Genomic DNA, 115,343 nt, shown 5'->3' with positions numbered 1-115,343 from the left:
CTGATCGACGACGGCCTGGTCGGTCAGCAGCTGTTCGCCGGGGAGACCACCCGGCTGGCCTACGCGGCCGAGGAGGCCGTCGAGGGCCGCGACGCCTTCCTGGAGAAGCGCGACCCCGACTTCTCCCGCTTCCCCTGGCACGTGTGAACGGAGGACCCGTGATCGTCGAGGTGGTGGGCGGCGCCGACGAGCGCCCCGAGGTGCGGGTGGTCGACACCGACGACCTGAGCAAGCTGCAGCTGGCCCTCGGCCAGGTGACCGACGAGGAGGCCGACGAGGTGCTGCGCGAGGCGGGCCTCGGACGGCTGCGGGACGACGGGACCGGCCTGCTCGACACCGCCGCGCTGCGGGCCGCCGCCGAGCCCGACGCCGACGTCGCCGACTGGGGCGAGCGCTTCGACCGGATGGTCGAGCAGGCCCGCGACCGGGGCTGGGTCAGCGACGACGGCGCCACCCTCCGGGTCCACGTCGAGGGCGCGGCGGGCGCCTGAGACGGGGTCCCGACGGTCCGGTCGGGTGACGATACGGCCCCGGTCGTTGTGGTCACTCCACTGACAGGTCAGGATGAGACCGTGCGCAACCTGATGTCGTGCGAACGAGTTGGCTCGTGAGCGGCACTCCCGGCCGCCCGCTGAGCGCCGAGCTGTCCGAGCAACTGGTCGCCGTCGCCGTCGACATCCTCGCCGACGAGGGCTGGGGCCGGCTCAACAGCGACCGGGTCGCGGCCCGGGCGCGTGCGGGCAAGGCCGGCATCTACCGGCGCTGGCCGTCGATGGCGGCGCTGGCGAGGTCCGCGGTCAGCCGCTTCACGCTGGTCCGCGTCCCCGAGGACGAGGGCTCCCTGCACGCCGACCTCGTCGCGCTGGTCGCCTCGTGGCGCCGGCCGCTGTCCCGCGAGGAGCGGGCCGTGGCCAGCCTCGTCGGTGCCGCCCGGCACGACGAGGACCTGCGCGCCGGTCTCGAGGCCGCCCTGGTGCGCCCGCTGACCGAGGCCGTCGAGGTCCTGGGCGAGCGCTGGGCGGCACGGGGCGAGGAGGTGCCGGCCGAGCGGCTGGCGCTGCTGCGCTCGGTGCTCGAGGCCTTCTGGTGGCAGCGGCTCACCGCGGCCGGTGACGGCGGGATGGTCGCCGACCACGTGGAGCAGGTCGTCGACGACGTACTGCTCCCGATCGTGGTCCCGGCCGCGGAGCCCGCCCGCCGCTGAGGCCGGCCACGGCCGGGTGGCCGGGACCGGGTCAGACGGCGCGCAGGGCGCGGGCGGACTCGTCCGCCGTCGCGGAGCTCACCAGGCCCGCCTCGTAGCCGGAGAGCAGCCGCTCCGCCAGCGCGCGCGTGGCCGCGGCCACCTCCGCCGCCTGCTCGGGCGCGGGCATCGGCGAGCGCGGCTGGGTGACCAGGATCCGCGAGACCGCCAGCCACGTGGCGGCGACCACCGCGGCCGTCGTCCGCGGGTCGGCGGGGACCGGGTGCTCGGGGCAGGGGCCGGTCCAGGCCTCGACGAGGGCCTCGCGCAGCCGGGCCTCGGCGGTGTGGTGCAGCTCCCGCTCGGAGGCCTGCAGCGCCGGGGAGCGGTCGAGGTCGGTGACGGTGCAGCGCCCGGTCGGATCGGCCAGCCGCTCGACGTAGTGCCCCACCGAGGCGACCAGGTGCGCGCGCAGCGCGGTCAGCGCGGGGACCCCCGCGTGACGCTCCCGCACGGCGGCCGCGGGCCCGTCGACCCACGGCGTCCGGTCGGCCCAGTAGAGCTCCTCCTTGGTCGTGAAGTGGTTGAAGACCGTCTGCACCGCGACGTCCGCCGCGGCCGCGACGTCGGCGATGGTCACGGCGTCGAAGCCGCGGTCGGCGAACAGTCGCTGCGCCGTCTCGCGCACGTGCGCGCGGGTGAGGGCCTTCTTCTGGGCCCGACGGGACTGATCACTCACGGTACGAAGGGTAGCAACGCTGCGTTGCCGATCTTGTCGAAACGGAACGACATCATCCGGTCGGGGCGTGCCGCCAGTCGTCGGCCACGGCCGTCGCCCACGTCTCCACCAGCACGGTCAGGTCGATGACGTCGAGGTCGGCGGCGACGTCCGCGATCGTCGTCGTCCACTCCCGCGGGCGGGCCGGGAGCGGGTCGGCCGGCCCGCCCCCGAGGGCCGCCAGGGCCGCGCGCAGCGCGGGCGGATCGGCCGGGTCGGGGTGCTGCGCGGCGTAGGCGGCCTCGGCCAGGGCCAGCGCCGGGGGAGCGGTGCCGTCGGGCGCCGGATCGTCCCGGAGCCCGCGCACGGTCTCCTCGAACAGCCGGGTGCAGGCGGCCGAGGCGCCCGGTCGCGCGGCGGGCTCGCCGGGCAGCGGCACGAGGACCGAGCCGCAGCCGGGGCAGCGGGTGGTGGGCCGGGGTTCGCCGGTCGCGGTGCCGGGGGAGGGTGGGGCGGCGGGCCGGGGAGCGGGCACCCGGCGATCCTGCCGCACCCGGCCGGGCGCGGTGCACGGAACCGCACGTGGCACCGGGTGCCACCCCGGCGTGGGGCACCGCCGCGGCGTGGGGTTGGCTGGGCGCCGAGACGACGGCGTCCGCGAGGGCGGGTGCCGGGCCAGAGGAGGGCCGGGGACCGGTGAGGACCAGGGGAGCGGTGCTGCGCGAGGCGGGCACCGAGTACGAGATCGTCGACCTCGAGGTCGTGGACCCCGGCCCCGGTGAGGTCCTCGTCGAGATGGCCTACGCCGGGCTGTGCCACTCCGACGAGCACCTGCGCCACTCCAACCCCGGCGGGCGGTACCCGATCGTCGGCGGCCACGAGGGCTCCGGCGTCGTCCTGGCGGTCGGGCCAGGCGTCACCTCCGTCGCGCCCGGCGACCACGTCGTCACGAGCTTCCTGCCCGCCTGCGGGCACTGCCGGTACTGCGCCACCGGCCGCTCCAACATCTGCGACGCGGGCGCCACCATCGCGATCGGGCAGCTGCCCACCGGCACCTATCCCTTCCGGCTGGACGGCGAGCCCCTCGGCGGCTTCTGCATCGTCGGCGCGTTCGCCCGGCACACGGTGCTCAGCGAGTTCTCCTGCGTGCGCATCGACCCGCACCTGCCGCTGGACACCGCGGCGCTGCTCGCCTGCAGCGTGCCCACCGGCTGGGGGTCGGCGGTCTACTCCGGCGGCACCCGCCCCGGTGACGTCGTCGTGGTGGTCGGGCTCGGCGGGGTCGGCGTCAACGCCGTCCAGGGCGCGGTGCACGCGGGCGCGGTGCACGTGATCGGCGTCGACCCGGTGGCCATGAAGCGGGAGTTCGCGGAGACGCTGGGGGCCACCCACACCGTGGCCGACGCCCGGGAGGCCGCGCAGCTGGCCCGCGAGCTGTCCCGCGGCACGGGCGCCGACGTGGTGGTCGTGACCGTCGGGAAGATGTCGGCCGAGGTGATGGCCGGGGCGTCGGCGTGCCTCGGCAAGGGCGGCACGCTGGTGCTCACGGCGCTGGCCGACCACCCGCGCGAGGGCCACGTCGACCTCAACGGGCAGGTGACCACGGTGTTCGAGCACCGCGTGCAGGGCTCGCTGTTCGGCTCGTGCAACCCCTTCCGCGACATCCCGATGCTGGCGCGGATGGCCGAGGAGGGGCGGCTGGAGCTGGGCCGGCTGGTCACCCGGCGGTACCCCCTGGACGAGCTGAACCAGGGCTACCGGGACCAGGCGGCCGGCGAGACGATCCGGGGCCTGCTCGTCCACGGCTGAGCGGCGCACGGTCGTGCTCTGCCCCCGATGCGGACCAGAGCGCGAGGCTCCCTTCGTGCTCTGCCCCCGATGCGGGGCAGAGCACGACTGCCGGCAGGACCTCAGACCGCCCCGGCCCGGGCGGCCCGGTACTCGGGGACGGTCACCATCGGCGGCCGCTCGTCGACGGCGACCGGCGTGCTGACCGGCAGGAAGCCGCTGCCGTCGGCGCGGAACTGGGTGAGCAGCCCACCCGCGCCGGACCGGCCGCTGCGGGCCAGCACCGCCGAGACCACCTGGCCGGCCATCCGGCCCAGCGCCTCCTGGTCCTGCGAGGTGTGCCGGCGCACGCCCAGGTCGACCTGCGCCAGCCCGTGCAGGCCGAGCAGCCCGAGCAGGTCGACCAGCAGGCCCACCTCCACGCCGTAGCCGGAGACGAACGGCACCTGCTCCAGCGCCTCGCGCCGGCCGGCGTACTCCCCGCCCAGCGGCTGCACGAAGCCCGCGAGCTCCGGCCACAGGGCGTTGAGCAGGGGGCGCGCGGTGAGCTCGGTGACCCGGCCGCCGCCGGCGGGGGTGACGCGGCCGTCGACCTCCAGCGGCCGGGCGTAGCAGCCCTTGACGTAGCCGACCTGCGGATCGGTCAGCAGCGGCGCGAGCAGCCCCGGGACGTAGTGCGTGACGTCGCCGAGGAGGTCGGCGTCCAGGAAGACCAGCAGGTCGCCGCTGGTGGCCGCGAGCGACTTCCACAGCGCCTCCCCCTTGCCGGGCCGGCTGCCGTGCGCGGGCAGCACGTCCGCGGCCGCGACGACGTCGGCCCCGGCAGCGCGGGCCACCTCGGCGGTGCGGTCGGTGGAGTCGGAGTCGACGACGAGCACCTCGTCGACCAGCGGGACCAGCCGGACCCAGCGCTCGACCAGGCCGGCGACGATCCCGCCGACGGTGGCCTCCTCGTCGCGCGCGGGCAGGACCAGGCTCACCCGGTGGCCGCCGCGGCGCTTGGCCCGCAGCAGGCCGAGGACGTCGACGTCGGCGACCGAGCGGACGGCGGACGTGCGGCCGGAGAACCAGGTGACGGCGTCGGGTCGCATCGCCCCACTGTCCTGGAGGCCCTCGGCTCGCCGCCACGGGACCCGGCAGGTGTTCACGGAGCCGTAGCCGGGCGTTCCGCCGTCAGACGCGGCTGGGATCCCGGAGGGCCGCGGGGCTGTCCGGCCCCACCTGCGCGCCGGCGCCGTCGGGCTCCGGGTGCCCGAGCTCGGTCAGCCAGCCGCGCAGCACCCGGTGCAGGTGCTCGGCCCCGACGATCTCGCCCGGGGGCGTCAGGACCCGGGGGTGGGCGAGGAACCCGCGCTGCTGCGGGCCGCCGAGCCCGCCGTGCGACCCGACGTGCGGCTCGAAGGGCGAGGCCTCGTCGGTGTCCGGGTCGTAGCGGCTGTTGACCATGACGTCGGGGCAGTGCGGGAACGCGGACACCCGCGCCACCAGCGCGGGCGCGTGCTCGCCGTAGCCGGCCAGCGGGTCCTCGCCGACGACGACGCCCGTGGCCAGCCGGTGCAGGCCGTCGCGGCCGAGGACGACCGGCCCGTGCTCCTCGGAGTGCACCAGCACGAAGCCCACGCCGTCGTGGTCGACCAGCGCCGGCAGCAGGTCGGGCCAGTGGTGCTCGATCTCCTCCAGCGGCACCCGTCCGGGCAGGTCCGGGAAGGAGACGCCGGCGGTGTGGCCGGAGACGACGACCACCACGCCCGGCGCCACCCGCGCCACCCGGCCCGGCTCCCCGGACGGCGTCCGGTGCGCGTGCTCGCCCGCGCCGGCGGACTCGACCCGCTCGCGCAGCCGGCGGGCGATGAACCCCGGCCCCGACGCCACCTCGGCCAGCGCGGTGGTCACCTGCCAGCCCTCGGCCGGGCGGCGGCTGTCGCGCGGCTCGGGCCCGCGCCGCGCCGGCTCCGGCGTGCCGCCGCAGTGCCGGCCGACGAAGGACTCGATCGTCTCGCCGAACCGCTGCGCGAAGGCCTCGCCCTGGGTCTGGCCGTGGTCGGACAGCAGCACCACGTGGTAGGGCCGCGGCGCGAGCTCCGCGGCGCGGGCCAGCCGGCCCACCTGCTGGTCGATGCTGCGCAGCACCTCGAGGGTGTCGAAGCGCTCGACGCCGCTGTGGTGGGCGACCTCGTCGTAGCCGAGGAAGTCGGCGTAGACGGCCGGGCGGCCGGCCATCATGTCCTCGAGGATCGCGGCGACGACGACGTCGCGGGCGATGACCGTCGTCCCGGGCCGGGCCAGCGGGTAGAGGCCGCCGCGGCTGACCCGGGGCCGCACGTCGGCGCGGCGCTGCCGGGCGGCCGCGGACAGCTCCCGGTAGACGTCGGCGAGCGAGACGCCGAGCGTGCGCAGCGCGTTCACCGGGTTGGCGAAGTACGCGTAGTAGCCGGCGCCCACCCGCTCGCGCCGCCGTCCCGACCGCCGGGGCACCACCAGCGGCAGGGCGCTCATGGTCAGGCTGACGTGCGGGGCGTCGCCGGTGAACAGGTTGCCGCGGCTGGCGCCGCCGCCGGCCAGCAGCCCGCGGCCGTCGGAGTGCCGCCGCTCCACCTCGGCGGCGTCGGCCGGGTGGGAGACCGCGACGACGTGGTCGCGGTCCTTCTCGTAGTAGCGGAACCCGAGGACGTCGTGGTTGGAGCCGTGCAGGATGCCGCAGACCGAGGCGCCGGTCTGCGAGCTCCAGTCGGTGTGCCACGAGGTGAGCGCGTGGCTGCCCGACCGCAGCCACGCCGCCAGGGTGGGCATCGACCCGTCGCGGACCGCACGCCGGGCGGTGTCGGCGCCGAGCCCGTCGATCTGCAGGAACAGCACGCCCGGCGGGCAGGGCCCGGCGGCCGAGGCGGAGCCGGCGCGGCGGCGGGCGCGGCGGAAGAACACCTCGTCCTCGTCGATCGCCAGCGCGCTGCTCACCACCGCCGTCACCGCCGCCATGGCGACGACGACCAGGGTGGCGGTGCCCAGGTCGGTGACCACGACGCCCGGGACGGCGAAGGAGACCGCGAGCACCCCGGCGCCCAGCAGCAGGAAGCTGCCCAGGCCGAGGGTGAACAGCGCCAGCGGCAGCGCCACGCGCATGACCAGCGGCCAGACCACGCCGGCGAGCAGGCCGAGCAGCAGCGCGGTCAGCGGCGGCTGCCACCAGGCGGCCATCGCGAACCCGGCGAGCCACCGGTCGAGGACGACGAGGGCGAGCGTCGTCAGGAGCCAGGTGAGCAGCACCCGGGCCGGTGCGCGGCCGCGGCCGAGCACCCGGCCGCGCTGGTCCGGCCGGCTCACGCGGGGCCGCACGACGTCGGGCTGCCCTCGTCCTCCGGCTGCCGCTCGGGCTCGGTGTGCCGCCGGCGGCGGGACCCGACCAGGTTGAGCACCGCGCCGACGACGAGGACCAGCAGCGTGGCCACCAGCGTGGCGACCAGCGGGCTGTCGAAGATCCCGCCGCTGGCCACGCCGAGCAGCGCGTAGGCGACCGCCCACAGCGAGGCGGCCAGCAGCGAGGCGGGCAGCAGCCGCCGCCACGGGTAGGCCAGCGCGCCGGCGGCCAGCAGCACGGGGATGCGCCCGGCGGGCAGCAGCCGCCCGGCGACGACGATCTGCCAGCCGTGCCGGCGGAACTGCTCGCGGACCTCCTCGATGCGGTCGGCGTGCTGGCCCCGCGCGACCCAGCGCACCGCGGCCGGCCCGCCGAACCGGCAGACGGCGAAGGTGGTGACGTCGCCGAGCCAGGCGCCGAGGGTGGCGACGACGAGCACCGCGACCAGGTTGAGCTCGTGCGCGGTGACCGCGAACGCGGCGGCGGCGCCGACCAGCGGCCCGGTGGGCACCACCGGGACGATCGACCCGAGCAGCACGCCGCCGAACAGCACGGGGTAGCCCAGCGACCCGTCGGTCCAGGCGGCAGCGAGGGTGGTGCTCATGCGGCGTCCGCCACGGTGGGGAGCGTGACCGGCCGGCCCGGCTCGGGGACGACGACGCTGGTGCGCAGCCGGCGGGCGGCGACCGCCTCGGCGAAGGCCAGCGGCGGCTCGGTCAGCAGCCGGCGGTAGCGCCCGGCCAGCCCGGGGAGCGTGGTGCCGCCGCGGACGGCGAGGGTGCCCCAGTGCACCGGGACGGCGACCTGGGGGCGCACGCGCGCCACGGCCTCCGCGGCCCGCCCGGGGTCGAGGTGGCCCGGACCGAGCGTGGGACCCCAGCCCCACACGGGCACCAGCGCGACGTCGACCCCGCGGTCGCCGATGCGGGTCATGCCCTCGAACAGGTCGGTGTCGCCGCAGGCGTAGACGCTGGACCCGGCGCCCTCCAGCAGGTGCCCGACGGCGACCGTCTCCGGGCCGTGGGTCAGGCGGGGGCCCCAGCGGTGGCCGCTGTGCACCGCGGGGACGGCGGTGACCCGCAGCCCGCGGTGCACCAGCGACTCCCCGGGGGCGAGCTCGTCCACCCAGCGGACGCCGCGCGAGCGCAGCCACGCGCCGGCGCCGCGCGGCACGACCACGCGGGCGTCGTCGGCCAGCAGCCGCAGGCTGGGCAGGTGCAGGTGGTCGGCGTGGAGGTGGCTGACCAGGACCAGGTCGGCGCCGGCCCAGGCGGCCGGGGGCGGGAGGGGGGCGACCCGCCGCAGCAGGCCGAGGGAGCGGGTGAGGACCGGGTCGGTGAGCACCGTGGACCCGGCCAGCTCGACGCGGACGGTCGAGTGGCCGATCCAGTGCAGCCGGGGACCCTCCACGCGGCCAGTATCGACCCGGGGACCGACGGGTCCGGGGACGCCGTCCCCCGTCCGGGGCGGCCGGCCCGGCGTGCCGCTCCGGGTGCGGCGGGGACGGATGCGTTCCACCATGCCTCCCATGACCTCAGCGGGGACCGACCCGGGGTTGCCACGGCCGGCGGCGGAGCTGTCCGGCGAGCTGCGGCGCATGGCGCTGCACCTGGAGACGGCGGCGGTGCTCGAGCTGCGGGCGCAGCGCACCACCGACGCCGTGCAGGTGGCGGTGCTGCGCCGGCGCGCCGAGCACCGACGACGGGAGGCGGACCGCCTGCGGGAGCGGCTGGCCGCCCGCGGCGTGGCCCTGCCGCGCGGGTAGCGGGCGCCGGGCGCGGCCCCGGGCTGACCCGGGAGCGCTAGCGTCGCGTCCGTGGCCACCTGGGCGGACGTGCGGCGCCTGGCCCTCGCGCTGCCCGGGACCACGGAGGGCACCTCCTACGGCCGGCCGGCGTGGAAGGTCCGCGACCGCGCCTTCGTCTGGGAGCGCCCGCTGCGCCGCGCCGACGTCGAGCAGCTGGGGGACGCCGCGCCGGAGGGCCCGGTCCTCGGCGCCGCCGTCGCCGACGAGGGCGTCAAGCAGGCGCTGGTCGCCGACGACCCCGCCGTCTACCTGACGACGCCGCACTTCGACGGGTACGCCGCCGTGCTGGTGCGGCTGGACGCGATCGACGTCGCCGAGCTCGGGGAGCTGGTCACCGAGGCCTGGCTGGCCAGGGCGCCGGCCCGGCTGGCGCGCGAGTACCTGGCCGGGCGGTAGTCCCTCCCGGTACCGGGCGGTACGGCGCCACGCACGAACCCCTGGCCGCGTGCCGCGGGGTCTGGCATCTTGCGCCGCCGTCCCGCTCCCGAGACCACTGGAGATCCCGTGCGTCTGCGCCCCCTCGTCGCCGGCACCGCCCTCGCCGCGACGTCCGTCCTCGCCCTCGCCGCCCCCGCCGCCGCGGCGCCGAGGCCCGCCCACGAGGCCGACGTCGTCGGCGTCGTCCAGGTCGACCGCGGCGACCGCACCGTGGCGCAGGTCCAGGTCCGCTACCGGTGCGCCGCCGGCGAGGACCTCGGCCTGTGGGTGTCGGTCAAGCAGACCGCCGACCGCACGGCCGACCCGCGCCTGGAGCAGGAGGGCAGCAGCGGCGTCTCCGCGGCGTGGAGCGACAGCCACCGCAACGCCTTCACCTGCGACGGCAGGAGCCGCGTCGGCACCTTCGAGGTCGACCAGACCGAGCCGGCGTGGGACGGCGGGGTGCGTGCCGGTCTCGGCCCGCTGGCGCGGGGCGAGGCCTACGTGCAGTTCTGCCTGACCGACCCGGACGCCCCGGGCCCCGAGGGGCTGCTGCTCAGCCACAGCGAGTTCGTGCACGTGCGCTGACTCCCGGACGCCGCGGTACCGGCACGACCGGTACCGCGGCGTTCCACGCGCCGGATCGCGCCGGGAGTGGCAGAGTCCACAGCGTGAAGACCTGGCTCGACGCCTGGCCGGTGTTCCGGCAGCTGACCGGCCCCGATCCGCTCGGACGCGGCAGGGCCGCGCGGAGCAAGGCGACGGAGGGCGTGGTGAGCCGCACGGCCACCGCCGACCGCGTCGTCCAGAGCGTCTGCCCGTACTGCGCCGTGGGCTGCGGGCAGCGGATCTTCGTGAAGGACGAGCAGATCGTCCAGATCGAGGGCGACCCGGACTCGCCGATCAGCCGCGGCCGGCTCTGCCCCAAGGGCAGCGCCAGCAAGTCGCTGGTCACCAGCCCGACCCGCGTGACGACGGTCAAGTACCGCCGGCCGTACGGGACGGAGTGGGAGGACCTCGACCTCGACACGGCGATGCACATGATCGCCGACCGCGTCCTCGAGGCCCGGCGCAAGGGCTGGCAGGACGAGAACCACGGCAAGCGCGTGAACCGCACCATGGGGTTGGCGAGCCTCGGAGGGGCGACCCTCGACAACGAGGAGAACTACCTCATGAAGAAGCTGTACAGCGCCCTGGGCGCCATACAGATCGAGAACCAGGCGCGCATATAGCACTCCGCCACGGTGCCCGGTCTGGGTGCCTCGTTCGGTCGTGGCGGTGCCACGAACTCCCAGGAAGACCTCGCGAACTCCGACTGCATCGTCATCGAGGGTTCGAACATGGCGGAGTGCCACCCGGTGGGTTTCCAGTGGGTGAGCGAGGCCAAGGCGCGCGGCGCGAAGGTCGTCCACGTCGACCCGCGGTTCACCCGGACCAGCGCGATCGCCGACCTGCACGTGCCGCTGCGCATCGGCACGGACATCGCGTTCCTCGGCGGGCTGATCAACTTCGTCCTCGAGAACGACCTGTACTTCAAGGAGTACGTGGTCGCCTACACCAACGCCGCGGCACTGGTGAGCGAGGACTTCGTCGACGCCGAGGACCTCGGCGGCCTGTTCTCCGGTTTCGACCCGGAGAACAACACCTACGACGAGTCCAGCTGGCAGTACGAGCCGGAGGAGCCGCCGCACTCGGGCTCCGACGACCCGGCCGGGGCCGCCGCGCAGGACGAGCTCGAGGACCACCCCCAGGTGAGGAAGACCGACAAGGCGCAGGCGGCCGGCAGCGGTGGCCCGCCGATCGCGGCGAAGCCGAAGCGGGACGAGACGCTGCAGCACCCGCGGACGGTCTTCCAGGTCCTGAAGCGGCACTTCGCCCGCTACACCCCGGAGATGGTGGCCGAGGTCTGCGGCATCGAGCCGGAGGTGTTCCTGCAGGTCGCCCGCTGGGTGACCGAGAACAGCGGGCGCGACCGGACGACGGCGTGGGTGTACTCGGTGGGCTGGACGCAGCACAGCGTCGGCGCGCAGTACATCCGCACCTGCTCGATCCTGCAGACGCTGCTGGGCAACATCGGCCGTCCCGGCGGCGGCATCCTGGCGCTGCGCGGGCACGCCAGCATCCAGGGCTCGACCGACGTCCCGACGCTGTACAACCTGCTGCCCGGTTACCTGCCGATGCCGCACGCGATGCAGCACCAGTCCCTCGACGAGTACTGCGCCGACGCCGCCGGCAAGGCCGGCTTCTGGGGCAACAAGCGGACCTACATGGTCAACCTGCTCAAGGCCTGGTGGGGCGACGCCGCGACGCCGGAGAACGACTTCGCCTTCGGCTACATGCCGCTGATCGACGGCGACCACAGCTCCTACCGCCAGATCAAGGACATGATCGAGGGGAAGATCTCCGGCTACTTCCTGGTCGGCGAGAACCCCACGGTCGGCCACCCCAACGGCCGGATGAACCGGTTCGGGCTGGCCAACCTGGACTGGCTGGTCGTCCGCGACCTGCAGATGATCGAGTCGGCGACGTTCTGGAAGGAGTCGCCGGAGATCGAGACCGGCGAGCTCGCCCCGGAGACGATCGCCACCGAGGTCTTCTTCATGCCGGCGGCGTCGCACGCGGAGAAGGAGGGGACCTTCACCCAGACCCAGCGGCTGCTGCAGTGGCGGCACAAGGCCGTCGACCCGCCGGGCGACGCGAAAAGCGACCTGTGGTTCTACTTCCACCTCGGCCGCATCCTGCGCGAGCGGCTCGCCGGGTCCACCGACCCGCGCGACCGGCCGCTGCTGGACCTCACCTGGGACTACCCGACGCACGGTCCCGACCAGGAGCCCAGCGCCGAGGACGTGCTGCGGGAGATCAACGGCGTCGGGCCCGACGGGCGCGCCGTCTCCGGGTACATGGAGCTCCAGGACGACGGGTCGACGTCGTGCGGCTGCTGGATCTACTCCGGCGTCTACGCCGACGAGGTCAACCAGTCCGCCCGCCGCAGGCCCGGCCGCGAGCAGGGCCCGGTCGCCTCCGAGTGGGGCTGGGCGTGGCCGTACAACCGGCGCATCCTCTACAACCGCGCCTCGGCCGACCCCGACGGCAGGCCGTGGAGCGAGCGCAAGAAGTTCGTCTGGTGGGACGAGGAGGCCGGCCGCTGGACCGGCGCCGACAACCCGGACTTCGAGGCGACCAAGCGGCCGGACTACGTGCCCCCGGAGGGGGCCCGGGCGCAGGACGCGATCGGCGGCGCCGACCCGTTCATCATGCAGGGGGACGGGAAGGCCTGGCTGTACGCGCCCGCGGGCGTCGTCGACGGGCCGCTGCCGACGCACTACGAGCCGGCGGAGTCCGTCGTCGAGAACGCCTTCTACAAGCAGCAGGCGAACCCGACGATCGAGCGCATCGAGGGCCCGTGGAACCGGGAGAACCCGCCGCTGAGCCCGGTCTTCCCGTTCCAGGTGACCACCTACCGGCTCACCGAGCACCACACGGCCGGCGGGATGAGCCGGACGCTGCCCTACCTGTCCGAGCTCCAGCCGGAGTTCTTCGTCGAGGTCAGCCCCGAGCTCGCCGCGCTGCGCGGGCTGGTCAACGGCGAGTACGCCACGCTGGTCAGCACGCGGACGGCGATCGAGGCGAAGGTGCTGGTCACCGAGCGGATGCGGCCGATCCGGCTGCGCAACGGCCAGGTCGTGCACCAGATCGGGATGCCCTACCACTGGTCCTACAGCGGCATCTCCACCGGCGACTCGGCCAACGACCTGCTCGGCATCGTGCTCGACCCGAACACGCACATCCAGGAGGACAAGGTCAGCACCGCCGACATCGTCCCGGGACGGCGCCCGCGCGGTCCCGAGCTGATCGAGTTCGTGGAGGGCTACCGGCGGCGCGCGGGCGTGGCGTCCGGGCGGGTCGGGCTCAACGGCCGTGACCCGGTCGCCGCCGAGGCCGGCGAGGGATCCCAGCAGTGAGGAGGCCGGCATGACCCCGATCAGCTCGGCGAGCGCGGCGTTCACCGGGCACGACCCGGAGAACCGGCTCTACGGGCCGGTGCCGGACGTCACCGGGCAGGCCGGCTACGACCCGGACCACCCGGCGCGGGTGGGCTTCTTCACCGACACCTCGGTGTGCATCGGCTGCAAGGCGTGCGAGGTGGCGTGCAAGGAGTGGAACACGCTGCCGATGGACGACTCGCACGGCGTGCGCGACGTCATCGGGCTGTCCGGGATGTCCTACGACAACACCGGTCAGCTGGGCGCCAACTCCTGGCGGCACGTGGCGTTCATCGAGCAGTCCCGCACCGTCGACCTCCCGATGCCGACCTTCGGCCGCCCGGGGGACGACCGGCGGGACTCCGGGCCCTCGCCGGTGGCGGGGCGCCCGGACGAGAGCCTGGCGCACGTCCAGCAGTCGAGCGTGCTCAACGCCGAGGCGCTGAGCGAGTTCGACCCGCAGACCGGGCAGAGCGGCACCGACAAGCAGATCCGGTGGCTGATGAGCTCCGACGTCTGCAAGCACTGCACGCACGCCGGCTGCCTGGACGTCTGCCCGACCGGGGCGCTGTTCCGGACCGAGTTCGGCACCGTCGTCGTCCAGGGCGACATCTGCAACGGCTGCGGCTACTGCGTCATCGGCTGCCCGTACGGCGTCATCCAGACCCGCAAGGGCGACGGCCGGGCCTTCAAGTGCACGATGTGCTACGACCGGCTCACCGACGGGCTGCAGCCGGCGTGCGCCACCGCGTGCCCGACCCAGTCGATCCAGTTCGGCAACCTCGACGAGTTGCAGGCCCGCGCCGACGCCCGCCTCGCCACGCTGAAGGCGCAGGGCGTGGAGACCGCGCGGCTCTACGGCCGGGACGAGGACGACGGCGTCGGCGGCGCGGGCGCGTTCTTCCTGCTGCTCGACGAGCCGGAGGTCTACGGCCTGCCGCCGGACCCGGTGGTCACCACCCGTGACCTGCCGGCGATGTGGCGCGCGGCGGCGGCCGGCGCGGCGATGATCGCCGGCGTCGTCATCTCGTCGTTCGTCGGGCGGAGGCCCCGGTGACGGAGGGGCTCACGACACCGGGTGCGGGCTGGCGGCGGGCCGACGGGCCGGCGGCGGAGGCCCGGGGCAAGCGGCGGCGCAGAGGCGGGCGGCGCGGCGGTGGTGGCGAGGTCGCCATGGTGGACGACGCCACGTTCACCTCGTACTACGGCCGCCCGATCATCAAGCCGCCGGTGTGGAAGTCGCCGGACGTGCCGCTGTACCTGTTCCTCGGCGGCATGGCGGGGTCGTCGTCGATCCTGGCGGCGGTCGCCGACGTCACCAGCCGGCCGGTGCTGACCCGGGTCGGCCGGTACACCGCCGGCGGCGGTGCGATCGCGTCGGTGGTCTTCCTCATCCACGACCTGGGCCGGCCCGAGAGGTTCCTGCACATGCTGCGGGTGTTCAAGCCGACCTCGCCGCTGTCGGTCGGCTCCTACATCCTCGCGCCGTTCGGCGCGGCGGCCGGGGCGACGGCGGCGGTCGAGCTGCTGGGCTGGTTCCCGCGGCTCAAGCGCTTCGGTGGCGTGGTGTCGGCGCTGTTCGGCGGGCCGCTGGCCACCTACACCGGGGTGCTGCTGGCCAACACCGCGGTGCCGTCCTGGCACGCGGCGCACCGGCAGCTGCCGTTCGTCTTCGGCGGCTCGGCGATGGCGGCCGGCGGCGGGATGACCATGGTGTTCACGCCGGTGGCCGAGGCCGGTCCGTCGCGGCGGACCGCGGTGGCCGGCGCGGCGATCGAGCTGGCCGTGATGCACCGGGTGGAGACCGACCACGGGATCGTCAGCGAGCCGTACCACGAGGGCCGGCCCGGGACGCTGCTGCGCGCGGCGAGGGCGTGCACGGCGGCGGGCGCGGCGCTGACCGTCGTCGCCGGGCGCCGTCGGGCCGGTGCGGTGGTGTCCGGGCTGCTGCTGGCGGCCGGCTCGCTGCTCACCCGCTTCGGCGTCTTCGAGGCGGGGATGGCCAGCGCGCGCGACCCCAAGTACACCGTCGTCCCGCAGCGCGAGCGGCTGGCCGCCCGGCAGAACGGCCACGCGCCGACCGTCAGCCGCTGACCGCCGCCGCGGGGCTACCCGCGGAGGTGCTCGGCGTAGGTGCGCGGCGGGCGGCCGAGCAGCGCGGTGAGCACACGGGGGCTGCCGGTGAACCCGTGCGCGCGGTACTCGGCGAACATCGTCGTCAGGCAGCGGCGGGCGTAGGAGCCGTCGTCCTCGGGCGGGGCGGCGTCGACGGCGGTGACCTCCCGGCCGAGGTGCTCGCCCACCAGCCCGGCGACGTCGGGCGCGGTGAGCTCCTCGGGGCCGGCCGCCTCGAAGGTGCCGCTGTCCAGACCGTCCCCGGTGAGCAGCACGACGGCGGCCTTGGCGACGTCGCGCAGGTCGACGAAGGACTGCGCCTGCTCCAGGCCCCACGGGCTGCGCAGCTCGCCGGTCCCCGCCGCGGCGGCCACCTGCGCGTCGAGGTTGTCGGCGTAGGCGCACGGCTGCAGCACCCGCCAGCGGGCGCTGGTCCCGGCGACGGCGCCGTCGAGCGCCTCCTCGACGCGGTCCTTGGCGGCGTGGTGCGGCATGGACCGGACCTGCGGCCGGAGCACCGAGTGGTAGACGAGCCGCGCCGCCCCGGCTCGCGCGGCGGCGCGCAGCACGGCGGGCGCGCCGTCGGCCTCGCGCGGGTCGAAGTTGGGCCAGACCAGGTACAGGGCGTCGGCGCCGGCCAGTGCCGGTGCCGGGTCCCCGGCCAGGTCGGCGGCGACGACCTCCGCGCCCAGCGCCTCGAGCTCCGGCCGCGGCCGCGGGGTGGCGACGACGGCGCGCACCCGCTCGCCGCGCGCCCGCAGCGCCCGGACGACCGCGGTGCCGGTGGGTCCGCCCGCGGCGGTCACGACGATCACCGGGCCGACACTAGAGCGGCAGGTCAGGCGGGCGTGGCCGGGTCCGGGGGGACGGCACCGGGCACGTCGTTGGGTCCGGCGACGGCGGGCCGGGGCCGGTCCTGCGGGTGGAGGCGGACGGCGACCAGCGCGACGTCGTCGTCCGGGTGGCCGTCGACCATGTGCTCGACCAGCAGGTCGCACAGCTCCTGCAGCGGCCGGCCGCCGAGCTCCGCCAGGGCGGCGGTGAGCCGGGCGGTGCCGGCGTCGAGGTCGGCGTCGCGCCGCTCGACCAGGCCGTCGGTGTAGAGCAGCACGGTCGTGCCGCGGTCGAGCTCGACGACGGACTCGTTGCGCGGCCGCTCCGGGTCCACGCCGAGCAGCACGTCGGCCCGCTCGGGCGCCAGCACGCGCACCGCGCCGTCGGCCGTGAGCACGATGGGCGGGGTGTGCCCGGCGTTGGACCAGCGCATCCGGGTGGTGCCGCGTCCGACCTCCCCGGGCGTCTGCTCGAGGCGGGCGACGGCGGCGGTGGCGAGGGTGCCGAACCGCAGCAGCTCCATGGCGCGGTCCAGGTCGCGCAGCACCGCGGCCGGCCCGGCGCCGGTGGCGACGGCGATGCCGCGGACCAGGCTGCGCAGCTGGCCCATCGTCGCGGCCGCGGCGGCGTCGTGGCCGGCGACGTCGCCGATGACCAGCGTGGTGGCGCCGTCGGCCTGCAGGAACGCGTCGTACCAGTCGCCGCCGACGGCGGCCGCCTCGGCGGCGGGGAAGTACCGGACGACGATCTCGGCGTGGTCCGGCTCGGGCGGCGCGGTGAGCATCGAGCGCTGCAGCTGCAGGGCCAGGTGCCGCTGGGCGCCGTAGAGGCGGGCGTTGTCGAGGGCCATCCCGAGACGCTCGGCGACGTCGCGGAGGGTGGCGACCTCGTCCGCGGTCGGGACGCGGCCGTCGGTGTAGAGCAGCGAGAGCAGGCCCAGGGTGTGGCCGCGGCCCCGCAGGGGCAGGGCCACCGCCGCGCTGGGCGCCAGCCGGGACAGCAGCCTGCGCGGCTCGCCTTCCAGAGTGGTGGCGAGGGCCTCCTCGCCGGACAGCAGGAGCGGCTCGCCGCTGCTGAGCGTCCGGCTCACCGCGGGGATGCCGGGCAGCGCGGCCGCGCGGGACCGGGCGTAGTCCTGCAGCAGCTCCCGCGACGCCTCGTCGGCGTGCCAGGAGCTGACGCCCCGGGTGTGGCCGTGCTCGTCGAGGACGCTGACGATGCACGCGTCGGCGAGCGCGGGGACGACCATGCGGGGCACCTGGCCGGTGGCGACCTCGGCGTCCATCGACCCGGCGAGCTCGGTGCTGATGCGCGCCACGGTGAGCGTCCGCTCCGCGGCGCGGCGGAGCTCCTCCTGGGCGCGGACCCGGTCGGTGACCTCGATGAAGTAGACCGACAGGCCCTCCGCGGTCGGCCAGGCGCGCAGCTCGTACCAGCCGTCGAGCGGGGCGGGGTAGTAGGCGTCGAAGGACACCGGCTGACGGGTCTCCACCGCGCGCCGGTAGCTCTCCTCGAACACCGAGCTCACGGCGGCGGGGAAGGCCGCCCAGATGTCCTCACCGAGCAGGTCCTCGCGACGGCGGCCCAGCAGCCGCTCGGCCTCGGCGTTGACGTGGGTGAAGCGCCAGTGGGGGTCGAGCGAGTAGAAGCCGGCCGGCATGGCCTCGAGGACCTGGGCGACGCCGAGGGACTCGCCGCGCTGGTCGGTGACGTCGTAGGCGGCACCGAGCAACCGGGTGGCTCCCCCGTCGACGCCGCTCAGGGCGCGGCCCTGGGCGGAGATCCAGCGGGTGACGCCGCCGGGCAGGGTGATGCGGTACAGCGCGCTGAAGTCGCCGCACTCGTCGACGGCGGCCTGCAGCGCGGCCATGACCTCGTCGCGGTCGTCCGGGTGCAGGCGGGCGGTGAAGCCCTCGATGCTGCGGTCGAAGCCCGCGCCGTCGTACCCGAACAGCGCCACGAGGCGCTCGTCCCAGTCGAGGACGCCGGTGCGGAGGTCCCAGTCGAAGGTGCCGATGCCGGCGGCCTGCATCGCCAGTTCACCACGCAGGGCCGAGGCGATCTCGTCGATGTGCCGCTGCTCCGGGGCGCTGCCGATCCGCCCGGTCCTGCCTCGGTCCCCCACTGCCACCTTCCCGGTCGTGTACCCGCTGCACGGGCGATCCCGTCCCGGTGGTTGGAGACGCGGTCCGCATCATGTGTACCCGGCCCATCCTGTTGTGGGCAACGCGTCCGGTGCAGATCACGGGGGGCGCGTCAGGCGTGCGTCGCGACCGAGTGCATTGCCACGTGCTCCGCGGGTAGTGATCCCGCATGGCCACGGGGGCTGTCCGTCGGCTGGGGGAGACGTGCCGTGGTGGGTGTGGGCGCTGGTGGTGTGGGCCGTCCTCGCGGTGACCGTCGCGGTGGTGGTCGGTCAGGTGATCCGCTCGGCCGACCGGCGGGAGTCCCGGGGGGACCGGTCGGTCCGCGACGACGACGACGACCAGGCCCCGCCGAGGGGACGCCGGGCCTCGTGACCGCCCGCCCGGTCAGCCCAGCAGGCCGGCCTCGGCCTTCGCGGTCAGGGCGGTGCGGACGGCGGCGTCGACGGTGGCCGAGAACCCCGGGTCGGCCCCGTCGCGGGCGAGGACGGCGTCGAGCATCTCCGGGTAGACGTCCTCGGTCACGGTGAGCACGAGCGTGCCGCCGGCCTCGAGGAAGCGGACGGCGCGGTCGCCGGGCGGCACGTCCTCGAACGCCGCCGCCGCGCCGACGTCGTCGGTGATCACCACGCCGTCGAAGCCGAGGAACCCGCGCAGCAGCGTCGTGACCACCTGCCGCGAGAAGGTGGCCGGCGCGCCGGGGTCCAGCCGGGGGTAGGTGGCCGAGGAGAGCATCACGAACGGGTCGGCGTCGGAGCGCGCGAGCTCGCCGAACGCGGCCACCTGCTCGCTGTTCGCGGTGGTCACGTCGTCGGTGACGCCGGCGGCCTCGTCGGTGTTGGCGTCCACCAGCCCGAGGCCGGGGAAGTGCTTGAGCGTGGCGGTGACGCCGTGCGCAGCCAGGCCGTCGACCACGGCGCGCACGTCGGGGACGACGTCGGCCGTGGTGTTGCCGTACTGGCGGCCGAAGGCGCCGATCGGGTCGTTCGCGGCCTCGGTGCCGGCCGGGACGACGTCGGCCACCGGCGCGAGGTCCAGGTTGATCCCGGCCGCCGCGAGCTGGGCGCCGAGCGTGCCCGCGAGGGCGGCGAGCTGCTCGGGCGGGAGCTGCCCCTGCTCGGCCGCGGGCGGCAGCCGGTCGAAGCCGGGGCCCTGGAGCGACTGCACCTGCCCGCCCTCCTGGTCGACGGCGACCCAGGGCCGCGGCCCGGGCGCGGAGTCCGTCCAGCGCCCGGTGACGGCGGCGATGTCGGTCGCCGCGGCCTGCGAGCGGCCGGCGAGGAAGACGCCGCCCACGCCGCCGGCGACCAGGGCGTCGCCGGGGGAGAGGTCCTCCAGCCGCACGCCGACGACGAACAGCTGCGCCACCTGCGCCCGGCGGTCCATGCCGGCCAGCGCCGTGTCCACCTGCTGCGCGACCGGGTCGGCCGGCGGCGTCGTCGGGTCGGTCGTCCCCGTCGGCGCGGTGCTGCTGGACGGGCTGCTCGACTCCGCCGTGGTCCCCGGGGAGCCCGAGCAGGCGGCGAGGACCAGGCAGAGGAGCGCGAGCAGGACGGCCGGGCGGGTCCGGACGGGCGGGCGCATCGGGCTCCTCGGACGGGGACGGCGGGCGACCTCCCCAGTGTGCCGACCCGGGACGGCGGCCCCGCGCGGCACCATGGGCGGGTGCGGACGGCGTGGGTGCGGGCAGGCGTGCTGCTCGCCGTGCTCGTCGCCGGCACCGTCGTCGCGCTGACCGTCGAGCTGCCCGACGTCGGCGCGGTGCGCCGCTGGGTCGGGGGCGCCGGCGTGGCGGGGCTCGTCCTGCTGGCTCTCGCGAAGGGGGCCCTGCTGGTCGGCCCGGTGCCCCGGTCGGCGCTGTGCGTGCTGCTCGGCGTCGTCCTCGGGTTCCGGACCGGCGCGGCCGTGGCCTATGCCGGTGGCCTGCTCGGCGCGCTGGCCGCGTTCGCCCTGTCCCGGTCCCTCGGGCGCGACACCGCCGTGCGACTGGCCGGGCCGCGGGTGGCCGCCGTCGACCGCGCGGTGGCCGGCCGGGGCTTCCTCGCCGTCCTCGTCGCGCGGGTGCTGCCGGTGGCGCCGTTCGCCGTGGTGAGCCACGCGGCGGGGCTGTCCGCCGTGCGGTTCCGGGCCTACGCGGCGGGCAGCGCGCTGGCCCTCGTGCCCACCACCGCGCTGCAGGTGGGAGTGGGTGCCTCGGTGCCGGGGCTGTCGGCGTGGGCGGCGCGGGCCGGGTCGCCCCTCGTGGTGGCCGTCGCGGGCCTGCTGGCCGTCCTGGGCGTCCTGTGGCTGTGCCGGCGGCGGGCCGGGACCGGTCCGGTGGAGGCCGGCTGAGACGGGTCCCGTTCACCCGATCGGGCGGCTACCCTGCTCGGGCCGAGACGCGCCGGTTCCGTGACGTCTCCGGCACCGGTGCGGGGGAGGCCTGGTGGCGCGAGAGGACCTCGAGCGGGGTGCGGAGCCGGGGTGGCCGGAGGCGACGACGCCGGTGTGGTCGCCCGGCCCGCCGCCGGTGCCGCGCGCGCCGGTGACCGATGTCTGGCCGCCTGTGGGCGTGCCGGTCCCCTCGTCGTGGGACGGCCGCGGCCTACCCCCGCCGTCAGGACCGGTGCCGGTGGTGCAGCCGCCGGTCGACCTGACCAAGCGCGGGGCCCCGGCAGGATGGGGCCCCCCGCCGCCCGCGCCCACGTCGCGTGGTGGCCGGGGCCGCGGGGTGCTGATCGGCGTCCTGGCCGCCTCGCTGGTGGTCGGGGGAGGGGTGGCGGCCTGGTCCGGCCTGGCCGGGGACGACGCGCCGTCTCCGCCGGTGGCGGCGTCGGAGCCGGTGGACACCGCTGACGGGGTGGACAAGGGCATCGAGGACGGCGGCGCGGCGCCCTCGAGCGCTCCGGCTCCGGCGCCGGCGACACCGACGGCGTCGCCGGAGGAGCAGGCGCTGGCGGAGCTGGAGTCGCTGCGCGAGGAGTCGCGGGCGTCCCTGGCGCTCGACGGCCGGTGGGTGGCGCAGGTGGCGTCGAAGAACGTCGGCATCACCGACCCGCTGCAGACCACCGCGACCGGCAGCCACCAGTTCTTCGCCGTCGACATCCTCGCCGAGAGCCGGTCGCTCCTCTCGCTGGCCGACGCCTCGCAGGTGCACGTGCTGACCAGCTTCGACTTCGGCCGGCGGTCCGCCGCGGCCAACGGCGACCCGTTCTGGATCACGATCGTCGACGCCGGCTTCGGCAGCGGCGACGACGTCCGCGCCTGGTGCGCCGGCGCGTTCCCGCAGCTCCGCGGCGACGCGCTGGCCAACGCCTGTGTCGCCCGGACACTCGAGCCGCCGCACGACTGAACTGGTCACGAGCGGGCGCGGCCGTCACCGGGGCTCTGGCGCACGAGTGAGGAGGTCAGGCCCTCGCCGGCGGTGCGACGTCGTCCGGGTCGGCGTCCCTGCGGCCCTCGGCGTCGACCATCTCCGGTCGGGGACGGGTGCCCCGTAGCCGTCGCTCCAGCGGTGCCTCGACGATCCGGTAGAGCGCGATGGAGCCGACGAGGGCGAGCAGGAAGCACCCGATCGTCGCGAGCAGCGCGAGCTCCGGAGCCTCACGGACGAACAGGATCTGTGGGGCGACGGCGCGGAGAGCGATCTGGTGCACGAGGTAGAAGGCGAACGACCACTCGCCGAGGCGTCTGCCCCACCTCCCTCCGACGCCAGGTCGGCCTCCCTCCAGGTCCCGTGCGGCGGCGGCGGCAACCAGGAGCGCGTAGGGGCCTGCGACGACGAGGTATGCGTAGGGGATGACCGCCACAGCGAGGTAGGACAGAGCGGCGAGTAGAGCGGCGGTGCCGAACCGGACTGGCGGCCGCCATCCCGTGCGCAGCGCCGCGGCAGCGACCATGCCCAGCAGGAACTCGGTGAGACGCTGGACCGGGACGATTCCGAGGTACTCGGGGACCTCACCGGTGGCCGCGAGCCAGACCAGGGCGGGGGTGGCGGTGAGGACGAGCAGGACCAATGCTGCGAGCAGGCGGCGCGTCGGGGTGCGCGGCAGGAGGACGACGAGCACCGGGAACAGCAGATAGAAGAATGCCTCGCACGAGATGGTCCAACCGACCGCGTTCCCGCCGAAGAACACGGCCCGGTCCGGGATCCACGCCTGCACCGCGGCCAGGGACGGCAGTGACTCGACCACCGCTGCGATCCGCCGGTCGTCCTGCTCCGTCGCCGCGACAGCGGCACCCACGATGCACGCTGCCCAGTACGCGGGTGCCACCCGGGCGAACCGGCGACGGTAGAAGGCCGGTGCGCTGTCCCCGGGGCGATGCGACCAGGTCAGCACGAACCCGCTGAGTACGAAGAAGAAGGCCACACCGGTGAAGCCGGACGCCATGACGTACCGGGCGAGCCAGTCGGCCGGTCCGTCCTCGAAGAACACCTGCCGCGCGTGGAAGGCGAAGACGGCGAACGCAGCGACTGCCCGCAGTCCGGTCAGGCGGTGCAGGCGGACGTCCGGTGCCGGCACGGCGCCGACGGGGGTGCCAGGTCCGGTCACGACCGGTCGACCGGAGACGGCCGGTCGGCCGCCCAGGCGCTGGCGACCATGTCCGTCAAATCGTGCTGGGCGCGCCAGCCGAGCTCGTGCGCGATCCTCTCGACGCTGCCCACGATGCGCGCCGGGTCGCCCGGCCGGCGCTCGACGACGTCGTGCTCGAGCGGCCGGCCGGTGACGGTGCGGACGACGTCGAGGACCTCGAGCACGCTGCTGCCCTGACCGCGGCCGACGTTGTACGTGGCGGTCCGCAGGTCCTCCTCGAGGACCTCAGCTGCGCGGACGTGGGCATCGGCGAGGTCGCGGACGTCGACGTAGTCTCGCACGCAGGTGCCGTCGGGAGTCGGGTAGTCCCCGCCGAAGACCCGCGGCCGTTCGCCTCTCTGCAGCGCCCTGAAGACCAGCGGTACCAGGTTGTAGGCGCCGGTGTCGCGCAGCTCGGCCGCGGCCGCTCCGACGACGTTGAAGTAGCGCAGGTTCACCACGCCCAAGCCGTACGCGGCCGCGGCGGCATTCAGCACCCGCTCGCCGTAGAGCTTGGACTCGCCGTAGGGGCTCTCCGGCACGGTCTGGGCGTCCTCGCCGACGATGTCGAGATCCGGGGTTCCGTACACCGAACAGCTGGACGAGAAGACGACGCGTGTTCCGCCCGTCGCCCGCAGCGCGTCGAGGAGGCTGACGACCCCGCCTGCGTTCTCCCGGGCGTAGAGCAGGGGATCGGCGACGGACTCGGTGGGCGACTTCTTCCCGGCCAGGTGTACGACGCCGACCGGACGGACCCGCTCCAGCAGCGAGGTGAGCGCCGCGGTGTCGAGGACACTGATCGGCTCCAGGTCCACCTCCGGCGGCACCCGTCCGGTGGTGCCGGTGGAGAGGTCGTCGACGACGACGGCGTCCCGTCCCGATCGGAGCAACGCCCGAACGACGTGCGAACCGATGTAGCCGGCCCCGCCCGTGACCAGCCAGCGCCCCCGTGGCATGCGTTGCAGGCTAGCCCGTCCCTCTCGGTCGGGGCGGACGTCAGCGAACGATGTTGCCCGTGACCTGCTGACTTCTGACAATGGGGTGGATCGGTCGACCGGCGGGTCGTCCACGCTGACGGGGAGCGTGCAATGACGCGTGTCGTCGTGACCGGAGGTGCCGGTTTCCTGGGGTCCCACCTGTGCGAGCGGCTGCTCGACGACGGGTGCGAGGTGCTGGCCCTCGACAACCTGGTCACCGGGAATCCGGAGAACGTCGATCACCTGCTCACCCGGGATGGCTTCCGGCTGGTCAAGTACGACGTCACCAACTTCGTGCACGTGGTCGGCCCGGTCGACGCCGTCCTGCACTTCGCCAGCCCTGCCTCGCCCATCGACTACCTGCGGCTGCCGATCGAGACGCTGAAGGTGGGCAGCGCCGGCACGCTCCACGCGCTGGGCCTCGCCCGGGCGAAGAGCGCCCGCTTCCTCCTCGCATCGACCAGCGAGACGTACGGCGATCCCCAGGTACACCCGCAGCCGGAGAGCTACTGGGGGCACGTCAACCCGGTGGGACCCCGTGGCGTGTACGACGAGGCCAAGCGGTATGCCGAGGCGCTGACGACGGCCTACCGCACCTACCACGGCGTGGACACCGCGATCGTCCGGATCTTCAACACCTTCGGTCCGCGGATGCGGCCGAACGACGGTCGCGCCATCCCCACCTTCATCCGTCAGGCGCTGGCTGAGGAACCTCTGACCGTGGCCGGCGACGGCAGCCAGACGCGCTCCGTCTGCTACGTCGACGACCTGGTCGAGGGCATCGTCCGGCTGCTCCGGTCGGACCACCCCGGCCCGATGAACATCGGCAACCCGGGGGAGATGTCGGTCCTGGACCTGGCGAAGTTGGTCGTGGAGGTGACCGGCTCGACGTCCGCCGTCGAGTTCATCGAGCGTCCACAGGACGACCCGACGGTCCGGCAGCCCGACATCACCCTGGCGCGGGAGGTGCTCGGCTGGGAGCCGGCGGTACCGGTGGAGGAGGGGCTGGCGCGCACGGTCGACTGGTTCAGGACCCGGGGAGGATCCTGACCCGGTCGTCACGGGCCAGGGGACTCCACGACCCGCTGCTCCTCCTGCGTGCTCGTCGCCCACGTCCAAGCGACGGCGCTGAGGCACGACACGACGACCTCGATCGCCGACGCTGCGCCTTGACCGGTGACGGTCAGGGCCGCAGCGAGCACGGTCGACAGGGCTGGGACCAGTGCATGTCGAGCGAGGAGCAGGGCCGGTAGCAGCAGGAGCAATCCCATCGCCAGCCGTGCGGGCAGGTCGGTCCCGGTCAACCGCTCCGCCCACGTGAAGCCGTCCATGCCGTGGAGGACCGCCAGCAGGACGGCTGCCAGCGCCAGGGCGTCCGCGGCACGCGAGCGGGAGGCCGAGCGGTGGGCCCAGCCGAGGACCGACGCCGCCAGCGCGCCCGTCGCGACGCTGCCCGTCCAGTACTGCGGCAGCCCCAGCTGGTCCTCCGCGGTCGACCGGTCCACGAGGAGGTCGGCCGTGACGGCGCCGAGCACCAGCAGCGTCGCACCGAGGGCCGTGAGGCCGAGCCGCTGCCGTCGGGCGCCCCGGGCCAGCTGCGCCAAGGCCTCTGCCGGCAGGGCCCGGAGCAGCACGAGCGCGCCGGCGAGCAGGAGCAGCGACCCCAGCAGCTCCGTTCCCTCCTCCAGGAGGGTCAGCCAGGTGGGGCGGGCGGCGTCGAAGTCGAGTGAGAACTCGAGCTCCTCCTGCAGGAGGATCGTGGACAGGCACAGCGTCCCGGACCAGTTCAGCCACGTGGCGGGTCGGACTGCGCGGCCGCTCAGGTGACGGATGCCGCAGGCGACGAGCGCCAGCAGCGGCAAAGCGGGGACGACCCAGGGTCCGGCTCCTTCGAAGGCCCGGTTCGCCCCTGCGGTGTCGGCGATGAGCATCCGCTCGTGGACGCTGGCCACCTCGTCCACCGACAGTCCGAGGAGCAGCAGGCCGCCGGCAGCCGGCACGGCGACCCGTGGGACCCGCTGCTGCCCCCAGCAGCGCGTCACCGCCAGCAGGACGAAGCCCGTTCCAGCCGCGGCGAGCACGACCGACGACCACCAGGCGCCGACGGTCGCCTCCTGGACGAGCGAGAACAGCACCAGCGGCTTGACCAGCGGCTGGTCGGCCTTGAGCTCCTCGTGTACGCCCGTGAGCAGCAGCAGGACGACGTCGGCCAGCGCGACGGCCGTCAGCGTCCGCCGCACGAGGACGCCGGTGAGCAGCCCGTTCCTGACGTCGGTCACCGCGCGTGCCCGTCCTCCCCGGGCGCGCGCTGCGCACGCGCGGTCACTACGACCGGATAGGCCGGATCGTGCGGCAGGAGGCGGTCGGTGCCGACCTCCTCCACGGCCAGGCCCTGCAGGAAGGCCGTCGCGGCAAAGGCGTTGCCGTGCCCCTCGACGGCCACGAGCTCGTCACCGAAGACGTCGCCCAGGAGGCGGCGCGCCGCGGCCGGGGTCAGCGCCCAGTACCACTGTCCGCCCCACTCCCCACGATCGATCTGGCTGATGCCCGGGACGGTGAGCAGCAGGACGCCGCCCGGACGCAGGGCGGCGTGCAGCCGATCGACGGCTGTCCGCAGGTCGTAGACGAGGTGCAGCGTCTGCGTCAGGACGATGCAGTCGAAGACGGACTCGGGGAGGACGCCGGCCGCGCTGAGGTCGCCCACGATCGTCGCGACCGGGTTGCCTGCGTGCACGTGCAGGACGTCCTGCACCTCGACGCGGTCGCCGCCGAAGCGGCGGGAGTACGCGTCGTCGCCCACCTCGAGCACGCGCCCGGCGACGTCCTCCCTCGACTGCTCGAGGAACCGCTCGACGTAGAACCGGTCGACGGGCGTCCCGCGGTCCCAGCCGAAGTCGAGACTGACCGGGTCGGGGCGGTCCAGGTCGCCCAGGCGGACGGGCCCGCGGGGCCGCAGGCGCAGGGCCGGGACGTGCCGGGCGATCGTGTCGTGCACGGTGACGGGCAGTCGTGGAGCGGCACGGCGGACTGCGGTGCGGACCACCGCGCGGCCGACGGTGCGTGGGGACAACCGCGCCGCGGCCAGGGCTGCGGCCGGCCGGGACAGGTCGCGGCGGGACAGGACCTCCTGCGCGTAGTAGGTCCGCCAGGTACGCCGTCCCTCCTCCCACGCCCGCAGCAGGTGCGCCGGCTCCTCGGGACCGGGCCGGTGGCGGGCGTGGACCTCGAGGACCGTGGCGAGCATCGTCGCCCCGTGGATGGACATGTTGCCGCCGTGCCACCGGTACAGGGCCGTCTCGACGGGGTGTGAGGCGACCTCGTGGTCGACGGCGAGCCTGAGGTAGACGTCGTAGTCCTCGCACCGCGTCAACCGCTCGTCGAAGCCGCCGGCGGCGACGAGGACCTCGCGCCGGTAGAGCGCGGTGGCGTGCATGGCGACGGCGTTGCCGCGCAGGAACGTGGCCCGGGGGTCGGGGCCGGCCGGGCTGTAGCGCCGCTCGCCCAGGGGCGCTACAGCGGCGTCCACCCGCCGGTGCGCTCCGTACACGAACGCGGCGCCGGGGTGCCGCTCCGCGGAGTGCAGGCCGGCGGCGACGGCCACGGGGGTCAGCAGGTCGTCCGCGTCGAGGAAGAGCACGTGGGACGACGTCGCCGCGTGCAGGCCGGTGTTGCGGGCGGCTGACAAGCCGCGGTTCTCCTGCCGGATGAACGTCGTCCCCGGCCACTGCGCCACGACGGATCCCGGGTCGTCGGTGGATCCGTCGTCGACCACGACCACCTCGTCGGCCCGTCGGGTCTGCGCGGCGATGCTCTCGAGGGCCGCACCGAGGAGGTGTGCGTGCTGGTACGTCGTGACGACGACGGTCACGGTGGGGCGGTCGCGCTCCGGGACGGTCATGCGCCGGGCCTCCGGGCTCCTGGCACGAGCCGGCGGAGGAACGTGGCCCACAGGTAGTACGCCACGCCCGACGCCGAACCCAGCACTTCCTGCACCCAGGTCGGGCTGGCCTTCGCCGGGCGGAGCAGCCGCACCGCCAGCCCGCGCAGGTACCAGACGGGCAGGTGCAGGAAGGCGCGGCGGAGGTTCCCGACCTCCCGGGTGCGCTCGTACTGCACGAGGAGTGCGGCGACGTGCCCGCGCATGTAGTGGAAGACCTGGCTGCGGAACGCGGGCATCTCGCGGCGGTGGTGGTGGAAGACGACAGCGGAGGGCTCGTAACGGCACGTCCAGCCGGCGGCGACGATCCGGTACCAGTACTCCGAGTCCCCCGAACACCCCGCGGCACCGACGTCGAGGCGTTCGTCGAACAGGCCGACGGCGTCGACGACCGACCGGCGGAAGGCCATGTTGGCGCCAGCGCCGACGTCCCAGGCCGGCATGCCGTACGCCCGCGTCCGACGGTGGAACTCCGGCCCGAAGTCGACCCGGGAGAACCCCTTCCCGAAGCCCCACCGGGTCTCGAACTCCCACTGCGCCTCGCTGTCCAGGACGGCGGGCAGGACCAGTCCGGTCACCCCGAGGACGTCGTCCCGGTCGAAGGCGGCGACGAGGTGCTCGAGCCAGCGGGGGTGCAACTCCGTGTCGTCGTCGGTGTAGGCGACGACCTCCGAACCGGCCGCGAGGAGCCCGGTGTTCCGCGCGACGTCGAGTCCCGGTCGGTCCTCGCGCACGTACCGGACGCCGGCCCGCTCGGCGACCTCGCGGGTGGCCGTCCCCCGGGACGCGTTGTCGACGACGATGACCTCGTCGGGCGGACGGGTCTGACGCGGGAGGCTGGTGAGGCACCGCTCGAGGTCCCCGGGCCGGTCCCGCGTGCAGATGACGACGGTGCAGGTGGCCGGGGTGGCGCCGGCCACGGCGGACGGTTCGGGGCGGGGGGAGGCCAGCGCCCGCTGCAGCGCCGCGTCACCGTCCTCGTCCGGACCGACGAGGACCTGGCCGATAGGGCGGTCCCCGGCCCACAGCACGACCAGCGCGCGGGTGCCGGACGGCAATCCGGTCGTGGGCCGTGGAGTCGCGTCGACGTCGACGTGCACGACGCGGGCGTAAGGCGGCCCCTGAGCCTCGGTCATCGTCCGCGTCCCCCCAACGCCGTCGCGACCCCGGACGCTAACAGCGAGGACGGGGGCGCACCCTGTCGTGGACGAGGTCCCACTCCTCCCGGGTGGGAGGTCGAGTGCTTGCGCGTCTGCAGCACGCGCGGTGGGTAGCGTGCGCGGACGTGTCCGCCGACCCGCGACCGGCGTGGACGGTCAACGCCGCCCACGGGCGTCTCGTCGACTGGGGCGAGCTGTGGCGTGCCCGCGAGATCATCGGCTTCTTCGCTCTGCGAGATCTCCGGGTCCGGTACAAGCAGGCCGTCCTGGGTGCCGCCTGGGTGGTCCTGCAACCCCTCGTGACGGTGGCGGCGTTCACGCTCGTGTTCGACCGCCTGGCGGGGGTCGGCACCTCGGGGATCCCGTACGTGGCCTTCGCGCTGGCCGGTCTGCTCGGCTGGACGTACGTCTCCCAGTGCATCGGGCGCGGAAGCGAGGTGCTCGTGGGCAACACGTCGCTGGTGACCAAGGTCTACTTCCCGCGCCTGACCGCACCGCTGGCCTCCCTGCTGCCGCCCCTCGTCGACCTCCTCGTCGGGCTGCTCCTCCTCGCTGTCGTCTGCGTGGTCCTCGGAGTCGTCCCGACGGCGGGACTGCTGCTGTTCCCCGTGTGGCTGCTGCTCCTGGCCCTCACGGCGCTCGGCCCCACCTGCTTCCTGGCGGCGGTCAACGTCCGCTACCGCGATGCCCGGGAGGTAGTCCCGACCGCTCTCCAGGTCCTGCTGTTCCTGAGTCCGGTCGCCTACTCGGCCGCGTCCCTCGAAGGGCTCGCCCGCTACGCGTACGCGCTCAACCCGGTCGTCGGCGTCCTCGAGCTCGGTCGCTTCGTGCTCGTCGGCGGGCCCTGGCCCGGAGCCGTCGTGGCGTTGTCGGGCGCGGTCTCGCTCGTACTCGCCGTCCTGGGGGTCCGGTACTTCCTGCGGGCCTCCCGGGCCTTCGCGGACGTGATCTGACGTGGACAGGGTCCAGGTCGACCGGGTCAGCAAGCGCTACCTGCTGGGGGAGCAGCGCAACCTGCGCGAGACCCTGGTCGCGGCAGTGCGCCGGCGACGGGACGAGAGCCGGGAGCTGTGGTCGCTCCGCGACGTGAGCTTCACCGTGGCGGACGGAGAGGCCGTCGGGATCGTCGGCCGAAACGGAGCCGGCAAGAGCACGCTGCTCAAGGTCCTGATGCGGATCACCGCGCCCACCACCGGGGAGGCGCGGACCCGCGGTCGGGTGGCGGCGCTACTGGAGGTGGGCACCGGCTTCCACCCCGAGCTGACGGGGCGGGAGAACGTCTTCCTCAATGCCGCAGTCCTCGGCATGAGCCGCGCGGAGACGGCCCGTCGCTTCGACGAGATCGTCGACTTCTCGGGTGTCGAGCGTTTCCTCGACACCCCGGTGAAGCGCTACTCCAGTGGGATGTACCTGCGGCTGGCCTTCGCGGTGGCCGCCCACCTGGAGCCCGACGTCCTGGTCGTGGACGAGGTCCTCGCGGTCGGGGACGCAGAGTTCCAGCGGAAGTGCATGAACCGCATGTCGGAGGCGGAGGCCGAGGGGCGCACGGTCCTCTTCGTCAGTCACGACCTGGCTGCCCTGAGCAAGTTGTGCAGCCGTGCCATCTGGTTGGAGGCGGGCCGGATCAAGGACCAGGGCCCGACTACGCCCATCGTGCGGGACTACCTCACCTCCGGGGTCGCCTCAGCTGGTGGTGGCCAACTGGGACCGGGTGGCGACGTGGGACGGCTCCTGCAGGTCCAGGTCGTCGCACTCGACGGGATTGCTCGGCCTCTCCTCAGGGACGAGCCCTTCCGGATCGTCGTCCGTTTCGAGATGGACGAGATGTTGGCCGGTCTGGACCTGGCGGTGATCCTGACCAACCAACACGGTGTCCGCGTCTTCGACGAGGTGCTCAGCCACTCCCAGGAGGTCCGGTTCCCACCCGGTCGGCACGAGGCCGTACTCGAGGTGCCTCCCATCCTCGCGATCGGTGACTACACGGTGGGGGTGTGGCTGGGGACGGAGCACGAGGACGTCCACTACGAGATCACTGCCGTCTCCTTCACCCTGCACGGGGAAGAGGGCTATCACCGCGACCGTGTCCTCGTCCTGGGGCTCCCCTATCGCGTTCGGCGTCTTGACTGAGGCGCTACTGGTGTCCCCGAAGGGCTGCTCGCGCACGCCTCATCGCCGCGCGCGGTAGTCGTGTGAGGCGAGCAGGTGCGGCGGCGAGAGCATGGAGGACCGGTCTCCGGTAGGGCCGTAGGGCTCGGGCCAGTGCGGCTCTGACCGCGGGAGGGGCCGGCTCGGCCCTGCTGTCCAGATGGCGCTCGAACCAGTCGAGGTAGTACTGGCGGACCTCGTGGTAGCGCCCCGCTCGAGTCACGCTGGCGACGGAGCTGTCCGGGTGCTGGCGGTAGTCGAGCCAGACGGCGTCGGAGAACCAGACAGGCCAGGAGAGGTAGAGCTTGCCGAGGAACCCCTGGTCCTCGTACATCTGCCGGGCGCCGGTGAAGTGCGCCTCGAAGCCGCCCACCGACTGCACGGCTTCACGTCGAAGGAGCATGTCCGACGGACAGGGAGCCGACGCCGTTCCCAGCGGGTACAGCGCGAGAGAGGCCTCCGGCGGTGGGACGACGCGATTGCGGACGTGACCGGTCGGGACGAGGACGTCCTCCCCGCCGGCCCAGGACCACCAGTAGTTCACCGTCCCGCAGACCATCCCCAGTCCCGGGTGAGCGTCCATGATCGCCATCTGCTCGGTCAGTTTCTCCGGGCGCCAGACGTCGTCGGCGTCGATGAAGGCGATGAACTCTCCACGCGCCGCGTCGAGGCCGAGGTTCCGCGTCGCACTCATCCCCCGGTTCGCGTGGTCGGGGTGCTGCAGGTAGCGGACCTGCCCCGGGTGGCGGGCCTGCCACCCGAGGGCCATGGACGTGCTGCCGTCGGTCGAGCCGTCGTCGCACAGCAGGAACTCGAAGTCGCCCGTGCTCTGCGCCATGACGCTGCGGATCGCCTCGTCGAGGAACTGCTCGCCGTTGTAGAAGATGCAGATGACGGAGACCCGGGGTGCCCCCGTCGCACCTGGAGGCGCCGCAGTCACGTCCTCCCTCTCCCCGGGCGTCATGGCAGCGACCTGAACTCGAGTCCCCGCGTGCGTACGGCCCGCACGACCGCGGGTAGCGCCCGGATGGTCGCAGACCTGTCCAGAGCGCGGACGTCCGTGGGCTTCTCCACCCAGTCGTGCAGGAGCACCACGTCCCCACTGCCCGCCGCCCCCGCGATGCCGGCGATGTCCCCGGCGGTGACGCCGGGACGCCAGTCCTGCGGATCGACGGTCCACAGCCACGGCGCCAGACCCTGGCACCGCACCATGGACGCACTGGTGAGGGTCAGATGGCCGTTCGGAGGCCGGAACAGGGCGACGTCGCGGCCCAGCACCTCGGCCACGGCCGACCGACCGGAGCGGTACTCCTCGGCCAGGGCGCCGAGGCGGACGCCCGCCGGATGCGGGTGCGTGCAGCTGTGCGAGCCCACCTGGTGTCCCTCCGCGACGACGCGGCGCACGAGGTCCGGGTGTGCCCGGACGTTGCGGCCGACGCAGAAGAAGGTGGCCCGCACCCCGAGTTCACCCAGCAGGTCCAGGACGAGCGGGGTCGACGACGGGTGCGGGCCGTCGTCGAAGGTCAGGGCGACCGTGCCCTCGGCCACGCGGCGTCCGACGCCGGCGAGCCGGTCACGCGCGGTCCACTGCAGACGCTCCTTCCGGGCGCGCACCGCGCGGGGCACGTCGCGGAGGTCCCGCACGTCACCTCCAGCTTCCGAGTCGAGCGCCCATGCTCGCAGGACGCGCCGATCGCCGCGCGGGGACCACCGGTCCCGTGACCGGGGCGCACCCGGCGGGGACGGGTAGCGTCACTGCCGGAGGTCGTCGAACCCCTCGGACGCCGCCACTCCTGGCCCGGTCCGGTCGAAGTCATGGTGAGGTCCCGTGCCGTCGAGGAAGCAGGTCCTCGTCCTGTCCGCCGTCGCGGTCGTGGCCGCCGTGGCGGCCGTCGTCCTGGTCGTCGTCCGCGGGGCCGATCCTCCTCGCGTCACCGCCTCCTCGGGAACCGATCCCTCGGCCCTGGTGGCCGGTGCCCCTGACCCCGGGGACGACGACGTCGAACGGGACGTGTACTGGCGCACCGATTCCGAGACCGTCGGGGCCTGGGTCGAGCTCACGTACCCCGAGCCGACGTCTCTCGACCACGTCGAGGTCCTCGGGCCGGGTGGAGGGGAGACCGGGCCCGCGAGCGCTCTCCTGACCTTCGACGGCGGCGCCTCGCTGCTGGTCACCACCGACGACGAGGGCGATGCCTCCGTCACCTTCCCCGAGCGCACGGCGTCCCGGGTGCGGGTGACGATCGCCGGCGTGCCGGACGGCGCCACCTCCGTGGCCCTGGCCGGTCTCTCCGTGGACGGGTCGGCCGACGATCCACCTCGACGCGGCGCCGATCGAGCCGTGGTCGCCACCGCCTCCACTCCTGCGGACCGGCCGGTGGAGGCCCTGACGGACGGGACGCCGGCCGACGGGGACACGGGGGAGGAGTGGACCGCGGATGCGGACGACGACGCACCTTGGGTCTCGCTGTCGTGGAACTCGCCGCGGGAGATCGCGAGCGTCCAGGTGTTCGGTCCGTCAGCACCAGGGGGTGAGTCGCTCAGCGGCGTCCTGCGCTTCGACGACGGCAGCACCGTGCGCGTGCCGGCGATCGCCCGGGGCGGGGGAGAGGCGACGACGATCGCCGTGGCGCCGCGGATGGCGAGCGGCGTGCGCCTCGAGCTCGACCGGCCCGACGGGGCCGTCTCCGTGGGCCTGCGCGAGCTGGCGGTGTACGACGCCGGCACGACCCCGCCACGCTGGCCGCAGGACTGGGACGGTTACGCGACCGCGCCCCCCGCCGTGGAGCCGTGTGACGCGGAGGCCGAGCCCGTCGGGGAGGCCGCGAGCGGACGGCTGGGCCTGGTCTGCCCCGCCGTCGGCTCGGCCGTGGACGGTCGGACCGACGTCGTGGTCGCCGCGGACCCCGGCACGACCGTCGAGGCGCGCGTCTGGACCGGCGTCTCCGGTACCGGGACCAACGCGGTCGACGTGGTGGCGCGCGCGACAGCGGACGAGGACGGTCTCGCCGTGCTCCCCCTGGACCTCGCCTCAGCACCCCGGGGGCCCGTGACGGTGCGGGTGGACCCCGTGCCGGACGCTGCCGCGACCGATGAGGACCTCCCCACGTCGCTGTACGTGCAGCTCTACAACCGGGCCGGCCGGGACCTCACCCCGGACAGCACCGCTCCGGAGGGCATGACCCTGCAGTGGGCCGAGGAGTTCGACCGGCCGCTGTCGGTGAGCGCGACCGGCGCCGGCGCCGACTACGCCGCGGTCAAGCCCGACGCCTCCAGCAGCGGCCAGTTCGGCGACGCCCCCTTCGCCGACCCGGCCTCCGACGACGGTACCCTCACGACCCTCGACGACCAGTACCTGCGCATCCGCACCCAGCCCGCGCAGGGAGCCGGGGACCAGGACGGCACCGACAACGTCGCCGGCCTGCTCGCCTCGACCGACGTCGACGGCGCCGGGTTCATCGCGCAGTACGGCTACTTCGAGGCGCGCATCCTGGGCGCGCCCGGTGCGGGCACGTGGCCGGCCTTCTGGATGCTCGACGCGGAGAGCGCCGCGCGGCCCAGCGACACCTCCACGGAGGTGGACACGGTCGAGCTGTACGGGCACGACACCCTCGGCAGCTGCCACACGGTGCACGACTGGGGAAGCGAAGAGGCCGGGGAGCCGGGGACCGGCGCCCCGTCCTGCAACAGTCCGAACGGCTTCACCGACTGGGCGATCGCTTGGCACACCTACGCAGCACGCATCACCCCAGACGGCGCGGCCTTCACCATCGACGGCCAGGTCGTGGCCTCCGCGGACTCGCTGACCCGTACCACCGAGCCGTTCTTCTTCCTCCTGGACCTGGCCCTCGGCGGCGGGTGGCCGGTCGACCTCGCCCCGACCGGCGGCGTGTCGGACACCTACGTCGACTGGGTGCGGGTCTGGACCTGATCCCGTCACCCCGCACCATGGGGTGATGCTCTGTTAGCGTCTCTGAAGAATGCTGGGCACTGTGACCGTGTACGGGGCGCGGATCCCCACAGAGCCCCCTCTCCCGCAGGACGTGGTGGCGTGACGCTGCAGGACTACCTGCGGGTCCTGCGACGCGGCTGGTGGGTGATCGCTGCCCTCACCGTGCTCGGTGCGCTGGCAGGTCTCGCCGTCACGCTGTCGACGACCCCGACGTACTCGACGCAGGCCACGGTGTACGTGTCCGTCAGCGGTGACGAGTCTCCCGCGGACCTGCAGAGTGGACAGTCCTTCGCCACCCAGCGCGCGGTCACCTACGCCGACCTCGCCGAGACCCGCACCGTCCTCCAGAGCGCCGCCGGCTCACTCGGTGACGGGACTGACGTCGACGACCTGCGCGCCTCGGTGAGTGCCACTCCCCGGGAGGGGACCTCGCTCATCGACGTCGGTGCCTCGGGCAGCGACCCGAACGTCGTCGTCGCGCGGGCCGACGCGGTGGCCACCGCCCTGACCACGGAGGCCCCGCTGCTCGACGCGCTGGGCCCCACGTCGCCGGTGCGCCTGACCGTGGTCCAGGGCGCCGAGACACCGGAGGCCCCGGAGGCACCTCGTCCCCGCAACAACCTGTTCATCGGCATCGCCGTCGGACTGGTCCTCGGCGTGGCCGCGGTCGTGGTGGCTGACGCGCTGTCCACCCGGATCCGGTCCACGACCGACCTACCGCCGTCGCCCCGACTGGTCACCCTCACCTCGATGCCCGCCCCGCAGAAGCGGTCCCGGCACGTGGCGCGGACCGACGCTCGGCTGGAGGCCTTCCGGCAGCTGCGGGCCAACCTGCTGTTCGGCTCCGACGTGCGGGAGACCATCGCGGTGACCGGCGTGACTGGGGCCTCCGACGCCCAGGGCGTCGCCCGCCAATTGGCTGCGGCGTTCGCGGAGATCGGTTCCAACGTCGTCGTCGTCGATGTCGACCTCCGCGCGGACGACGGACGACGCGACCGGTCGGCCCGCCGCGCGGACGCGGGACCGCCCGCACCGGGAGTGGCGGACGTGCTGGGCGGCACGGCCAAGGTCGACGACGTCGTAACGCTGGTCCCCGGCGAGAAGGTCTTCGAGGTCCCGGCGGGCCGGGTGGACGCCTCGTCGGCGCAGCGGATGAGCACGCCCGCCATGCGGAAGCTGCTCGACGCGCTGAAGGAGCCCTTCGACTACGTCGTCCTCGCCTGTCCTCCGCTGGTCGAGCGGTCGGAGTCCGCCGTGGCCGCCAAGCTCGCCGGCAGCGCCCTCGTGGTGGTGGAGTCCGGGGCCACGAAGCGCGCCGAGTTCCTCCTGGGCCTCGAGTTGCTCGCCGGTGTAGGCGTGACGTCGGTGAGCGTCGCCATCGACCACGTCCGGGCGCAGGACCTCGGCGGCGGGCGGTTCGGCCGCATCGAGGGGCCGGAACCGCCGGCTGCTGTCGTGCCCGCCTGATCCGCGGTCTCATGGGCCTTCGCCGGACGGCGCGTCGGTGGCTCCCGGGGCCGACCAACCCGCGCATGCGCACGGGCCCCCAGGGCCGCTACTTCCGGACCCTGACGGTCGTCAGCGTCGACCTGGACACACGGCAGGTCACGCCGCACCGGCAGCTGACGCCTCCCGCCGTCGCTCCCGAGGGCGTCCACGCGCTCGTGTGGGCCGGCGGAGCGCCCGTGGCTGAGCTGACCGTCCCTGGCGACCCGGACGACGTCCTGCCGCGCCTGGCAGAGGTCGCCCTGCGGGAGGTCGGGCATCCCGGTCGAGGAGCGGCTCCGGGCCGTCCGGCTGTGGCTCTCAGCGGTGCTGACGTCACCGTGGCCGTGTGCACCCGGGACCGACCCGGGGACCTGGCGCACACGTTGGACTCCATCGGCGCGTTGAGCGCCCCTGTGGCGGAGGTGCTCGTGATCGACAACGCCTCCCGCGACGAGAGCACCAGGCAGGTGGTCGAGCGCTTCCCGTTCGCCCGGTACGTCCGCGAGCCGCGCGCCGGGCTCGACTGGGCGCGGAACCGGGCACTCCTGGAGGCGCGGACGAGGATCGTCGCGTACACCGATGACGACGCGCTCGTGCACCCGCGGTGGGTGGAGGGGCTCCTGCGCGGTTTCACCGAGGTCCCCGGCGCGGTGATGGTCACCGGCCTCGTCTTCCCCCTCGAGCTGGCCACCCCGGCTCAGGTGATCTTCGAGGCGCGGGGGTTCGGTCGTGGCTACCGTCGCCGGCTGTTCCGGGTCGACCCGGAACAGCCGGCCGCTCGGCAGGCCGGGGCCATGGGGGATGCCGGTACCGGAGCGGACATGGCCGTCCTGCGTGAGCCGGCGCTCGCGCTCGGCGGCTTCGATCCGGCGCTCGACGTGGGCACGCCGACCGGCGGCGCCGGGGACCTCGAGATGTTCTTCCGTGTCGTCGCGGCCGGGCACACGCTCGTGTACGAGCCGTCGGCCGTCGTCCTGCACAGGCACCGCACCACGATGGCCGCCCTCCACCGCCAGCGTCGCGGTGACGGGACCGGCTCCTACAGTTGGTGGCTGGGGGCGGGCCGGCGGTACGGACCCCGGTTGTATGCCGGACTGCGGCGGCAGGCCCTGAGTTGGGCGGTGACGCACCACGGCCGCAACCTCGCGCGCACCCTGCTGTACCCGGAGCTGTGGCCCCCGGGACTCACCTGGGCCGAGGCACGTGGAGCGGCCCGGGCCGCCACCGGGGGCCTGTATCGAGCCGCGCTCGCTCAGGCGGCTGACCAGGCGACCGCGCACCCCGAGGAACCGACGGCGCCGCCGTTGGTCCATCCGCAGGTCTGAGCGGGCGTCACAGTGGGTGGAGAACGGGTTCGTCCGGGTGCGCTGCCGCTTCCCGGCGGGCCTGGGCGACCGCCTCGCGGTAGTAGTCGCGGGTGAGGGCGGCGATCCAGCCGCCCGCGGTGGCGAGCGTCAGGGACATGGGGCGAGCGCGCGGCCAGAGCAGGCTGCCGGCCAGCGTCCAGGCGGTGTTCTTGGCGAACCACCGGGCGGCAATGAGCTTCCACTGACGGTGGTGGGTAGGCCCGAGCTTCCGCCCTCCACCCACCAGCAGGCTCGCGCTCCCGGTCCCGTCGCTGCGCCGCTGGGCTCTGAGCTCGGCCATCGTCCGCCGGTGCCGGTGACGGACCACGACGGCGGGCTCGTAGACGAGCAGGTCCCCGGCGGTCAGCAGCCGGCACATCGCCTCGAGGTCCCCGCCCCCGCGGGTGGGGGTCCCGACGTCGAGCGCCGGGTCGAAGCCGCCGACGGCGAGGATGCGCTCGCGCCGGAAGGCCATGCTGGCGCCGGTGCCGATCGCGCCGATGTGGAAGACGACCCTCGCCGTGTCGTGGGGGTCCGTGGACGCCGCCTGCAGCCGGCGTCGGCGGTAGCCGCGGCCGAATCCCCCAGCGGCCTCGAACTGGACCTGCGCAGGAGTCGACAGCTCTGCCGGGGTGACGAGACCGGTGACGGCGCCGGCGTCCGGGTGGGCGGCGAAGGCCATGAGCAGCGCTTCGGCGTACCGCGGGTGGACCAGCACGTCGTCGTCCACGTAGGCGACCAGGGGCGTCCGGGTCTCGATGAGGCCCCGGTTGCGGGCCCAGTCGAGGCCACGCCGCGGCTCCCGCACGTACCGGGCCCGGGGATGGGACGCCACGACCTCGCGGGTGTGGTCGGTCGTGGAGGCGTTGTCGACCACCAGCACCTCGGCGACGTCGACCGTCATGGCGTCCAGCGCCGTCAGGCACAGCTCCAGGTCGTCGGGGCGGTCACGGGTGCAGACGACCACCGTGAGGAGCCCGCCGTCCGCGGTCGCCCGCCACGGGTCGTCCTCCGCTGTGCACGGCATGCGCTCGTCGACCGGGCGCCCGTCACCGGGCCGGTGCTGCGCGAGGTGGTCGGCCACGGCCTCTGCTGCCGCCTGTCGAGCCAGCCGGGGCAGATCCTGGATGAGCACCACAGGGTCCCCTGCCAGCGTCAACTCCGCCACGGGGACGCCGTGCAGCCAGACGAAGGCGTGCACGCCCTCGGGCGGCTCGGCGAACGGCGTCAGGACCGGGCGGGGGGTCGCCGTCCCGGTGTCGAGGTCGACGTCGGCGACGACGAGGCACCGGAAGAGCCGGGAGGAGCCGGGACGGCGCATGCGTCGGCCGAGGCGCCGCACCCTGCTCAGCATGTCGTCCCCCGTCGGACGGTCGCTCGCCCCACCGGCCCGTTCGGGCGGTCGACGCCGATCATGCCTCGTCGCCCTGCCGCGGCGGCCTGGGCCCGGAGGGGACCACACCCGTCCGGGTCAGCGCAGGACACCGATTCCGGCGTCGGGACGCCGCCGGTCCCGGTCCCGGCCTACGCTGCGGGTCCGAGCAGGACGGACCCGGGACCCGGTCGTCCGCACGTGCCGAGAGGGAGGGAACGGTGCCGAGAGGTCGAGCCGTCCCGACGACTCGCCCGTGAAGCGGCTCAGCGTGGTCGTCACGAACTACAACTACGCGGACTACGTCGCCACGGCGGTGGACAGTGCCCTCGCCCTCCGCTGGGACGACGTCGAGGTGGTCGTCGTGGACGACGGCTCCACCGACGCATCGGTCGAGGTGCTGCAGAGGTACGCGGACCGCGTCACCCTCCTCGCCGGCCCCAACGGCGGGCAGCGGGTCGCCGCCAACCGCGGCTTCGCCGCGTCCACCGGCGACGTTGTGGTGTTCCTCGACGCGGACGACGTCCTCCCCCCTGAGATGCCGGAGCGGCTGGCGCGGGTCTGGAGCCCGTCGGTCAGCAAGGCGCAGTTCCGGATGCAGCGGATCGACGCGAGCGGTGCACCCTTCGGGCACCCCTTCCCGGAGTGGCAGCCGGTGCCCACCCCGGCCCACGTCCGCCGCTGGGCCGAGTCGACGTCGGCCTATCCCACTCCTCCGGGATCGGGGAACGCCTACGCCCGGTGGTTCCTCGAACGGATCTTCCCGCTGGACGCGAGCACCGGCCGGGCTGCCGACTCCGGCCCCCTCGCCGCGGCGCCGTTCCACGGTGACGTCGTCTCCGTGCCCGAGGTGGTGGTCTCCTACCGGCAGCACGGCAGCAACGACAGCGACGTGCTCGCCGCCGACGACCGGCCGGCCCGCGAGGTGGAGCGGGCGCGGGACCGGTGGCGCTTCGCGCAGAGGTCACGGGGGGTCCCCGACGCCGAGATCGACGAGCGGCCGCTGCGCCGGAGCCGGGAGCTGCTGCAGTTCCGCGTGGCGGCGGCCCGCCTGACTCCGGGTGTGCGCCCCTTGGAGGGCGACGGCCGCGCGCGGTTGCTGGGCGACGTCCTGCGGTCCCCGCTGCACCCCGGCCCCGAGGGCCTGGCCGCACGGGTGGTCGTCGCGGCGTGGTGCCTCGCCGTCCTGGTCGCCCCACGGCGCCTGGTCCGGTCACTGCTGGAGCTCCGCTGGCGGCGCCCGTGACGGCGCAGGAGGAGGCGGCGTGACCAGCCTGACCGTCGTCACGGTCGCCGTGGTCGTGTACGGCGTCCTCAACCGGCGCGGGTACGGGCGTGCCCTCGCTCTCGGTGGCGCGACCCCGGTGGGGGCCGCCGTCGTCGTCGGGGCCGTCGCGGTGCCCACCTTCTACGCGGTGGCCATCGGCGCGCTGGTGGGTGTGGGACTGCGTCTCCTGCAGGGCGGTGGACGGGACGGCCGGGACCGGGTGCCGGTGCCCGGCAGCCGGGCCCTCGTCCTGCTCGTGGTCGTCGGTGTGCTCGTCACCCTGGTCGCCCCGCTGCTCTTCGACGGTCTTGAGGTGGAGGGCCCGTCCGGTCTCGACGAGTACCTCGTCGCCGGCGTGGTGACCAAGTCGAACATCGCCCAGATCGTCTACCTGGTCCTCAGTGTCGGAGTCGTCGCCTACCTGGCCCGGTCCCGGTGGACGGGGCCGCAGATCGTGGGGACGGCCACCTGCCTGGCGACGCTGCTGTCGTTCGGGGCGTACCTGCACACGACGGCCGGCCTGCCGTTCCCCGAGGGGTTCTTCGACAACTCGCCGAACTTCGCGTTCATCCAGACGCTGCCGGGTGGAGCCCCACGGGTACGGGGCATCTTCTCCGAGCCGTCCGGCCTGGCCGCCTCCTGCCTCGTGACGCTCGCGTACTGCTGTTCACGCCTGCACCAGGTCATGGGCATCCGTCGGGTGGGACTCGTGGCCACAGCGGGGATTGCGCTCTACCTCGGAGCCATCTCGACCTCTACGTCGTTCCTCGTGGCGGGCATGGCCCTTCTCGCTGTGGCCGCGTGCGTTGCGACATTGAGCTTCGTACTCCGCCGCGGAGCTGTGAGCCGTGTCGCGGTCACCTGGCTGTGCGCTGCCGCCCTTGCCGCGCTCTGGGTACTGCCGACGGTGGCGAACTTCGTCGGTCAACAACTGGCCGACAAGGTGACGTCCTCGTCGTATGCAGAGCGGTCCAACGCCGACAGCGAGTCCTACCGCGTCCTCTTGGACACCTTCGGTCTGGGAACCGGACTGGGTTCGAACCGTGGGTCGTCGTTCATCTCCACGCTCCTAAGCACGGTCGGCGTCGTCGGGGCGCTGCTCTTCGCCTCAGCGGTGGTCGTGTTGGTGCGCCGTAGTTGGCCGGCCCGGCATTCCCGGCCTGCCGCCTGGGCGCTGATCACCCTGTTGCTCTGCAAGGTGGTGTCGGGCCCGGACCTGTCGGACAGCGGTGGTGTCCTCTGGCTATCCCTGGGCGTGCTCGCCCACGCCGCACTCCGGCTCGAGACCGTGCGTCGACCTGGGGTCGTGGCGACCGCTGGAGGCGCTACGCCGCGGGCCGGAGTGTCAGGCCCTGCTCGGCAGGCCCTCCCTAGCAGTTAGGTTTCCGGCGTGAGCACAGCGGGGGGCCGGGTGAAGGTCGCCTACTTCGTCCCACCGTCGCGACACTTCGCCGGCGTCGAGCGGGTCGTCCACGAGATCGCGACCGGACTGACGGAACGGTTCGTCGACGTGTTCGACGTGCACGTGGTCTTTGCCAGCCGGTACGACGAGGACCTGCTGCGGGAGACCGCCTACACCAAGCACGTGCTCGGTGTGCAGCGGCTGCGGCGGCTGGCCGCCGCCATCAGGTCCTGCGTGGCCGCCAACGACTTCGACGTCCTCGTGTGTCCCCAGGTCGAGCCCACCGTCCTCACCTGGCTGGCGACGCGGGGACTGCGACTGCCCGTCTTCCTCGCGCACCTGCACGGGAACCCGCGCGTCGAGGAGCAGCGCGGGTCGCGCGCCACGCGCCTCGCGTTCACGCTGTTCCGGCGTCTGGTGGCCAAGCGCATCGCCGGGGTCCTCGTAGTGTCCCCGTCCCTGGAGCGGTACACCGTCGAGTCGCTCACCCCGGGCCTGCCCGTCGCCTACGTGCCCAACCCGGTCCGGGACTTCGACGCCCCGGAGCGGACCAGGAGCGCCGACGGCGTCTTCCGCTTCGTGAGCGTGGCGCGCCTGTCGTACCAGAAGGGGCAGGACGTCCTGCTCCGGGCGATCGCCCTGGCACGGCCGCGGATGCCGGCCTTCCACGTGACGTTGGTCGGGTCGGGTCCCGACGAGGCGGCGCTGAGGTCGCTGACGCAGCAACTCGGACTGCACGACGTCGTCACCTTCACCGGGTACACCACGGACCCGGTGCGCCACCTCCTCGACGCGGACTGCTTCGTCCTCGCGTCGCGGTGGGAGGGGTTCGGCGTCGCCCTGGTCGAGGCCCTCCGTGTCGGCCTGCCGCTGCTGTCCACGGACTGTGAGTTCGGGCCTGCCGACGTCATCACCGACCCGGCGCTGGGTCACCTCGTCGCCCCGGAGGACCCGCAGGGATTGGCGGACGGCCTCATGGCTGCCGCCGGGCGACGGGACCAGCCCGGCGACGTGGCGCACCGCCGTGCCGCGGCGGAGCGCTACTCCCGGTCCGCCGTCGTTGCTGAGCACGCCGCCGCGCTGCAGCGTTTCACCGGAGGACTCGCTGCAGCGGCGCACGCGCTCGATTAGGGACTGTTCGGTGGAACTTGCGTGCCCGCCATCGCTGCCCCAGAGGTGGCCCCTGAGTGAGAGATGACCTGTGTTTCTGCCTGTCGGCGTCACCGCCCTGCAGACCAGGCTTCGACCGCTGCACCGACACGTCTCGTGCGCCAGAGATGACCTACGCCATCCCGGACGGGATCTTCGGCAAGGTCCTCGACGGTTTCCCGGTCCCTGCTGTGCTGTGCGCACGATCGGGGGCCACTGCCAGCGGTGGAGCTGGGCTCAACAAGCAGATGTGACCGAGCTGTTGGTGCTCGACTTGCTCAACGAGAGCTGGTTATTCGTCGGGCGGCCCAGAGGTTGTCGGCCGCTCGGCGGTACCGCTGAGCTGGCCGCTCAATCAAGAACCAACTGGCCACCGCAAGAGGCACCGTGCAGGCGGTCGACGCCAGCACGAACCATCCCACCGACCAGGCGCCAGCGCCGGCCAGGACGAGCAGCTGCTGTACCGGGAAGGCATAGACATACATCCCATACGAGATGTCATTGCGACGACCGACCAGGTGCAACGGAAGTGCCGCCCCCAACCAGAGCATGAGGTACGCCAGGGGGAGAGCCGCCAGTGCCGGCGCCGCGCCTACCGCAATCATGATGGTAGTGATGACGGCAGAGACCAGCCCGAGGCTCCAGTGCAGCGGAATCCACTGCCGGAGGACGTACAACGTCGCCCCGGCGAGAAAGTATGGCGCGAGCTCGAGGAACACCGCCACGGTGCCGCCGAGATTGGTCCCCACTTGGAGGGCCGTTGCGCCAAGCCAGAGCGTGACGACGACCGTCGCCAGCCACCGGCCCGGGACAGCGGTGATGCATAGCCCGATGAGCAAGTAGCAAAGGACCTCATAGAACAGGGTCCACAGGGAGCTGTTCCAATTGCCGGGATAGGGCACACCGCTGGGTGTGGCGCCGACATTGAACTGGGACATGTGCACGGCGAGGTTCTTGCCGACAAAGGCGACGCCGTCACTGAAGGCCCATGATCCTGCATCGAGCGCGCTCCCGACGGGTGCAAATACGAATGCGACCACGATCAGGGAAGCGAGGAAGCCTGGGTAAATCCGGAGGAACCGCCGCCAGAGATAGCTGGGTAACGGGGTCGACTCCCGGCTCTGCGTGATTAACCATCCGGAGATCGCGAAGAAGCCGGCCACCGCAAGACGTCCAAGGGTCAGCTGCCCGAGCTGAGGGTCATCACCATAGCCGCCGATCGGCCAAGAGTGCGAGACGATGACCGCCGTCGCTAACCCCAGCCGGATCGCGTTCAGGCTGTTGTGCCTATTTGGAAAGTTATCGAGCCCCCGCGACATGGCCCGAGACGATACTTCAGGTCCTCGGTGGTCCGCTCGCCCTGAGAGGCTGCCTAGGAACAGCGGCAGTAGCCAGTGGAATGCGTAGGACTCCCTCACAGAACGGAGCGGTAGACCTGCTCGTAGTCCGCGGCCACCCGCTCGACGGTCAGGTACTCGGAGCCCTTCCTCGCCCGGTCCTGCCAAGCCGCGAGCTCAGCGGGATCGCCCATGAGCCGGCGGAAGGCGGCCGCCATCGCCGGAGGGTCCTGCGGCGGGACGAGCTGGCCGGCCCGACCGCGGTCGAGGACCTCCGGTACCCCACCGACGGAGGTCGCCACGATCGCGCAGCCGGCTGCCCGGGCCTCGGTCGTCGTCAGGGGACACGGGTCCGCGAGCGAGGCGGAGGCAAAGACGTCGGCTGCCTCGAGCAGCGGCTTGGGGGTCAGGGTCGAGCCCATGAAGTGGACGGAGTCGGTCAGGCTCAAGTCCGCGACGCGCGCCTCCAGGGCCTCCCGCTCGGGACCCCAGCCGACGACGTTGAGGTGCCAGTCGGGGAACTCGGGGTGGACCTCGGCGAAGGCGCTGATGATGTCTCCCACGGCCTTCCGGGGGTGGATGCCGGACAGGCTGAGGACGCAGGGCCGCGCCAGGGGGCCGATGTCGTCCAGGGGCAGCGACTCGCGGGGTGACCGCGCGGCGCCGTTCAGCACGGCGACCACCTTGCGAGGGGGGAAGCCTTTCGTGATGAGGGCCTGCCGTTCGGCCTCGCTGACGGCGACGACGACCTTCCCGAGCCGCATGAGGTTCGAGTGGGCGTCGAAGGAGTTGTGCACCGTGGTGACGAGTACGGCGCCGGTCACCTTGGCGACGGGGTAGGCCAGCACCGCGGAGGACATCATGTGGGCGTGCATGATCTCCGGGCGCGTCCGGTGGGCGAGGCGTAGGAGCGCCCACCCGCTGCGGACCGCCGCAGGACCACCCGTGGCCTCCGGGACGTCGACGACCCGCACGCCGTGCTCGCGGAGGAGGTCGTCGTAGGAGCCCCGAGCGCTGGCGAACGTCACGTCGTGGCCGGCGTCGGCCTGGGCGCACGCGAGGTCGACGGCCACGTGGACGTGCCCGTTCCCTCGGACGGCGTGCTTGAGGACGTGCATGATCCTCATGGTCGTTCGAACCCCCGTCGGTCCCTCGGAGACGGGCGTCATGCCCCGGCCGGACGTCGCAGTGCGGCCTCGGCCTCGAGCGTCGAGGCCCGCGCCGTCGGCTGGTACTGGAAGGCCCCCTGACGACCGAGCGACTCCAGCCCGAAGGCGCGCAGCGCACGGACTCCTTCCCGGGCGCGATCGCCGCTGCCGTGGGTGTAGATCGGGTAGGCGTTCTGCAGGACGTTCCCGCCCTCGAGCCTCAGGTCGCCCGTCAACAGGCCGTTGGCCTGCGTGTGGTCGAGGAAGTCCCGTTCGGCCCGCTCGACTGAGTCGCCCACCCGCTCGCCGATGACCTCCGCGGTGAAGAACTCGCGGCCACCGGCCCGGCCGTAGAAGTCCGAGTAGACGGTCACCCGCTTCCAGGCGCCCTCGCGGGAGAAGTTGTAGAGGATCGAGGGCCCGAAGCCGCGGTCTCCCTCGAAGCTGAAGAAGAGGCTGACGAGGGTCACGGTCGGCAGGGCCGCTCGGCCGGGCGTCTGCAGCCCACACAGGGCGAGAGCACGCTCCACCGGGACCGTTGACACCAGCCGCCGGGTCCGCAGGACGCCGTCGTCCGTCTCGACCTCGAACACGTCACCGAGCCGGCGGACCGCTCGCAGGACCACGCCGAGCCGGAAGCTCACGCCGCGGTCCTCGAGGCTGCGGACCGCGGGCTCGTAGAGGTACCCGTATCCCTCGCGCGGGCGGGCAAGCTGCCGGTTGTGGCTCGGCGGCTCCGGTGAGCCCGTGCGCGACCGCACCACCCGACGAATGAGGTTCACCGGGCTGGCCTGCTCGGCCAGCCACGCCAACCTGTTGTGAGCGAACTCGAGGTCGATCTCCTCCGGCGGGAGACCGCAGAGGCGCTCCATGTAGTAGCCCAGTCCGGAGCGCTCGACGAACCGGATGCCGAGGAGGTGCTCGGTGAAGTCCCGGACGTTCCGCTGACGGCGCCTGCCGAGCCGGCCGGCCACGGCCGACGCTCCCATGCGTAGGCACTCGACCGGTCCGGCAGCGAGGACGTCATCGCTGATGGAGAACGGGTAGTGCGTCACTACACCCTGAGGGTTCAGCCGGGCCCAGCTGGGCCCGATCGGGACGTACCTCGGAAGGATCTCCGGGAAGTGGGCGAGTAGCGGGGAGTCGTCCTGGAAGATCAGGCTCCCGATGTCGAACGTGTACTCGCCGATCGAGCGGTCGATGTGGTTTCCACCGACGTGCTCGTACTCATCGAGGACCACGACATCCTGCGCTCCTTGACCCAGGAGCACTGATGCCGATACCAACCCGCTGATCCCGGCACCGAGCACGATGGCGTCTCGCGTCGAGGAGTCGCCTCGTCTGGGAGACATGCCACCGTCCTCACTGGAACGACTCGTACCCATCTCGCGCTGACCGGCGCGCGCACGGCTCGTCACCCTACCTACCAGCACCGGAGGGACCTGGCCGGCTGAGTGCCAGGGACCCCATCCGAGGGATGATCGGCGGCGCGACCGGTGCGACCGGACCACGACCCAGACGCTCTGTCATCCTGACTAGGACCGATGACGGGGGCGGCCACCAACAGCACTGTGGTCGAGGCGATCTGAGTGGAGAACCTGCTTGGCGACCACCACGGGGGAACCGCAGACCTTCCGCCGCGCGCTCGTACTGATGACCGCCACCAGCTTCTTGGTGCCTGCCGCTGGGGTCTTGACCGCACCGATCCTGGCACGCGCTCTCGACACGGCCGGCCGAGGTGAACTGGCAGCGGCACAGGCTCCGGCGGCGCTGATGCTGGCCGTCGCCACCCTAGGGCTGCCGGATGCCCTCACCTACCACCTCGCCAAGCGCCCAGGACGAACTCGGGCTGCGCTCTCATGGGGCAGCCTGATCACCAGCGCCTTGGGCATTGTGTGCGTCCTCGTGACGTGGGCCGCCCTCCCGTTCCTCTCAGCAGGCACCCGTGAACTCGGACGATTGATCCTCCTGGCAGCGGCGCTGACCATCCCGGCGCTGGTTGTCGGGGTGTTCCGCGGAGCGGCCACGGGCCGTCAGATGTGGGGAGCGGTCGCGGCTGAGCGTCTGCTGACGACGCTGGCCCGCGTCGGAGGACTCGTAGCGTTGTGGTCGTTCGGTGAATTGACCGTCCTGACCGCTCTGCTCGTCGGAGCGCTCACCCCAGTGGTTGCGGGAGTCGCGTACTGGCGACTGCTCCTCCCCGTCCCTGCCGATGCCGGGCAACGAGCCTCGAGCACCGAACTCGTCAAGGACCTGACGTCCTTCGGGAGTAAGGTCTGGGTGGGCTCCATCGCGAGCATGCTGCTGGCGCGCGTCGGCCAGATCTTCATGGTGCCGTTGTCGAGCGTCGAGGATCTCGGGCTCTACACCGTTGCGAGCACCATCTCCGACGTGCCACTGATCGTCGCGCTCGCCATTCAGAACGCGCTGTTCGGCGTGAACAGCAAGACGACGGATGCCGCACAGCTCACCGCCACGACCCGGGCCACCCTGTTGGTCGGCTTCGGAGGCTGTGCGGCTTTGGGGGTCACCCTTCCGCTCTGGATAGGCCCTCTGTTCGGTGAGGCGTTTACGGCAGCGACGGTCCCGACGCTGATGTTGCTTCTTTCGGCGGTCCTGTGCATCCCCGGTCTGCTTGCGGCCTCAGGGGTCGCTGCTTGGGGCCGGCCGGGGCTGCGGAGTCTGGGACTCGGGATCACCCTGGTTGTCAACACCGTCGCGTTCCTGGTCTTGGTCCCGCTGTTCGGCGTGTACGGCGCCTGCTGGACGAGCCTCCTCAACAACGTCGTTCTGACGACGTTCATGGTCATCGCAGCATCACGGGTCATGGGTGTCCCCATCGGTGACTTCATCGCCGTGAGACGTGGCGATCTGCAGCGCGTGTGCGCCGAGTTCCTGCGGCTCTTGCGTCGGCTCGTGCCCGGTCGCCTACGTCGGGAGCACAGCGCCCCCACGTCCGTGCACTCGTCCGACGAGGTGCCTGTCTGCGCGGAAGACCCCCGGGGGTGACGGCTACAGGACCCACCTCTCCGGGTCATGCAGCCTGCAGTGTCGGCTGACGCTAACGGACGGCCGATGTGAGGATCGGCCGACTCGAGCAGTGAACGACGAATGACGACCTTGGGTGGGGCATTGACGAGCATCTCAGTGGTCATGGGCACGTACAACGGCGAGCGGTATGTCGAAGAGCAGCTGAGGACCATCCTCGAGCAGTCTCTCCAGCCGGCCGAGATCCTGGTCAGCGACGACGGATCCACCGACTCGACGCTCGACGTCGTGCAGAAGGTGGCCGCCACGACATCAGTCCCCATCCGTGTACATCAGAACGTCGAGACATTGGGGTTCGCGGACAACTTCATGCGCGCAGCTGAGCGTGCCGTTAGCGAGATCATCGCCTTCAGCGACCAGGACGATCGCTGGTTGCCCAGGAAGCTGCAGGCTGGCTTGGAAGCGCTGGACCGTGAGTCCGCCGTCCTGTCGACGCACCGTGTCCGATTCATCGACGGTGACGGCCAGATCGTCCCCCCGGAGCGTCGCTCAGAACCCGGTCTCGACGTAATCGAGCCTCTCGGCGGCAGCCCGTGGGGGAACTTCTACGGGTTCACGATGATGTTCCGCGCTTCCCTGCTCGAGAGGCTACCCACCAGTGAGCGAGGGATGGACGTCCACTCGCTGACCAAGCCCTTGTCACACGACCGGTGGATCTACTTCTTGGCGACGACCTTCGGTAGGACCGTCATCCTCAAGGAGGTCCTGGCAGAGTACCGGCAGCACAGCGGTCAGTTGTACGGCGGCGAGGTGGGTCGCTCCTTGAAGCAGCGCATCGCGACTAAACTGGCCACCGGTCGGTCCCAGAGCCTCGGCCTCGCGGCAGTCGCGACATATCGAGCCGACCTGCTCGAGACACGCTCCGATGATAAACTGGCCCAAGCGGCGGCTGACAGGTGGCGAGAGCTGGCGGCCTATCTCACGGACTCGGCGAAGCTCTACGACGACGACCTCGATCGGCTCCAGCGCCTCGGCGTCCTCACTGCAGCGATCAGGAGCAGGGCCTATCGACCGCTTGAGCACGGGGGACTGGGCAGGGACCGTCTGGCCGAGGACGCCGTCATCCTGGCAGCCAAGCTCCTTCGAAGGCGGTCCTGAGGGACGTGCGTCGGTCCTTGCCTCGGGTCAAGCGTCCAAGTCGAGGATCCGTTCAGGTGTGAACCGGCGGCGGGCGACGTCGCGGAGGGCGAGCAGGTTGCCGCGTAGTCGTTCCCGCCGCCACTCCGCCTCGGGACCGCGGACGGCGCGGACGGCGTTCTTGCCGACCCGTGGAAGCGTCTCGTAGACGGTCAGCCACAGCGGGAAGCTGCCCTTGTGGTGCAGGTACGCGGGGTTCATCACCTGGGAGTAGCCGAGCCGCCCGTGCGCCGTCCGGCCGCCGGACTTCACGCCGCGGTGCACGATCACGCAGTCGTGCACGCGGGCCACGGTGCCGTGGCGCATGCAGCGCCGGGCGAAGTCGTGGTCCTCGAGCCAGGAGTAGAGCGGCAGCCGGGCGTCGAACTGCTCGCCGGCGACGGCGTCGGGCCGGAAGCCGAAGTTGCAGCCGTAGAGCTCCCGCCTCCGCTCCCACTCGCCGGTCAGCGGCTCGTCCCGGGACGCCTCCAGCGCCGCGTCGGCGGCCTCACGGGTGATGGCGTCCCCCGTGGCGCCGTCCAGCAGCACCCGCCCGGTTAAGGCGACGACCTCGGGGTGGGCGTCGAAGAAGGCGACGCCCTGCTCGAGGAAGTCCTCGCGCACCACGGCGTCGTCGTCGAAGCAGAAGACGTGCGTGGCGTCGGGGACGGCCGCCAGGCCGGCGTTGCGCTGGGCAGCGAGCCCCCGGTCGTGCACGACGAGGGTGCCGGCGGGCAGCGGCTGCGGCGGGAGGCTGGCCTGGTCGGGCACGGACAGGACCAGGGTGAAGTCCTCCACGGTCTGGCGCTGCAGGTCGGCGACGACCTCGCCCAGGAGCTTCGGGCGCCCGGCGGATGCCAGCACCACGGCGACCCGGCGATCAGAGCTTGTCGGCCCGGGCACTCGTCCTCCGTCGTGTTGGTCAGGCGAGGGAACCCCTGACTGGGGCCCCGGAAGGGTAACCGCAGGTGAGCGACCCCCGCCGTCGACCGTCATCATGTGCGGGTGCCGGACACCCCAGGAGACAGCCGCCCGCGCGTGACCCTCGTGCACGAGCGGTTCACCGAGTACGCCGGCTCGGAGATGGTCGTCGAGCAGCTGGCCCACGAGTGGCCGGCCGCGCCGATCCTCGCCCCGATCGCCCGTCCCGGGGTCCTGTCGGCGGACATCGCGCCGCGGGTCCGCAGCACCCGCCTCAGCCGGCTGCTCCGCGGCACCACCTACGCCCACCTGCTGCCTGCGCTCCCCGTCGCGATGGGCCGGCTCCCGGTCCCGCCGTCCGACGTCGTCATCGCCTCCCACCACGCCTTCGCCACCCAGGTCGTCCGGGCCACGACGGCGCCGGTGGTCGCCTACGTGCACAGCCCCGCCCGGTGGGTGTGGGACCCGGCCATGCGGGCCAACGAGGCCGGTGGCCGGGTGGGCGCCGCAGGCCTGGCCGCCTTCTCCGCCGCCTACCGCCCGGTCGACCTGCGCGCGGCCGCCCGCGTGCACACGCTGGTCGCCAACTCGCGTGCGGTCTCCGACCGGATCCGCGACTGGTGGGGCCGCGACTCGGTCGTCGTGCACCCGCCAGTGGACACCGAGTACTACCGCCCCGACCCGGACGTCCCGCGCGAGGACTTCTTCCTCCTCGCCGGGCGGCTGGTCCCGTACAAGCGGCCCGACCTCGCTGTCCGTGCGGCTCGTGAGGCCGGTGTCCGGCTGGTCGTCGCCGGCGACGGCCGTGCGCGGGCAGAGGTCGAGGCACTGGCCGGCCCGGACACCACCTTCGTCGGCCGGGTCGACGACGACGGGCTGCGCGACCTGTTCCGCCGCTGCCGCGCCCTGCTGATGCCCGGCGTCGAGGACTTCGGGATCGTCCCCGTCGAGGCGCAGGCGTGCGGCGCGCCTGTGCTGGCCATCGACGCCGGGGGAGCACGGGACTCCGTCGTCCCGGGACGCACCGGCGAACTGGTGCCGGTCGCCCCCGCCGAGGACGAGGTCGACGTCTGGGCGCGCGCCCTGGCGTCCTTCGACGGGGCCGCCTACGACCCCGCCGGCATCCGCCGGCACGCCGAGTCGTTCTCCCGGGCCCACTTCCGCCGGGCCATGGCCGACGTCGTGGAGAAGGTCCTCAGCTCCCGCTGACCCGGCCGCCCAGCACCGCGGCCACGGTCTCCTCCGCCACGTCGTCCCAGGTGCGCCGCGGGCGCGCCGGCGCCTGCGGCCGCGGGCGGTCCAGGTGGCGCAGCGCCGCCCCGGCCCACCCGTGCACGTCCTCGGCGGGCAGGTGCTCGGCGTCGTCCCCGCTCACCTCGACCAAGGCGGGGTCGAGCGAGGTCACCAGCGGCGCACCCAGGTCCAGCGCCTCGACGGCGGGCAGGCCGAAACCCTCGGCCAGGCTCGGGGCCAGGACCACCGCACAGTGCTCGTAGCACCAGCGCAAGGTGCCGTCGTCCACGCCGGTGAGCTGGACGATCGAACCCTCGGCGAGCAACCGCGCGTGGTCGGGCCCGTAGGCCTCCGTGCCCCAAGCCGGCGGGCCGACCAGCGCGAGCACGGCGCCGGGGCGCTTGCGGACGACCTCCGCCCACGCGGAGACGACGACGGCGACGTTCTTGCGCTTCGAAGCGTCACCGACGACGAGCGCGAAGCGCCGCCCCGCCAGCGCCTCGACGGGGACCGGAGTGCTGGCCAACAGTTGGGGGCTGGTCGTCAGCGGAGCGACCGCCGCGCGAGGCGCGAGCCGGGGATCCCACCGCAGCAGCCGGTCCCGGGTGGCCGCGCTGACGCAGACCAGCGTGTCGGCCTGTCGCAACGACGCCGCGTAGGGGCGGCCGAGCAGCGTCCGCTTGGGCAGCGGGAAGTCGTCGGGACGGTCGAACAGCAGCAGGTCGTGGACGGTGAGCGCCGTCCGCGCCCGCACGCCGCGGGGGAGCAGGTGCTTGGCGCCCTGGACGACGTCGAAGCGGGACCCCAGCCGCCGGCCCAGCGCGTAGCGCTCCCACACCGGCAGCAGGGGGTCGGGCACCGCCGGGTGAGTGAGGACGCGGTCGCGCCCGCCTGCGAGCTCGGCCAGCGGCCCCGCCGCGGCAGGGGAGCCGAGCAGGTGCAGCTCGACGTCGTCGCGGCGGGCGAGGGCGCGCGCCAGCTCGACCGTGTAGCGGACGATGCCGCCGCCGCGCAGGGTCGGCGGGACGTGACCGGCCATCAGCAGCCACCGGGTGGGGCCGGTCATCGGCCGCGCTCACTCACGGCCCCAGCCTCACACACCTGAACGGGGACCCGCGTCAGTGCCAGTCGGTGATCGGTGTAGTGCCAGCAGGTCGTCAGAGGCAGGGGCATCACGGTGGGCGCGGGCAGGTTGCTGCCAGTGACGATGATCATGCGTTCAACCAGTTGCGTGTCACACAATTGACGTCGGAGGGCTTCCATGAGGGGAACGGCGCAGTTACGGTTTCCCTGCCGGTCGAACGATGACGTTCCTGGCATCCACGGGGGGATCCAGCGCGCCGAGCGCTGCTGCGCCGGTGTGACACGGGGGTTGGTGCCTTGACTCTGCTCGATGTCGGTGACGGACCGCTTCGTCACGATCTGCAGCCGGTCGGTCGCCGGTGGTTGTGGCTCGCTCCCCGACTGCGTGGCGAAGGGACCGCCGCGCGGCGCGCGTGGCGCCAGTCCTACGTCCGCCGCCTCGTTCTCCTCGACGCCGTCGCCGCCCTACTGGCCGGCGTCGTCGGGTCGCTGGTGCCCGAGGACGGCCCGCTCATGGGGCCGGTTGCCAGCACCTCGCTCGTCGTCGCCCTGCCGCTGGTGTGGCTCGGCGCCATGCTCGTGGCCCGCACCTACGAGCAGCGGTTCCTCTGGGTCGGCCCCGAGGAGTTCCGACGGGTCTTCTCCGCCGCCGCGCTCCTGCTGGCCACGGTCGGCACCGTCTCCTGGGCGTTCAAGCTCGAGGTCGCGCGCAGCTTCGTCGTCGTCGCCCTGCCGCTGGCGACCCTGCTGACTCTCGCCAGCCGGGTGTCCCTCCGCCTCCGGCTGCACGCCCAGCGTGCCCAGGGCCGGCACGTGCAGACGACGGTCCTCGTCGGCCACCGGAACGGCGTCGCGGCACTGAACGCCCAGATGGAGCGCGAGGCCCGGCACGGCTACCGCGTCATCGGCTGCTGCCTGCCGCTGTCGGCCGGCGACCGCGACGTCTTCGACGGCCTGCCGGTGCTCGGCAGCCTCGACGAGGTCGTCGACGTCGTCCGCCGCTACGAGGTGGACACCGTGGCCGTGCTGCCCTCGCCCGAGCTCGACGGCGCGCACCTGCGCAAGCTCGGCTGGGACCTCGAGGGCACCGAGGCAGAGCTCCTGCTGGCCCCCGCGGTCACCGAGGTCGCCGGCCCGCGCGTGCACGTGCGCCCGGTCGCCGGCCTCCCGCTCATGCACGTCGAGCGCCCGGAGTTCACCGGCGTCCGCCGCATCGCCAAGGACGTCGTCGACCGCACGGCGGCCGGCATCGGCGTCCTCCTGCTGCTGCCGCTCCTGCTGACCCTGGGGGTCCTGGTCAAGGCCACCAGTCGGGGCCCGGTCTTCTTCCGGCACGAGCGGATCGGCCGGGACGGCCAGCCGTTCCAGGTCCTCAAGTTCCGCAGCATGGTCGTCGACGCGGACAAGGTCGAGCTGGACCTGCACGAGCAGAACGAGGGCAACGCGGTCCAGTTCAAGATGCGCCGCGACCCGCGCGTGACCCGGGTCGGCGCGGTCATGCGCCGCTACTCGCTCGACGAGCTGCCTCAGCTGCTCAACGTCCTCGGCGGCAGCATGAGCCTGGTCGGCCCGCGCCCGCACGTGACCCGCGAGGTCGAGCAGTACGGCTTCGACATGCGCCGCCGGCTGCTCGTGAAGCCCGGCATCACCGGGCTGTGGCAGGTCAGCGGTCGCTCCGATCTCTCCTGGGACGACGCCGTCCGGCTCGACGTCCGGTACGTGGAGAACTGGTCGCTGGCGTTCGACTTCATGATCCTCTGGAAGACGGTGGGTGCCGTCCTCCGTGGTTCCGGCGCGTACTGAGCGTCGCCGACAGCGCTGCGTGACCATTCCGGTCCGGCGGGTGATGTATTCGGAGATCACCTTTCGGGGTCAATCGCCGGAATGAGCCCGGAATGGCGAATGGTCGTGGGAGATGCCACGATCCGCTGACCGCGCCGGGCAGTCGGCGCGGCAACGGGGAGGGTCATGGTCGACGCCACGGGGGGCGACGCTGCGTCCGGGACGAGGACGCGACTGCCGGGACGCGGCCGCACGGGGGCCGTCCGGGCGGGGGGAGCCACGAAGGCCGCCCGTGCCCGGACGACCGTGACCGCCGGCCGGGGGACCTGGTGGCTGCGGATGGGAGTCGCGCCCTACCTCGTCCTCGCCGACGTCGTCGCCTTCGCGGTGGCCACCGTGCTCACGCAGCCGGGCTCCCTGGTGGCGCAGGGGCTCGCATTGGTCTTCCTCCTGCTCGTCTTCTGGCGCGCAGGCCTCTACCGTTCCCGGCTCACCCTGTCGCTGCTCGACGACCTGCCGTACGTCCTGGCCGCGGTCGCCGTGGCGTGGGCGTTCAAGGTCGCCATGGCGGAGGTCCTCCCGAACGTCGACACCGCGGGCCGCCAGGTGGTGCACGTGGCCGCGCTGCTCGTAGCGGTCCTCGTCGTGCGCCTGGTCGCCTATCGCGTCGTGCACACCGCCCGGTGCCGCGGGTTCGTCCGGCACCGCACCGTCGTCGTCGGGGCCGGTCCGGTCGGCCTCCGGGTGGCGGTGACGCTGCTCGAGCGGCGCAACTACGGCCTCGACCCGATCGGCTTCCTCGACACGGACGTGCCCGAGGACGCGCGGGCACTGCTCCCCGCGCCACTGCTCGGCGGTTACGACCAGCTCGGCCGGGTCATCCGCGAGGAGGCCGTCCGAGACGTGATCGTCGCCTACGGCGGGGTGGACGAGGACGAGCTCGTCGACATCCTGCGCACCTGCGACCGGCTCGACGTCGACGTCTTCGTCGTCCCCCGGTTGTTCGAGTTGCACGACATCAACCGCTACACCGACGAGATCTGGGGCATCCCGTTGGTCCGGCGGCGGCGGGCGGTCTACCGCAGCCCCTGGTGGCGGGTGAAGCGGCTGGTGGACGTCGCCGTGTCCCTGCTGACGCTGCTGCTGCTCACCCCGGTGCTGGCCGCCTGCGCGGTCGCCGTCCGGGTCGAGGGTGGGCCCGGGATCATCTTCCGGCAGGAGCGGGTCGGGCTGGACGGCCGTCCGTTCCAGGTCCTGAAGTTCCGCTCGCTCAAGCCGGTGGACGAGACCGAGTCGCAGACGAACTGGAACATCAAGCACGACGACCGGCTGGGGCCCGTCGGCAGGTTCCTCCGCGCGACGTCGCTGGACGAGCTGCCGCAGCTGTGGAACATCGTCCGCGGGGACATGAGCCTGGTCGGCCCGCGCCCCGAGCGGCCGCACTTCGTCAACCAGTTCTCCGCGCACATCCCGCGGTACACCGCCCGTCACCGGGTGCCGGCGGGACTCACCGGGTGGGCGCAGGCGCACGGTCTGCGGGGGGACACCTCCATCGAGGACCGGGCCCGGTTCGACAACTACTACATCGAGAACTGGTCGCCGTGGCTCGACATGAAGATCGTCCTGAAGACCGTGGGGCAGGTGCTGCGACGTCAGGGCGGCTGACCGCCGAGGTGGCCTTCCGCTGGCTGTTCGCGCTGACGGCCGCCGGGATGCTGACGGCGTTCGCCGTGCTGTTGGTGACCGGCCGCTACTACAACGAGGGACCGGTGCTCATCCGGGTCACGGCGGAGCACGGGCTGCACAGGGGAGACGTCTTCGTCCTGACCGGCTGGGCTGCGGGGATGCTGTCCCTGATGGGAATCCTGGTGGGCCGACGCCGCTGAGGCTCAGGCGGCCGTACGGCGCCGCAGTGCGCCTGCCGGCGCGATGCCACACGCGGCCACGGCCATCAGCAGGGAGCCGTGCTCGGCGATGAACACGTTGAGCGCCAGCCAGGTCGAGCCGAGGAGGAAAGCCACGGCTGCATCCTGCGGGGAACGCAGCCGGATCCCGGCGGACGGCTGAGGTGTCCGTGACCTGCGTGATCACCGTGGCACATGGGCGGCGTCCGGGCGGTGAACGAGCCGACGTTCTCCGGGCGCGGTGGCCCAGGGGGTAGAGCAGGGAAGCAGGTCGGCGTTGCTCAGCGTGTTGACGGCGACGGCGCCGGAGACTGGGAGTCGCGGCCGCGAGCCACCTGACCAGGGACATCACCGTAGGCGCCCGCCGACTCCCTGACGCGAGTGTTGAGAGGGGCTGCTGCCCTCCGGTTCCAGCGTGCCGACCGATGCGTGGGAACGTCGCGGGATCGGGACCCTCGCAGGCGGTCATGGCGGCATGGTGGACCAGATGTCGTCACCACCAGGATCGCCGAATGGAGCCGCACCCGCGGATCCCGTGCGGCGGCGGCACCACGATCAGCACGTCGGTGACGGGCTCCGCCGTACCGCTTCCAAGACGTCCGACCCCAGGTGCCCGAGGTCGTGAGTGAGCACGGCGACGGACGACCCACCCTGCTCACCGGTCACTGTCTTCTTGTCGGCGAACGCTGGATCCAGTGGTCTGTTGCCGTCAGGCTCTGCAAAGAGCACGTGGTTGCGCTGTCACCCGCTCTCTCGAAGTCGCCGGCGGTGGCGGCGAAACCTCTACCGCGGCATCCAGAGCGGAGGGATAGTCTCCGAACGTGCAGCTCGGTGCGATGGTGCGCAGAGCACGACAGCGAGTGGTCGCGAGATCAGTGGCCCGGTCCTCGCTGGTCCGGAATGCGTCCTTTCGACTCGGCTGGGTCAGCACCCGTCGCCTCGATCCGCTCTCCGAATGGGGTTTCGAAAGAGGCACGCCGATCGACCGGTATTACATCGAGCGCTTCCTGCGTGCCCATCGGGGACTCGTCCGTGGCCGGGTCCTCGAGGTCAGGGAGGACCTCTACGCCTCCGGGCTCGGGGCCGACACGGTCGACGTCCTCGACATCGACGTCACCAACCCCCTCGCCACGGTCGTGGGTGACGTGTGCGATCCGACGACCCTGCCCCGGGGGGCATTCGACTGCGGGATCATCACGCAGACGCTCCAGCTGGTGCCGGACCCGCGGGCTGCGCTGCAGAACCTGCTCGCGAGCGTACGGCCAGGGGGCAGCATCCTCGTCACCGTCCCGTCCATGAGCCGGCTCGCCGGCTCATGGGACCGGTGGCGCTGGACCGCACACGGCTTCGAGGACCTGGTGGACGTGACCGGCGGAGTGGGAGAGGTGCGTGCCTTCGGCAACCTCGTGACGTGCCGGGCTTTCCTGTTGGGTGCCGCGGTCGAGGAACTCCCTCGCCGGGTGCTGGAGCGCGATGACCCCGAGCTCCCGCTCATCGTGACCGCGGTCGTGCGTCCGAAGGGTTGATCAGGACGAGTGGAGCCGCCGATCGATCCGCCTGGTGAGCGATGAGAGGTCTGCGTCGTCTTCACGGGCTCTGGAACCGGCGACCGGTCTTCCCCCGCCGGTTCCGGCCGCGCGGGCGGAACGTGGTCCTGCTGTACCACCGGATCTCCGAGGACGAGTCCGATGACCCCGGCGGGATGGTCGTGCCGCCGTCGTTGTTCCGCGAGCACATGACAGCGTTGAGCGACTGGTTCTCGGTGGTTCCCGCGCGCGGGATCCTGTCCGGACACGGAGAGCCGGCGGCCGCGGTCACGCTGGACGATGGCTACCTCGACAACCTCGAGCAGGCCGTGCCCGTGCTCCAGGAGTTCTCCCTGCCCGCCACGTTCTTCGTGGTCGCTGATGCTCTCGCCGGCGGTGGGAGGGGTCCTGTGGAGGAGTACTGGTGGGACCGGCTCGAGCACCTGCTGCTGGAGCACGACTCCGGCGGCAACCAGCTCGGCGTGCAGGTCGGCCGACGGATGCTGCGGTTGGACCTCGCCAACGTGGACTCCCGCAGGATGGCTTACTGGCAGCTGAGTGCGGCCTTGTATCGGCAGCCGCCCGCCGAGGTGCGGCGCGTGGTGAGCGAGTTGGAGACCGTCCGACCTCGTGCCGCGGCCTGCATGCGGCACCGCCGGATGACTGTCGAGCAGGTTCAGCGGCTTGCCGAGGACCCGCTGTTCACGATCGGCTCGCACACCTGCTCCCATGCGGCCCTCGCGCAGCTCCGAGGAGAGGAGGCCCGGCGCGAGCTGACGAAGAGCCGGGATGCCCTTCGCGCGATCCTCGGCGAGTCCCCCGAGTTGCTCGCCTATCCCTTCGGGGCGCCAGGGACGGTGACCCGGCGCAACGCGCAGGAGGCCCGCGCGGCCGGTTATCGCTTGGCTTTCGCGAACGTGGCAGGTCCCGTAGACGGAGCGGACCCCTTTGCGGTCCCTCGGATCACGGTCGGCCGATGGAGCGTGGACCGCCTCCAGCGGGCGGTCACGGCGTGGGTGCCGGTCGCATGAACGACAAGTGGCCTTTGCTGGCTCCGGCCGCAGAGATGCTCGAGTCCCCCCAACACGTGAGGGTTGGCGTCGTCATCACGGCGCACAACGTCGCGCCCTTCCTGCCCGCCGCCCTGGAGTCGGTGTTCGCGCAGACCCGGCTGCCGGACGAGGTGGTGCTGTGCGACGACGCGTCCGACGACGACGTGCTCAGTGCGGTCGAGCCCTACCTGGACCGCGTCCGGGTGATCCGCCGGCCGGTGCGAGGAGGGGAGGGCGCGGCCAAAAACGCCGCGGTGGCCGCGATGAGTGCCGATCTGGTCGTCATCCTGGACGGGGACGACGAGATGGCTCCCCAGCGGGTGGAGGCGCTCGTGTGGGTGGCGGAGCGCCGCCCTGATCTTCACCTCGTCACGACGCCCTGGGAGGAGTTCGGTCCGAGAGTGCAGTCCCCCGGCTACTCCCTGGTGGAGCGCTTCCCCGTCCGCGACCAGCGGAGGGAAATCCTGCGGTGGAACTTCCTCCCCGCCCCGGCGATCCGTCGGCGGCCGCTCCTGGAGGCCGGCGGCTTCGACGAGACGCTCAACTACGGACCCGACTGGGAGTGCTACGTCCGGATGTTTCTCCGCGGCGCGGCGGCCGGACTGGTCCCCCTGCCGCTGTACCGGTATCGGCAGTGGGGTGGCCAACAGACGGCGGACCTGGAGCGCGTCCTCGCGGGGAGGGTGCGCGTCGCCCAGACGATCACTGGTTACGAGGGACTGCGCGAGGACGAGCGAGTCATCGCGGCTGGCGTGCTGGCGGAGGCCCGGTTCCGGCGCTGGGCCTGGCGGGTACGAGAAGGCTGCGCCACCCGGTCCGAAGCGCTGTCACTGGCCCGCAGCGCAACACTCTCGGCGCGTCAGCGGGCCGCCCTGTGCATGGCGGTGAGCGCGCCGCCGATGGCCCGGGCTCTCCTGCTCCACCGGGAGAAGAAGGCGACCGGCCGTTAGTGTCCGCGGGAGCAGCGGCCAGCGTGGACCCTCCATGTCGCTCAGGCGTCGGTCGCCAGCGTGCCCGCCGTCCCCCGTGATCCTGTCGCCCAGTCGGCTGCCGGCCCGAGGTGATCAGGGTCGCAACACCCGGTGGCGGTGATCTGACCGGCTGACTGCCGGATCAGCGCGTGCCGCTCTCTGGTGGAACGCGGATCGACAGTCCGGGCTGACCTCGCCCGGCGAGGTGCGGCGCCTGGAGAGCCTCGAGCAGGACGCGCAGGCCCTTGCAGGCCGTTCACGACTCCGAAGTGCAGCGGACGACGTGCGGACTCCTCCACCCCCTTCTCGGCCGTGACGTGCACTGCCCCGTTCACCGCATGCTCGGCCACACCTGGTCGAGCGAGATCCTGTCCAGGACGCTGCCGTGGACGAGGAGGCACCTGGGGGCCGCGCAGGACCACCGGAAGACAGGTCGACCAGGACGCGGGCGCTCGAGGAGTTGTAGTCGGAACATCGCATTCCGTGGCAGCGATGTGGTTCTAACGGGTCATGGCTCAGGTGACGAGCGCCTCCACCCGAGCGTCTCCCATGGGCGAGAGCGATCTGGCTGTTCAGGCGGATGTTGTGACCTATGTTGTAGCCCTTCTACCAGGGCTCTGAGCTCGAGGATCAGCCGAGGAAAGAATGTGATGAGTCTTCGCGAGGTCTTGACGGTCCTTCGAGCCTCCTCGTGGCTGCTGATCCTCAGCCTCCTCGCCGGCGGCCTTGCGGCCTTGGGCGTCAGCCTCCTGCAGAAGCCGACCTACACCTCCACCACCCAGCTGTTCGTCTCCAGCACGGACCTGGCTTCAGCGTCCGAGGTCCTCCAGGGCAGCCAGTTCTCCCAGCAACGGGTTGCCTCGTACGCGAGTCTGATCACAGGTCAGCAGTTGGCCACCCGGGTCGTCGAGCAGCTCGGTCTGCCCATGTCGCCGGAGCAATTGGCAGCGGAGGTCACGGCAACGCCGGTCACCGACACGGTTCTCATCGACGTGACGGTGACCGATCCTTCTCCTCAGCGAGCTCAACAGATCGCCGATTCGATCGGCGCTCAGTTCAGCTCGCTCGTCCAGGAGCTCGAGACCACCGACCCGGACGCTCCGTCTCCGGTGAAGGTCACCGTCACTCAACGGCCTCAGGTGCCGACGGCACCGACCTCGCCCAAGCCGGTCCGCAATGTTGCACTCGGACTCGTCGTCGGGCTGGCGCTGGGGGCTGGAGGGGCCATCGCGCGAGCTCGGCTCGACCGCTCGGTCAAGGACGTCGAAGTGCTATCGGAACTCGTGTCTGCCCCGGCTGTAGCCACGATCATGCGCGACCAGACGCTGGATAAGCGCCATGTCATCGAGCAGGGCAGCACGGGCCGAGCGGGTGAGGACTTCCGACGGTTGCGCACGAACCTGCAGTTCCTCAGCGTCGAGAAGCCGCCCAAGGCCGTCATGGTGTCCAGTGCAGTGGCCGCTGAAGGCAAGACGACCGTCGTGGTCAACCTCGCCCAGGTGCTCGCGGATGCCGGGAGGCAGGTCGTCATCGTGGACGCCGACTTGCGACGCCCCAGGGTGGCTGACTATCTCGGCCTCGTGGGAGACGCGGGGCTCACGGACCTCCTGGCGTCCACTGCGAGCCTCGAGGACGTCATCCAGGCATATCGCGAGGGCATCTCGGTGATCGCTGCCGGCCCCATCCCGCCCAACCCGGTAGAACTGCTCGGAATGACTGCCATGGCGGATCTGCTGGAGAAGCTCCGCGCCCAGAACGACTTCGTCCTGGTCGACACGCCGGCGCTCCTTCCCGTGGCGGACGCAAGCGCGGTGGCACCGCTGACCGATGGAGTTCTGCTGTCCATCCGCTATGGCAAGACGGACAGTGCGCAGGTGGCACGCGCGGTGGACGACCTCGAGCGCATCGGAGCAAGAACGCTCGGCGCCATCCTCAACATGGTTCCCCGCAGGATCGCCGACGGAGCCGCTCAGGGATACCGCACCGCCTGGCCGAATCGCCATCGCGGCGGCTCAGAGGGCCGGCATCACCGCAAGCTCGACTGAGATCGCCACCCGGTCACTCGGTGACGACGAGGAAACTCCTCGAAGTGCGGGCGGCTTGCCGGTGCACGTCTGACCGGGTCGGAGTGAGCGCTCCGCGTGACCCGACAGGGCTGCGGCGGGCTGGGCTGCCGGATGGGCGCCGTCGTGGTCAACGGACGAACAGTGCCATTGCGTCGGTGGTGCGCAGACGGGTTGACGCCGAGTCGGGGTTCCCGGAGTCTGCTCCTGCTCTTGACGGCCTTCTGCCAAGGTCGACGCAGGGGCCCCGTCCACACGAGGAGACGGAATGTCTCGCAACGAGCAGGCGCCGGTTGCTCGGCAACGGCACAGTGGCATAGCGACGAGAACTGCTGTCGGTCTGCGGATCCCGGCGTCATCCGGCACTCCGTTGCGGGCGTGCGCATGACGGCCTCGATGAGGGACCTGATGCCGGATGCCGCCCCCGGGATGTCGCCTGGTGCACCGGACTCCGGGGCTCCGGTGGGTGGGACCTGCCGACTGTGCGACCGGCCGCTGTCGGAGGTGTTCGTCGACCTGGGGATGTCACCGCCCTGCGAGAGCTACCTGACGAAGGACAGGCTGGAGTCGCCGGAGATCTTCTACCCCCTCCGCGTCTGGATCTGCGCGGATTGTCTGCTCGTGCAACTCCCGTCACACATCCCCGCCACGGACATCTTCTCCGACTACGCCTACTTCTCCTCGTACTCCACCTCATGGGTGGAGCACGCCCGCCTCTACTGCGAGCGCACGGTGGAACGACTGCGCCTGACCTCCTCGAGCCTGGTGGTGGAGGTCGCGAGCAACGACGGCTACCTGCTCCAGCACTTCGTCGCACGGGGGATTCCGGTCCTCGGCATCGAGCCAGCGGCCAACATCGCGGTCGTGGCGGAGCAGCGGGGGATCCCCACGCGAGTCGCCTTCCTCGGTGAGGAGGAAGGACGGAAACAACGGAGGAAACTCGGCGCCGCCGACCTGGTGGTGGCCAACAACGTCTTCGCACACGTCCCAGACGTCCGGGACTTCAGTCTCGGTCTGGCCGCGCTGCTCGCCGATGACGGGTGGCTGAGTATCGAGATCCCGCACCTCATGCGGCTCATCGAGCGGTCGCAGTACGACACGATCTACCACGAGCACTTCTCGTACTACACGCTGCTGACCGCTCAGCGAGTGCTCGCTCATGCCGGCCTCACCGTGGTGGACGTCGAGGAACTGCCGACGCACGGTGGTTCCCTGCGGATCTGGGCACGTCACGAACAGCACGCCCGTTCGGTGACAGGAGCAGTCACCGAGCTCCTTGCCGAGGAGGAGCGTCGCGGCCTGCACTCGCTCGACGGCCACCGGGGGTTCGCGGCGGCCGTGAACAAGGTCAAGCGTGACCTGGTCGTCTTCCTGGCCGCAGCCGCCTCCGAGGACAAGCGAGTGGTCGGGTACGGAGCTCCTGGCAAGGGGAACACCCTGTTGAACCACTGCGGTGTCCGGTCGGACCTGCTGTCCTTCACGGTCGACAGGAGCCCACACAAGCAGGGGCTGTTCCTCCCGGGAACGCACATCCCGATCCTGGCGCCCGAGGTGATCTCCCAGGTGCGGCCGGAATACGTCCTGCTGCTGCCGTGGAACTTGCGGGAGGAACTTGGCGCCCAGCTGTCCTACGTGCGGCAGTGGGGTGGCCAGCTGGTGGTGCCCATCCCGGAACTCGAGATCTTCTAGTCGTCCGGCGACCCGGAGACCGAGCGTCGTCGTCCGCGTTCTACTCGCCCCGTGCCCTTCGCCGTCGAGCCGAGCTGGAGTGCCTCACATGCGCGCAGCCATCAGGCCACGCTCCCGGGTCCTGCGGCCCGGTGATGTCGTGGAAGTCCGTTCTGCTGACGAGATCCTCGCGACCCTCGGTCCCGACGCCTCGGTAGACGGGCTGCCGTTCCAGCCCGAGATGCTCGCCCACTGTGGGTCGCGCTTCGTCGTGGACAGCCGGACGGACACAACCTGTTTCCTGGGCATCCTGCGGCATCTCCCAGCGAGTGTTCACCTCACCGGTCTTCGCTGTGACGGTTCCGCCCACGGCGGGTGCCAAGCCGGCTGCCTGCTGTACTGGAAGGAGGAGTGGCTCCGGGTGGTTGACGATCCGCCGCCCAGCGCACCCGCGATCCAGATGGCCGCTCCCGTCCGGCGCGAGGGATGCACAGAGGAGGACCTCGCGAAGGCCGTGCATCCGCCCGAGTCGGACCCCGGAGGCGAGGAGTTGTGGTCGTGCCAGGCCACCCGGATCCTCCAGGCGACGACGCGTCTCGCGCCGTGGGATCTGCGCCACTACTTGACCGACCTGCGGAACAGGAACGTCCGACTACGGACGGTGCTGCGCTTCCTCCTCCCAGACCTCATCAACGCGTTCCAGGGCGTCAGCCGCCGCCACCTCCCCCGGTGGCTGTGCTTCCGTGGCGGCAAGCCCTTTCCTTTTGTGCACGGACGGCTCACCCGGACCCCTGCCGTGCGCCTGGACCTGCAGCCCGGAGAAACCGTCCGAATCCTCAGCCGACGCGAGATCCGCAAGACCGTCGACCGCAACGGAAAGAACAGAGGACTGTCGTTCGACGGCGAGATGGCTCCGTACTGCGGGCAGGTCCGCCGCGTGGACCGGGTGATCAGCCGGATCATCGACGAGTACACCGGGCGGATGTTGACCTTGCCCGGCCGGTCTCTGGTGCTCGAGGGAGTGGTGTGCCAGGGCCGCTATCACGGGCTGTGCCAGCGCAAGACCCAGCCGTTCTGGCGAGAGGCGTGGTTGACCCCTCACGCCGGTTAGACGAGCCGATGACACGGAGGATCCATGAGTGCAGGCACCGACCGAGCCGCGCAGAGAAGTCGTCCCTGATGGGCGGCGCGTGTCAGAGGGATGACGGAGCACGGCAGCACGAACGCTTCCCCAGCGCCGTGTTGCTGTCCCATCTGGCGTGTCGGTCAGACCTCGTCCTCCAGGCATAGTCGGGCACAGGCATGTCGGACCTAGCCGGTCGCGTGGCAGTTGTCACAGGCGCCAGCAGCGGGATCGGCGCAGCAATTGCTCGGGCCCTCGCGAAACGCGGTGTCGAGGTGCATGCGGTGGGTCGGCGCGCCGAGGGACTCGATGGACTCGGGAGTGGTGTCCGACCGCGGATACTCGACCTCACGGACGATGCAGCCATCGACACGCTAGCCGAGGAGGTCATGCGGCTTGACGTACTGGTCCACTGCGCCGGCGCGATCTCGCACGGGCCCATCGCCGACGCTCCTGTGGAGAACCTGGATCGCCAGTATCGGGCGAACCTGCGCGCTCCATACACGCTGACACAGGCGTTGTTGCCTGCCCTGTGCTCGGGCAAGGGCGATGTGGTCTTCGTGAACTCGAGCATCTACGGCAACGCGCGCGCCGGTGTGGGTCAGTTCGCCGCCACGCAGTACGGCCTCGCGGCAATCGCCGATGCGCTTCGTGACGAGGTGAACGGCTTGGGAGTACGTGTGTTGAGTGTCTTCCCTGGGCGCACAGCGACGCCCCGCCAGGCGCGGTTGCACGAAGCGGAGGGCCGCCCCTATCGCCCCGAGCGGCTGCTCCAGCCCGAGGACGTCGCAGCCGCGGTGTTGGGTGCGCTCGAGTTGCCGCGCACCGCGGAAGTGACGGATGTGCGGATACGTCCCTTCTTCAAGTGGTGACGAGGGAATCTGCTGCCGTCGGTGGGCTTGCTCCTGCGGGTAGGTGGATCTCGCGGGGCAACACCTCCGGGTTTCTGTTCCGGCGGCAGATGATCATGTGATCGGACTGCGCTCCGTGAGCAGGCGCGGGGAGTCCTCGCCATGGGTTGTCACTGCCTGAGCCTCGAGGCTCGGTGTCGCTGCATCGCGGATCGTCGACGACTTCACCACCACGCCTCACTCCCGCGAATCACCAACAACCTGGGTCACGCTTGCTTCGCCCGCCGTGCACTCAGGGCGCTTCGCACTCGGCGGAGGACCAGTACGAGATCCGAGGACCTGATGAGCAGGCTGTCAGCGAAGCCGATCCCCTCATGACGGCGAAACAGCACGAGGGCCAGGATCGAGGACCCGAGATATGCGACGACGCTCGCCAGCGCAGCTCCTAGTGCACCCCACCAGATCACGGCAACCGGTGCGACGACAGCCGTAACCAACAATCCCAGAAGGGTCGGCAGAGTAGACGCCTTCGGGTGGCCGAAGGCGATCAACCCGGCAGACATCAAGGATCCAGGTGCGAGAACTGTGGTCCCGGCCAGAAGGACAGCCGCCGGTAAGGCGGCCCCAGAGAACGACGCCCCATACAGGATGTGTATGAGCAGTGGCGACAGCCCTGCTCCTACGATCGCGATCAGGACAAGGAATGCGATCAGCAGTCGGCACGCTCTGGCCACGAAGTAGGGGTCGCGCCGTGATGCCGCCTCGGCGAGCACCATCATTCGTACCGTGTCGGCGGCGAGCAGCGGTATTTCCGCGAGCGTCACTGCGACCGCGTAGAGACCGAGTTGTTTCGGCCCGGCGAGTGGCGTCAAGAGAAGCTGGTCGGCCCTCATCGTCAGGATGAAGGCCAGGCTTCCGACCAGAAGTACGGAACAGCGGCGTAGTTGTCCCCGGATAGCGGTCCAGATGTTCCGCCACGATCTGGCCAGGTCCGGCGGCGGAGGCCTGCCGAGCAGGAGTCCGGTCCCGAACATGAAGAACGTTGTGGTGACGGCCGCGGTCACGATGTTGAGCCAGCCAAACCCCCAGAGCAGCAGCAGGCAGACCAGCCGCCCGACGGAACCGAACAGGGGCTCGCGATTCAGCATCTTGTAACGTCTCTCGCCTTGTCGGAGTGCACGAAGACTCACCTGTACACCCGCAGGAACGAGGCACCAGGCGAGAACTTGGAGAAGGTGAGCCGCTTCGGCGTGATCGGGCACCAGGACCGGAGCGAGGACATGAATGATCGTCGCTAGGACGATCCCAATGGAGACGCTGATGACGGTGCCGCCCCAAAAGGCATCCCGCTTGCTCGATCGCTCCGACGCCACTTCCGCAGTGAGCAACTCCCCCATTGCCAACAACACGATCATGAATGCCAGCGTCAGTGGGGCCGTGACCGCGGCGACGAGGCCCCGGCCCTCGACTCCCAATGACCGGGCAAGGATCGGCCCGGCGATGAACGAGCACACCGGGGCCATACCGTGGGCCATGAACCGTCGGAGGGCGGATTGCCACAGGCTGGGTTGCAGGTCTCGCTGAGTCGGAATGCTCAACGCGGCCCCTCCTTCGGAAGACCCGCTCCTACGCCGAGGCCGTTCTCGAAGAGGCGGCCTATGGGATCGACGGCCGATTGCTGCTCATGAGTGCCTCCCGTAGGAGCCGGTGGTCCCGCGGGGGCAGGTTGACTTGGCTCGGCCATCGGAGTGGCTGGAACCTACACTTCTGTCCCCCGCGGGTCAGCAACTTCGCCAGCCATCCGTACACGGGAACGGGGAGGCTTGCGACCGTGGGGCAGGGGCTGGAGCCGATGCCGATGCCGATGCCGGTCAGGACGCCTCCTGACTGATTGCGGGATGCTTCCAGTCAGCCGCTGCTCACCCAGCGCGAGCCTTCTCCGGACGATCGGGATGTGGCGCACCGGGATTGCCAGACCCGAGATGGTGCAGCTCCGACTTGTTCGGGGTTGGATCCGCTGCAGTTCGAGCGGGGAGATCCTGGCGAGCGGTGACGTAGTTCCTTGTGGCGTTGGAGGTCACAGTCCAGAGTCAACGCGTCGCCGGCCACCACGGCGGCACGATCGGCGCAGGTCGTCTGCCGGAAGGCGCGGTGCCCGTCCCAGATCGCCCAGCCACGTTTGTCCGCTCGTCAGCCGCGCTGTACCTCAAGTCTCGTACGAAGGAAGGCCACGACATGCCCTCCCTGCGTTCGATCCTCGTCGTCATCGACACCCTCGACGACAACGGCAGTCTTCGCTGGGTTCACAGGTTGTCCAGTCTCTGGCTCAAGGCGGGATGTGGGGTCGACTACCTGTCTTTCAAGTACGGCGTCGACGGGCGGCGCCTCATGCCGCCCGCCGGTGCAACACTGACTTACGGCGACAGCCGCGTTCGGCGGTTCCGCAAGGCGCTTCCGGGAGCGCTGCTGCGCTCCTTGCGAGTGGTGGCAGCAGCCGATGTCGTCCTCGTGATCAGTGAAGTCGGCATGTCGGTGCCGCTCGCCTACGGCATGACCCGCGTGACTCGCCGTCCCTTCGTCGTTTACGTCCAGTCCATCGCCGATTACTCCCATGCTCTCTATCTCCCCCGATGGCTGCAGCCGATCTGGCGCTTCTGCATCAGGCACGCCGACGCTGTCCTGTGCGTCTCAACCGGGTCAGCCGAGGCAGCAAAGCGGATTGGAGTCTCGCCTGCCAAGATCACCATCGCCACGACGGGAATCGATGTGGACGCCGTGCGGCGGTCAGCCTTGCCGGAGGCGGGTGCCCAAGCACCCCGCACGACCCAGCAGTCCCTGGTGGCATGCGGTGAACTGCAGCCACACAAGGGTTACGACATTCTGATCCGGGCTCTGGCCAGAGTGCACGAGACCGGGCGTCGCGTCGGCCTGGTCCTCATCGGACGCGGACCCGAGGAAACTGCCCTCCGGCGCCTTGCTGATGACCTCGGGGTCGCGGACGCCGTCACGTTCACGGGGCACATGAGGAATCCCTTGCCGGAGATCTCGCGAGGCGCAGCCTTCGTGCACCCCGCTCGGGTCGAGGCCGTCGGTACGGTGCTGCTCGAGGCGATCGCTCTGGGCGTCCCCACGATTGCAGCGGATTGCGAGGCCGGGGGTCCTGGCATGGTCCTCGGCGGGGGGCGATACGGCCAGCTCGTGGAACCGGAATCCGTTCAGGCGCTGGCCGAAGCCATCTGCGCCCATCTCGATGACCCGGCTCAGCTGGCTCGCCGAGCCGGTCAGGCTGAGCCCCATCTCCGTGAATCGTTCTCCGCGGATCGGACAGCCGCCACGATCCTCGAGGTCTTCTGCCGCGCCGCCGGGGCGTCGCGCCGCGTCCGGCGTGGTCACGGGGTGCTGCGGAGTGCCTCCCGCTTGATCCCTCGTTCGGTCGGTCGATTTCGGCCCCGCACCGGGCGCCCGGACCTCATCCCCGACCGTTGTGACGAGACCGGAGGTCGCTGATCGCCCCGATGACCCGTCTGCGCGCAGGCGAAGGCCACGGCAGTAGCGCCAAGGCGGCCAGCGTCCTGGGGGTGACCGCGCTGTGCAAGGCGGTGGCCAGATGACGGGCTGCACGGCGGCGGGCACCTGCACCACCTTCCCAGAGGGCCGAGAGGGCCAGGCTCGTGTGAGGGAACGCGGCCGCCCGCCGGATGTCGGCGTGCAGCGACCTCAACTGCTCGTCCTCGAGAAAGCGGCTGAAGCACCAGATGGCGCCTCGGTCGTTCTCGTCCACCGTCGTCGACGCCATGGAGTGGTGGCGATACCGAGACACACGGGTGGGCTCGTACCAAGCCGCTCCGCCTGAGCGAGCCAGCAGGTAGGCCAGCCAGAGGTCGTTCGCGGTGCCCGCCTCCTGGCGCCACTGAGTCCAGTCGACGGCGGAGGCGCGGAAGACGGCGGCCATCGGGGTGCAAAGAGCGCGCACGGTGATGGCCAGGTCGAAGAAGGGCTGGTGACGTCCCGGACGAAGCCCCTCCCGGTTGCGGTATCTCGCTGAGAGGTCCGGGCGTACGGTGCCGGTTGCGTCCATCACCCAGAAATCGCCGAACGAGACGACAACGTCCGGGTTCTCGACTAGGGGCGGTACCAGGCAACTGAGGAAGTTGGGCTCCCAAAGGTCGTCATCGTGCAGGGTGGCGATCAGGTCGCCGCGAGCGGCGGTGTAAACAGCCCTCAGGTTCGTGATGAGATCGCTGACGGCCCCGTTGTTCCGGTAGCGCAGCCGCGGGTCCCCGTAGCTGGCCACCAGCTTCTCGATCAGTGGGTCCGCCGCGCTGTCCGACACGAGGATGTCTGTGTTGCAGTAGGTCTGGGCCAAAGCTGATTCGATCGCCTGGCGCAACATCTCCGGCCGCCGGTAGGTGGGCATGGCCACCGTCACCAGGGGTTGGTCGGACTGCGGGATCACCGAGGGACTCCGTTCTGCAAGAGACTGTCGACCGGGAGCCAGTGCCCGCCCTGGCGCTCCACCTCCAGCAAGGAGCTCCGTACCTCCTCCAAGAGGTCGGGCAGGAGCAGCAGCACCTCGTCGGGATGGGCCGCAATCAGCTCCGATGGGCTGATCACGGGGATCCTCACGCCGGGGATCAGCCGGCCCTGCTTGGCCGGGGATGCGTCGGCCACTCCTGGCAGCAGATCCGGCCCCACCCCGGCTGCGACGAGCAGCGGGACGGCGCGGGAGGCGGCGCCGTATCCGAGCACTCGTCGGCCGGCCGCCGCCTGGCGCCGCAGGTGATCACGCAGCGCCGCAGTGGTCACATCGACCTCTCGGGCCAAGTTCGTGCAGGCGGACCGCGGGACGTCCGGCGGCAGCGGGACGGAGGCGGTCCGCGACGCTCCCCAGCCGCGTCTGCGTGCGGCCAGCAGTCTCGTCCCGCCGTAGAGAGGGTGCAGGTCCGTCGCAACGACCGTCAGCCCGCACTCGTGGAGTTGCCGTGCCGCCTTCGCTGTCGACGGGTAGGCGTGGTGCCCGTGGCGGACCGCATTCCACTGGCCGTGCTCCACGACTGTCTCCAGCGGCGGGAAGACGAGGACGAGGACTCCGGACGGAGCCAGGACCTGCAGCCGGCGTTCCAGTCCGCCGCGTTGGTCCTCCTCGTGCATGAGTCCCATGACGTCCACGACGACGTCCACCGGCTCGTCGCTCGCTATGCACTCCCACAGGCCGGCAGCGGTGAGCGGGCCGAGCCAGCTGCCGCCATGGGGGCTCCCGAACTCGCGCACCGACTGTCCGGGGAGAAGCAGCCCTTGGGCGAGGCCCCAGGCCACCGAGTCGCGCGCGTGGTCTCGGAGCGCTGCTGGCTCGACCGCCCGGGGCTCGTCGGGGACGGGGGATCGGTCAGGCAGTTGGACCAGCCCGCACCGCTGGCAGGACCACAGGCGCAGGGGATGGTCGGCGACCGGCGGGTCGCCGGGTAACGGGAACGCGTCGGCCGGCGGCTGCCAGCCGAGGTCAAGCACCACCTGGCCGGCCCTCGAGCCACACCAACGGCAGGGCCCGGGCGCACTCACCGCACCCTCCGGGCCGCAGCCTGCGCGAGACTGCCGCCGTGCGGATCGAGCGGTCGAGGCTGGACGACGTGGTGTGCTTTCTCCCCGAGGTGCGACACGCCGATGAACGGGGGTGGTTCGTCAGGACCCTGGACGTCGCGGTCGCCGAGAAGGCGGGCGTGGACGTGCGGAGGTTCTTGCAGGACAGCCAGTCGCGGTCGCGGCAGGGCGTCGTCCGCGGGATGCACGGGCGCGCCGGAGCGGGGGAGGCCAAGCTGGTGCGCTGCGCCCGCGGCGCGGTGCTCGACGTCCTCGTCGATGCCCGTCCGGGCTCGCGCACGTTCGGCCGCAGTGCGGTGTTCCGGCTCGACGACGAGGAAGGACGACACCTCTACGTGCCCCCGGGCTTCTTGCACGGCTTCCAGGTCCTCACCGAGTGGGCGGACGTCTGTTACCGGATCGACCGCGAGCACGACCCGGCTGAGGACGTGGCGGTCCGGTACGACGATCCGGACCTGGGCATCCGCTGGCCGGCGCCGGTCACCGTGGTCTCCGAGCGGGACGCCGGGGCGGGGAGCTGGCGGCAGCTCCTGCGGCGGCTGGGAACGGTGCCGGCGCGGTGAGCCGGTAAGGCTCACCGCCACCTCAAGTCCTCGGCGAGCCGGCCCTCCTCCTGTAGCCGGCGCAACCGGGCGAGGCGGGTGAAACGCTCGCGGAGCATGGGGCGGGTGAGCCCGAACCTTCGGTAGGCGTCGGCCAGTTCGCGGGCGCCGTCGAGCGTGCTCCACGTGGGCTTGAAGGTCGGCACGGCGCGGCTGATCCGGCCGAAGTCGACTCGGTAGGAGCGCGGGTCCCCGCCGAACTCGCCGGTGATCCGCACCGCGACGCCGGGCACGGCCTCCGCGACGACTTCGGCGATGTCGGCGATGCGGCGGTTCTCGCTGTCCATGCCGACGTTGAACGCCTGGTCGTGGACCGCCTCTCGCGGCGCCTCAAGGCAGGACAGGAACGCCTCGGCAATGTCCCGGGCGTGCACGAGCGGGCGCCACGGCGTGCCGTCCGACCGGACGACGACCTCACCGTCCAACACCGCCGAGGCGACCAGGTCGTTGAGCACGATGTCGGCGCGCAACCGCGGTGAGAAGCCGAATGCCGTGGCGTTGCGCAGGGAGACCGGCTCGAAGTCGTCGTCGGCAAGGTCATGGAGGTCGGCCTCAACGCGCACCTTGCTTTCGGCGTACGGGGTCACCGGCGCCAGCGGAGCGCTCTCGTCCAGCGCCTCGTCTGTGCCGGAGGCGCCGTACACGCTGCACGTCGAGGCGTACAGGAACCGGCGAACGCCGGCGTCGCGCGCCAGCCGGGCCAGTCGTGTGCTCGCCGCGTGGTTGATGTCGTACGTGACCTCGGGCGCGAGGTCGCCCAGTGGGTCGTTCGACAGGGCAGCCAGATGGCAGATCGCGTCGAAGCCGGTCAGGTCCTCCGCGCTGACGTCACGCAGGTCGCGCCGGATCAGCGGCGGCCGCTCCGGCTCGGGGCCTAACGTGGCTCCGATGAAATAGCCGCTGTCCAAGCCGACGACGTCGTGGCCACCCTCGGCCAGGACCTCCGCCATGACGGTGCCGAGGTACCCCTCGCTACCGGTGAGGAGAACTCTCATGACGACCCCCGCTCGTGTAGTGCCGGGGCGCTGACGCCCAGGGTGATCTTGTCGCAGTAGAAGGCCTCGGCGTAGCGGGTGTGGCATTCGATGCCGCGCACCCGCATGAGACCCAGGAACGCCTCGCGGTCGAACCAGTCGTGGTCGTGCTGGGACGGGTAGTGCTCGATCAGCAGCTCCGCCTTGCGCTGGGCGAGCTCCGGCCGCACCGGCAGGTGCACCGCCGGGCGCCCAAGGTCGCCGTCCCACTTGGCGATCTCGTACCCGAGCACGAGGTGACGTCGAAAGACCGTGGGGGCGAGCTCCGCGACCAGACGGTGGTCTTGGTGCAGGTCGCCGCGGCACGGCGTGAGCACAACGCGGACGTCCCCCGCCTCCCGGGCCCGCACACCGGTGTCCTCCACCGCCTGCTTCACAGCGTCCCAGTGCGCCGGCAGCCGGCCGTCAGGGAGGTCGAGGACGGTGAGCTCGAGGTCCAGCCCGGCGCTGAAGGACTTCAAGGAAGCGGTTGTCTCGGCTTCGCGCTCGGATGTCGAGCAGAGAACGAGCGCGTGCAGCCGCGCGCCTGGCCACGCCTCGGCCAGTTGGAGCAGCAGGCCTCCCGCACCGATCTCGATGTCGTCACAGTGCGCACCGAGAGCCACCACCACCGGTGGGAAGTCGCTGCCCCGGCCGGGATCGAGGCGGAGCACTCAGACCGCCGGGGCGGGTGCGCGTGTGGGGTCGGTCTCCCAGACCATCCACGGGCGGTCACCGCGGGCGAAATGAGCCTCGAGGTTGTTGCGCTCCTTGATGGTGTCGGTCGGGTGCCAGAAGCCCGTGTAGGAGTAGGAGAGCAGGCGGTTGCGCTCCGCGAGGGCTGTGCAGGCGTCCTCCACCAGGTCGCCGCCCTTCGGGATGAAGTCGAAGACCTCCTGGCGCAGGACGAAGAAGCCGCCGTTTACCCAGAGCCCCATGTCTGCACTGGCCTGAATGCTGCGAATCCGGCCGTCCTTCCCGATGTTGACGCAGTGGAACGACTTGTCAGGACGGGCGGCCAGCAGACTGCCAATGGCGTCGCTGCGAACGAGGCGCTCGACCATCACGTCCAGCGGGGCGTCGGTGAGGACGTCCGAGTAGTTGGCGAGGAAGACGTCCTCACCTTGGAGAAGGTGCCTTACCCGGCGGAGCCGCTCACCGATGGCAGAATCGACACCGGTATCGATGAAGTGGATTGTCCAGTCCGCGATGTCGGCGGACAGTAGCTCGACGCGCTGGCCGCCTCCGGAGAGGGTGAAGTCGTTGCTCGCCGTCTCGCGGTAGTTCAGGAAATAGTCCTTGATGTAGTGGGCCCCGTAGCCCAAACACAGGATAAATTCCGTGTGCCCGAAGTGTGCGTAATACCGCATCACGTGCCAGATCAGCGGCCGGTGGCCGACCATGATCATCGGTTTCGGGAGATCGGTCACGCCTTCGCGCATGCGCAAGCCCTGACCGCCGCAGAAGAGCACGACCTTCATGGGAGCCGTCCGATCCCGGATGTCCGTTGCCGATCCCTGCCCGGCCGGCGGCGCGGGCAGTTGAGGAGCGACCATGGAACTTTTCCCTCGCTGGGTCAACCACTACTGTCGCGTCGGGTGCCCTTCCCGCAGATATGTCATCGGAGGGTGTTCGGACGACTGCTCCGCGTGCTTGCGCCTTCACCGAGCCGCACGACAACCCGCGCGCCTTTCCGCTCCATGCTCCTCGCGGCCACCTCCGCAGGGCGGGGTGCTGAGATCGTTTCAACGGGGCTACGCGGCGACGGGCGGCTCCGAGTCCCCTGCTGACCCGCGTGCTCGTCGACGACGCCAGGGCTCGCGGTGGTTTCCGTCGACCGCCTGATCGCGCGCTGACGACGGTGCACATGACGCAGCCATCTCGGTTGCCGGGGCGATGTGAAGGCGATCGCCGTGGCAGGGCTCGACGCTGGCAGCTTGCGACCTCTGGTCCGGGCGCGCCCGCCCTTCACGCGATGTTGTGCATGCACTCCTCGCATGCACGTCTTCACTATGGATACCGAAATGGAGAACGACATGGGGGTTGAGCAGGACTTATGACGAAAGGCCCAGATGCCGCTCACCCTCCGTCATGTCCATGCCTCTCCGTAGCGAGAGGAATACATCTCGCATGCAAGACAGAGAGATGCGGTGAGCGCGTCCGGATACCTTGCCGACCGGCTTCCCGGCGCTAGGGTCTCCGCCCATGACAACGATCTACTACGACGCTCCCTACAGCGATGACACCCGTCGCGAGGAACTATTTCGCGGCAACCTCTTCGTTCAGTCTCCCTCACCGGGAGCGGAGGCTCTCGTGGTGCACGCGCGCAGCATGATCGAAGAGGCCTTCGGGGATCTTGACCCGCGCACCGCCCAGGACCACATGCCTGTCGAGGACTACGCTGCGCTGCTTGCAGAGCTCAAGCCCAAGTTCATTCACCACCCTCGCTCGAAGGAGTGCATCCAGGAGATGCTCGTGGACTTCGGCGCGGATCCGCGGAGGACATATTTCGATGTGCCCCGGATGCGCACGTCGACGTCTGGGGGGTACCTCACCTCCGGTATCGCTTATGCCTTCCACGCGCACAGGGACACCTGGTATTCCGCACCCATGTGCCAGCTCAATTGGTGGATGCCCATCTATGAGGTGGAATCGGACAACGTCATGGCCTTCCACCCGCGCTACTGGGACGAGGCGGTGCCGAATTCGTCCGAGGAGTACGACTACTACGACTGGAATGAGACCAGCCGTAGGGAAGCCGCTAAGCACGTCACCTCCGACACGCGCAAGCAGCCGCGCGCTACTGTCCCGATCGACCCCGACCCGCAACTGCGCATCATCGCCCGTCCAGGGGCGCCGATGATCTTCTCGGCGGCGCAGCTGCACTCGTCGGTCGAGAACACGACCGGGCGGACGCGCTTCAGCATCGACTTCCGCACCGTCCACCTCGACGACGTGGTGGCCCGTCGAGGCGCTCCCAACCTCGACTCGGCGTGCACTGGTACGACGATGGGTGACTACCTCCAGGTGGGGGACCTGTCGCACATCCCCGAGGACATCATCGCGGCCTACGACCAGGAAACGAGTCGAGAGCGTCGAGGCCTGGTCGCGCAGTCCTAACCGTGAGGCATCAGGCCGATTGACTGGGATCAACGGCCTGGACGGCGTCAGAGGCGCCACTTCGCCACGAGCGACGCCGCGCGAATGACGGACCCGACGGCCGGGGCCGAAGTGCCGTGGATGGGCGGTGTCATGCCAAGACTGCGGATGGTCGTGCCGAGACGGGGCGAGGCGCCGCCGGACCTCGATGGCGGCGGCGCAGGCACCTCGCCGAACTTGATCTCCGGCTCCGTGCCGGCTCCGTGTGGTATCGGTGTCGGCGCGCCGACGGGGGCGGCGGGATCGAGGTCCATGGAACCCGTCCGCGCACGGCTGCGGCGTCCCTGCATGCAGCCCCGGTTCAATCGGCGAGTACGTCTGCCCCGCTTCCTGGCGGCTGACAGGCAGGTGGCGCCGGGGAGCGGGGCGCCACCGCAGCGGACGATGCAAGGCCGTGTCGCGTCGGTTCTCGCCCTGTGGGCGGAACGCGCCGCGGCCGGTCGCGTCATCAGACGACGAGAAGATCTCGTCGCGCTCATCGGCCGAGGAGTCGCCGGGCGAGTGCAGACCGTGAACCTGGAGCACCTGCACCTGGCCGCCACCAGCGAGCGCTTCCGGAGCGCATTCCTGTCAGCGGACTGGTGGACGCCCGATGGCTGGCCCTTGCTTCTCGTAGCCCATCAGAACGGCACGGAACGGGTCACGGGCAAGGACCTATGCATCGGTCTGACGATCCCGGGCAGGGTGGCTCCGCTGAGATACGCCGTCCTCGGCTCGGATGAACGGACCTGTGAGGTCTTCAGAGCACGGACTGCGAAGGCGGGCCACGCCTGCGTGTGGTGCGAGCACGGAGATGCCGGATCGCTCGCAGTCGAGCGTGTGGCGCACGACCTGGGACAGGCCCGTGCGGACTTGGTTCTCGTCGCCCTCGGAGCAGCGAAGGGAGAACCGTTGGCCGCAGATCTGGTGAGCCGGGGTTGTCCTGGGCTCCTCATCGGGGTCGGCGGCGGCATCGGCATGTCCGTCGGGACCGCTCCGTCCGCTCCGCCTCTCGTGGAGCGCGCAGGGGTCGAGTGGGCCTTCCGTTTGCTCAGGGAGCCCACTCGGTTGTGGCGCCGCTACCTGGTGGGCTACCCGCAGGTCGTCGCCGCGGCCGTGGTGGTGGTGTTGCGGCGTGCGCTGGGGCGGCCGGTACCGACATGATCAACGTCTTCGTCGACGCCCGCAGCGCCTGCCTCGACCGGCTCACTGGCTGGGAGAGGTATGCGTCCTCGCTGCTTCGGGAACTGAAGGACGACAGCACCACCACGTGGAACCTGTGGCAGCCGACCAGAGGCACCGTGTCGAGCGCATCGGCCCGTGTCAAACAGGACCTCTGGGATGTGCCGCGCCGCTGCCGCTTCTCGGACGTCCTGTTCTTCCCGACGTATCCGCCGGCACGGGAGTACCCGGCTCCGACCTTGTGGACACTGCATGACCTGACGTGGCTGCGCCATCCCGAGTGGGCGAGCCCACTCGGCCGCACGTACTACCGTCGGCTTGCTGCCAGGCGGCTGAGCGGCTCGACGCACGTGGTCACCGTGAGCGACGCTGTTCGGGCCGAGCTGCTCGACGCAGGCCTGGCCACCGATCGCGTCACCCGCGTGTACCCGGGCCTGTCCTCCCACCTGGTCGAGCTGGGATCCGTGAGTCCACCTCCTCTGGATCGCCCGTTCGTGCTGTGTGTCGGCACGGCGGAGCCGCGGAAGAACCTCGGCACCCTGGCCCGGGCGTGGTCGACGTCGGATCTGAGGATCCGGTACGACCTGGTCCTGGTGGGCCGACTGGGGTGGGCCGAGCTCCCGGCGGGAATCAGGCACGTCGACCGGCCCGGTGACGAAGAACTGGCGCGGCTCTACCGGACCGCTTCCGCTCTGGTCCTGCCTTCCCTGTACGAGGGATTCGGATTACCGCTGGTGGAGGCTCTGCAGTTCGGTCTCCCTGTCGCGTGCAGTGACATCCCGGTGTTCCGAGAGGTGACCGACGGGCACGCGCACTTCTTCGACCCGCTGGACGAAGCCGACATGGTGAAGGCGATCGGCGCTGCCATCGGCGACGGGAGGCAGGCCCCGCCCCACGACGTCCTCGCCCGCTACCGCTGGCAGTCTGCCGCGGGGGAGCTAGGGGACCTCGTCGCGAGACTCTGCGGCTAGCTGGGGAACCGATGGACGTCGGAGTGGTCTACGCGACGGATTTCGGCCTGCTGAGCCCTGGCGGCATCGCACGATTCGTGGCGCGGATCGGCGCCCAAGCGCCTTCCGACCTGAGGATCACCTACTACCTGGCCGGCGAGCCGGCCGAGCTTCCTCGTGCCACGGACGGAGCGGTGATCGTCCACACAGCAGGAAGGCGGGGGCCGCTCAACGCGCGGTTCTCGGCAGGCCTGTGGAGTCGGCGTCAGGAACTGGCCCGTCACGACGTCGTGATCTGCCACCGCCCGGAGTACGTGCCCTGTCTCCCCCGCGAGGCGAAGACGGTTCTTGTTCTCCATGGCGGTAGCTGGAATGCCTGGCGCTTCGGCCGCAGACTCTTCGGCCTCGCCTACCACGTGGCGGAGATCCCTGGCTGCGCACTGAGCGATCTGGTCATCAGCGTCGATCCGGCGTCCCTGAGCCGAGCCGCCCGGTCGGTCACCCGGCGCCTGGTACCCACACGGGCTCCCGTGGACGACGTGTTCGCCCCCGGCCCCAAGTCGTCGAACGGGTGCCGCCGACTGCTCGTCGCGGCTCGTCTCGTCCCCGAGAAGCGCATCCCGATCCTGTTCGAAGTCGCCCACGACGTCGGTCTGCCGGTCACCGTCATGGGGGACGGCCCGGAACGCCGCCGTCTCGAACGTCTCGCCGCATCGCTCGAACTTGATACGACGTTCCTCGGTGCGGTCACTCCGTTGCAGATCCGGGACGAATACCTTCGCGGGGGGATCCTCGCGATGGCGACGAAAGCAGAGGGATACCCGTTGGCGGTGGCCGAGGCTCTGTCGGTGGGGGTACCCGCCGTCGGGCTGCACGGACCTGGCCTGACCCAGCTGCAGCCGTACGGGCTCTCCCTCTTCCGGTCCCCGCGCGACCTCTCCGCCGGCGTCCGAGCACTGCTGTCCACGAGCGATCTGGACGGCCGGGCGGAGCGGGCCGTCCGGGCATGGCAGGACCACCGGGCTGAGGTGGTCGCGGAGTCCTTCTGGGGGCACGTCATGGCCCTGGTGGAGCTGTGAGCCCGACTCGGGGGCGCGGGGGAACGGCGAACGGGTCAGGTCGTTCTCGGCGCGCGGGCGGGCGCGACCGAGGTGGCCCGTCCGGGCCGGCGCGCGGCGACGGATCGCATCGGGCGGAACGGGACCGCTTCCCCGTGCTCGTCCGTGGCGGTGCCCGTCCCGGCTCGTTCTTCGGAGGTCCGCGACCGCGGCTCGGCGGGAGTGATCGCCGCACTCCTCCGACCGGCGCTGACGACTCCCCTCGTCGGGGCCCGGGAGTGGCGGCGGAGGGCACAGCTCGATGACTCTCAATCCGTTCCACGGGACACGGCCGTCACGACTGGACCTCCGGTGGCGTCCCGACCCGTCGATCCGCGGTCCTGCATCCCTGACCCGGCTGAGGCTGGCCGGAGTCGTCATCCTCACCGCGGCGGTCCTGTCGTCGTTCGCCGTGGTGACAGCCCAGTGGCCTCTCGCCCTGGGGGTCGCGGGAACCGTGCTCGTTCTCGCTTACCGGCCCGTGCGCATCAGAATCGACCGGACGTGCTTGCCGCTGGTCATGGTGGGGTCGTCTGCCCTGCTGCCTCTGCTGATCATCGGAGGGCTTCCCGCGGACAACTACGTCGCGGCACTGGCGGTGCCTCTCGCCGCGGTCCTCCTCCCGCGCCCGGTGTCGAGCGAGGGGGTGGCCACTTTCGGCGTTGGGGCGGCTCTGCTGGCTCTCTCGTCGATCGTCTCGTCGGCGTTGCACAGGGGACAGTCCGCGGATTCGTCCATCCGTTTCGTCTCCTACGCCGTCTTGCTGGCGGTGATCGTCCGACTGGGCGATGCGGATCGCGACCGTGTAACGAGGGGCGCCGTCCTGGTGGGCGTGGTCCTCGCGGGCAGCATCTACGCCTCCGACGCGGGGCTGCTGAACCTCCCCGCGTACAGCGACACGGAATCCGAAGGGGAACGCTACGGCGGTCTGATCGGTCACCCGAACTTCGCCGCGTACTTCCTGAGTCTGTGCATCCTCTACCTGCTGGCGCGCAGAGACCTCCCGACGCTGCACCGGTTCGGGGGGCTCGCGGTTCTCGGTGGCGCTCTCCTCATCACAGGCAGCCGAGGGGCCATCACCTGGCTGGTGGTGGCGATCGTCCTGCTGTTCCCCTACTGGCGACGCCGAGCGCTGGCCATGGGCGCTGTCGTCGCGGCCGTGCTGGTGACTTTCGGTGCGGTTCTGTTCGAGCGGTTCGCCTTCATCGAGAACAGCGGGGGACTGGCAGGGCAGAACTCGGCCGGCTGGCGGCTCGGCCAGTGGGACCGCGCGCTCGCCCTGCAGCCCTCCTTCTCCCTGTGGGGAGTGGGCTGGCGTGAGGCGGTGAACTACCTGCCTGGCCACCTCGAGGTCCACAACGGTTACCTGCAGATCTGGGTCGAACTCGGCGCCGTCGGGGTGCTCGGCGCGCTGGTGATCATCGGGGCCGTGATCGCCGCCGGCCTTCGACGAGGTCTCCCTGGGATCGCGCTGACCGTGTTCGTGCTGGGAGCAGGCCTGACCGACCCGGTTCTGTTCTACCCGCCGACGGGATACCTGCTCATCGTCTTCCTGTGGTCCCTCCGGCGGCGCGGCCCCCAGCAGGGCATCGGGACCGCGCCCGGCAGCGCAGCTCTGCATAGGGGTGGGATGAGCTCGCCAGCCCAGCGACTCGACCGCGAGTCCAGGGGGGTCTCCGCCCGATGGGGGTCGGGGACGGGGGCCCCAGTTGAGCACCGGGGCCGTCGGCTGCGATCGGCGGCGAAGCCCGGGGGATCTGGTGGCCCGGACCTCGAGGTCCGCTGAGCCGAGGGGTTGTGGCGACCCGAGGCCGTGAGGGCTGGAGCATCACCACTCCGGAGGTCACCATGGATCCTCGAACGGCCTGGAGGAGGAGGAGGGGTGGAACTCTCAGGAGCCTCGCAAGGCAACCGGTCGACGTCTGGGCACCAACTCGTGTCGGCGGTCTAGCGGGAATGGTTGACGGAGCGGCGTCACCCGCACGTGAGCCGTACGGCCGGAGGACTGCCGAAGGCGACGCGCCAACCGTCGTGACAGCCCGGTGGTGGCCGCCCTTGCACCGAGAGGACCAGTTCGTCACGCCCGATCCAGCGAAGGGCCGAGTGCCGCCATCGGCACCCGGCGGGGGAGACCTCCGGCGCCCGCGCCGCCGGCGTCGTCGTGGATTCGTCCGGACGGCGATGTGTGCGTTCCTCGTGGTCCTCCTCTGCGAGCTGATGGCCCTCTGCCAGGCCCAGGTCCTGCAGCCGGGACAAGTCCGGACCGTCGACCGGCAGCCCTTCAGCAGCGACTCCGTCTGGAACACCGGGATCGGTTCCGGTGCGGTCTTCCAGGACGCGGACGAGCCTATGACCCGCAACCTGATCGACGGGTCCCCCAGCGCCACCATCAACGCCGCCTTCTACTCGGTAGCGGTGAACATCGCCTCGCCGACGGATCCGATCGGAACCGTGAGCACGCCGGCAGGGGACTTCCACCACCGGATCCCGACCACCACGAGCATCGCGGCCGGAACGGACGGCCACATGGTGGTCCTCGACGGCAGATGGGCGTTCGAGTACTGGCGGGCAGAGCGCCGCTCGGAGACTCAGTACACCGCCTCGTACGGGGGTCGTGTCGACCTGCTCGGACCCGGCGTTGGCGGTGGTACACGGGCCAGCGGCTTCAGCGTTCTGGGGGGGTTGATCCGCTGCCAGGAGATCCGTGACGAACACATCCCGCACGCACTCGTCATGGCGCTGACCACCGAGCAGTTGCGAACGGGATGGGTGTGGCCCGCCGAGTCGGAGGACAGCGGCGGGGCGTCGACCTATCGCGGCCTGATACCCATGGGGTCCATGGTCGGTATCCCGCCGTCCGTCGACCTGGGATCGTTGGGCCTGTCGGCCGACGGGCTTGCTCTTGCCAAGGCGCTGCAGGACTACGGCGCCTATGTCGGGGAGCGCTCAGCCCAAGACGTCCTCTACGCAGAGCCGGAGTGCGAGGGGGCGGCCCTCGACCGCATGAGGAGCGACTTCCGGTCGACCATCCGGCCCCTGCTGCGGATCATCACCAACAGCAGTGCCGACACGGTCGCCGGCGGTGGAACCCGCCGGGTGAACGCGCCGCCGCCCGTGGTCCCGGGGTGAGCGCCGGGTGCGTGGAGTACCGGTCGTCGGCCTTCGACGCCATGATGCTGTGGAGGCCGCCTGAGCCGTCCTCCGACTCTCCGGCGCCTGGTGAGCCGGAGCGGACGGGGACATCCGGACAGGGCGCCAGGCCACGGCACGCCGCAGCAGCATTCGTGAGGTCGTCGCGCCGCACACCGCGGTCGCCGTGAGGCGGGCCCGCGCAGTGACGCGCGAACGCGGACGCAGAGGTGTTCGGGACGCATGGGATCCGGGTGCCCGGGATGGCAGGTGGGAGGTCTCAGCCGTCCGCCATCGCACCTTGGGCCCTCCGGTGAACAGGACCGCCGCGGGGTGGGGAGCGGTGTCTCGGCCGCGTCAGCGGGGGACGTCCGGCAGGATCTGGGGCTGGAACTCGTCAGCGTTTTGCGACAGCGAGTCGTTGCGCAAGTACGCCCACATGCGCTCGCCGGTGACCTCGTCGAGGTAGACGACGCTGGCCGAGCCCTCCGTCCCCGTACCGAGCACCGGAGCGGTGAAGGAGTCGACGTTCTCCGGCCGCAGGTCGCGCAAGGAGTAGGCGAGGGACAGCAGGTCACCGTTGCCGAGGGAGTCATCGACGCTGACGGCGTTGGTCACCGCCAGTAGTGCGGCGTCGAGCCGGCCCGGATCGGTGAAGGTGTCGGACGTGAACAGCTGGGAGAACATCGCCTCGAGGTACTGCTGCTGCCGGCGCACCCGGTCGAAGTCGCCGCCGTTCAGCCCGTAGCGCTGCCCCAGGTACCAGCGGGCCTGGTCGCCGTGGAGGTGGTTCACGCCGGCGGTGAAGGTGTACGGCCCCCAGCTGGTGGTCTCGGCCACGACGACGTCGACGCCGCCCAGCGCGTCGGTGACCTCGACGATCCCCTCGAAGTCGATGGCCACGTAGTGGTCGATCCGGACCTCGGTCAGCTGCTCCACCGTCTGGATCAGCAGCGACGGCCCGCCGAAGGCGTACGCAGCGTTGATCTTGTTCATCCCATGGCCGGGGACGTCCACCCACGAGTCGCGTGGGATCGAGATGAGCTGCGCGTGCTGCCGGTCGCCGGAGAAGCGGGCGACCATGATCGCGTCCGAGCGGCCGCCCTCGGCGATGCCCGCACCCGCTGTGGCCCTCGTGTCGCTCCCGACCAGCAGGAAGGTGACCGGCTCAGCGGCAGCCTTCTCGATCGGGGTCGCAGGGGCCGGTCGAGCCTCCGCGTCGAGGTCGGCGAAGACGTCGCCGACGCGGTCGATGTTCCCGGCGTAGCGGTCGGTGAGGTACCAGAGGCCACCCCCGACCAGCGCGACGAGGACGGTGACGAGCACGCCGACCGCGACGAGGAAGCGCTGCAGCCGCCGCCGTCGGCGGGGAGGGCGCTCCTCGGTGGTGGGCTCGTCGGCGACGAGCGTGGACCCCGACCGTTCCTGGTCGTCGCTCACAGTGACCCCCGTGGCTGTCGTTGCCACGAGGCTAGGTGCCGATCAGCACATCCGGCTGCCCGTCCCACTCTCGAGGGTGGGACGGCGCGACGCTCGGTGACGCTCCAACGAGCGTCCGGGTGCGGCAGCATGGGCGGGTGTCCGCGCCGCAGGGCCCCGTCCGTCCGGGTGAGTGGCGTCCCGACGTCCCGGCGGCGGCGCGGCGGCGCCACCTCTGGCACCGCTTCCGCTGGGTCGGGGAGGACTCCTTCAGCGGCGTCAGCCTCTACGCCTGCCGCTGCGGTCGGGTCCGGCCCGGCCTCTGAGGATCCTCGGACGCCGGGTCAGCCGTCGTCCGACCGGGCGGTGGCGTCGGGGTCGCTCAGAGCCTCGTCGGACCGGCAACGGCGCGGAGGTCGGCCTCGAGGTCGGCCAGACGGAGTCGAGCTCCCGGCGCAGGTCCCTGCCTCCAGGCAGCTGCCGGCGGTCCGCCGGCCGGACGACCTACTTCAGCCCGAGGGCGACGGCGATCGCCACGGCCGGCCAGATCAGCGCAACGAGGAGGACGGCGGTCAACCCTCCTTGGTGCGGGGACGCGGGGGTCTGACCGGCCAGGCCACGCGGGCAGATGCTGCCGAAAGGTCCGGGCGCCGGTGTCGCCGGGCCCGATCGCTGCCACAGCGATCCCACGACCACCGTGTGACCCGTCGGCTGCTCGACCGGTCGCGCTCGCGACGCACGGTCACCGCTGTCCGCAGGTCTCCCCCCGCGGGGTGGAAATGGCCCGTGCGACCCGGGTCCGCCTCCGTCTGGCCTTCCGTCCCGGCTACCGGGTGCCGACGCTGCGCGTGCACCTGACTACGACAGACGAGGGAGACAGCGTGACCGCCAGCACCACCGTGCCGCCGGCGCCGGGCGACGATGCGCCGCGGCCGGTGCGGACCCTGTCGCTGACCGGCGTCGAGGAGCGCGTCCCCGGACCGCTGCTCGACCGTCCCGTCTACGACCCGTTCTCCGCGCGGCGCCGCCGGACGCCCGAGTGGCTGGTGTCCTACACGGTCGCGCTGATCGCCGGTGACCTGCTCGCGGTCGCCGCGGGCCTGGCGCTCGCGGTCCCGCTCCCGTCCGGTGCCGCCCCCGCCTCCGCGGCCGGCCCCGTCCTGCTCGGCCTGGGGTGGCTCGTCCTGCTCGCCGGCGCCGGCACCTACGCCGAGCGCCGCCTCGGCACCGGCGACGACGAGTACCGCCGCGTCCTCACCGCGGGCCTGCTGGCGACGACCGCGCTCGGCGCCGCTGCCGCGCTGCTGCCGTCGACCTCGCTCGACCGGCTCCTGCTCGTGGCGGCGCCCACCACCGTGCTCGCCACGCTGCTGGGCCGGCTGCTCAACCGGCGGCGGCTGCACGCGGCGCGCCGCCGCGGCCTCATGACCAAGCGGGTCGTCGTCCTCGGCCGCGACGTCGCCGTGGCCGACCTGGTCCGCCGGCTGCGGCGGGACGCGACCGCCGGCCTGCGGGTCGTCGGCGCCTGCGTGCCGCGGCCGGAGGAGGCCCTCGCCGTCCGGGCGGAGGGGGTCCCGGTGATCGGCACCCTGGCCGGTGCCGTCCGCGCCGTCGACGACGCCCGCGCCGACGCCGTCGTGGTGGCCTCGGCCAGCGAGACCGCGGGGGAGTACCTGCGCGACCTGACCTGGCGCCTCGAGGGGACCAACGTCGAGGTCCTCGTCGGCCCGGGACTGGTGGAGGTCGCCTCCAACCGGCTGCAGGTCCGGCCGACGTCGACCGTCCCGCTCATCCAGGTGCAGGAACCGGAGTTCCGCGGCGGCCGCCGGCTGGCCAAGTCCCTGGTCGACCGCGCCGTCGCGGGCGTGCTCCTGGTCGTGTTCGCGCCGTTCCTCGTCGCCATCGCGGTCGCCGTCCGCGCCACCAGCCGCGGCCCGGCCCTCTACCGGCACCGGCGCATCGGCAAGCGCGGCCGGGAGTTCGACCTGCTCAAGTTCCGCAGCATGGTCGTCGACGCCGACTCGCGCATCGAGGCCCTGCTGGTGCTCAACGAGGGCAACGACGTGCAGTTCAAGATGCGCCGGGACCCGCGGGTCACCCGCGTCGGCGGCTTCCTGCGGTCGTTCTCGCTGGACGAGCTGCCGCAGCTGGTCAACGTGCTCAAGGGCGACATGTCCCTGGTCGGGCCGCGCCCGCACGTGACCCGTGAGGTCGAGCAGTACGGCGCCGACATGCACCGCCGGTTGCTGGTCAAGCCCGGCATCACCGGCCTGTGGCAGGTCAGCGGCCGCTCGGACCTCACGTGGGACGAGTCGGTGGAGCTCGACGTCCGGTACGTGGAGAACTGGTCCTTGGGCCTGGACCTGGCCATCCTCTGGCGCACCGTCCGTGCGGTCCTGCGCCGCTCCGGCGCCTACTGACGTCCGCTCCTCCCTGCGGGGGGCGCGGGACGGGCCCCGCGACCCAGGACGCCCGACCGCGGGGGAGGATGACCCCGGCCGTCCCGGAGGCGGCCGCGACCCCGCCCCCGCAGGAGGACCACCCGTGCGTCTGCTCGTGACCGGTGGCGCCGGCTTCATCGGCGCCAACTTCGTCCACCAGACCGTCGAGCGCTTCCCGCAGTACGACGTCACCGTCCTCGACGCCCTCACCTACGCGGGCAACGAGGCCTCATTGGCCGGCGTCAAGGACGCGATCGGCTTCGTCCACGGGTCGATCACCGACGCCGCGCTCGTCGACGACCTGGTCCGCGACAGCGACGCCGTCGTCCACTTCGCCGCGGAGAGCCACAACGACAACTCGCTGGCCGACCCGGCGCCGTTCGTGCAGACCAACGTGGTCGGCACGTACACGCTGCTCGAGGCGGTGCGCCGGCACGGCGTCCGGTTCCACCACGTCTCCACCGACGAGGTCTACGGCGACCTCGAGCTCGACGACCCGGCGAAGTTCACCCCCGAGACGCCGTACAACCCGTCGAGCCCCTACTCGTCGACGAAGGCGGCCTCCGACCTGCTGGTGCGCGCGTGGGTGCGCTCCTACGGCGTGCAGGCGACGATCTCCAACTGCTCGAACAACTACGGGCCCTACCAGCACGTCGAGAAGTTCATCCCGCGGCAGATCACCAACGTGCTCGCCGGCCGCCGGCCGCGGCTCTACGGCGCCGGCCACAACGTGCGCGACTGGATCCACGTCGACGACCACAACGCCGCCGTCCACGAGATCCTGGAGCGCGGCCGGATCGGCCGCACCTACCTCATCGGCGCCGACGGCGAGGTGGACAACCGCACCGTCCTCGCCACGATCCTCGAGCTGATGGGCCAGCCGGCCGACGCCTTCGACTCGGTTCCCGACCGGGCCGGGCACGACCTGCGCTACGCCATCGACGCCACCGAGCTGCGCGAGGAGCTGGGCTGGCGGCCGCGCTACACCGACTTCCGCGACGGACTGGCCGCGACGATCCAGTGGTACCGGGACAACGAGGACTGGTGGGGTCCGCAGAAGGAGCGCGTGGAGGCGGCCTACGCCGCCCGCGGCCAGTGACGACGGTCGTCCTCGGCGCCGGCGGGCAGGTCGGCCGGGCACTGACCCGTCGGCTCCCCGGGGCGGTCGCGCTGACCCGGGCGGGCCTCGACGTCGGCGACCCCGCGGCCGTCGCCGAGCACGACTGGTCCGGCGTCGACGTGGTCGTCAACGCCGCCGCCTGGACCGCCGTCGACGCCGCGGAGGACCCGGCGAACCTCGCCGCCGTGCGGGCGGTCAACGTCGACGGCGTCGGCGCCCTCGCCGACGCGGCGCGCACTCACGGGTTCCTGCTCGTGCACTTCTCCACCGAGTACGTCTTCGACGGCGGACACCCGGGGCCGATCCCGGAGGACGCGCCGGTGCACCCGCTGAGCGTCTACGGGCGGAGCAAGGCCGACGGCGACGCGCTGGTCACCGCGCTCGACCGGCACCTGCTGCTGCGCACCACCTGGGTGGTGGGGGAGGGGCGGAACTTCGTGCGGACGATGGCCGGCCTCGCCGACCGGGGCATCAGCCCGTCCGTCGTCGCCGACCAGGTCGGCCGGCCCACGCTCGCCGACCACCTCGCCGACGCCGTCGCGCACCTCGTCGACCGCGGGGCGAGGGGCACCTTCAACGTCACCTGCGGGGGCGAGCCGGCGTCGTGGGCCGACGTCGCGGAGGTCGTCTTCGCCGCCCGCGGCCGCGACCCGCACGACGTCCGGCGGGTGAGCACCGCCGAGTACACGGCCGACAAGCCAGGCCTCGCGCCGCGGCCGCTCAACAGCGTGCTGGACCTGACCCGGCTGGAGGCGACCGGCTTCCGGCCGCGGGACTGGCGCACCGCCGTCGAGGCGTACCTCAAGAGCCTGGACGGCTGAGCACCGCAGCGAGCACCTGCCGGGCGCACTCGTCGACGTCGCGCCCGGCGGTCTCCACGGTGACCTCGGCGTCGCTGGGGGTCTCGTAGGGGTCACTGATGCCGGTGAAGGCGGGGATCTCGCCGCGGCGCGCCCGGGCGTACAGGCCCTTGCGGTCGCGGGCCTCGCAGTCGGCCAGCGACGTCGCCACGTGCACGAGGACGAAGCTGCCCGGCCCGGCCTGCGCCTCGACCTCGCGGCGGACGTCCGCGCGCACCTCGGCGTAGGGCGCGATCGGCGCGCAGACGGCGATGCCGCCGTGCTTGGCGATCTGCGCGGCCACCCAGCCGATCCGCCGGACGTTGGTGTCCCGGTCGGCCTTGGAGAACCCGAGCCCGGCGGAGAGGTGGTGCCGCACCTCGTCGCCGTCCAGGAGCGTCACCGTGCGGCCGGCCTCGATGAGCAGCTCCACCAGCCGCGCGGCGATCGTCGACTTCCCGGCCCCGGACAGGCCGGTGCAGAACACCACCGTGCCGCCCGTGCGCGCCGTCCCCGACCACGGGCGGCTGCCGAGGAGCGAGGCGCCGTGGGCGGCAGCGAGCTCCTCCGGCCCGGCCTCCGGCGCGTCCGGGCTGACCGGCACCGGCACCACGATCACGTCCCGACCGCCCTCGCAGACGGCCGCCCAGGCGGCAGCGGCGGACGACAGCGCCGCGGAGTCGGGGGGCAGGCCGGCCGCGGGCAACAGCGCGAGCAGCCGCTGCGGCAGCTCCGCGACGTCGTCCGGCGGCGGGCCCACCCAGGCCACGGTGTCGGTCCAGCCCTCGTCGTGCAGCCGCTCGACCACCGCGGACGGCGGCTCCCAGCGCGGCACCTCGACGACGGTCAGGTCGCCGTCGGCCGCCGTCGCGACCAGCACGCCCTGCGCGTCCTCGTACTCCTCGGCGGGCGGCAGGTCGGGGCGCGGGGCGAGGCCCGCGCGATAGCGGGCCACCGCGGCGACCTGGGCGTCGTCGAGGCGGGCGCGGGCGTCGGGCATGGCGTCATCCTGCCCGGGTGTGGAACCAGCGGCGACGGTCACCTGATGGGCCGACGTGCCGCCATCGCTGGGCACCCGGCGGGTTGACGTGGTGCACTCCGGTGTCGAAGTGTCGGCACACGGGGAGGAAGCAGTGCGGATCGCGGTCATCGGCTGCGGCTACCTGGGCGCGGTCCACGCGGCCTCGATGGCCGAGATCGGTCACGAGGTGGTCGGCATCGACGTCGACGAGCGCAAGGTGGCGGCGCTCCGCGACGCCCGGGCGCCGTTCTACGAGCCCGGTTTCGAGGACCTGCTGCAGCGCACGCTGGGGACCGGTCGGCTGTCGTTCTCGACCGACATGGCTGACGCCACCGGCGCCCAGGTGCACTTCCTCTGCGTCGGGACCCCGCAGAAGCACGGTGAGTACGGGGCCGACCTGCGCTATGTCGACGCCGCCGTCGAGTCCCTGCTCGAGGTCCTGCAGCCCGGCGAACTGCTGGCGGGCAAGTCGACCGTCCCGGTCGGGACCGCCGCACGCCTCGCCGAGCTGGTCGACGGGAAGGTGCCCGGCGCCCTCGTCGCCTGGAACCCGGAGTTCCTCCGCGAGGGGTTCGCGGTGGAGGACACCCTGCACCCCGACCGGCTGGTCTACGGCCTGCCCGCCGACGGCTACGGCGAGGCCGCCGAGCGGCTGCTCGACGAGGTCTACGCGCCGATCGTCGCCCGCGGGACGCCGAAGGTGACCACCGACTACGCCACCGCCGAGATGGTGAAGACCGCGGCCAACAGCTTCCTGGCCACGAAGATCAGCTTCATCAACGCGATGGCCGAACTCTGTGAGGCCACCGGCGCGGACGTGAAGCTGCTGGCCGATGCGATCGGCTACGACGACCGGATCGGGCGCAAGTTCCTCAACGCCGGTCTCGGCTTCGGCGGTGGCTGCCTGCCCAAGGACATCCGGGCGTTCATGGCCCGCGCCGGCGAGCTCGGCGCCGACCAGGCCCTGACGTTCCTGCGCGAGGTCGACAACATCAACATGCGTCGCCGGATCCGCATGGTGGAGCTGGCCCGTGAGGTGCTCGACGGGTCGCTGCTCGGCAAGAAGGTGGCGGTGCTGGGTGCGGCGTTCAAGCCCGACAGCGACGACATCCGCGACTCCCCGGCGCTCAACGTGGCCCAGCAGCTGCAGCTGCAGGGCGCCGTCGTCCGGGTCACCGACCCGGCGGCGATCGAGAACAGCCGGCGCGAGTGGCCGCACCTGGACTACACGAGCACCCCGGAGGAGGCCGCGGCCGGTGCCGACGCGGTGCTGGTGCTCACCGAGTGGCGCCAGTACCGCGAGCTGGACCCGGTCGCCTTCGGGCAGCACGTCCGGCAGAAGCGGGTCCTCGACGGGCGCAACGCCCTGGACCGCGAGGCCTGGACCTCGGCCGGCTGGACCTACCGCGCCCTGGGCCGTCGCGCCGGCTGAGGAAGGACCCTCGCGCTCGCAGCGGTCCCCAGGACGGGGGTCGACGGTTAGCCTGCGCCGATGACCTGGCTGGTGACCGGCGGGGCCGGCTACATCGGCGCGCACGTCGTCCTCGCCATGCGTGCGGCGGGGGAGCGGGTGGTCGTGCTCGACGACCTCTCCACCGGCGACACCGACCGCGTCCCCGACGTCCCCCTCGTCGTCGGCAGCGTCCTCGACGGGCCGCTCGTCGCCCGCACGCTGCGGGAGCACGGCGTCACCGGCGTCGTGCACGTGGCGGCCAAGAAGCAGGTCGAGGAGTCCGTCCGCCGCCCGCTGCACTACTACCGCGAGAACGTCGAGGGCCTGCGCGTGCTGCTCGAGGAGGCGACTGGCGCCGGCATCGACCGGTTCCTCTTCTCCTCGAGCGCCGCCGTCTACGGCATGCCCGACGTCGACCTCGTCGGCGAGGACACCGGCTGCCGCCCGGTGAACCCCTACGGGACGACGAAGCTGGTCGGCGAGCGGATGGTCGCCGACGTCGCGGCCGCCACCGGCCTCCGCTACGCGAGCCTGCGCTACTTCAACGTCGCCGGCACGGCGGCGCCCGCGCTCACCGACCGCGGTGTCTCTAACCTGGTCCCGATGGTCTTCCAGCGGCTCCAGGACGGGCAGCCCCCGCTCGTCTTCGGCGACACGCACGACACCCCGGACGGCACCTGCATCCGCGACTTCGTGCACGTCGCCGACATCGCCACCGCCCACGTGGCCGCCGCCCGCGGCCTCGCCGACGGCCGGGTGACCGCGCTGACGGCCAACGTCGGCCGCGGCGAGGGCGTCTCGGTCCGGGAGATGGTGGGGGTCATCCGCGAGGTCACCGGCACGGCGGGGGAGGCGTGGTCCGAGCCGGTCGTCGTCCCGCCGCGCGCCGGTGACCCGGCCCGGGTGGTCGCCTCGGCCGACCGGATCCGGGCGGCACTGGGCTGGACGGCGCGGCACGACGTCCGGGACATGGTCTCCTCGGCCTGGGAGGGCTGGACGAGCATCCGCGACGTCTCATCCGTCCGGGTGAGCGCACCCGTCCCACCCGCCCCCGTGGTGTGACCGGACTGTCACGTCCGGGCCCGGACCTGCCGATGTCACGCACGTGTGGACGTGGATCGTCGGCGGGCTCGCCGCGTGGGTGGTCGTCGCCGTCGCGCTCGGCGTCGTCCTGGGCCGGGGCATCCGGCTGGCCGACCGCCGCTCGCCGGGCACCGGGGTCGGGGAGCCGCTGACCACCGCGGCGCTCGGCGGCTCCCCGGCCGCCGCGCGGGCCGCCGTCCGCCCGGCCCGCCGGCGCGTGCCGCTGCCGCCGGTCGGGGTCGGACTGGCCGCCCTCGCCGTGGCGCTCGAGGCGGTCGGCTACACGCTGCGCCTGCAGGGCACGACCGGCCAGGTGTCCCGGGTGCTGTCCATGGACGCCCCGTACTCGCTGCCGCGCATGTACGTGGCCGCCCTCTTCGCCGCCGCCTCCCTCGCCGCGGTCGCGGGCGCGGCGCGAAACCCCGGCCGCCGCACCTGGTGGCTGGCCGTCGGCGCGGTGGCCGGCGGGATCGCGGTGGTCAAGGCCGGCAGCACCGTGCACGTCACCGGCATGCAGGCGCTGTCCTCGGTCGTCTCGCCGGTGGGCGCCGTCGTCGTGAGCGTGCTGCTCGCCGGGGCGGTCCTCGCCGTCCTCGCGTTCATCAGCCGCGCCGAGCGCCGCGACCGGCGCCGCGTGCTGACCACCCTCTGCCTGTACGCCGTCGCCTCGGTGGGGCTGTCCGCCGTCTCGGGATGGGTCGGCGCCCAGTGGTCCGCCATGGCGACGTTCGTCGAGGAGTCCGGCGAGGCGCTGTCCGCCGTCGCCGTGCTGGTCGCGGTGCTCGTCGGTGTCGCGCCGCGGCTGGTGCTGCCGGCGGCCTGGCTGCGCCGCCGCGACGACGCGCTGTCGCTCGAGGCGCCCGCCCAGCGGGTGCCCGCCCCGCAGGACTGAGACCCGGAGCTCGGCCCCCTGGACGGCCCGGCCAGCACCGGGCGCCCGACGACCGGCCCGTGGGGAGGACCGGGAGCTCCACCCGGTCGGCGACGTCGGCGTGACGCAGCGTGCACCCGACGGCTCCTGGCCACGCCGGCTGCGCGAGCCCGCGCATCAGCGGGTTGCGCAGGGCGTTCGCCGCCGTACCATCTGGGCTCACCAGGACGCCACTGCTGCGGGGGGCGTCGGAAGGGCGCGCGGTGCATGCTCCGGGTGAGGGACCACTGCCGAGTCCGCGCGGCCTGCCCCCAGACGACGCCGGGTCCGTGACGCGGCGTCACCTGCGTGCCGTCGAGGAGCCCCCCGCCCCGATGGGCCTGCCCTGCACCTGCGGTCACGGGCGGACGGCACACGAGCACCACCGCCGGGGCAGCGACTGCGCGCTGTGCGACTGCCGTACCTACCGGCGTCACCGGTGGTTCCGCCGCGGTCGAGGGTGAGCGTTCCCTCTCCCGGGTGAATACGCGGTGCATGGCGGGCGGATGACTCACTCCCCAGGAGAGGGAGACCGCTACGGAGAGTGAGACACGCCTGGTGGGTCGGAAGGCCGTCGCTCGATCTGATGGACGCCGGACGATCTGCCGGGGAAGGTCGCCTCCGGGGTGTCCGCGGGCCCGGAGCTCGCTGCCCCTGCCACGTCGCGACCGGCGCGCTGTGGCCGCGAGGAGGGCAGCGTGCTGGCGAACGGACACTCCGCGGGAGCGCTCGGCTCCGTCGCGGTGCCCGTTCCGGACGTGGCCGACCGTCGCACGCGCCGTCCGCTCCTCGTCCGCGTCCTCGTGCTCCTCGTGTTCCTCGTGGGTGCCACGGTGGTCCTCGGGGTCCTGGCCGGAGCCGCACGCGCTGACGAGGGACTGTCCGCCGACCACACCCACCGTGGAGCGGACGGGTACGCCGGCTCCTGGGAGGACCACGACGAGGCGGAGGACGACGGCGAGGCGGAGGACACCGGCACCGGTCCTGTCGAGCAGCCGGTCGAGACGCCGCCCGTCACCGCGCCCCCGCCTGCCGAGACCGCGGCTCCGCCGGTCCCGGTGACGCCGCCCGAGCCGACCACCCCGGTCCCGCCCGTCGAGCCGCCCGCTCCGGTCGAGTCGGCGCAGCCGCCGGCGTCACAGCCGTCCCCGGCTCCTGTCTCGCCGCCAGTGCCGGCGACGCCGGGCGCGGATGCCGGGACGCCGGCCACCGGTACGCCGGCCTCGCCCGGTACGGGCACGCCGGCCACGGACGCGTCGACCCCGACGACCGGCACCCCGACCACCGCCACGCCGACGACCGGCACCCCGACCACCGGCACGACGACCGGCACCGCGACCACCGGCACGACGACCACCGGCACGACGACCACCGGCACCGCGACCACCGGCACCGGTGCGCAGCCCGCGACCGCGCCGGCCGAGGACGGGCAGGCGACGAGCGGGACCACGGAGCCCGAGGCCGCCGGTCCCGAGGCCGGTCCCGAGGCCGAGGCCGTGGAGGAGGCCGCTCCCGCGGACAAGGCGGTCACGCACGCCGTCACCCACCCGGCCTGTGACGCCGGCGAGCGTGTCGTGACGCCGGAGACGGCTGAGTCCGTCCCTGCTCGCAGCGACGACGACGGCGGCAGCCGGAGTGCGATGGCGTCCGAGCAGAGCGCGCGAGACGCCGCGGAGAAGACCTCCCACGCGGGCGGCACGGCCGTGAGTCCTCCGGTGCCCACCCTCGAGGCGACCCCCGCGCCCGCGTCCGCGCTCCCGGCCGAGGCTCCCCTCAGTCCTCCTCCGCCGCCCGTGCCGGCTCCGCTGCCGCCCCCGGTGCCCCTCGCGCCCACCGGCTCCTGCGGCACGGGGACCGCCGGCAGCTACGTCCCGGGTGGCGGGCAGCACGGTGGGTCCGCGCAGGACCTCGCCGTCCTCGGCGGGAGCCTCCCGGCCCCCTCCCCGTCGGCGGCGGGTCTCCCGCACGGTTCCGACGTCGACCCGGTCTCCCCCCGCGCCGACGACCCTGGCTCGTCTCCCGACTGAGGCACGCGCGGCAGGTCGCCCGACCCGCCGCTCCTGTGGTCGAGCTCCGGCGCCAGCCGGCACCACACCTCGGCCCGCCTCCTCCCGCGCCCTGTGCGCACCGCCTCGCGGACCCGTCGTGGTCCCCGGCGTCCCGGACGAGGCCGCGGCCCAGTGCCCAGAGACAGCCCACCAGCCACGAGAGCTGAGACATGACAGAGACCCAGAGCCACACGGACGTCCGCATCCCGACGCAGGCCCGCATCCACCACGTCCCCGTCCGCACCGCCGTGCCGCGGGTGAGCGTCGTCATCCCGACCTACAACGAGGCGCGGAACCTCCCGCACGTCTTCTCGCGCCTCCCCGCCGGCCTGCACGAGGTGATCGTCGTCGACGGGCACAGCGTCGACGACACGATCGAGGTGGCCCGGGCGCTCCGGCCCGACGTCCGGATCGTCCGGCAGAACCGCCACGGCAAGGGCAACGCGATGGCGTGCGGCTTCGCGGCCGTCACGGGCGACATCGTCGTCATGCTCGACGCCGACGGTTCGGCCGACGGGCAGGAGATCGAGCGTTTCGTCGCCGCGCTCACCGCCGGCGCGGACTTCGCCAAGGGCACCCGCTTCGCCGGCGACGGCGGCAGCTCGGACATCACCCGGACGCGGGCCTGGGGCAACCGGTGGCTCAACCGCGCCGCGAACGTCCTGTTCGGCACGCGCTACACCGACCTCTGCTACGGCTACAACGCGTTCTGGACGCACTGCCTCTCGTCCCTCGACCTGGACCCCGGCACGGAGCACGGTGACGTCAAGCTGTGGGGGGACGGCTTCGAGATCGAGACGATCATCAACACCCGCATGGCCAAGGCCGGTATGCAGATCACCGAGGTGCCCAGCTACGAGCACCCGCGACTGCACGGGACCAGCAACCTCAACACCTGGCGGGACGGCTTCCGGGTGCTGCGCGCGCTGGCCGTCGAGCGGTGCAACGGCAAGGGCCGCCGCGTCCCGGTGGCGCCCATCGCGCTGCCGGCGCAGCGCCTGAGCGAGGCCGGGTCGCGCGGAGCTGAGCAGACGGCGTGACCGTGCCCCCGGCGACGGGGGCGAGCCCAGGTCGTCCGGAGGCCCCGCCGACAGCGCTGTCGGCGGGGAGGAGCCCACGGTCTCGTCGTCAGGTCCACCCCGACGTGCCGTCGCTACGCCGATCACCGTGACGAGTGAGGCGGCTGCGCCACCTGGCCATTCGGAACGGTGCGTGACTAGGCGATTGCGAAGCGGAGCCCTAGGCTCAGGTCGGTGCACGGCCCACCGGGGGCCCGCAGCCCCAGGAGGTCGACCATGGAGCCCGCTCGCCGCGCCGAGTTCACCGGCAACACCGCGCTCGCCCAGCCCGAGGTCCGGCCGGCGCCCGCCCCCGCCCCGAGCGCCGGCGTGGCGACCTGCAGCGACTGCGGCCACGGCCGGCAGGCGCACCAGCACTACCGCCGCGGCACCGACTGTGCGCTCTGCGACTGCGACCGGTACCGCCGCTCGCTCCTCGCCCGGCTCCTCGGCGCCCGCTGAGCACCGTCCGGCGGACGGTCGGCTGACCGCCCCGCCGGCCAGGCGGCGCGAGCCGCCGTCGGCCCGGCACGCCGGGCGCCGTCAGCGCGGCGACCCCGGCACGCCAGGCACCGTCAGCGCGTCGACTCCCGCAGCGCGGCGTCCATGCGCGCCGCCAGCTCGGGCGTGTGCTCCCCACTGAGCAGGACGTGGTGGGAGCCGGGGATGGAGACGACCCGGAGGTCCGGCGCGACCCGGCGCCACACGTACAGCAGGTTCGCGATCACCGGCACCCGGAAGCGTGCGCGGAAGTACGTGACCGGCCCGGCGTACGGCTCGAGCCGGTAGGCGTTGAACACCCGGTAGGCGGCTGCGAACGTCTGCTTCTCCTCGTCCAGGGGCGTCACCGTCCGGCCGAAGCGCCGGCGCAGCACCCCCAGCACCGTGTCCTCGACCATGCCGGGCACCAGGAGCGCTATCCACCACGCCACGGTCCGCAGGGCGCGGGAGAACCGGGACAGGTGGTCGAAGGGCGGCTCGGTGTCGAGCAGGCCGAGGAAGGTGACCGTCCGGCCGGCTGCGGTGAGCTGCCGCGCCATCTCGTAGGCGACCAGGCCCCCGAACGAGTAGCCGGCCAGCCGGACGTCCCCCTCGGGGACCGTCTCCTGGACGGTGGCCACCAGCGGGGTGGCGATCTCCTCGATGGTGATCCCCTCGGTCGCGGCGATCCGGGGATCGGACGTCAGGCCGTAGACCGAGGCCGAGGTCTGCAGCGCGTCCACCAGGGTGCGGTAGATGTCGACGTCCCCGAGATAGCCGTGCACGAGGACGAGCGGGGTGACGTCCGGATCGCCGCGGCGCAGCACCTCGCACCGGGAGTGGGCCGTGGCCCCGGTGGTGACGGCCTTGGTCACACCGCGCACGGACGGGTCGACCAGGAAGTCCTCCAGGAGCACCGGGCGGTGCAGTTCCATCCGCAGGCGCCGCATCAGCGTCATCGCCTGGCGCGAGGTGCCACCGGCGTCGGAGAAGTGGACGTCGTCGGCCACCGGGCCGCCGAGCACCTCGGCGAACACCCGCGCCACGACGGCGTGGACGTCGTCGTCCCCGTCCGGGACGGCTGCGGCGGTCGCGGCCTCCTCGGCACGCCGGGCCGCCGCGCCGATCGACTCCAGCGACCGCGGGTTCTTCAGCGCCGACAGGTTGCGGACCGGCTGGCCCTGGAGCACGGCCCGCGCCGCGCTCTCCGACCGCTTGCCGTTGTGGGTCAGCGGGATCTCGTCGACCGCCAGGATCACCGACGGCACGTGCGCGGGTGACCCCTCCCGGCGCAGTCTCGCCCGGATGTGCCGGCTCAGCTCGTCGTCGAGCTCCGTGCCCTGCTGCAGCACGACGAGCAGCACCATGCGGCTGCTCCCCGGGGCGGCGGGGTCGTCGGTCTCGACGGCGATCGCGTCGGCGACGCCGGGCACCGCGCGGACGATCGTGTAGACCTCCGAGGGGCCGATGCGGATCCCGTTGACGTTGAGGACGCCGTCCGATCGACCGTGGAGCCGCGAGGAGCCGTCCCCGGCGATCTCGATGCGGTCGCCGTGGGTCCACGTGCCGGGGTGCTGTGTGAAGTACGCGGTCCGGAAGCGCTCCCCGTCGGGGTCCTGCAGGAAGCGGACCGGCCGCGACGGGAAGGGGTTGCGGCAGACCAGCTCGCCGACCTCGTCGAGGACCGGGCGCTCGTGGTCGTCCAGAGCGGCCACGTCCAGGCCCAGGCTGAGCGACTGGCAGCGACCCGGACGCACCGGGACCTCCGGGTGGCCGAGCACGAAGCAGCCGACGATGTCCGTACCGCCCGAGATCGACTGCAGCGGCACGGGGCCGACGTTCTCGGCGACCCAGGCGAACTGCCAGTCGTGCAGGACCGCCCCGGTGGACAGCACGGCACGGATGGCACTGACGTCGACGTCGGCCCGCGGGACGTAGCCCTCGTCCTGGCACAGCTGCAGGTAGGCGGGGCTGGTGCCGAGGACGGTCACCCCGTACCGCGCCGCCAGGCGCCAGAGCGTCTCCGGGCCGCTGATCGGGCCGTCGTAGAGGACGACGTGCGCGCCGACCGACAGAGCCGACAGCTGCCAGTTCCACATCATCCACGCCGTGGTGGTGTGGAAGTACAGGACGTCGGTCGGGCGGAGGTCGACGTGGAGGCGGTGCTCCTTGACGTGCTCGAGGAGCGAGCCCCCGATCCCGTGCACCATCGCCTTCGGCGGTCCGGTGGTACCCGAGGAGAAGAGGACCCAGAGCGGGTCGTCGAAGGCCATCCGCGGCCAGTCCGGCCCGGGGTCGTCGGCCGGCACCGCCGACACGAGGTCGGTCAGGCGGCTCACGGGGAGCCCGGCCGCCTCGGGCAGCGGCCCGTCGTCGAGCAGGATCACCCGGCGGGTCGCCGGCAGCGCCGACACGACCTCCCGCAGCACCTCGTCGGCGGGCCTCTCACCGCCACCGAGGCTCGAGCGGTCGACCAGCAGCGTGGTGGCGCCGACCTGGCCGAACCGCCCCAGCAGGCTGCTGACGCCCATGTCGGGGGTGGCGGTCGACAGTGCGGCCCCGAGACCCGCCACGGCGAGCCCGGCGACGACGATCCGCGCGTTGTTGGCGGAGATCGCGGCCACCGTGTCCCCGGCACGTACACCGGCGTCGGCCAGGGCGCGCGAGGTCCGGCGGACCAGCGCGCGCAGGTCCGACCGGGAGAGCTGTTCGGACGAGCCGTCCCCGTGCACGGAGGTGAGCGCCGGCGACGCGTCGTCGACGCCGGCGAGCGGGCGCAGCAGGTTCTCGGCGTAGTTCAGCCGGACGTCCGGGAAGAAGCGGGCGGTCCACACGTCGTCCGACGTGCTCACCGTGTCCGCGGACCCCTCCCAGGCCAGGTCCGCCCAGTCGAGGAAGGTGCGCCAGAAGTCCCGGTACGAGGCCACCGACCACTGGTGCAGCGCCGTGGCGGTGGGGAGCCGGCGGCCGGCCACGGACTCGCAGCGGGTCCTGAAGTCCGCGACCTGGTGCACCGGTGCCGGCGCGCGCACCTCGTCCGGTGCGGTGCCGAGCTCCGTCATCTCCTACCTCCTGGCGTCAGGGCCACAGGGCTGATCACGTCCGGGTCCAGCGGGACACTCGTCGCCAGGCTGGCGACGTAGCCGGGTCGGACCGGCACCGGGGAGACGTGCAGGCCACCGACCTGCCCGCGGTCGGCGACCGGCGTCGCGAGGTCAACGGGCGACCGCCGGATGCCGGTTCCCCTGGCCTTGACCACGGCCTCCTTCTGCGTCCACGCGCGTGTGACGGCCTCCGGCCGGTCCTCGTCCCGGAGTGCGCGGAGCCGGACCCGTTCGGTCTCGGCCAACCAGTCCTCGTCCGCGGCGTCGCGGACCTCCTCGGGGCGGTGGCGCTGCACGTCCACGCCCACCAGACCGCGGCGCGCCACGGCGACCAGGGCGAGGTCCTCGCTGGCGGAGCAGGAGAAGCGCAGGGGGTCACCGGGGAGGAAGGGCCGGCCGTCGTCGGACCGCAGCGGGACGCCGGCCGGTCCCGTGCCGAGCAGGTCGCCCAGCACCCGTCGCAGGCAGGCCCGGACCAGGACACGTCTCCTCCGCACGGCGGCCGTGCCACGCTCGGCCCGCGCCCGCTCGACGTCGTCGAGGCACCCGGCCTCCGCCGCGACGTCCCACCGGGGATCGGCGAGGTCGATCACGCGCAGGACGACGGGTGCGGGGCCGGAGGCGACGTCGGGGCGGGCGGACGCACCGCGGACCAACCGAATGACCATCACGCTCCGTGTGTGGCTTCGTCCACCCACCGTCAGGGGACGTCAAGCTAGTGGCTGGCCCGACCACTGCCAAGAGGACGGTCCGGCCGCTGACCACCGATCATGGGCTCCCGACGAGCCGCGGTGCCCCTGCGGGACGCGCACTCACCCCGATGGATGACCCCGGGGACGCGCCTCTGGGCGGCGCGAGGACGACGGAACACGATCGGAGGACCGAGGTACGACCTGACGGCGCCGGCCGCTACCGTCGTCGAGTCCAGACACGCAGAAGGAACGGTGTACATGTCTGCCCCTGCGTCCGGTTCGCCCGTGACCGGCCCAGCCCGCCGCACAGGCAGCGTGGCCCCCGTCTTCGAGGCGGTGGTGGCCCAGCGGGGCACTGCGACCGCGCTGTCCGGACCCGACTCGAGCATGAGCTTCGCGGAGCTCGGTTCCCGTGCGCGGGCCGCCGCCCACCGGATCCGCTCCCTCCTGCCGTCGGGCGCTGCGCCGGATGCGCCGGTGGCGGTCCTCGCGACCCCGACCCCGGAGCTCGTGGTCGCCATGTTCGGTGTGGTGCTCACCGGCAGGCCGCTGGTCGTCCTGGACCCGCAGCTGCCGACGGGGCGTCTCCAGCAGATCCAGGAGATGGCCGGAGCGGCGCTCGCCGTGGCCGAGGGCCGGCTCGCGGCGCGTGCCGCGGAGGTCGGGACCTTCCCGGCCCTGACGGACCTGGACGCCCTCATCGCCCTGCCGGGCCCGGAGGACGCCGCGGCGGCCGACGGGGAGCCCGCCGTGGAGCCGGGGCCGGACAGCCCGGCGACCATCGTCTTCACCTCCGGGTCGACCGGCCGGCCGAAGGGGGTCGTCCACGGCCAGGCGTTCGTCGTCGCGGAGGCTGCCACCACCGGCCGGCTCATGGGCCTGACGGCGGGGGAGCGGCTCGGGCTCGTCCTGCCGCCGTCCTTCGCCCTCGGTGAGCACGCCGTCTTCGGCGCCCTGCTCAACGGGGCGAGCCTGCACGTCTACGACCCCCGGGACCGTGGCATGCGAGGCCTCCCCGCCTTCCTGCGGCAGCAGGGGGTCACGGTCCTGTCGATGACGCCGTCCCTCCTGCGTGCGCTGACCGGTGCGCTGTCGCCGGGACAACGCCTGGACGACCTCCGGCTGGTGGTCACCGCGGGCGAGGCGCTGCACGGGCGCGACGTGCGGGCGGCCCGCGAGCGCCTCGGTGCGATCACCATCGCGAACCACCTCGGCTCCTCCGAGACGGGGCAGCTGACGTTCGGGCCCCTCCTGCCCACCGACCCGGTGGGCGACGGCCCGGTCCCCGCGGGACACGTGGTCGAGGGGAAGGAGATCCAGGTCCTCGGCGAGGACGGTCGTGCGGTCCCGCGCGGCGAGGTCGGCACGCTGCTCGTCCTCGGTCCCCACCTGGGGGGATACCTGGCCGGTGGCGTGGACGGCCCGTTCGGCCGCGCCGAGGACGGCCGGGCCACGTTCCGCACGGGCGACCGGGGCCGCTACGACGAGCGCGGCGTCCTGCACCAGCTGGGCCGCACCGACGACGCGGTGAAGGTCAACGGCTACCTCGTCGAGCCCTCCGAGGTCGAGGCGGCGCTGCGCGGTCTGACCGGGGTGGCGGACGCGGCCGTCGTCGCGGTGAAGAACGGCACCGGCACCGGGCTCGTCGGCTACGTCGCGCCCAACAGCGACCAGCGCACCCCCTCGCCGGCGCAGCTGCGTCGCGACCTCGTCGCGCTGCTGCCGAGCTGGATGGTCCCCGCCGAGCTGGTGCTGCTGGACGAGATGCCGCGCAACGAGCGCGGCAAGGTCGACCGCGCGGCGCTCCCCGCTCCCGCCCGGCACGATCCCGAGCCGCCCCAGGGGCACTGGGAGAAGGTCGTGGCCGGGCTGTTCGAGTCCGTCCTGCACCGCTCCGGCGTCGGCCGGGACGAGACCTTCACCGCCCTGGGCGGTGACTCGCTGAGCGTCGAGGAGATGCTGACCCGCCTCGGCGAGGAGCACGGTGTCGTGCTGACCTCGGGGGACGTGGCCGAGAACGCGACGGTGCGCCAGCTGGCGGCGGTCGTGTCCCGGTCCCGGGCGGGTGCCGACGGTGGCGCGCGGGCCGGGACCCGGCGCCGGCACGCCAGCGTCGTGGCGCTGCGGCAGACGGGCTCGCGCCCGCCGGTGGTGTGCTTCGCGGGCGCCGGGGCCGGGGGCCAGGCCTTCCTGCCCCTGACCGAGGCCCTCGGCGAGGACCAGCCCGTGTACGCCTTCCAGCCGCACGGCTTCGAGGAGTGGGGGCTGCCCGACTACTCGATCGGCATGGCGGCGCGCCGGCACCTCCGCCGACTGCGGGAGATCCAGCCGCACGGGCCGTACCGGCTGGTCGGGCACTCCATGGGGGGTCTCGTCGCCCTGCAGGTCGCGCGGCGGCTGGCCGCCGCGGGCGAGGAGGTCGCCTCGGTGACCCTCATCGACACCGTCCTGCCGCAGCGGCTGGTCGAGCAGGCCTGGTCCCCGGAGGCGACGGCGAACGGGGAGCACCCCGCGGTGGCCCCCCTGCCCGGGGACGACAAGTACGGCGCGCCGAAGACGACGCGTGAGCTGTGGCGGCGCCGTGTCCTGGCGCTCGCGGCCGGGGCACTGCCCCCGTCGGGCGCGCGCATGGAGGGCATGCTGGAACTGGGTGTCCGGGTGTCGCTCCTGCACCGCCCGCAGCCGTGGGACGGCCGCGTCGACGTCTACGTCAGCCACCTCAACGAGGCGAGTCTCGTCGTCTGGCGGCAGCTGCTGGTCGGGGACGTCCGGATGACCACCCTGTCCGGCGAGCACAACTCGCTCCTGCGGTCGCCGTTCGTGGAGCAGATCGCGCAGGGCTTCACCACGGCTCCCTGACCGCGCCCCTCGTCCCGGGGCCGATCCGCCGGACGGTGTCCACACGGACACCGTCCGGCGTCGTCTTGCCGGCCGTGACGGACGGCCGGTCCATGATCGCGGTCACGTCGCGGCGATCTCACAGGTGTGTCACAGTTTCACTGGGCAACATCCTCGCCGTGGTCGGAGCGGACGCGTGGGGGAGTGCTCGCGCAGCGACAGAGCGGTCGTCGCCGATCACCGCACGCGGGACGTCCCCGTCCCGCGCGTGACGCCGGCCCCGTTCGGGTCCGGGAGGTCGCAGGAGCCCTGCACCTCCCCGGACGCCGAGCTCTGAGCACTGCGGAGGACGCCCGTGCCGAACCTGCCATCCCCGTCGGCCTGCGAGTCGGTGGTCGCCGTGGCGCACCCGGCGGAGGAGCGCCCCGCCGAGCCGACGGTCTCGGTGGTCATCGCCTGCTACACCGAGGCGCGGTGGGCGGGGATCACCGCCGCCGTCCGGTCGGCGCTCGAGCAGGACCGGCGCCCGCTCGAGGTCGTCGTCGCCGTCGACCACGCCCCCGCGCTGCTGGACCGGGTCCGACGCGCGTTCCCCGAGGTCCGCGTCGTCCCCAACACCACCTCGCGCGGCGCCTCCGGTACCCGGAACGCCGGGGCGAGGGCCGCACGGGGCGACGTCGTCGCCTTCCTGGACGACGACACGCGCGCGGCACGCACCTGGCTGACCAACCTCGTCCGCGGGCTGGAGGAGACCCCCGGGGCCGTCGGCGTCGGGGGGCGGGTCGAGGCGGACTGGCCCGGGGGCGTCGTGCCCCGCTGGTTCCCGCCGGAGTTCCTCTGGGTCGTGGGCGCGTCCTACGAGGGGATGCCGACCGGGCGCAGCGAGGTGCGCAACGTGTGGAGCGAGAGCATGGCCGTCTGGCGTGAGGACTTCGCCCGGGTCGGGGGCTTCCGCGACGGCTTCGGGAAGCTGGGGGCCGCCTCCAGCCCGGAGGACACGGAGTTCTGCATCCGCGCGGCCGCCGTGACCGGCCGGTCCTGGCTGTACGTCCCGGAGGCCGAGATCGTCCACGACGTCCCCGCCGCCCGGGCGAGCTGGAGCTACTTCGTCCGCCGGTGCCACTCGGAGGGGCGCGGCAAGGCCGCGATGGCCGCCCTGGACCAGGGGAGCGCGCTCGGGGAGGAGCGTGGTCACGTGCTGGGGGCCATCCCCCGCGGCGTGTGGCGTGACCTGCGCCGGTTCCTCCGCGGGGACGGGTGGGGTCTGGCCCGTGCCGCCACGGCCGGGGTGGGCCTGCTGGCCGCTGCCTCGGGGTACGCCGTCGGCCGGACCGGCGCGGTCCGGGCCGGCGCCTGACGACGGCGGCGCCGGTGACCGCCCCAGGGGGTGGTCACCGGCGCCCGGTCCCGGGTCAGGCCGGCGCGTAGATCGTGACCCAGTCGACCTGCATGGTCGTCGTCCGCGGGTTGCCCACGCCGCAGCCGAAGGCGCCGCCACCGCCCTGGCAGCCGCCCGGCTGGGTCTGGATCGCCAGGTGCATCGGCTCGCTCGGCACGCCCTGGTGGACCGTCGTCGCCCACGGCCGGCCGTCGAGGGTGTAGACGAGGCGGCCGGGGGACCACTCGACGCCCATGGTGTGCCACTGCGTCAGGTCGACGGCGACCCGCTCACCGACCATCGCGTCGTCCCCGCCGTGGTGCAGTGTCGCCGTCGTGCCGCTGCGGTTGCCGCCGGCGTCCTCGGCGAAGTCGATCTCCGGCGGCCAGTTCGGGCCGTCCGGCCAGAGCAGGGCGGCGTACTTGATCTCGTCGCCGGCGTCGATGCGGAACCGCATCTCCCACTTGCCGTAGGTCTGACCGATCCGGCTGGCCAGGCCGCCGCTGACCCACTGGCCGTTCAGCAGCTCGTTGCGCAGCTGGAGGAAGCCGCCGCTCACCTGGACCTGGGAGGGTGACCAGGTCCCGTACGGGGACCCACCGGGCTGGCCGGAGTAGGTGCGCCACTGCGGGCCAAGCGTCGAGCCGTCGAAGCCGTCGGAGAAGACCTGCCGCCACCCGGTGACGTCACCCGTGGGAGTCGGGGTGCTCGCCCCGCTCGTCGTCGTCGACGCCGGCGGCACGGCGGCCGGCTGGGGCGCGGTGGAGGACGGGGGCGTGGCCTGCGGCACCGGGGAGGTGGACGCAGTGGCGGACGGCGTGGGCGCGGTGGCCGGCGGCGGTACGGCGGCCGGCGGAGGCACGGCGGCCGGAGTGGTCGGCGGCGTGGTCGGCGTGACCGCCGGCGCAGGGGGGCCGGACCGCCGGGTGTCGCGGGGGACCTCGTTCCGGAGCCGGCGCTGCGAGGTGTCGCCGTGGCCCCAGGAGTTCCACCAGGAGGCGGCCTCGGCCAGCGGACCGGCGGCCGCGGCGTCCTCCGGCGCCTCCAGTGACAGGGCGACGAGGCTGCTGGCGGCCGTGAAGGCGGCCGTCAGGGCGATGAGGCGGATGGCGAGGCGCCTCCTCACGTCGCGCGGTCGGCCGGATGCACGGTGTGACGACATGGCTCTGAGTAAATATGTCGACACGGTGCGATGTGAAGAGTGCACAGGCGATGGGGACCGGTTCGTCTCTCCCAGGCCCCCTGCGCACCACTGGTCACACGCGCCCCGTCGACCGAGGCCGGCCACGACGACCACCCGGGCCCGCCCGTCCTCCGATCCGGTTGCGTCCACCACATCCGCTGATCTCGCCTGTCCGGGCCCGTATCCTGGACTGACCATGCCGTCGCACGCTCGAGCCGCCGGGTCGCACGCCCGGACCGGCCGGCCCCGCCACGCCCTCCGCAGCCGGATGGGTGGCTGGCTCGCCGCCACCACCGTGCTGGGTCTCCTGGCGTCCTGCAGCACGGACGGCACTGAGGCTCCGGCGCCCGGCCTGAACGACGGGGTGCCCCTCGCGTCGACCGCAGCCGAACGTCTCGGCTGGCAGCAGTTCGACGGCGACGAGTTCGACGGCGCGCAGCTGGACCTCACCGACTGGCGGCTCTACGGGAGCCTGGGCGCCAACGGCATCGGGGTCCGCAGCCCGGATGCGGTCTCGCTCCGCCAGGGCTCACTGGTGATCACCGCCTGGCAGCAGTACTCCGGTGGCCTCGCGTGGCACGGCGAGCCGGCCACCACCTACGGCAGGTGGGAGTTCCGGGCCAGGGTCGAGGAGGGCACGGGTTACGCGCCGGCCATCCTCCTGTGGCCGGACTCGGACAACTGGCCGATCGACGGCGAGATCGACGTGATGGAGATCGTCGCGGGCGACCGGGGGGTCAACCACACGACCGTCCACTACGGCGCCGACGACCAGCGGATCGACAGCACGGTGACCGGTGACTTCACCCAGTGGCACAACTACGCGGTCGACTGGCAGCCGGACAGCATCACCGTCTACATCGACGGCGAGCAGGTCTTCCGGACCACGGAGCCGGCCGCCATCCCGCACGGCCCGATGCACCTGGCGATCCAGCTCGACGTGGGACCTCAGGGCACGTGGATCCCCGCTCCGGACGCGACGACCCCGGAGACGGTGAGCCTCTACGTGGACTGGGTCCGGATGTACCGCTGACTCCCGGGGAGGCCGTGCCGGGTGGACCGGGTGCGGCCAGGCGTCCCTGCGGGCGTCGGCGCGCCCGTCGCGTCGCGGGCCTGGCCGGTGCCCTCGCCGGGCTGTCGGCGGGCATCGGCCTCGCCGCGCACCACCACCTCTCCGGCAGCAGTCTCCTGGTCGCGTTGAGCGCCTTCTCCACCCACCTCCTGGCCCTCGCCCCCGTGTCCGCCGCGCTGCTGGTCGCCGGCCGGCGGTGGATCGGAGCCGGCCTGGCCGCCGCACTGACCGTCGCCGCCGTCGCCGCCGTCGCCCCCACGTACGCGGGCGACCCGGTGGAGGCGCCCGGCGGGCAGCCGCTGACGCTGCTGACGGCGAACGTGAGGCTGGGCGAGGCCGACGCGGAGGGCCTGGTGGCCCTCGTGGAGCGCTCCGGCGCGGACGTCGTGTCCCTCCAGGAGCTGACCCCGTCGCTGCGCCGGCAGCTCGAGGCGGCGGGCCTCGACGAGCTCCTGCCGCACAGCGTCGTCCTGGCCGCCCCCGGCGCGGACGGGATCGGGCTGTGGAGCCGTTCCCCGCTGACCGACGAGACACGCCACGACGAGCTGACCTTCCCCGCGGTGTCGGCCCGGGTCGGCCTGGCCGACGGACAGCCCGGCCCCACCGTGCTCGGGGTCCACGCAGCCGGCCCGTGGCCGCAGGCGGCCGACGACTGGGTCCGCGACCTGGCCAAGCTCCCTGCCCTGCTGCAGCGGCTCGGCCAGGAGGCCGACGAGCACGACTCCGCCGTCCTCGTCGGCGGCGACTTCAACGCGACGTGGGGCAACGCCCAGTTCCGCGGGTTGCTGCAGGACGGGTACCGGGACGCGGCAGAGCAGCTCGGTGCCCGGTGGACGGCGACCTTCCCGGCCGGCGCGGCGATCCCCCCGGTCATCGGCATCGACCACGTCCTGGTGCGCGGCGCCGGTGCACGGGACCTGCGCACGGTGACCGTCCCCGGTTCCGACCACCGGGGGGTGCTGACCACCGTCACCCTCCCCGCGGGGTGACCCGCGCGGCGGCGAGGCCGGCCGACCGGGGCCGCCGGCGGGCGCGGTCCCGGCTGCGCGACGGTCCTCAGACCTCCGACGCGGCCTCGGGCCGCCGGTAGCCCGGGTCGTCCACGCGGACCAGCTCGGCGGGGACGCCGAGGACGACGCCCCACTCGGGGACGTCCCGCAGGACCAGGGACAGCGCGCCGACCCGCGCGTGCGAGCCGACGTGCACGGCGCCGACGACGACGCACCCGGCCCCGAACTCCACGTCGTCCCCGGCGCTGGCGACGCCCTTCTCCGAGCCGTCCCGCCGGACCACGTTCCCGATCGTGACGTGCTGCCGGAGCACGCAGTCGGCGCCCAGGCGCACACCGGGGTTGAGCACGATGCCGTGCGGGTGGAAGACGCGCAGCCGGGGTCCCACCTCGAGTCCGGGCGGGAGCTCGACGCCCACGAACAGCGAGGTGAACAGCGAGTAGCCGAAGGCCAGGGCCCTCCCGGGGAGGCCCCACCGCCGCACCGCCCACTGCGCGGTGCGGAACGCCACGAGCAGCAGCTGCGAGTCCGGGTAGCCGGCGTTGGCCTTCCAGTCCTGCGTCGCCCAGCGGAGGAACCCCCCGCCGGGGACGGCGTCGCTCACGGCTGGACGCCGTCGAAGCGGACGATCAACGCGTCGTCGTTCTCGTAGACGGTGGTCCACCCCGGCGCGCCCGTGACGGCCTCCTCGAGCCGCTGGAAGGAACCGTCGGTCACCAGGCCGTAGTACTGGGCGTACGCGATCATGCTGCGGGTGACGACCAGGTACGGCCGCTCGCCCTGGGTCGCCATGAACTCCTCGACCGCGGGCAGCCCGCCCTCGTCGAGCAGCTCCCCGCCCAGGCCGGCGAACGTGACGAGGTCCGGGTCGCCGCCGGAGGACGGCACCCCGAAGGCGTTGTAGTCGGCCGTGAGGCGCCCGGGCGCGTTCTGGGCCGCGATGACCAGCGTGCGGCCCGGTTCGCCGTTGTCGTAGATCCACTCCATGGCCTCCACCTCGTCCTCCGAGAAGGTCGACCAGGCCAGGGTGCCGTGCAGCCCCTGGATGCTGGCCAGCGAGACGGCGACCAGGACGACGGCCAGCGCCGGGGCGACGACGCGCCTCCACCGGATGCGCACCACCGCCTGGGCGATCAGGAAGGCGGTGAAGGGCAGGGAGAACAGGTAGACGCGGTAGATGGCCTCGCCGCCGTAGCTCTGCCCGAGCAGGATGAGGAACGGCGCGAACGCCAGGGCGGCGGGCACGAGCACCCGGCCGGGCCTGCGCCAGGACGCCAGCACGGCGACGGCGCCGGCGAGCCAGACGCCGAGCGCGAGCGCGGAGGCGACGGTGCTCGTGAACACCTGGCCGGCGCTCCCGGTCGTCGTCGTCACGACGCCGCCGGCGTTCTCCCAGAACCGCAGGCTGTCGAGCAGGCCGTAGGCGCTGTTGATGAAGTCGAAGCGCGGGAGCAGGTAGGCGACGGCGATGAGCAGACACCCGAGCACCGTCCAGCGGGGCCGGACCGTCCCCAGCACCGTGAGGAGCACGAAGGCCACGACCAGCATGTACGGCGACAGCTGGTGGGCGATGGTGACGGCGGTGAAGAGCCCGTACAGGAGGGCCAGGGCGACCCACCGGCTCCTCCGCGACACCGGTGGCACCGGCTCCGCACCCCGCACCGACCAGGCCTTGAGCCGCCGCAGCCGCGACGGCCCGCGGCGCCACTCCGTCGGGGTCCGGCGCAGCCAGGTGAGCACCACCAGCACGCAGCCCAGGCTCAGGTGGAAGGCGTACGCCTGCGGCGACAGGTAGGCGGTACCCACCCACAGTCCCGCGTGGAAGAGGAAGACCGTCAGGAACGCCACCCGGCGGTCCTCGGACAGGGTCCGGGCGATGGCGAAGACGGGCAGGCACACCAGCAGGCTGGAGGCGAACGGGGCCCAGGTCGCCAGGGTCAGCGTGCTGACGCCGGTGAGCTCGCCGAGGGCGGCCACCGCCGTGAAGAGGGCCGGCCACTGCTGGTAGATGTCACGGGGGTCGGTGACGCCGTTGCCCTCGCGGAACCACTCGACGACGCCGAGGTGCTTGTACGTCCAGGCGTACTCGGGGTTGGTGTAGAGGATCGGCACCGTCGCGTCGACGACCGCCACGAGACCGACCACCCCGGCGACCAGCGCCCAGGTGCGCCGCTGGTCGAAGAGCTCCACGACGAACCCGGCGCACACCAGCGCCAGGCCGACGTGGAACAGCGGACCGACCAGGGCCAGCAGGCCGTAGTCGGAGCGCGTCGCGGTGTCGACCTGCGTGAGGCTCACCGCCCACGCGGCCAGGCCGGCGAGGACCACCAGGGGCGCCAGTGCCCGGCGGAGGAGCGACGGCCGGTCCCGGCGGGGGCCGCTCTCGTCGGGGACGCCGGGGAGGGCGTCGGGCGTCCCGGCGTCGGCGAAGGCGCGGGTCATCGGCCGGCCCCCCGCACCCGGAGCAGCGCGACCGCGCAGGACGCGACGGTGCCGGCGGCGAGGACCAGCAGGAGGGTGGTCGGTGACCAGACGTCGAGCCAGGCCGTGACCGCGGAGGCGATGCCCCAGACCGCCAGCGAGACCACGTCGGTCAGCGCCCACGACGTCGACTGCCGGGAGGTCGGCACGTGGGCCAGGACGGCCGCGCCGGGACCCGCGCAGACGAAGGCGAGCACGGTCACGAGGCGGACCGCCTGCGGGGCGTCCACGGCGACCGCCAGGGCCGAGGCCACGGACGTGCCGATGCCGGCCCAGGCGACGAGCGTCCGGGTCCGGGCGCCGGTGCGCTCGTCGGTCCGGAGGGACACGTCCGGCACTCCCGTCGGTGCACTGGTGGAACTCATGTGGTCGCCTCTCCTGCGCCGATCCTGCTGGGTCCGACCTCGCGGACACGACGGGCGGGGACACCGGCGTAGACGCCGCGGGGCAGGCAGTCGGCCGCCACGACCGCTCCCGCCGCCACGACCACGTCGTCGCCGATCGTCACGCCGGGCAGGACGGTGACGCGGGCGCCCAGCCACACGCGGTCCCCGATCACCACGGGCAGACCACTGGCCTGCGACCGCCACGTCCCGCCCGGACCGCGGTGGTCCGAGGTGATGATCATCGTCTGCATGCCGACGGCGCAGTCGACGCCGATCTCGACCGGCGCGACGGCCTCGATGTAGCACTGCAGGTTCAGGTAGCTCCGCGCCCCGATCCGGACGTTGCGCGGATCCCCCTCGAAGCGGCAGGCGGGGCTCACCACGAAGGAGTCGACCGCCATGCCGCCGAGCCGGTAGAGCGTGCGGCGCAGCACCTTGGGGACGGCGAAGGAGGCCGCCACCCGGTTGAACCAGAGGTTGCGCCGGAAGACGCGCGCGTCGAGGCGCAGCGACTCCACCAGCAGCCGGAGGTCGGACCGGCGCGGCGTCCCCCGGCCGGCGGGCAGCGCCGTGGTCACGACGCGGCCTCGGGCCGGGCGGGCACCTCGGTCTCCGCCTGCCGCGGCCGGCCCGCGCTCGCCACGAGCTCCCGGTACAGCCGCCGCCCGATCGGCAGGACGGCGAGCGCCGTGACGACCTCGGCGGCCAGGTACACCAGCGCGAGCCCCTCGAGGCCGAAGTCGGTGAGGCCCACGGCGGTGACCGCGAGGAACACCACCGCCTTGACCGCGAGGGCCGTCACCAGCGGCCGCAGCCGCTTGCGCGCCACGCTCAGGGCGGTGAAGATCACGAACCCGGCGCTGAAGGGGAAGGACAGGGCGATGATGCGCAGCAGCGTGGTCCCCTGGTCGGCGTACTGGGAGCCGAGGAGGGCGAGCAGCAGGGGCGCGGCGGCCACGGAGACCGTCGTCGCCGCGACGCTCACCAGCGCGGTGAGGCGCATCGACCGCTTGATCAGCCGGCGGAAGGCGGCCGCGTCGTTGGCGTACTCGACGACGAAGGCCATGGCGATGCTCCACACCAGCGTGCCGAAGGAGACGCTGACGTACCACGGGACGTAGAAGTAGGCGGCCGCCTCGCTGCCGAGCTCCGCGGAGACGAGCACGGGCGGGAGCAACGCGACGCAACTGGCCAGCGCGCTGGCCGCGTAGTCCCCGGCCACGAACCCCTTGATGGAGCTCCAGCCGACGTCGGCCGACCCGGTGGACGTCGCCACGTGCCGGGGGACCAGCCGGCGGAACACGAAGGTGTTGACCACCAGGACGGCCAGCAGGGTGGGCACCACCAGCGCGGCGAGCGCACCCCAGCGGCTGGACAGGAGCACCAGCGGGAACAGGAGGGCCACGCGGAGCAGCCCGGCCACCAGGTTCTCCAGGGGCACCCACACGGCTCCGCCGAGGGAGGTGAGCGCGCCGTCCTGGACCAGGAACAGGGCGTAGCACAGCGTCGCGCCCACGAAGACCAGCGGGATGAACCACTCGTCGCCGAGGATGGCGCTGCCGAAGCCCAGTGCGACGAAGCCGAGGGTGACCACCAGGCCCATGCCCAGCGCCAGGCCGTAGGCCCGGGCGATGAAGCCCCCGGTCGCGCGGCCGGCCTGCGGGACGAAGCGCAGCAGCACGCTGACGATGTTGAGCTGGGCCAGCCCCGCCAGGAAGGTGATGGCGGACAGGGCCGACGACGCCTGACCGACCGCCGAGGCCGGCAGCAGGCGGGCGGCCACGATCCAGAACACGATGCCCAGGACACCGGTGAGGACCGTGGAGGCCATCAGCGCCACGGCGTTGAGCTCCATGGCCCGGCGCTTGCGCGGGGCCGCGGTGGCGGTCACGAGGTCTCCTTCGTGCGGGCTGCGAGGTAGGCGCGCGGCCCGGACACCATGCCCCGGAGGCGCAGCCGGCGGAGCTCCGCCGGGAGGCCCTCGAGCAGGGTGGTCACGCCGGGGTCCCGGGGGCGGAGCCGGCTCCGTGCCACGGTGAGCGCTGCGTGTGCCAGCCCCACCAGGTGGCGGGGGTCGCGCGCGACGACGGCCGTCAGCAGCGCGGTGAACCCCGTTCCGTAGCCGGCCATCTGGCGGGCGAGCTCCGCGTCGGTGCGGCGGTGCGCGTGGCTGGTGATCGCCGAGGGCTCGTACCCGAGCGCGCGGCCGGACGTCAGCATCCGGACGACCATGTCGACGTCCTCGCCGCCGCGGCTGGGGGTCCCGGTGCCGAGGGCCTGGTCGAACGGCCCCTGGGCACGCAGGGCCGCGGTCCGGAAGGCCATGTTCGCGCCCATGAAGGTGCCCAGCTGGTAGAGCGAGTGCGTGCGGACGGTCCGGAGGGCGCCGTCCACGCGTCGCTGCACCAGGACCCGGTAGCGCGCCGGGTGCCAGGACCGGGCGCGCGGGCGCTCGAGGCGGAGGGTCTCGGCGACGAGCACCTTCGCCGCCCCACCGCTGTGCTGCTCGAACAGCTCCTGCGCCGGGGTCTCCAGCTCGCTGGGGACGACCAGGCCGCCCAGCCCGTCGAGGGCCGGCTCCGTCGCGAACCGCTCCGCCAGGGCCCGGACCCAGTGACGATCGACCTCGACGTCGTCGTCGGTGAAGGCGACGACCTCCCCCACGGCCTCGTCGACGCCGCGGTTGCGTGCCGCCGAGATCCCGGGGACGGGCTGGCGGAGCAGGCGCACCCGCGGGTCGCCGAGCTCCGGCACGGCCGCGGCGGCGTCGCCGTCGGGTGTGCCGGGGCGGTTGTCGACGACCAGCACCTCGACCGGCGGGAGCTCCTGGTCCAGCAGGGCCCGCAGGCAGCGGGAGAGCCCGGCGGGCCGCTCGAGCATCGTCGGGATCACCACGGAGACGCTCGGCAGCGCACCCCCGGCCGCGACCGGGGCGTCCTCCGGCGCGGGCTCCACCAGCCGCTGCACCGCGGCGTCGCGGGCGTCGCGGTCGAGCGCCTCGGGGAGGGGGAGGGTGAACAGCCCCACCGGCCGGGCCCCGCGCCGGGCGACGACGTGCACCGCCCCGTAGCGGGCGACGTCCTCGTCGGCCAGGACGGGACCGTCGGTCCCGTCGAGGTCCCAGTGGACGACCTTGGTCGGCCGCCACCCGCCGTCCCCGGCGGGCGACGCCGCGGGGACGGCGCCGGCCTCCCGGTCCAGCCGCCGGTCCAGCCGCCGCTGCCGGATGTAGGCGCCGGGTCCGCGGAGCATCCCGGCCCGGTTCGCCGACAGCAGCTCGGCGGGGAAGTCCGCCGCGAGACCGGAGACGCGCAGGCTGTCGGAGCTGGTCATGTCCCGCACCGCCCTGCCGGCCAGCGCGGCCAGCCGGAGGAGGACGGGCGGCGAGTCGACGACCAGGGAGGTGTAGAAGGCGGTGAGGCCCGTGCCGTAGCCCTCCATCTGCCGGCGGAGCCCGGCCACGTCGCGGCGGTGGAAGTGCCGGGTGACCGCGCTGGGGCGGTAGAGGGTCGGGAGGCCCGAGCGCAGCAGGTCGGTGAAGACCCGCGTGTCCTCGGCGCCGTGCGTCAGGGTGCCGGCGCCGAGCGCGGCGTCGAAACCGCCGACGGCCCGCAGGGCCGACGTGCGGAACGCCATGTTGGCGCCGACCCCGAACGGGGGCAGGGGGTACAGCGGGCTCTGGCGGTCCCCGCTGCCCGGCCCGAAGTCGGCCGGCGTGAACCCGCGTCCCTTGCTGTGCCCGCCGAACTGCTCGAACCAGACCTGCGCACGGGTCGCCAGCTCGGCGGGGACGACCAGCCCGGACACGGCGGCGGCCTGCGGCCGCTCGGTCAGGGCACGGGTCAGCTCCGACAGCCACATGGGGTCGGCGACCTCGTCGTCGTCGATCCAGGCGACGACCTCACCCTCCAGCGGCTCCTGCAGGGCCCGGTTGCGTGCCCGGGACAGGCCGGGCCGCGGCTCGACGACGTACCGGATGTCCAGGCGGCCGGCGAAGCCCGCGACCACGTCCGCGGTGGCGGTGGTGACCGGCGCGTTGTCGACCACCCAGACCGCGAAGTCGGGGTGGTCCTGCGCGGTCAGGCTCTCGAGGCAGCCGGCCAGCGCCTCCGGCCGCTCCCGGGTGCACAGGACGACGCTGGCACGGGGAGCGACGGCGAGGTGGCGGGCGTGCACCTCGGCGAAGCCGGGACCCGCGGCGCGACGGCGGCGCACGACGTCGCCCCACCGGCTGTCCAGGAGCCGCTGGAGCTCGTCGGCCCGCATCCCCTGATCGGGGAGCGGCACGACCTCCCACCCCACGGGCTCGCCGTCCAGGCGCAGCAGCAGCCACGCCTCGTCCGCGGTCGTCCCGTCCGGAGCCGTGCGCTGCAGCGGACCCACCGGGTCCGAGAGCTCGACGTCCAGGACGTGTGCCGCGGCGGTGTCGACCGCCGGGGCGGTGTCGTCGACCAGCGCCATCTCAGTTCGATCCGTCCGTTCCCCCGGTGGAGCTCATGTCAGCTCGCGGCCCAGCACGTGCTTGGCGGCGCGGCGAGCGGTGCGCCAGGCCGGCGCGGCGACACGCTTGAGGTGCGGCGCGAGCCCGGGCTCGCCCTTCTCGACGAGCGCCCGGAAGGCGTCGCCGGTGTCCCCCGGCCGGACGTGCAGGCGGGGAACACGGTACGGATCATCCGCGGACGTGGCGATCCTCCGCCCGA

The 115,343-nt window shown here is 72.7% G+C and carries 98 protein-coding genes (2 of these 98 cut by a window edge); 57 read left to right on the top strand and 41 right to left on the bottom strand.

The window, feature by feature from the left end:
- The 3 genes from ACFO3M_RS10655 to ACFO3M_RS10645 form a co-directional block, all read left to right on the top strand.
- Positions 1 to 147, top strand: partial view of a 1,4-dihydroxy-2-naphthoyl-CoA synthase gene (locus ACFO3M_RS10655; protein ID WP_387988561.1) — the final stretch only. It extends 744 nt beyond the left edge of the window; only the last 147 of its 891 coding nucleotides appear in the window; its start codon lies off the left edge, out of view; the stop codon is at positions 145 to 147.
- 11 nt (positions 148 to 158) lie between these two features.
- A complete protein-coding gene (locus ACFO3M_RS10650; protein WP_387988560.1) occupies positions 159 to 491 on the top strand; it encodes a hypothetical protein in 333 nt (110 codons plus the stop codon).
- Between the two features lie 116 nt (positions 492 to 607).
- Positions 608 to 1,204, top strand: a complete 597-nt coding sequence (locus tag ACFO3M_RS10645; protein ID WP_387988559.1) for a TetR-like C-terminal domain-containing protein — start codon at positions 608 to 610, stop codon at positions 1,202 to 1,204.
- Between the two features lie 31 nt (positions 1,205 to 1,235).
- On the opposite strand, the gene ACFO3M_RS10640 is transcribed toward ACFO3M_RS10645, so the two are convergent.
- Positions 1,236 to 1,922 carry a TetR/AcrR family transcriptional regulator gene (locus ACFO3M_RS10640; RefSeq protein WP_387988558.1) on the bottom strand — a complete coding sequence of 229 codons (687 nt, stop codon included), beginning with the start codon at positions 1,920 to 1,922 and terminating at the stop codon, positions 1,236 to 1,238.
- A 52-nt stretch (positions 1,923 to 1,974) separates the two neighbouring features.
- Positions 1,975 to 2,436 (bottom strand): DUF5946 family protein, encoded by a 462-nt coding sequence (locus ACFO3M_RS10635; protein ID WP_387988557.1) that lies wholly within the window; start codon positions 2,434 to 2,436, stop codon positions 1,975 to 1,977.
- Between the two features lie 161 nt (positions 2,437 to 2,597).
- Between ACFO3M_RS10635 and ACFO3M_RS10630 the strand changes: the two genes are divergently transcribed.
- On the top strand, positions 2,598 to 3,710 hold the full coding sequence (locus ACFO3M_RS10630; RefSeq protein WP_387988556.1) for an NDMA-dependent alcohol dehydrogenase: 1,113 nt from the start codon (positions 2,598 to 2,600) through the stop codon (positions 3,708 to 3,710).
- A 101-nt stretch (positions 3,711 to 3,811) separates the two neighbouring features.
- Here ACFO3M_RS10630 and ACFO3M_RS10625 read toward each other — a convergent pair whose 3' ends face one another.
- The 4 genes from ACFO3M_RS10625 to ACFO3M_RS10610 all read right to left on the bottom strand — a co-directional run bounded on the left by ACFO3M_RS10625 (position 3,812) and on the right by ACFO3M_RS10610 (position 8,454).
- Positions 3,812 to 4,780: a glucosyl-3-phosphoglycerate synthase gene (locus ACFO3M_RS10625; protein WP_387988555.1), complete on the bottom strand. Its 969-nt coding sequence runs from the start codon at positions 4,778 to 4,780 to the stop codon at positions 3,812 to 3,814.
- An 82-nt stretch (positions 4,781 to 4,862) separates the two neighbouring features.
- Entirely contained in the window at positions 4,863 to 7,010 is a 2,148-nt protein-coding gene (locus ACFO3M_RS10620) for a phage holin family protein (protein ID WP_387988554.1), read from the bottom strand.
- Positions 7,007 to 7,648 carry a DedA family protein gene (locus ACFO3M_RS10615; protein WP_387988553.1) on the bottom strand — a complete coding sequence of 214 codons (642 nt, stop codon included), beginning with the start codon at positions 7,646 to 7,648 and terminating at the stop codon, positions 7,007 to 7,009. The genes ACFO3M_RS10620 and ACFO3M_RS10615 overlap by 4 nt, the downstream gene beginning before the upstream one ends.
- A complete protein-coding gene (locus ACFO3M_RS10610) occupies positions 7,645 to 8,454 on the bottom strand; it encodes an MBL fold metallo-hydrolase (protein WP_387988552.1) in 810 nt (269 codons plus the stop codon). The genes ACFO3M_RS10615 and ACFO3M_RS10610 overlap by 4 nt, the downstream gene beginning before the upstream one ends.
- A gap of 118 nt (positions 8,455 to 8,572) precedes the next feature.
- Between ACFO3M_RS10610 and ACFO3M_RS10605 the strand changes: the two genes are divergently transcribed.
- The 7 genes from ACFO3M_RS10605 (at position 8,573) to nrfD (ending at position 15,345) form a co-directional block, all read left to right on the top strand.
- Entirely contained in the window at positions 8,573 to 8,809 is a 237-nt protein-coding gene (locus tag ACFO3M_RS10605; protein ID WP_387988551.1) for a hypothetical protein, read from the top strand.
- A gap of 51 nt (positions 8,810 to 8,860) precedes the next feature.
- Positions 8,861 to 9,247, top strand: coding sequence for an MmcQ/YjbR family DNA-binding protein (locus ACFO3M_RS10600; RefSeq protein ID WP_387988550.1), 387 nt, complete (start codon positions 8,861 to 8,863; stop codon positions 9,245 to 9,247).
- A gap of 108 nt (positions 9,248 to 9,355) precedes the next feature.
- Positions 9,356 to 9,856: a hypothetical protein gene (locus tag ACFO3M_RS10595; RefSeq protein ID WP_387988549.1), complete on the top strand. Its 501-nt coding sequence runs from the start codon at positions 9,356 to 9,358 to the stop codon at positions 9,854 to 9,856.
- Positions 9,857 to 9,939: 83 nt separating this feature from the next.
- Complete coding sequence (locus ACFO3M_RS22750; RefSeq protein ID WP_465253859.1) at positions 9,940 to 10,500, top strand: hypothetical protein; 561 nt, start codon at positions 9,940 to 9,942, stop codon at positions 10,498 to 10,500.
- Positions 10,501 to 10,512: 12 nt separating this feature from the next.
- Positions 10,513 to 13,230 carry a formate dehydrogenase gene (gene fdh / locus ACFO3M_RS10590; protein WP_465253858.1) on the top strand — a complete coding sequence of 906 codons (2,718 nt, stop codon included), beginning with the start codon at positions 10,513 to 10,515 and terminating at the stop codon, positions 13,228 to 13,230.
- A gap of 10 nt (positions 13,231 to 13,240) precedes the next feature.
- On the top strand, positions 13,241 to 14,308 hold the full coding sequence (locus ACFO3M_RS10585; RefSeq protein ID WP_387988548.1) for a 4Fe-4S dicluster domain-containing protein: 1,068 nt from the start codon (positions 13,241 to 13,243) through the stop codon (positions 14,306 to 14,308).
- Positions 14,305 to 15,345, top strand: coding sequence for an NrfD/PsrC family molybdoenzyme membrane anchor subunit (nrfD, locus tag ACFO3M_RS10580; RefSeq protein ID WP_387988547.1), 1,041 nt, complete (start codon positions 14,305 to 14,307; stop codon positions 15,343 to 15,345). Before ACFO3M_RS10585 ends, nrfD begins: the two co-directional genes overlap by 4 nt.
- A gap of 14 nt (positions 15,346 to 15,359) precedes the next feature.
- Here the strand turns inward: nrfD and ACFO3M_RS10575 are convergent, their stop codons facing one another.
- Together ACFO3M_RS10575 and ACFO3M_RS10570 are read right to left on the bottom strand one after the other, a co-directional pair.
- Positions 15,360 to 16,181 (bottom strand): SDR family oxidoreductase, encoded by an 822-nt coding sequence (locus ACFO3M_RS10575; protein WP_387988546.1) that lies wholly within the window; start codon positions 16,179 to 16,181, stop codon positions 15,360 to 15,362.
- Between the two features lie 23 nt (positions 16,182 to 16,204).
- Complete coding sequence (locus ACFO3M_RS10570; protein WP_387988545.1) at positions 16,205 to 18,331, bottom strand: SpoIIE family protein phosphatase; 2,127 nt, start codon at positions 18,329 to 18,331, stop codon at positions 16,205 to 16,207.
- 217 nt (positions 18,332 to 18,548) lie between these two features.
- On the opposite strand from ACFO3M_RS10570, the gene ACFO3M_RS10565 reads away from it, so the two are divergent.
- Positions 18,549 to 18,719: a hypothetical protein gene (locus tag ACFO3M_RS10565; protein WP_387988544.1), complete on the top strand. Its 171-nt coding sequence runs from the start codon at positions 18,549 to 18,551 to the stop codon at positions 18,717 to 18,719.
- Between the two features lie 12 nt (positions 18,720 to 18,731).
- On the opposite strand, the gene ACFO3M_RS10560 is transcribed toward ACFO3M_RS10565, so the two are convergent.
- Positions 18,732 to 19,928: a glycoside hydrolase family 3 N-terminal domain-containing protein gene (locus tag ACFO3M_RS10560; protein ID WP_387988543.1), complete on the bottom strand. Its 1,197-nt coding sequence runs from the start codon at positions 19,926 to 19,928 to the stop codon at positions 18,732 to 18,734.
- Between the two features lie 81 nt (positions 19,929 to 20,009).
- Here ACFO3M_RS10560 and ACFO3M_RS10555 point away from each other — a divergent pair, with 81 nt between their 5' ends.
- Together ACFO3M_RS10555 and ACFO3M_RS10550 are read left to right on the top strand one after the other, a co-directional pair.
- The gene (locus ACFO3M_RS10555; RefSeq protein ID WP_387988542.1) at positions 20,010 to 20,675 is read left to right on the top strand and encodes a TVP38/TMEM64 family protein; all 666 of its coding nucleotides are present in this window, start codon (positions 20,010 to 20,012) and stop codon (positions 20,673 to 20,675) included.
- Positions 20,676 to 20,955: 280 nt separating this feature from the next.
- Complete coding sequence (locus tag ACFO3M_RS10550) at positions 20,956 to 21,675, top strand: flagellar basal body-associated FliL family protein (protein ID WP_387988541.1); 720 nt, start codon at positions 20,956 to 20,958, stop codon at positions 21,673 to 21,675.
- Positions 21,676 to 21,730: 55 nt separating this feature from the next.
- On the opposite strand, the gene ACFO3M_RS10545 is transcribed toward ACFO3M_RS10550, so the two are convergent.
- Complete coding sequence (locus ACFO3M_RS10545) at positions 21,731 to 22,846, bottom strand: acyltransferase family protein (RefSeq protein ID WP_387988540.1); 1,116 nt, start codon at positions 22,844 to 22,846, stop codon at positions 21,731 to 21,733.
- A 26-nt stretch (positions 22,847 to 22,872) separates the two neighbouring features.
- The gene (gene galE / locus ACFO3M_RS10540; protein WP_387988539.1) at positions 22,873 to 23,853 is read right to left on the bottom strand and encodes a UDP-glucose 4-epimerase GalE; all 981 of its coding nucleotides are present in this window, start codon (positions 23,851 to 23,853) and stop codon (positions 22,873 to 22,875) included.
- A 132-nt stretch (positions 23,854 to 23,985) separates the two neighbouring features.
- Between galE (ACFO3M_RS10540) and ACFO3M_RS10535 the strand changes: the two genes are divergently transcribed.
- On the top strand, positions 23,986 to 24,924 hold the full coding sequence (locus ACFO3M_RS10535; protein ID WP_387988538.1) for a UDP-glucuronic acid decarboxylase family protein: 939 nt from the start codon (positions 23,986 to 23,988) through the stop codon (positions 24,922 to 24,924).
- An 8-nt stretch (positions 24,925 to 24,932) separates the two neighbouring features.
- Here ACFO3M_RS10535 and ACFO3M_RS10530 read toward each other — a convergent pair whose 3' ends face one another.
- Genes ACFO3M_RS10530 through ACFO3M_RS10520 form a run of 3 tightly spaced genes read right to left on the bottom strand, consistent with a single transcriptional unit; the run spans position 24,933 to position 28,947 of the window.
- Complete coding sequence (locus tag ACFO3M_RS10530; protein ID WP_387988537.1) at positions 24,933 to 26,153, bottom strand: hypothetical protein; 1,221 nt, start codon at positions 26,151 to 26,153, stop codon at positions 24,933 to 24,935.
- Positions 26,150 to 27,772 (bottom strand): glycosyltransferase, encoded by a 1,623-nt coding sequence (locus ACFO3M_RS10525; protein ID WP_387988536.1) that lies wholly within the window; start codon positions 27,770 to 27,772, stop codon positions 26,150 to 26,152. The genes ACFO3M_RS10530 and ACFO3M_RS10525 overlap by 4 nt, the downstream gene beginning before the upstream one ends.
- Positions 27,769 to 28,947, bottom strand: coding sequence for a glycosyltransferase family 2 protein (locus ACFO3M_RS10520; protein WP_387988535.1), 1,179 nt, complete (start codon positions 28,945 to 28,947; stop codon positions 27,769 to 27,771). Before ACFO3M_RS10520 ends, ACFO3M_RS10525 begins: the two co-directional genes overlap by 4 nt.
- Before the next feature lie 149 nt (positions 28,948 to 29,096).
- On the opposite strand from ACFO3M_RS10520, the gene ACFO3M_RS10515 reads away from it, so the two are divergent.
- Together ACFO3M_RS10515 and ACFO3M_RS10510 are read left to right on the top strand one after the other, a co-directional pair.
- On the top strand, positions 29,097 to 29,924 hold the full coding sequence (locus ACFO3M_RS10515) for an ABC transporter permease (RefSeq protein ID WP_387988534.1): 828 nt from the start codon (positions 29,097 to 29,099) through the stop codon (positions 29,922 to 29,924).
- A 1-nt stretch (position 29,925) separates the two neighbouring features.
- On the top strand, positions 29,926 to 31,098 hold the full coding sequence (locus ACFO3M_RS10510; RefSeq protein WP_387988533.1) for an ABC transporter ATP-binding protein: 1,173 nt from the start codon (positions 29,926 to 29,928) through the stop codon (positions 31,096 to 31,098).
- Positions 31,099 to 31,102: 4 nt separating this feature from the next.
- Here the strand turns inward: ACFO3M_RS10510 and ACFO3M_RS10505 are convergent, their stop codons facing one another.
- Positions 31,103 to 32,080, bottom strand: a complete 978-nt coding sequence (locus ACFO3M_RS10505) for a glycosyltransferase family 2 protein (protein WP_387988532.1) — start codon at positions 32,078 to 32,080, stop codon at positions 31,103 to 31,105.
- Complete coding sequence (locus ACFO3M_RS10500) at positions 32,077 to 32,760, bottom strand: polysaccharide deacetylase family protein (RefSeq protein WP_387988531.1); 684 nt, start codon at positions 32,758 to 32,760, stop codon at positions 32,077 to 32,079. Before ACFO3M_RS10500 ends, ACFO3M_RS10505 begins: the two co-directional genes overlap by 4 nt.
- A gap of 184 nt (positions 32,761 to 32,944) precedes the next feature.
- On the opposite strand from ACFO3M_RS10500, the gene ACFO3M_RS10495 reads away from it, so the two are divergent.
- From ACFO3M_RS10495 to ACFO3M_RS10485, 3 genes are all read left to right on the top strand, one after another.
- A complete protein-coding gene (locus ACFO3M_RS10495; protein ID WP_387988530.1) occupies positions 32,945 to 35,047 on the top strand; it encodes a glycoside hydrolase family 16 protein in 2,103 nt (700 codons plus the stop codon).
- Positions 35,048 to 35,167: 120 nt separating this feature from the next.
- Positions 35,168 to 36,535: a tyrosine-protein kinase domain-containing protein gene (locus tag ACFO3M_RS10490; RefSeq protein ID WP_387988529.1), complete on the top strand. Its 1,368-nt coding sequence runs from the start codon at positions 35,168 to 35,170 to the stop codon at positions 36,533 to 36,535.
- 11 nt (positions 36,536 to 36,546) lie between these two features.
- Complete coding sequence (locus tag ACFO3M_RS10485) at positions 36,547 to 37,881, top strand: glycosyltransferase family 2 protein (RefSeq protein ID WP_387988528.1); 1,335 nt, start codon at positions 36,547 to 36,549, stop codon at positions 37,879 to 37,881.
- Positions 37,882 to 37,888: 7 nt separating this feature from the next.
- Here ACFO3M_RS10485 and ACFO3M_RS10480 read toward each other — a convergent pair whose 3' ends face one another.
- Positions 37,889 to 39,256, bottom strand: coding sequence for a glycosyltransferase family 2 protein (locus ACFO3M_RS10480; protein WP_387988527.1), 1,368 nt, complete (start codon positions 39,254 to 39,256; stop codon positions 37,889 to 37,891).
- 274 nt (positions 39,257 to 39,530) lie between these two features.
- Here ACFO3M_RS10480 and ACFO3M_RS10475 point away from each other — a divergent pair, with 274 nt between their 5' ends.
- Genes ACFO3M_RS10475 through ACFO3M_RS10465 form a run of 3 tightly spaced genes read left to right on the top strand, consistent with a single transcriptional unit; the run spans position 39,531 to position 43,074 of the window.
- Entirely contained in the window at positions 39,531 to 40,520 is a 990-nt protein-coding gene (locus tag ACFO3M_RS10475) for a glycosyltransferase (RefSeq protein WP_387988526.1), read from the top strand.
- A gap of 19 nt (positions 40,521 to 40,539) precedes the next feature.
- Complete coding sequence (locus ACFO3M_RS10470) at positions 40,540 to 41,922, top strand: hypothetical protein (protein ID WP_387988525.1); 1,383 nt, start codon at positions 40,540 to 40,542, stop codon at positions 41,920 to 41,922.
- 9 nt (positions 41,923 to 41,931) lie between these two features.
- Complete coding sequence (locus ACFO3M_RS10465; protein WP_387988524.1) at positions 41,932 to 43,074, top strand: glycosyltransferase; 1,143 nt, start codon at positions 41,932 to 41,934, stop codon at positions 43,072 to 43,074.
- 296 nt (positions 43,075 to 43,370) lie between these two features.
- Here the strand turns inward: ACFO3M_RS10465 and ACFO3M_RS10460 are convergent, their stop codons facing one another.
- The 3 genes from ACFO3M_RS10460 to ACFO3M_RS10450 all read right to left on the bottom strand — a co-directional run bounded on the left by ACFO3M_RS10460 (position 43,371) and on the right by ACFO3M_RS10450 (position 46,929).
- Positions 43,371 to 44,411: an acyltransferase family protein gene (locus ACFO3M_RS10460; protein WP_387988523.1), complete on the bottom strand. Its 1,041-nt coding sequence runs from the start codon at positions 44,409 to 44,411 to the stop codon at positions 43,371 to 43,373.
- 95 nt (positions 44,412 to 44,506) lie between these two features.
- Positions 44,507 to 45,547, bottom strand: a complete 1,041-nt coding sequence (locus ACFO3M_RS10455; protein WP_387988522.1) for a glycosyltransferase family 4 protein — start codon at positions 45,545 to 45,547, stop codon at positions 44,507 to 44,509.
- A gap of 47 nt (positions 45,548 to 45,594) precedes the next feature.
- Entirely contained in the window at positions 45,595 to 46,929 is a 1,335-nt protein-coding gene (locus tag ACFO3M_RS10450; protein ID WP_387988521.1) for an NAD(P)-binding protein, read from the bottom strand.
- A gap of 250 nt (positions 46,930 to 47,179) precedes the next feature.
- On the opposite strand from ACFO3M_RS10450, the gene ACFO3M_RS10445 reads away from it, so the two are divergent.
- A complete protein-coding gene (locus ACFO3M_RS10445; protein ID WP_387988520.1) occupies positions 47,180 to 48,586 on the top strand; it encodes an oligosaccharide flippase family protein in 1,407 nt (468 codons plus the stop codon).
- A 144-nt stretch (positions 48,587 to 48,730) separates the two neighbouring features.
- Positions 48,731 to 49,723, top strand: a complete 993-nt coding sequence (locus ACFO3M_RS10440; protein ID WP_387988519.1) for a glycosyltransferase — start codon at positions 48,731 to 48,733, stop codon at positions 49,721 to 49,723.
- Between the two features lie 27 nt (positions 49,724 to 49,750).
- On the opposite strand, the gene ACFO3M_RS10435 is transcribed toward ACFO3M_RS10440, so the two are convergent.
- Positions 49,751 to 50,608 (bottom strand): glycosyltransferase family 2 protein, encoded by an 858-nt coding sequence (locus ACFO3M_RS10435; RefSeq protein ID WP_387988518.1) that lies wholly within the window; start codon positions 50,606 to 50,608, stop codon positions 49,751 to 49,753.
- Between the two features lie 171 nt (positions 50,609 to 50,779).
- On the opposite strand from ACFO3M_RS10435, the gene ACFO3M_RS10430 reads away from it, so the two are divergent.
- Positions 50,780 to 51,871, top strand: coding sequence for a glycosyltransferase (locus ACFO3M_RS10430; protein WP_387988517.1), 1,092 nt, complete (start codon positions 50,780 to 50,782; stop codon positions 51,869 to 51,871).
- Here the strand turns inward: ACFO3M_RS10430 and ACFO3M_RS10425 are convergent.
- A complete protein-coding gene (locus tag ACFO3M_RS10425) occupies positions 51,858 to 52,961 on the bottom strand; it encodes a glycosyltransferase family 4 protein (protein WP_387988516.1) in 1,104 nt (367 codons plus the stop codon). The two genes, ACFO3M_RS10430 and ACFO3M_RS10425, sit on opposite strands and share 14 nt — an antisense overlap.
- 380 nt (positions 52,962 to 53,341) lie before the next feature.
- On the opposite strand from ACFO3M_RS10425, the gene ACFO3M_RS10420 reads away from it, so the two are divergent.
- The 3 genes from ACFO3M_RS10420 to ACFO3M_RS10410 all read left to right on the top strand — a co-directional run bounded on the left by ACFO3M_RS10420 (position 53,342) and on the right by ACFO3M_RS10410 (position 56,646).
- On the top strand, positions 53,342 to 54,781 hold the full coding sequence (locus ACFO3M_RS10420) for a sugar transferase (protein ID WP_387988515.1): 1,440 nt from the start codon (positions 53,342 to 53,344) through the stop codon (positions 54,779 to 54,781).
- Between the two features lie 318 nt (positions 54,782 to 55,099).
- Entirely contained in the window at positions 55,100 to 56,425 is a 1,326-nt protein-coding gene (locus tag ACFO3M_RS10415; protein WP_387988514.1) for a sugar transferase, read from the top strand.
- 8 nt (positions 56,426 to 56,433) lie between these two features.
- Positions 56,434 to 56,646: a hypothetical protein gene (locus tag ACFO3M_RS10410; protein WP_387988513.1), complete on the top strand. Its 213-nt coding sequence runs from the start codon at positions 56,434 to 56,436 to the stop codon at positions 56,644 to 56,646.
- A 3-nt stretch (positions 56,647 to 56,649) separates the two neighbouring features.
- Here ACFO3M_RS10410 and ACFO3M_RS10405 read toward each other — a convergent pair whose 3' ends face one another.
- The gene (locus tag ACFO3M_RS10405) at positions 56,650 to 56,781 is read right to left on the bottom strand and encodes a hypothetical protein (RefSeq protein WP_387988512.1); all 132 of its coding nucleotides are present in this window, start codon (positions 56,779 to 56,781) and stop codon (positions 56,650 to 56,652) included.
- 704 nt (positions 56,782 to 57,485) lie between these two features.
- On the opposite strand from ACFO3M_RS10405, the gene ACFO3M_RS10400 reads away from it, so the two are divergent.
- The 7 genes from ACFO3M_RS10400 (at position 57,486) to ACFO3M_RS10370 (ending at position 65,939) form a co-directional block, all read left to right on the top strand.
- Positions 57,486 to 58,190 (top strand): class I SAM-dependent methyltransferase, encoded by a 705-nt coding sequence (locus ACFO3M_RS10400; RefSeq protein WP_387988511.1) that lies wholly within the window; start codon positions 57,486 to 57,488, stop codon positions 58,188 to 58,190.
- 122 nt (positions 58,191 to 58,312) lie between these two features.
- The gene (locus ACFO3M_RS10395; RefSeq protein WP_387988510.1) at positions 58,313 to 59,221 is read left to right on the top strand and encodes a polysaccharide deacetylase family protein; all 909 of its coding nucleotides are present in this window, start codon (positions 58,313 to 58,315) and stop codon (positions 59,219 to 59,221) included.
- Positions 59,218 to 60,192 (top strand): glycosyltransferase family A protein, encoded by a 975-nt coding sequence (locus ACFO3M_RS10390; RefSeq protein WP_387988509.1) that lies wholly within the window; start codon positions 59,218 to 59,220, stop codon positions 60,190 to 60,192. Before ACFO3M_RS10395 ends, ACFO3M_RS10390 begins: the two co-directional genes overlap by 4 nt.
- Before the next feature lie 671 nt (positions 60,193 to 60,863).
- Positions 60,864 to 62,258: a tyrosine-protein kinase domain-containing protein gene (locus ACFO3M_RS10385; RefSeq protein WP_387988508.1), complete on the top strand. Its 1,395-nt coding sequence runs from the start codon at positions 60,864 to 60,866 to the stop codon at positions 62,256 to 62,258.
- A 414-nt stretch (positions 62,259 to 62,672) separates the two neighbouring features.
- Complete coding sequence (locus ACFO3M_RS10380) at positions 62,673 to 63,965, top strand: methyltransferase domain-containing protein (RefSeq protein WP_387988565.1); 1,293 nt, start codon at positions 62,673 to 62,675, stop codon at positions 63,963 to 63,965.
- Between the two features lie 88 nt (positions 63,966 to 64,053).
- Positions 64,054 to 65,055 (top strand): hypothetical protein, encoded by a 1,002-nt coding sequence (locus ACFO3M_RS10375; RefSeq protein ID WP_387988507.1) that lies wholly within the window; start codon positions 64,054 to 64,056, stop codon positions 65,053 to 65,055.
- 212 nt (positions 65,056 to 65,267) lie between these two features.
- A complete protein-coding gene (locus tag ACFO3M_RS10370; protein WP_387988506.1) occupies positions 65,268 to 65,939 on the top strand; it encodes an SDR family NAD(P)-dependent oxidoreductase in 672 nt (223 codons plus the stop codon).
- A gap of 245 nt (positions 65,940 to 66,184) precedes the next feature.
- Here ACFO3M_RS10370 and ACFO3M_RS10365 read toward each other — a convergent pair whose 3' ends face one another.
- Positions 66,185 to 67,516, bottom strand: a complete 1,332-nt coding sequence (locus tag ACFO3M_RS10365; RefSeq protein ID WP_387988505.1) for an oligosaccharide flippase family protein — start codon at positions 67,514 to 67,516, stop codon at positions 66,185 to 66,187.
- A 466-nt stretch (positions 67,517 to 67,982) separates the two neighbouring features.
- On the opposite strand from ACFO3M_RS10365, the gene ACFO3M_RS10360 reads away from it, so the two are divergent.
- A complete protein-coding gene (locus ACFO3M_RS10360) occupies positions 67,983 to 69,425 on the top strand; it encodes a glycosyltransferase (RefSeq protein ID WP_387988504.1) in 1,443 nt (480 codons plus the stop codon).
- Here the strand turns inward: ACFO3M_RS10360 and ACFO3M_RS10355 are convergent.
- A complete protein-coding gene (locus tag ACFO3M_RS10355) occupies positions 69,388 to 70,374 on the bottom strand; it encodes a glycosyltransferase family 2 protein (RefSeq protein WP_387988503.1) in 987 nt (328 codons plus the stop codon). The two genes, ACFO3M_RS10360 and ACFO3M_RS10355, sit on opposite strands and share 38 nt — an antisense overlap.
- Positions 70,371 to 71,477, bottom strand: a complete 1,107-nt coding sequence (locus tag ACFO3M_RS10350) for a class I SAM-dependent methyltransferase (RefSeq protein WP_387988502.1) — start codon at positions 71,475 to 71,477, stop codon at positions 70,371 to 70,373. Before ACFO3M_RS10350 ends, ACFO3M_RS10355 begins: the two co-directional genes overlap by 4 nt.
- 38 nt (positions 71,478 to 71,515) lie before the next feature.
- Between ACFO3M_RS10350 and ACFO3M_RS10345 the strand changes: the two genes are divergently transcribed.
- Positions 71,516 to 72,079, top strand: a complete 564-nt coding sequence (locus ACFO3M_RS10345; protein ID WP_387988501.1) for a dTDP-4-dehydrorhamnose 3,5-epimerase family protein — start codon at positions 71,516 to 71,518, stop codon at positions 72,077 to 72,079.
- A gap of 11 nt (positions 72,080 to 72,090) precedes the next feature.
- Here ACFO3M_RS10345 and ACFO3M_RS10340 read toward each other — a convergent pair whose 3' ends face one another.
- From ACFO3M_RS10340 to ACFO3M_RS10330, 3 genes are read right to left on the bottom strand one after another with little or no spacing between them, the layout of a single operon-like run.
- Entirely contained in the window at positions 72,091 to 73,113 is a 1,023-nt protein-coding gene (locus ACFO3M_RS10340) for an NAD-dependent epimerase/dehydratase family protein (protein ID WP_387988500.1), read from the bottom strand.
- A complete protein-coding gene (locus ACFO3M_RS10335) occupies positions 73,110 to 73,757 on the bottom strand; it encodes a PIG-L deacetylase family protein (protein WP_387988564.1) in 648 nt (215 codons plus the stop codon). Before ACFO3M_RS10335 ends, ACFO3M_RS10340 begins: the two co-directional genes overlap by 4 nt.
- A 48-nt stretch (positions 73,758 to 73,805) precedes the next feature.
- Complete coding sequence (locus tag ACFO3M_RS10330) at positions 73,806 to 74,612, bottom strand: sugar phosphate nucleotidyltransferase (protein WP_387988499.1); 807 nt, start codon at positions 74,610 to 74,612, stop codon at positions 73,806 to 73,808.
- Between the two features lie 724 nt (positions 74,613 to 75,336).
- On the opposite strand from ACFO3M_RS10330, the gene ACFO3M_RS10325 reads away from it, so the two are divergent.
- The 6 genes from ACFO3M_RS10325 to ACFO3M_RS10300 all read left to right on the top strand — a co-directional run bounded on the left by ACFO3M_RS10325 (position 75,337) and on the right by ACFO3M_RS10300 (position 82,627).
- Positions 75,337 to 76,251, top strand: coding sequence for a hypothetical protein (locus ACFO3M_RS10325; RefSeq protein WP_387988498.1), 915 nt, complete (start codon positions 75,337 to 75,339; stop codon positions 76,249 to 76,251).
- A gap of 540 nt (positions 76,252 to 76,791) precedes the next feature.
- Positions 76,792 to 77,433 carry a WecB/TagA/CpsF family glycosyltransferase gene (locus ACFO3M_RS10320; protein ID WP_387988497.1) on the top strand — a complete coding sequence of 214 codons (642 nt, stop codon included), beginning with the start codon at positions 76,792 to 76,794 and terminating at the stop codon, positions 77,431 to 77,433.
- Entirely contained in the window at positions 77,430 to 78,422 is a 993-nt protein-coding gene (locus tag ACFO3M_RS10315) for a glycosyltransferase family 4 protein (RefSeq protein WP_387988496.1), read from the top strand. Before ACFO3M_RS10320 ends, ACFO3M_RS10315 begins: the two co-directional genes overlap by 4 nt.
- 11 nt (positions 78,423 to 78,433) lie before the next feature.
- On the top strand, positions 78,434 to 79,480 hold the full coding sequence (locus tag ACFO3M_RS10310) for a glycosyltransferase family 4 protein (RefSeq protein ID WP_387988495.1): 1,047 nt from the start codon (positions 78,434 to 78,436) through the stop codon (positions 79,478 to 79,480).
- Positions 79,481 to 79,760: 280 nt separating this feature from the next.
- On the top strand, positions 79,761 to 81,284 hold the full coding sequence (locus ACFO3M_RS10305; RefSeq protein WP_387988494.1) for an O-antigen ligase family protein: 1,524 nt from the start codon (positions 79,761 to 79,763) through the stop codon (positions 81,282 to 81,284).
- A 395-nt stretch (positions 81,285 to 81,679) separates the two neighbouring features.
- Positions 81,680 to 82,627, top strand: a complete 948-nt coding sequence (locus ACFO3M_RS10300; RefSeq protein WP_387988493.1) for a hypothetical protein — start codon at positions 81,680 to 81,682, stop codon at positions 82,625 to 82,627.
- Positions 82,628 to 82,984: 357 nt separating this feature from the next.
- On the opposite strand, the gene ACFO3M_RS10295 is transcribed toward ACFO3M_RS10300, so the two are convergent.
- Entirely contained in the window at positions 82,985 to 84,067 is a 1,083-nt protein-coding gene (locus ACFO3M_RS10295; protein WP_387988492.1) for an LCP family protein, read from the bottom strand.
- Between the two features lie 137 nt (positions 84,068 to 84,204).
- Here ACFO3M_RS10295 and ACFO3M_RS10290 point away from each other — a divergent pair, with 137 nt between their 5' ends.
- The 4 genes from ACFO3M_RS10290 (at position 84,205) to ACFO3M_RS10275 (ending at position 88,428) form a co-directional block, all read left to right on the top strand.
- Positions 84,205 to 84,372, top strand: coding sequence for a hypothetical protein (locus ACFO3M_RS10290; RefSeq protein ID WP_387988491.1), 168 nt, complete (start codon positions 84,205 to 84,207; stop codon positions 84,370 to 84,372).
- 555 nt (positions 84,373 to 84,927) lie between these two features.
- Positions 84,928 to 86,466, top strand: coding sequence for a sugar transferase (locus tag ACFO3M_RS10285; protein ID WP_387988490.1), 1,539 nt, complete (start codon positions 84,928 to 84,930; stop codon positions 86,464 to 86,466).
- A 124-nt stretch (positions 86,467 to 86,590) separates the two neighbouring features.
- Positions 86,591 to 87,586, top strand: a complete 996-nt coding sequence (rfbB, locus tag ACFO3M_RS10280; RefSeq protein ID WP_387988489.1) for a dTDP-glucose 4,6-dehydratase — start codon at positions 86,591 to 86,593, stop codon at positions 87,584 to 87,586.
- A complete protein-coding gene (locus tag ACFO3M_RS10275; RefSeq protein WP_387988488.1) occupies positions 87,583 to 88,428 on the top strand; it encodes an SDR family oxidoreductase in 846 nt (281 codons plus the stop codon). The genes rfbB and ACFO3M_RS10275 overlap by 4 nt, the downstream gene beginning before the upstream one ends.
- Here ACFO3M_RS10275 and cysC read toward each other — a convergent pair.
- On the bottom strand, positions 88,409 to 89,446 hold the full coding sequence (gene cysC, locus ACFO3M_RS10270; protein WP_387988487.1) for an adenylyl-sulfate kinase: 1,038 nt from the start codon (positions 89,444 to 89,446) through the stop codon (positions 88,409 to 88,411). The genes ACFO3M_RS10275 and cysC overlap by 20 nt on opposite strands.
- Positions 89,447 to 89,579: 133 nt before the next feature.
- Here cysC and ACFO3M_RS10265 point away from each other — a divergent pair, with 133 nt between their 5' ends.
- The 5 genes from ACFO3M_RS10265 to ACFO3M_RS10245 all read left to right on the top strand — a co-directional run bounded on the left by ACFO3M_RS10265 (position 89,580) and on the right by ACFO3M_RS10245 (position 96,481).
- Positions 89,580 to 90,899, top strand: coding sequence for a UDP-glucose dehydrogenase family protein (locus ACFO3M_RS10265; protein ID WP_387988486.1), 1,320 nt, complete (start codon positions 89,580 to 89,582; stop codon positions 90,897 to 90,899).
- A gap of 60 nt (positions 90,900 to 90,959) precedes the next feature.
- Positions 90,960 to 91,982 (top strand): UDP-glucose 4-epimerase GalE, encoded by a 1,023-nt coding sequence (gene galE / locus ACFO3M_RS10260; RefSeq protein ID WP_387988485.1) that lies wholly within the window; start codon positions 90,960 to 90,962, stop codon positions 91,980 to 91,982.
- 43 nt (positions 91,983 to 92,025) lie between these two features.
- Positions 92,026 to 92,895 (top strand): hypothetical protein, encoded by an 870-nt coding sequence (locus ACFO3M_RS10255; protein ID WP_387988484.1) that lies wholly within the window; start codon positions 92,026 to 92,028, stop codon positions 92,893 to 92,895.
- 2,236 nt (positions 92,896 to 95,131) lie between these two features.
- Positions 95,132 to 96,001, top strand: a complete 870-nt coding sequence (locus ACFO3M_RS10250) for a glycosyltransferase family 2 protein (RefSeq protein WP_387988483.1) — start codon at positions 95,132 to 95,134, stop codon at positions 95,999 to 96,001.
- Between the two features lie 255 nt (positions 96,002 to 96,256).
- On the top strand, positions 96,257 to 96,481 hold the full coding sequence (locus tag ACFO3M_RS10245) for a hypothetical protein (RefSeq protein WP_387988482.1): 225 nt from the start codon (positions 96,257 to 96,259) through the stop codon (positions 96,479 to 96,481).
- Positions 96,482 to 96,594: 113 nt separating this feature from the next.
- Here ACFO3M_RS10245 and ACFO3M_RS10240 read toward each other — a convergent pair whose 3' ends face one another.
- Positions 96,595 to 99,561: an acetoacetate--CoA ligase gene (locus ACFO3M_RS10240; RefSeq protein ID WP_387988481.1), complete on the bottom strand. Its 2,967-nt coding sequence runs from the start codon at positions 99,559 to 99,561 to the stop codon at positions 96,595 to 96,597.
- Entirely contained in the window at positions 99,558 to 100,271 is a 714-nt protein-coding gene (locus ACFO3M_RS10235) for a 4'-phosphopantetheinyl transferase family protein (RefSeq protein ID WP_387988480.1), read from the bottom strand. The genes ACFO3M_RS10240 and ACFO3M_RS10235 overlap by 4 nt, the downstream gene beginning before the upstream one ends.
- Before the next feature lie 102 nt (positions 100,272 to 100,373).
- Between ACFO3M_RS10235 and ACFO3M_RS10230 the strand changes: the two genes are divergently transcribed.
- Together ACFO3M_RS10230 and ACFO3M_RS10225 are read left to right on the top strand one after the other, a co-directional pair.
- Positions 100,374 to 103,154 (top strand): alpha/beta fold hydrolase, encoded by a 2,781-nt coding sequence (locus ACFO3M_RS10230; protein WP_387988479.1) that lies wholly within the window; start codon positions 100,374 to 100,376, stop codon positions 103,152 to 103,154.
- Between the two features lie 334 nt (positions 103,155 to 103,488).
- Entirely contained in the window at positions 103,489 to 104,490 is a 1,002-nt protein-coding gene (locus ACFO3M_RS10225) for a glycosyltransferase family 2 protein (RefSeq protein WP_387988478.1), read from the top strand.
- Positions 104,491 to 104,545: 55 nt separating this feature from the next.
- Here the strand turns inward: ACFO3M_RS10225 and ACFO3M_RS10220 are convergent, their stop codons facing one another.
- On the bottom strand, positions 104,546 to 105,637 hold the full coding sequence (locus ACFO3M_RS10220; RefSeq protein ID WP_387988477.1) for a glycoside hydrolase family 16 protein: 1,092 nt from the start codon (positions 105,635 to 105,637) through the stop codon (positions 104,546 to 104,548).
- 421 nt (positions 105,638 to 106,058) lie between these two features.
- On the opposite strand from ACFO3M_RS10220, the gene ACFO3M_RS10215 reads away from it, so the two are divergent.
- Positions 106,059 to 106,727, top strand: coding sequence for a glycoside hydrolase family 16 protein (locus tag ACFO3M_RS10215; protein WP_387988476.1), 669 nt, complete (start codon positions 106,059 to 106,061; stop codon positions 106,725 to 106,727).
- A 164-nt stretch (positions 106,728 to 106,891) separates the two neighbouring features.
- Positions 106,892 to 107,755 (top strand): endonuclease/exonuclease/phosphatase family protein, encoded by an 864-nt coding sequence (locus ACFO3M_RS10210; protein ID WP_387988475.1) that lies wholly within the window; start codon positions 106,892 to 106,894, stop codon positions 107,753 to 107,755.
- A 67-nt stretch (positions 107,756 to 107,822) separates the two neighbouring features.
- On the opposite strand, the gene ACFO3M_RS10205 is transcribed toward ACFO3M_RS10210, so the two are convergent.
- The 7 genes in view from ACFO3M_RS10205 to ACFO3M_RS10175 are tightly spaced (at most 33 nt apart) and all read right to left on the bottom strand, a layout consistent with a single transcriptional unit that may run on beyond the window.
- On the bottom strand, positions 107,823 to 108,380 hold the full coding sequence (locus ACFO3M_RS10205; protein WP_387988474.1) for a serine acetyltransferase: 558 nt from the start codon (positions 108,378 to 108,380) through the stop codon (positions 107,823 to 107,825).
- On the bottom strand, positions 108,377 to 110,218 hold the full coding sequence (locus ACFO3M_RS10200) for a hypothetical protein (RefSeq protein WP_387988473.1): 1,842 nt from the start codon (positions 110,216 to 110,218) through the stop codon (positions 108,377 to 108,379). The genes ACFO3M_RS10205 and ACFO3M_RS10200 overlap by 4 nt, the downstream gene beginning before the upstream one ends.
- Positions 110,215 to 110,586, bottom strand: coding sequence for a hypothetical protein (locus ACFO3M_RS10195; protein ID WP_387988472.1), 372 nt, complete (start codon positions 110,584 to 110,586; stop codon positions 110,215 to 110,217). Before ACFO3M_RS10195 ends, ACFO3M_RS10200 begins: the two co-directional genes overlap by 4 nt.
- Positions 110,587 to 110,618: 32 nt before the next feature.
- The gene (locus tag ACFO3M_RS10190; RefSeq protein ID WP_387988471.1) at positions 110,619 to 111,221 is read right to left on the bottom strand and encodes an acyltransferase; all 603 of its coding nucleotides are present in this window, start codon (positions 111,219 to 111,221) and stop codon (positions 110,619 to 110,621) included.
- Complete coding sequence (locus ACFO3M_RS10185; RefSeq protein WP_387988470.1) at positions 111,218 to 112,534, bottom strand: lipopolysaccharide biosynthesis protein; 1,317 nt, start codon at positions 112,532 to 112,534, stop codon at positions 111,218 to 111,220. Before ACFO3M_RS10185 ends, ACFO3M_RS10190 begins: the two co-directional genes overlap by 4 nt.
- Positions 112,531 to 115,104 (bottom strand): glycosyltransferase family 2 protein, encoded by a 2,574-nt coding sequence (locus ACFO3M_RS10180; RefSeq protein ID WP_387988469.1) that lies wholly within the window; start codon positions 115,102 to 115,104, stop codon positions 112,531 to 112,533. The genes ACFO3M_RS10185 and ACFO3M_RS10180 overlap by 4 nt, the downstream gene beginning before the upstream one ends.
- A 33-nt stretch (positions 115,105 to 115,137) precedes the next feature.
- A protein-coding gene (locus ACFO3M_RS10175) for a polysaccharide deacetylase family protein (RefSeq protein WP_387988468.1) crosses the window boundary here: on the bottom strand, positions 115,138 to 115,343 show its 3' portion. Its footprint extends 619 nt past the window's final position; only the last 206 of its 825 coding nucleotides appear in the window; its start codon lies beyond the right edge, outside the window — the gene reads right to left on this strand; the stop codon is at positions 115,138 to 115,140.

The organism is Geodermatophilus arenarius (assembly GCF_042654585.1).
Lineage (GTDB): Bacteria > Actinomycetota > Actinomycetes > Mycobacteriales > Geodermatophilaceae > Geodermatophilus > Geodermatophilus arenarius.
Note: the sequence above shows the minus strand (reverse complement) of the source record. Positions and strands in the feature narration are given on the sequence as shown.

Coding starts and splice junctions, on each gene's coding strand:
- ACFO3M_RS10625 (WP_387988555.1), bottom strand. CDS start 4,780: ATGCGACCCGACGCCGTCACCTGGTTCTCCGGCCGCACGTCCGCCGTC.
- ACFO3M_RS10615 (WP_387988553.1), bottom strand. CDS start 7,648: ATGAGCACCACCCTCGCTGCCGCCTGGACCGACGGGTCGCTGGGCTAC.
- ACFO3M_RS10605 (WP_387988551.1), top strand. CDS start 8,573: ATGACCTCAGCGGGGACCGACCCGGGGTTGCCACGGCCGGCGGCGGAG.
- ACFO3M_RS10585 (WP_387988548.1), top strand. CDS start 13,241: ATGACCCCGATCAGCTCGGCGAGCGCGGCGTTCACCGGGCACGACCCG.
- ACFO3M_RS10560 (WP_387988543.1), bottom strand. CDS start 19,928: ATGCGCCCGCCCGTCCGGACCCGCCCGGCCGTCCTGCTCGCGCTCCTC.
- galE (WP_387988539.1), bottom strand. CDS start 23,853: ATGCCACGGGGGCGCTGGCTGGTCACGGGCGGGGCCGGCTACATCGGT.
- ACFO3M_RS10535 (WP_387988538.1), top strand. CDS start 23,986: ATGACGCGTGTCGTCGTGACCGGAGGTGCCGGTTTCCTGGGGTCCCAC.
- ACFO3M_RS10525 (WP_387988536.1), bottom strand. CDS start 27,772: ATGACCGTCCCGGAGCGCGACCGCCCCACCGTGACCGTCGTCGTCACG.
- ACFO3M_RS10520 (WP_387988535.1), bottom strand. CDS start 28,947: ATGACCGAGGCTCAGGGGCCGCCTTACGCCCGCGTCGTGCACGTCGAC.
- ACFO3M_RS10505 (WP_387988532.1), bottom strand. CDS start 32,080: ATGACGCCCGGGGAGAGGGAGGACGTGACTGCGGCGCCTCCAGGTGCG.
- ACFO3M_RS10485 (WP_387988528.1), top strand. CDS start 36,547: ATGGGCCTTCGCCGGACGGCGCGTCGGTGGCTCCCGGGGCCGACCAAC.
- ACFO3M_RS10480 (WP_387988527.1), bottom strand. CDS start 39,256: ATGCTGAGCAGGGTGCGGCGCCTCGGCCGACGCATGCGCCGTCCCGGC.
- ACFO3M_RS10460 (WP_387988523.1), bottom strand. CDS start 44,411: ATGTCGCGGGGGCTCGATAACTTTCCAAATAGGCACAACAGCCTGAAC.
- ACFO3M_RS10455 (WP_387988522.1), bottom strand. CDS start 45,547: ATGCACGTCCTCAAGCACGCCGTCCGAGGGAACGGGCACGTCCACGTG.
- ACFO3M_RS10450 (WP_387988521.1), bottom strand. CDS start 46,929: ATGTCTCCCAGACGAGGCGACTCCTCGACGCGAGACGCCATCGTGCTC.
- ACFO3M_RS10440 (WP_387988519.1), top strand. CDS start 48,731: ATGGGCACGTACAACGGCGAGCGGTATGTCGAAGAGCAGCTGAGGACC.
- ACFO3M_RS10425 (WP_387988516.1), bottom strand. CDS start 52,961: ATGACCGGCCCCACCCGGTGGCTGCTGATGGCCGGTCACGTCCCGCCG.
- ACFO3M_RS10415 (WP_387988514.1), top strand. CDS start 55,100: ATGGGAGTCGCGCCCTACCTCGTCCTCGCCGACGTCGTCGCCTTCGCG.
- ACFO3M_RS10390 (WP_387988509.1), top strand. CDS start 59,218: ATGAACGACAAGTGGCCTTTGCTGGCTCCGGCCGCAGAGATGCTCGAG.
- ACFO3M_RS10385 (WP_387988508.1), top strand. CDS start 60,864: ATGAGTCTTCGCGAGGTCTTGACGGTCCTTCGAGCCTCCTCGTGGCTG.
- ACFO3M_RS10380 (WP_387988565.1), top strand. CDS start 62,673: ATGAGGGACCTGATGCCGGATGCCGCCCCCGGGATGTCGCCTGGTGCA.
- ACFO3M_RS10375 (WP_387988507.1), top strand. CDS start 64,054: ATGCGCGCAGCCATCAGGCCACGCTCCCGGGTCCTGCGGCCCGGTGAT.
- ACFO3M_RS10340 (WP_387988500.1), bottom strand. CDS start 73,113: ATGAGAGTTCTCCTCACCGGTAGCGAGGGGTACCTCGGCACCGTCATG.
- ACFO3M_RS10330 (WP_387988499.1), bottom strand. CDS start 74,612: ATGAAGGTCGTGCTCTTCTGCGGCGGTCAGGGCTTGCGCATGCGCGAA.
- ACFO3M_RS10325 (WP_387988498.1), top strand. CDS start 75,337: ATGACAACGATCTACTACGACGCTCCCTACAGCGATGACACCCGTCGC.
- ACFO3M_RS10315 (WP_387988496.1), top strand. CDS start 77,430: ATGATCAACGTCTTCGTCGACGCCCGCAGCGCCTGCCTCGACCGGCTC.
- ACFO3M_RS10310 (WP_387988495.1), top strand. CDS start 78,434: ATGGACGTCGGAGTGGTCTACGCGACGGATTTCGGCCTGCTGAGCCCT.
- ACFO3M_RS10305 (WP_387988494.1), top strand. CDS start 79,761: ATGACTCTCAATCCGTTCCACGGGACACGGCCGTCACGACTGGACCTC.
- ACFO3M_RS10300 (WP_387988493.1), top strand. CDS start 81,680: ATGTGTGCGTTCCTCGTGGTCCTCCTCTGCGAGCTGATGGCCCTCTGC.
- cysC (WP_387988487.1), bottom strand. CDS start 89,446: ATGCCCGACGCCCGCGCCCGCCTCGACGACGCCCAGGTCGCCGCGGTG.
- galE (WP_387988485.1), top strand. CDS start 90,960: ATGACCTGGCTGGTGACCGGCGGGGCCGGCTACATCGGCGCGCACGTC.
- ACFO3M_RS10250 (WP_387988483.1), top strand. CDS start 95,132: ATGACAGAGACCCAGAGCCACACGGACGTCCGCATCCCGACGCAGGCC.
- ACFO3M_RS10245 (WP_387988482.1), top strand. CDS start 96,257: ATGGAGCCCGCTCGCCGCGCCGAGTTCACCGGCAACACCGCGCTCGCC.
- ACFO3M_RS10240 (WP_387988481.1), bottom strand. CDS start 99,561: ATGACGGAGCTCGGCACCGCACCGGACGAGGTGCGCGCGCCGGCACCG.
- ACFO3M_RS10235 (WP_387988480.1), bottom strand. CDS start 100,271: ATGGTCATTCGGTTGGTCCGCGGTGCGTCCGCCCGCCCCGACGTCGCC.
- ACFO3M_RS10230 (WP_387988479.1), top strand. CDS start 100,374: ATGGGCTCCCGACGAGCCGCGGTGCCCCTGCGGGACGCGCACTCACCC.
- ACFO3M_RS10200 (WP_387988473.1), bottom strand. CDS start 110,218: ATGACCCGCGCCTTCGCCGACGCCGGGACGCCCGACGCCCTCCCCGGC.
- ACFO3M_RS10180 (WP_387988469.1), bottom strand. CDS start 115,104: ATGGCGCTGGTCGACGACACCGCCCCGGCGGTCGACACCGCCGCGGCA.